The organism is Paenibacillus curdlanolyticus YK9 (genome assembly GCF_000179615.1).
In the GTDB taxonomy this organism is placed as follows: Bacteria; Bacillota; Bacilli; order Paenibacillales; family Paenibacillaceae; genus Paenibacillus_T; species Paenibacillus_T curdlanolyticus.
In genome coordinates, this window is sequence record NZ_AEDD01000001.1 from 1 (window position 1) to 115343 (window position 115343).

Consider the following 115343-nt stretch of genomic DNA (forward strand, 5'->3'; position numbering starts at 1 on the left):
GATAGTAGTAGGTTGACCGAGGCACCTGGCAGATCCGTAGCACCGTTCGAGCGGGATACCCTTTTCCAATCCAGTGAATCGCTACTTCAAGTCTTTCAGCGCGGCTGGGTTCGTTTTTTTTAAAAGGTCTTTCAGAATGTTGTTTTCCAGTTCTTTCTCACCCAGCAGCTTCAAAGCTTCCTTGTATTTATGCTCTAATTCATGGAAGTTTGCTGCATCTTGTTTCATCTGCTTCGCTTCATCCTGTTTGCGTACCACTATATCACCCACCTCATCCTGGTATTGACGAACCCACGTGCTTAGTGTACTCGGAGACATACCTTGCTGACGGGCAACTACCTCTACCCTGTACCCGGCTAGCACTTCGGCTACCAGCTCCTTCTTCACCATTACAGGGCATCGAAACCTTCTTTTCATGGACAATTCCTCCACTTCTTCTAAGTTTATATGAAGTGGTGAAAGTGTCCAAGTTGATTAGGGGGCTATAAAGCTCGGTCCGTTAGAGCGCCAAGTCCTCTCACTAACGCTAGATTACACACTAATCGTCCCTGCTCGGATGGAATAGATACCGCCCGAAGCGGGGAGAACCAGTCGTCGAATTCTAACGGACTCCAGAGCCGCTAACCCCCGCGAAACGCGCCGATTGCAACTGTAACGGACCTCACAGCCTTTATTTAGCACAATCTGGGCTGCGAAGGGGCAATTTTGGCCCAATAAGGTCTCCTGAGTCCGTTACAGCAAAAAAGTGCCCGATTTGGGCTGAATAAGGTCTCCTCGGTCCGTTAGAATCCCCGTCCATGCTCGGATTGATTGAATAGATACCGCCCGACAACTGGGGAAAGCCAGTAGTCGCATTTCTAACGGACCGCAGAGCTCTATTTCCCGCGAAACGCGCCGTTGCAGCTAATCCAGACGCAAACGGTAAAGGCGATACCTCGTTTTCCCGCTCGTCGCAATCAATACGCCCAGATGAACAAGTTTGTGCAGCAGCCTCCGTGCATGGCGGTCCGTAATACGCAAATGGCCTGCAAGCTCAGATGGGGCGAACGGACGAAGCAGGCGCCGAGCAAAGCGGACCGCTTCTGCCTCCAACCAGGACCATTCGGAAGGCAGTTCCTTCGAAATGAATTTGCCGATGAACGAGAGCACGAGCTGCTGACAGCGCTGGGGCTCATCTTTGATCGAGAGGTAGGCGATCGGCAAGAAAATCCAGTCATCCAGCGCTAATAAACAATGCCGCCAGCATAAGTCTTTGAATCGTTTGACATCCAAATCTCGGGCGTGAGGACCGTATCCTTGAATCTCGATGCCGCCTTTCATGCCTCCTGGCATATAAGCAAGATCCACATAACGGTAGCCATTATGAAAATCACGCACCTCCCACTCCGGATATAGATGGTCGAAGCTTCGGACGGCAGGAAACCACACCTCTCGCAAAAACTCCACGGTACCATGACCGAGTCCTTTTTCCAACAATTCACGCCGCCTAGGGTTCGTCTCCTGCACAATTTGCGTTTGTATCCATTCCTCGTACCTTTGCTCAAATCTGGACATGCGCGCTCTCTCCTTTCAATCACCACGGGATTTAAACAGAAAAAAGCCGCCCCGATACAAAAGTATCGAAGCGGCGTGTGCTTCACGACCGAATTGTTAATAGTTTACATCGAAAAAGGCTTGACGGCAATAACAGGTTGCATAAAGGATTTATTAGGTTTGATGCGAACAAACCCGTTTGGACATAAAGGAAATTGTGGTAAAGTAAGGGTGGACTGCTTAATTAGGAGGGGCTTCAGCATGTACGAATATACGTTTGTCGAGACATCTCTCGGCGGTTTTTTCAGCTCGGCTACGCATCGGGAAACAATCGAAGAGTATGCGAAGGAAGGGTGGCGACTCGTACAAGTGCTGCCTACGAATTATAACGGGCATGGCAAACCGGCGGCTTACGAGATTATTTTTGAGCGGCTCATCCAAGAAGGGTAGAAGATGATCAGACAATTGCTGCATACAGATGTTGAAGATTATTGGAAACTAAGGCTTGCCGCTCTCCAAGGGTTCCCTGAAGCTTTCGGTGCTTCTTATGAGGAGGTAAAGGACAATTCAATTGCTGCCGTGAGAGAACGAATTGGCATTACGGAAGAAAATTTCATTTTAGGCGCATTTCAAGAGGGGCAATTGATCGGTATGGTCGGGTTTAGAAGAGAGCATCAGGTGAAGGTGAAGCATAAAGGAATCCTATGGGGCATGTATGTGAAGCAAGATTTTCAAGGTAGAGGAATTGGAAAAGAGTTGGTGCAAGAATTGATCAGCAGGGCAAAGCAACTACAGGGGTTAGAGCAGATCAATCTAATGGTGGCTGATCACAATGATCGTGCAATTGCGTTGTACCACACAATTGGATTTACGAAATATGGTAAAGAAATGAATGCGATGAAGCTAGGAAACTCATACGTGCATGAAGATTTAATGGTTTATCGATTATAAGCGAAGGTGAGGTTTTTAATCATTTTCGAAGAACAGCTTAAAGACTATATCAACAATGAACCGTATTTAATAGAAGATTTGAAGCTAGTAAGCGAATTAAACCTGCCTGACTGTTACATCGCCGCGGGTTACATTCGGAGTATGGTGTGGGATCGGCTTCAGGGGCTGGAGTCTCGCGGCAAGCATAGCGATATTGACGTGGTGTTTTTCGACCCTACGAATCTATCGGAAGCTCGAGATCATGCCATTGAAGCTGAGCTGATCGCTCGAACTGGCAACGAAAAGTGGTCGGTTAAAAATCAAGCAAGGATGCATATTCAAAATGGCGACGCGCCATATCAGAATACGACGGACGCGATCTCGTATTGGCCGGAGACGGCAACTGCGATTGGAGTTAGGCTCGATCCTGACAATGAAATCGAGATCATTGCGCCGTATGGACTCGATGATTTATTTCAGATGGTCGTTCGAAGGGCTCCGTTATTTCTGGATAAGGCTTATTACATGCGAAGAGTAGCTGGTAAGAATTGGAAGAATCAGTGGAGCGGTATAAAGATAATTGAGGAGTAACGAACATGCGTAGCGTCATCCAAGGGATAAATCTTTTAAGAGAGGGGCTACACAACGAAGATGAATCAAGAATATGAGCAAGCGAGCTTAGATGTATACAAAAGCTTTATCGACGATCTGGTCGATATTCGTCCAGGCGTATTGACGTTGTGGGCGGAATCGAAAGGCTGGCCTAAAACCGAAGAAAATGCAAAATTCAATTCGTTTTTGAGCGAGCTAACGCAAGAGCAAAGAGCAATATTGGCCATGATGATCCAGCAGTCTAGAGACGGCGGGATTCATGATGTGTTGGCTTATTTGTCCGAGGAAACGAATTTGAACGGGCTGAAGATTATGAAAAATGACGTGGAAATGTCAGTAGAGCCTTTTGGCACCCAGCTTTATTTTGACTGGGTTTGCAGAAGAGAGGGAGACGATTGGCCGGATTCCCGCCACGACTAGGAGACGATGGAGTGAACCAGATCGATGAGCGGTTTAATAAAATATCGGAGGTTATAGGCCACACAGGGACTGGAATCAATATGTAATTTAATTCCATAAGGAGGTGAATTTACGAATGAGTGAATCGAGCTTAATTGCCATCTACCAAAATGGTCTGCACAAGTATTCGATGGAGCAACTCCGATCGATACCTGAACCGGGCGTATGGTCCCTTGGTCAAATGTATGACCATGTCATCCTCACTGCGCTTGATTACTTGGACCAAGTGGAAAATTGCTCATCTGCGAATGAAGAGCAATCGCTCGGGAAGACAGAGGCGGGCGAGCATATTCTCCGGCAAGGCGGCTTTCCGCCGATCAAAATCAAGCTGCCGAACGGTCCCGAAAACTCGCCCAGCAACACTGAAACGAAAGAGGAGCTGCTTCGAGGTTTTGATTTGATTATTCATCGCATGGAACAATGGGAAACGAAGCTTGATGCGATCAATCCGAACTATAAAATTCAGCATGGCGGCTTTGGTTGGCTGAACGCGCGCGAATGGTTTGGCCTGATCGATATGCATTTCCGTCATCATTTGCGGCAGAAGAACGAACTGGAACAACGATTATAATTAGGGGGGTAAACCTACAATGGCAATCTTACCAATTAATCCAGCGCCACTCATTAACTGTCGCATGCACTATGCGCTCATGCTTTCGATCATCACGAAAATGGACAATCATGAGCCGTGGCTTTATAGCAACTTTGCTAATTTACAATGCAATAAAGAGGGGTATCAAGGCAATCTCAATAATGATTTACGGTTTTGCAAAAGTGATAATCCGGCCTATTATACTTCGATCATTGATTTGGAAATCGTAAAAGCGCCGACTTTTCAAAAGCTGAATTGCTCGCTGCTCGATGTGCTTCGACAAGCGATTGCTGCTAACAAATACGTGTATATGTTTGCTAACAAATATTACATTCCTTCGACGCCATTTTATCAGGAATCATCAATGACGCAGGATTTATTGGTGTATGGCGTGGATGAAGATAACGAACTGTTCTACATTCTTTGTTATGATAAAAATAAACTGCTATCCTCCATTCCTGTCAGCTTTGAAAATATGGAATTGGCAATCCAGCATAGCCATTACGAATTTTGGAATGAAACGATGTCCTTCATTCAGTGTCCGGATGAATCGTTTGCTTTCCGGGCTCGCTCGAATGAGGTTGATATCCGGCAATTGCTGAATGATTTGGTCGATTATATGGAGTCAACCTGCCGATCTGAAGTTGTTCGTCAAACGATTAACGCTGAGCTTTATGATTTTGGCATATCGACGTACGATACTTTCAAACGATGGATTGCGGATGAATATGTGAGATACAAAGATTTTGATCCGTTGATTGGGCTTACGACGATTTGGGAGCATAAGAAGCTGATGCACGCTCGGGTTCGCTACTTGCATCACTTGCAGCTGATCGATATGCCTTCATCCCTGCTAGAGGAATTCGAACAATTGGAAATCAAAGCGTTAGGCTTGCGAAATCTAGCAATCAAAATGAAGTACCATAATCGATTAGACTTTGAACAATTTTATGCGAAGATGGATGAAGTGCGCGATGCGGAAGTCGCAATACTGCCGGAGCTGATTCATCGGTTGGAAATGAAGCTTGCTGGGCATATCGAACAGACGGTATAGGAGGATCACTTTTGAAATCAATCAATTTCACGCATGTCATTAGCTCAACGATCTTAGGCGTCGCACTTATCATAGGGTGCTTGATCTTCGCGGGGAACGATAAGAGCGCGTCAGGAAGCGGGCCACAAGAAATTGCGGCGGTCAGCCTAACCAAGCCGCTGTTGACCATTCCAGAAACGGCTGCTTACTTGCATATTCCTGAGTCGAAGGTTAGAACGATCATCCAGTGGGAAGTAACGATGTCGAATACGACCGGCACATCCGTAGGTATGGCGCTTCCGGTTATCGAAATAGATGGTGACATGTATGTCATTACCAAAGGCCTTGAGGAATGGTTACAGGATGCGGTGCACAACAGGAAAGAGTACTTTTAAGAAATTTTGATTTTGATGAGTATGCCGATGTCATCAAAAGCACCTATTTTTTATAGGTTCAGGCCCTATCTATAAGAGAGAAAAAAAGTCTTGACGTCCTTCTTTAATGACCATATTATGGTTACATACCGATGAGTACAGAAAGTTGGATGTAACAATGGTAAGACCGCGGGAGTTTGATGAACAACAAGCATTGTCGGCCGCAATGCAGGTGTTTTGGGAGAAGGGCTATGAGGCAACCTCGATCAGCGACCTTACGACGCGTATGGGCATTCAACGTCCAAGCCTGTATGCGGCATTCGGAGGAAAGAAGGAGCTGTTCGAAACGGTTCTTCACAAATACACGCAAATCAGTTTAACCTACATCGAGAACCTGCTTTCTCGAGCGCCTTCAGCAAGAGAGGCTGTGCGTATTTACTTGCAGGGGATTATCGAAGGAGGCGGCGGGAGACAAACGAACTTAGGCTGCTTATGCATAAACACGATGGTAGAGCTGGCGCCGCATGACCAGAGCTTTGCTCATCTCACCAAAGACTATCAGCTGCGAATTACCGAGCTGCTTCGGCAGACGATAGAGGATGGTATTCGTAAAGGCGAGCTTGCAAGCGGCTTGAACGCTGTCGCCATTGCACGGGCATTAACGGTTTCGGCCGTCGGGCTTGCCGTTACGATGAAGTCGGCTCCCGAGCACGCGTATGTTGAAAATGCTGTAACTGAACTGCTTACTTTGCTCGTATGAGCACTTTTTTTTTGCCAGTTATGTACTGAACGGTATTAAATGAAAACAGGAGGTTATGGACGTTGAACTCGAATACGACCATTGCATTGATAACAGGAGCGAATAAAGGGATTGGCTTGGAAATTGGAAGGCAGCTGGGACGGCAGGGGGCAATCGTGATTCTAGGAGCAAGAGCAATAGAGAAAGCTGAGCGCGCGGCTGCGCGGCTGCAAGAAGAGAATATTCAAGCTTTCCCGATTGAACTCGACGTGACCAGCAGCGAGCATATCCAAGCAGCTGCAGCGAAGATCGAGGCGGAATACGGCAAGCTGGACATTCTTGTGAACAATGCGGGCACTTTTTTGGATCATGAAGGCAATAACACAGATGTTATGCAGCGGTCACTTGAAGTGAACCTGTTAGGGCCGCATGCTTTGACAGAAGCGCTCCTCCCCCTCATCGAAGCAAGCCCGGCAGGACGAATCGTGAATCAATCGAGCATTCTTGGATCGGTTGGCACCATCTTATCCGACGAGTTTCTTGGAAGAGCGTCCGCTCCCGCTTATACGGTTTCGAAAGCTGCGTTGAACGCTTGGACTGCGCAGTTATCCATCAGGCTGGGCGGAACGAACGTGAAGGTAAACGCCTGCCACCCGGGTTGGGTGAAGACGGATATGGGCGGGCCGAATGCGGTCATGGAGATCGAGGAAGGAGCCGAAACGGCGGTATGGTTAGCTACGCTTCCGAGTGACGGACCGACCGGAGGCTTCTACCACAAACAAGAGAAATTGCCTTGGTAATGACGATAAGCAAGGGCTCCTGCTCGATGAGCAGAAGTCCTTTTTTCCATATTTAAGGAGGTGATTCCCTTTAAAGGTTCGAATATCTATATACGATGGTATTCTGAAGAACCAGCATTTGGGGGGCGGGAGGTTAGAGGATCACATGTTTCGATTAGCCAGCACGATTACAATTATTCGACGAGTACTTCTTGTCGTACTCATCCTGTTGCTATTGCCTCATTATATCGGGCGATGGAGCACAAACAAGGGATGGGGAATTAATGATCCGTTGCAGGCTCTGAAAGCGGATGGCGGTATTATGACGGAAATTCCGATCGGCCAGTCATTCAAGATTGATGACGATACGTTTACCGCCGAAACCGTCTACGTAACGTCTAAGCAGATATTGATGACATATACGTACCGCGTCAAGCAGACGCACAATGCGTGGTCATTTCCGGCGATGAGCCTGAAGCTCGTAACGCCTGACGGTCAGCAACTAGACAGCCGTGATGCAGGAAGTCATGGTACCTCAAGCGGATCACGAGGTTACATTGCTTACAGCTTACCGGACTTACCAGTCGATCATGCGACGATCGTCTACGATTGGTACGACCGGAAGGCTCAGCTTGATATTTCCCTCGTGAAAGCAGGTGAGGGAGAATGAACAAAAAAACGATCTTCTCGATCATCGAGTGGCTTATCGTTGTTCTCTTGCTTTGGCTATGTTTCGAAACGTACTACATTTCGATTGGCAGTTCTTCGCCTGAGCAGGCGCATCAGCTGTCAGAGCGCAGCTTCCACTATGGTCCTTCCAACGTTGTGCGTAAAGTAGAGGTTCCATTTGATCGCGATCAGGTGATTTTCCTGGGCAAGTACAAAGATTGGTTCTCTGCAGACACTGTACAGCGTAAAAGGGGCAGATGGGTCCCAGGCGGAAGCGTTGCGGGCGTCCCTATCGATCGCGATAAGGCGATTTCATACAGTTGGCAAGGCGATTCCCCTAAAGATTCACGGATGTCGTATAAATTTTACGGTTACGTATCCGATGAGCGTATCACTGCTGTCGAACTGCTCATGACAGATAAGAAATCTGGTAAGGCAGCGCCGCTGCGCGAAGAGATCAAGGAAGACCGCATGTTTCTATTCCTGTGGGAAGCAAAACAAGGTAGTCTTCAATGGCAAGCTATTCGCGGGCTTGATAAGGATGGGAAGGTCATCGATGAGCAGAAGCTAGGGTAAATGTTGAAAGCAGTCGGACGACGACTGCTTTTTTTGTCATCATTTACATTTGATAGCTAGTTTGCTATTATAAGAATGCCATTGATGCAAACGTTTGCGCAATTTGATTGAACTAAATTAACAGCGTTGTTATAACGGAGGTTTTAAGGACAAAGAACATGATAAATACTAAGGGGGATTATTAATGTCAAGAACAGTAGATCCGATCGACCATTTATACCAAATGGTGAAGGACGGTATTTCCTATGGGATCGTGCATCAGGTAGCAGAAGATGAGTACCATTCCGGTAGAACGATTCGGATTCATGACCAGCAATTAATTAATTTTGGGCTTTGCAGCTATTTGGGAATCGAAGCGGATGAGCGGTTGAAGCAAGGCGTAATCGATGCCGTGAATCAGTTCGGCGTCCAATACTCGGTTTCCCGTGCCTATGTTTCCAATCGCTTGTATACGGAGCTGGAAGATTTGCTGGGGCAAATGTTTGACGGCAAGCATGTTCTCGTTACGCAAAACACGACGTTAGGCCATCTTGCTGCACTGCCGGTCATTATTGAACCGAATGATGCAGTCCTTGTTGATTTTCAAGTGCATAACAGTGTTCAGACGACCTTAAGCCAATTGCGGACGAAGAAGGTTCACATCGAGTACATTCGCAATGATGACATGGCGCAGCTGGAGGAACGGATTGTTGCACTGCAGGAGCAGCACCGCAGAATCTGGTATCTGTGCGACGGCATCTACAGCATGTACGGTAATGCGGCTTCAATAACAACGTTGGAATCGCTGTTGAACCGGTATGAGCAATTCCATCTCTATATTGACGACGCTCACGGCATGAGCTGGAGCGGCAAGCATGGAAGAGGCTTCGTATTGAATCAAATCGAACAGCACGAGCGCATGATTGTCGTTGTTTCTTTGAGTAAGTCATTTTCGGCCGGAGGGGGCGCGATCGTTTTTCCTAACTTCGACCTCTATCACAAAGTAAAATCATGCGGCGGCCCGATGATTTTCTCAATTCCGATTAATCCGCCGACGCTGGGCGCAGCGGTTGCATCAGCGAAGCTGCATCTCTCGGACGAGCTTCCTGCCCTGCAAAATCAATTGATGGCGAACATCCGATACTTCAATCAGATGGCGGAAGCGTATCAGCTGCCGTTAGTGAACGCGACGGAAAATCCGATCCGATTCATCGGGGTAGGACTGCCCAAACTGGCATACGCGGTCGTTAGCCGTCTGCAAGAGCTGGGTTTCTATACGAATATTGCAGCGTATCCTGCAGTTCCGATGCGTCGTTCCGGTATTCGGATCACGGTGACCAATCATCACACCAAGGAAGATATTTTGGCGCTGATCCAAGCAATTGCACAGGTGCTTCCCGTCCTGCTGCGCGAAGGCGGCAGCTCGATGGACAAGCTGTACAAAACGTTCAAAATGTCGAATCCGGACAGCTTGACCATGCCTGCAAACGAAGAAGGCCGTTCAAGTTCGGCTGCATTAAAGCTTGAGCATCATACGAGCATTCAAGAAATACAATCAAAAGAATGGAATCAGCTGCTTGGAGGGCGCGGATTCGAATGGGATTTCCTTCACTGTCTGGAGCGGACATTCGAGAATCAGCCATTGCCGGAAAACAACTGGGCGTTCCATTACTATATCGTTCGGGATTCCAACGGTGTACCTGTACTGGCTACGTTTTGTACGAAGGTATTGTTGAAGGATGATATTTTGGAATCGGGTGAAGTATCGAAGGCAGTGGAGCAGCTTAGAGTCGATAATCCGTACTATTTAACCTCCAACTATCTGGTGATGGGCTCGCTTCTGACGGAGGGCGACCATCTCTATCTGGACCGCCAAGGAAATTGGCAGGAAGCGCTTTCTATGTTTATTGAGGAGCTTCAAGCAGAGCAAGCGAGATGCCACGCGAATACGATTATGCTTCGTGACTTCTCGATTCATGATGAAGAGCTGGCAGAGTGGATGAAACAGCACGGCTATCTTAGCAGAGCAATGCCGGAAAGCAATGTCTTGATTTTGCAATGCGAGGATGAACAAGATTATGTGAGCCAGCTATCGAGAAGCGCGCGCGCTTTGATTCGGAAGGAAGTGCTGGCGTTCGAGCATATGTTTGAGGTGGACATTGTTACATGCGACAGCCCGACGCCATCTGAGGCATTGATCGAAGATCTTCATAACTTGTACCTCAACGTACAGCGAAGAAAGCATGATATCAATTTGTTCGCGCTCCCGCAAAATCTGTGGTCCGAGATGCTGAAGCATCCCGGATGGGAATTGCTCGTATTCCGAATCGCTCCTGAGCATGGCGGAGATCCGGAGGGTCGGCCAGTCGGTTTCATGAGCTGCTATAAAGGGGAAAACCATTACGTTATGTCGATGGTGGGCATCAATTCGCAATATACGGAGAGCCATCATCTCTATCGTCAAACGTTCTATCAATCGATCAAGAGAGCGATTCAATTAAAGCTGCCGGTTGTCCATCTGGGCATTGATGCGAATAAAGAGAAGCAGCGTTTTGGGGCGGCAACGCATGCTACTAATGTCTATTATCAGACCTCGGATCATTACGCTTATCAGGTTCTGGACAATATTAAAGCGAACTTGGGCAGTGCGTTGGCAGTTACGAGATAACAACGTAATAAGAATGGGAACATCGCCTACGAGCAAAAGCCCAATGGAATTTATCGAAACAGCCGGTTGCGGCGACGATGTCATGGAAACTCGTACGCGTCGACTAAGCGCCAAGCAGACAGCCTTCTTTCGCCATTTCAATAGGCCGAATGAAGGCTGTTTTAAAATTTTAGACGAACGATGTTCTTTACGAACAGTGTTCGTTATGTTATAACTGAACTATCAACGAACGTAAACCGCTTTACTCTATGACGAATACTGTTCCTTACGAATATTGTTCGTCTGCATGATGAATAGCTGGATATTCACAAACTACCTTCGAGGAGCTGGTCTTATGGTAACAACAAAAAGCAACGTGCATGGTCAACAGCAACGGATTGCGATCATAGGCGGTGGACCCGGCGGTCTGACGCTCGCTCTTATTTTGCAGCGTAACGGCATGGAGGCAGTCGTCTATGAGCGTGCGGAATCAGATACGAGCAGCCAGCAAGGCGGGTCTTTGGACATCCATGAGGATTCTGGGCAATTCGCACTAAAAGAAGCGGGATTGCATGAGCAGTTTCAAGCTCTGGCGCGTTATGAGGGAGAAGATTTCCGTCTATTCGACAAAACGGGGAAGATCTATATGGACGAGGTTGCTGGCGTCGACGAGTCTGGCGACCGTCCGGAGATTGATCGGGGCACGCTGTGCGGGCTATTGCTCAGCGCTATTGCGCCGGGGACGATCCGATACGGCCACAAGCTGATCGAAGCGATTCCGCTTGGCAACGGGAAGCATGAGCTTCATTTTGACAATGGCTTCGTCGATACGGTCGATCTTGTCGTAGGCGCTGACGGCGCGTTTTCCCGCATTCGTCCGCTGCTCACCGATGCAGAAGCCGCTTATACCGGGCTAAGCATGATCGAGCTCAACGTACTGAATGCCGCGGTTGATCATCCTGAGGTGGCGGCGTTGAACGGGCGGGGCAAAATGTTCGCATTAGCCGATCATAAAGCGATTCTGGGACAGCTGAACGGCGATGGGCGAATTCGCGTCTATTTGAGCTTTGAGACGGAGCGCGAATGGCTCGATGCATGCGGCATTCCGTTCGATCAGCCCGAGGAAGCGAAGAAGCAGCTTCTGGATTATTTCAACGATTGGGACGAGTCGCTGAAACGGTACATTCATGCTGCTGATGGGGCGATCGTACCAAGACGTATTTACATGCTGCCTGTTGGGCTGCGGTGGGAGCGCAAGCCTGGCGTTACCCTTATCGGCGATGCGGCCCATCTGATGTCACCCTTTGCAGGCGAGGGCGTGAACTTGGCGATGCTGGATGCGGCGGAGCTTGCGAAGGCAATCGTCGCCAAATCCGATTTGAACGAAGCGATTGCCGCGTATGAGGAGAAGATGTACGCGTATTCGTCCCGCTCGGCGCAAATGTCGGATGACAATTTGAAGCTGACGTTCGGCGAGAATGCGGCTGCGAAGCTTCAGGCGCTGATGGCGTCGTTCCATGCGCAATAAGCGCAAAGCAAGCCATGTCCCTATGATTTACTAATGATTAGCCATATGTTATAAGGGAATTATGAAAAATACTACTCGAACCGTCATTAGCCGCCGGGCGCGGCCAGCTAAAGAGCCGCTAAGCAAAGCGCTCATCGTAAACACGGCATGGGAGCTATTGAGAAACGAAGGGTCGTCCGGCATGAGCATGCGCAAAATTGCTAAGGCGCTGGACACCGGACCTGCATCGCTCTATGTGTATGTGAAAAACTTGCAAGAGCTGAACGCTTACGTGCTGGATCATGGGCTGGATAAGGTTGTGCTGCCGGATCCGCAATCGGCGGATTGGCGAACGAATTTATTTGAGGCGCTGCACAACTACCAGCAGGTGCTGTTTGAAGCGCCGGGAGTCGCGGAGCTTGCGCTCACCACGATTCCGATCGGACCGCATTCTCTAGTCATAACGGAGTATATTCTTGCGAGGCTGCATGAGGGGGGAATGTCTGCGAGAACGGCTGCGTGGGGATTGGATATGCTATTGCTTTATGCGACTTCCGTCGCATTCGAGCAAGCCTCCCGCAATGAAAGAGGGAATGAGCTGGATGCGCTCTCGGCTTCCTATCTATCCTTGGATGCAGCGCAATATCCGATGCTTGCCGGCGCTAGAGAAGAAATGACCTCTGGCAGCATGACGCCGGAGGGACACGAGCGGTTCCGATGGGGGCTCGACGTCATATTGCAAGGCATGATGCAGAAGCAAGCCTAGCGCTCGCAAGCCTTACTAGGAAAGAGGAGCGGAACAAGCCAAGCTGACTTTCAGTTAGCTTGGCTTGTTCTGCTGTTGTCGAAACAAACAGATCTATAGCGATCAGCAGGAGCCCGCAAGGGCTCTTTTTTGCGTAATTCGAAAGTCCCACCAGTGGTTCTAGCAGTCGGGACTCGCTGTTTTTTTGCCCCTTCAAAGCGGAAAAGTACCCCTTCTCAATTCCCCGATTCAGCCTTCAAAATGAGAAATGTAACCAATTCGTAAATGTCATTTACGAAAATGAATGGAGGGTTGTCGCGAGTTTTGCCGATTTCTATCATCACATATACAAGACGAGAGGAGATTTTGGATGAAGACATTATTTGCTCATACGAAAAGGTCTGTATTGGTTATGTTAGCGGTATTGCTGGCGGCGACTTTAGGTACGATTGCGTCACCGGCGCAGCAATCAGAGGCAGCGGCTGCCAATTATAAAGTAGTCGGGTACTTCCCGGCTTGGGGGGCATACGGCCGCACGTATAATGTGTCGGATATCGACGGCTCCAAGCTGACGCATATCAATTATGCTTTTGCAGATATTTGCTGGAACGGCACGCACGGCAACCCGGACCCGACGGGACCGAATCCGGTCACGTGGTCTTGCCAGGACGAGGTGGGCAACATTAGCGTGCCTAACGGAACGATTGTGCTCGGCGATCCTTGGATTGATGCGCAGAAAGCGTATCCCGGCGATACGTGGGATCAGCCGCTTAAAGGCAATATCAATCAGCTGAATAAGCTGAAGCAGCAGTATACGCATTTGAAAACGATTATCTCCGTTGGCGGCTGGTCATGGTCGAACCGCTTCTCTGATGTAGCGGCAACGGCTGCGACGCGTTCTACCTTTGCGAAATCGGCGGTTGCGTTCATTCGTCATTATGGCTTCGACGGCGTCGATCTGGACTGGGAGTATCCAGTTGGCGGGGGATTGGCTGGCAATAGCGTTCGCCCTGACGACAAGCATAACTACACGCTTCTGCTGCAGGAGATCCGCAAGGAGCTTAATACAGCAGGCGCAGCGGACGGCAAATCATATTCGCTGACGATCGCATCCGGCGCGTCGCCGGCGTACGCGTCCAACACCGAGCTTGGCGAGATTGCGAAGTCGGTCGATTGGATCAACATTATGACCTACGATTTCAACGGCGCCTTTAATCCGAAGAGCGCGCATAACGCGCCGCTGTATGCCGACCCGGCTGCTGTTGCGGCGAACATTCCTGATGCGAGCACCTTTAATATTGCAAGTGCTGTACAAGGGCATTTGAATGCTGGCGTTCCGGCAAGCAAAGTCGTGCTTGGTCTGCCATTCTACGGCCGCGGCTGGAAAGGCTGCGCAGCAGGGCCGAATGGCGACGGGCAATATCAGACCTGCAATGGCGCGCCTGCCGGCACTTGGGAGGCGGGAAGCTTCGACTACGGCGATCTCGCAGCCAAGTATGTGAACAAGAACGGCTTCGTCCGCTATTGGAACGATGCGTCGAAGGTGCCTTATCTGTATCAGGCATCCACAGGGACGTATATCAGCTATGACGACGAGCAGTCGTTCGGCTACAAGATCAATTATATCAAGTCGCTGGGCTTGGGCGGCGGCATGTTCTGGGAGCTGTCGTCAGACTGTCGCGTCAGCCCGAACTACTCGTGCAGCGGCACGAAGCTGCTTGACGTTCTGGCTAACGGATTAAACGGCGGGGGCATTACGCCGCCGGCAGATCAAACGGCGCCAACTGCACCGGGCACGCCTTCTGCAACGAATGTAGGGTCGACGAGCGTAACGATTGCTTGGGGCGCTTCGACGGATAATGTCGGCGTAACCAGCTATGACGTTTATAGAGGCACTACATTGGCCACGACGGTTGGCGGAGCAAGCGCGACAATCAGCGGTTTGACGGCGGACACCACCTACACATTTACGGTAAAAGCTAAAGACGCCGCAGGCAATGTCTCCGCAGCAAGCGCTCCATTGACAGTTAAGACTGCGACTTCTGGCGGCGGAACGACGGGCTGCAGCGATCCGGCATGGTCAGCGACAACTGTCTATACAGTCGGCCAACGCGCCGTTTATAACGGCATCGTTTATGAAGCCAAATGGTGGACGCAAGGCGACCGCCCAGATCTGAGCGGCGCTAGCGGCGTATGGAAAACAATCGGTGCATGCGGTACGGGCGGCGGCGGGACGACCGATACGACGGCGCCAACGGCTCCATCCGGTCTAGCAGTAACGGCAGTAACGCAAACGAGCATTTCGCTTGCTTGGAACGCTTCCACAGATAACTCCGGCAGCGTGGCAGGCTATGATGTGTACAACGGAACCGCGTTAGTCGCTTCTGTAACCGGACTGAACGCAACGGTGTCGGGCTTGACGGCGGGCACGACGTACAGTTTTACCGTGAAAGCGAAGGATAGCGCAGGCAACGTCTCGGCTGCGAGCGCAGCGGTTTCCGGTAAAACATCCGATGCGGGCACGACGAATCCATCGAATGCGTGGGTAGCGAATCATGCTTACAAAGTGGGCGATATCGTCACTTATAACGGCAAGTCGTATCAATGCCTGCAAGCGCACACGTCGCTGGTAGGCTGGGAGCCGGCAACGACAGCGGCGCTGTGGAAGCTGCTCTAATCGCAGGGACAGATCAAACGTAACGTGTTCGATGGAGCAAAGCCAGACAGCCCTAGGCTGCCTGGCTTTTGTGCATCTTTCAGGATAAACGAACATACGTAAGGAAATCTTAACAATCAAACTGGAAAAAGGTTGGCGCCCGGATGAAAATATTTGCTGTGTTCGCATTGCTGCTTTTGCTAAGCCTGGCTCTTTCACTCGTCATGGACAATGTGATTCACATTGGGCTTCCTATGTCTATCCGAAACTCATTGAGTTTTTTATGGTTCATGCGAGCACCTGAAACCATTATTCTGGCAGGGTTCGGATCCATTCCGATGCTGCTTGCGCTTTTTCGTTACGTACAGCGCCGACGTTTGCAGTAACTGGACGAATGGATGGCTATTGCCGTTCTGTATTTTTCTTAGCAAATTGTTTGCGCACAACGACCACGAGCAATAGCAGCAGAGGAATGCCGGCCGTCACAAACACTTGAAAATGACCAATGGAAAGCTGCCCTTCCCACAAATGCTCGTTCATGCTGCTTGCGATAAACATGGACAATAGAAGGATCACGATTCCAACTGGAAAAACGAGCGTTTTATGCGTTTGAAAACGAAACAAATCTGTCGCTCCGAGAACGGCTCCATAATAGAGCAGGGATACTTTAAAGAAATCAACGATAATTAATGTGAACAGCGCGACCGGATCTAAACGCTGCAGAAATTCGGCTATTTCGACTTTGCTGATCATAGTCAACAAAGCAAAGACGGAGCGGCCCGCAATATCTGCTCCAAGCACAGCGATGTCAATTGCAATCGTGTAGCTGAGCAGCAGGCCGGCTAGAAGGATTGCGAACAAGCCGATCCGGGTTTGGTTTTTCGGCTGACGGAGATAAGGAAATACCATGCAGATGCAAATGAGCTCGCCGAATGGAAAGATGATCGTGTCTGGATAGGCCGTAGCGAAAACAGGCTTCCAGCCGTACTCAAGGACGGGCTGAAGCTGATTCAAATCGATGATTCCGGAGCAATAGACTAGGAGGTTGCCTATAATCCCTAGACTGAAAATAATAACGATGAAGATTTCCCCAATGCGCGCTAAAACTTCGATGCCAAGGTATAAGACATAGCCGGCAGTAGCCACCATTATGACATTGAGCACGAGGAGCGGCGTTTGGTGATAAAAGGAAATGTGCAAAAGCTCGCCAGCATCACGCACATCACGGGAAGCATCATAAATAAAATAAAGGACGAACAGAAGGCCGATTGGCCATCCCACTGCCTTGCCGACGATCAGTCGGGCATATCGGGTCAAGAGAATGCCTGGATATTGGCGAGACAAATAACTGAATATCGTAAATAACACGCAGCCATGGGCGGTGCCAAGCAGAATGGCCAGCCAAGCATCCTTTTTGGCACTCAGGCCATAATTGATGGCGATGGATGTCCCGAATACGAAAAGCACGATCAGGGAAAACAATTGTTTGCCTGTCAGCTTGGCGTTTTCCATCTTGATCTCCCTCCTTCCGCAGTGGAGCTATTGTTCTGAGAATGCTGGCTTAATTCTCATGCCGGAATGGCGTATGAACGAATTGACAGTTACCGTTACGTCACTTTCGGCAAATAAATTTCCCCAATCCTTTTGGATCTTTTTCCATTGCTTCGGATGCTGGCGATTAAACGTTTCGCCGAGCCCGAAAATGTCGCTTTGCTCTTTCTGGGCGACCTGCACAGATCCGATGACCTCTTTTTTTACCAGCTCGCTCCACTCTTTCTCCAGCTTCGCGATTTCCTCAGGTTTTTTTAGATTGATGCTGCATTTGACTTCGTTCAAGCTGCCCTCTTGTTTGACTGAGATTTGAAAATACGGTTTCCCATTTCGAAATGCCGTTTTCACTTCCGTTTTGGCACGGAGGAGCTCGATCGCAATCGCCTTCTTTTCTGCTTTGCAAGGGAGCACATCGACGCTGCTTTTCATTTTGTTCTGCAGCAGGACGACGCCGCGCGCATCCTTGCCATCTAGCCAACGTGTCAGCTTTCCGTTTTTGAACAGAGCAATCCCGCTAATTCGGGATCGTACGATCGGTACGGCTTGTTCCACATTTTTTTTCTTGCTTCCTAGCGCTGTATTCCCGAGCAAACGAATCCCGTTGATGATGGGCTCCGATGCCGTGCTGCTGAGCGCCCGAATCACGTCATCGATTTGAATCTCCATTTGCTCCGATGTCAGCTTGGATGTGAATTTCAGTTTGCCGTTTAGCGCATTTGACGGAATGCGTTCGATGGGCGTGAGTGTAGAGAGCACGGCCTCGGCGCTGCTGCCTCTTGCGATCAAGACCCTGGAGGTAAGGCGGGTTTCGCTGAATCGCTCGAACATATCGAAAATGTCTTCGATTCCTTCGCGGGCCAATTGCTCTCCGATGACGATAATGCGCGTGTGCGAAAAAAACAACTGGCGCGGCATTAGGCCAGACGATTCGCGTATGGCTTCGAAGAGCGTGTCGCCGCTCCCCGCGTATACGGTTATAGGCGTCGTTCTGCCCCCGCCTGACTCTGTAATGCCAGCGGATATTTCGGATGGATTAATGACCTGGAACGAAACCCGGTAATGATTGTCCGTGGGCGCTTTATCAATTCCCATGGCGGAGACGATCGCGAGCTGAGGCATTTCGCGCACATCCCAGCAGCCAGGCAGCAACCCGATGCCAACGAGGAGTAGAAGGAACCTGACTAGACGCACGAACATGCGTGTTTCTCCTTTACGCAAGATCAATTTGGTTTGACGGCCGATGCTTTCCTTCCCGAACGAGCCTTCTTAGGTGCGCCTGAGCGAAACGGTGTAAAGGAAGACAAATAAGGAACGCCTATGGACCGAAGGCTGCTTAAGTGCGCCAGCATCACGATAAGGGTGATCACTATGCCATAGAAGCCTAAGGTGGCTGCCATAATCATAAATAACAGGCGAATCAAGCGAACCGCAATTGCCAGATTGTAAGCGGGCGTGGCAAAGCTCGCGATCCCTGTAATCGATACGACAATCAACATGGCCGTCGAGACGATCCCTGCTTGTACGGCAGCTTGGCCAAGCACCAATGCACCGACAATCGAGATGGCGGGCCCAAGCGCCCGGGGCATTCGAACCCCCGCTTCGCGCAGCACCTCGAAGCTTAACTCCATTAAGCTCGCTTCAACAAACGCCGGGAAGGGAATGCCTTCCCTCGCAGCGGCAGTATGAATGAGAAAGGTAGTCGGGATCATGTCCTGATGGAAGGTAATCGCGGCAATATAAAGGGACGGCAGCAATAAAGAAATAAAAAAGGTTATGTATCTTAGCGATCGTAAAAAAACACGAATATCCACACGATCGTAATAGTCCTCAGGCGTATAGAAAAATTGAGAGAAAACAGTAGGGACGATCAACGCAAACGGGGTCCCGTCTACGAGAACGGCCACTTTTCCGCTCAACAGATACATAGAGACCGCATCCGGGCGCTCTGTATTGTAGATCGTGGGAAAAATCGTTGCGGTTTGATCCTCCAGCCACTTTTCTAGGAAGCCCGATTCAAGCACGACCTCCATGTCGGCATCGAGCAGCCTGGTTTTGACTTCCTGAACAATCGACGGATCAGCTTTTCCTTGCATGTGGAGAATGCTGATATTCGTTTGGGTTGTTTTGCCGAGTTTGAAGGTTTCGATGATTAAATCAGGGTTTTTGATTCTGCGCCGAACAAGCGCAATATTCGTGATTAATGATTCATTAAAGCCGTCCTTTGGGCCGCGAATAGCCACTTGCGTGGAGGGCTCCGCAACGTCGCGCATCGCCCCTCCGACGGTGCAGCAGCTAATTGCTTGGTCACATCCGTCAACGAGGATCGCTGTTTTTCCCGATAGAATAGACATGATCAGTGAAGGCCAGTCGGCGATAAAGGACGCTTCACCAATCTTGAGCAGATGTTCATAAAGGAAGGTGAGCGAATCGTCTTGGCTTGGTCGGTCGGCATGGTTGGTCAGCCATTCCGCTGATTCATTCATGACGGAAGTCATAATGATCTCGTTGACCGTTTGCCTGTCCGTTAGCGTGCCAAAATAGATAGCTGCCGCATTCGAAGGAAGAGGAGCAGGCAGCTTGAATTTTCGCACGATCAGATCGGAAGAGGACCCCAGCTTATCCTGGATTCTATTCAGCATTGCATCCAAGCTTGCATCCAGACAGCTGTCTTCAAGATCAGCTGGATCATTTGTATTTCGTTGATCGGGATTGTTAGGTTTGGTTGGTATCCATGATGGCATATTGGAGATCCCTTCTTTGGCGAATCAATACATCAAGTTATAAGCAAACCGATTGTCTTTTATACGTATTCGCAAGGAACAGAACAAGCCCCAGCATGTGCACGGAAGTGCGCTGGGGCTTGTTTCAGTATGCGTTTACAGTTTGCCTTTGAGCGAGGACAGGTACTTGAGCACAACGCCGAGTGCACCGACGTAATACAGGACGGACACCAGCCAACCCGTTGTATCGAGCAGCGAGATGTCGGCGAGCAGCAGCAGAGGCAGGACGTAATACAGCATGTCTTTCAAATAGCCGAGCACCAATTCCGGAGAGAAGTCGCTAGCGCGAAGCGAGCGATAGAGGCTGACCAGAAAGTCAAGAGCCATAAAACCAAGCACGATCCACAGTGCGTACAGCATCCAGCCAGAAAGCAGCAATGCCATTATGAATCACCTCCTCATCCCAACCGTCATTGGTTGTATACGATATCATATGGGGGAGGACAACCGATTGAACTGGATGAAAATCCACTGCCATGTGCCTGATTCACGTGGGGAGGGCGGCCACGAGCGGGAATAGGGCACAGAAAAGTGCGCTATCCGCTCGCGGGCTGCGCTAGAGTGAGGATAGGGAATAAAAATGTTCCCTATCCGTACGTGGGCTGCGCCAGAGTGAGGATAGGGAACAAAAATGTTCCCTGTTCGCTCGCGGGCTGCGCCAGAGCGAGAATAGGGAACAAAAATGTTCCCTGTTCTCTCGCGGGCATTGCTAGAGCGAGGATAGGGAACAAAAATGTTCCATATCCGTACGTGGGCTGCGCCAGAGTGAGGATAGGGAATAAAAATGTTCCCTACCCGTACGTGGGCTGCGCCAGAGTGAGAATAGGGAATAAAAATGTTCCCTATCCGTACGTGGGCAGTGCTAGAGTGATGAAAGGGAACAAAAAAGTGCGCTATCCGCTCGCGGGCGGTGCCAGAGTGAGGATAGGGAACAGGAATGTTCCCTATCCGCTCGCAAGCTGCGCCAGAGCGAGAATAGGGAACAGAAATGTGCCCTATTCCCATGGAAGCAGCAAAAAGAGGGGCATCGCCCCTCTTAAACGTGACCAACAACTATTCCATTTGGTAGCGTCAAGAAGTTTGTGTAAGCTCTAGGTTGGGGTGATTCGCGGCGTATCGTTCCAGATACATTTGTTCAAGCTTCGCCTTCGTATCAACGTCGACAAATCCCCGTATCGCTCTACCGCACCATTTTTCGTTGTAGTCGAGTGCTTGCAAATAAATAATCTTTTCAGCAGCTTCAATATTGGTCAAGCTATTCATTGGCTTAAGTCGTTTGCGAAGCTCTTTGTTCATCCGTTCGATCGGGTTAGAGGTGTAGATGGCCGGCCACGTGAGTACAGGAAACTTATAAAAAGCGAGTAAGGTGGGGAGCTGTGCTTCCCACGACTTTACTTCTTTCGGGTATTGTTTGCTCCACTTGGCCTTGAAACCATCAAATACAGCTAAAGCGACATCCCCATCCACCGCAGTATAAACGAGCTTTAGATCGTCGAGAAACGCGGTCTTGTCGGATACGCGGATTTTAGGAAACGTGCTACGGACTTTGTGGACGATGCAGTGTTGCACATCGGCCTTTGGATAGATTTCTCTAAAGGCTTCTTCTAGTCCTGGAAGGCCATCGAAGACGCCAAGCAACTCGTCTGTTGCTCCGCGATTTTTCAGGTCTTTGAGGACCTCTCTCCAGCCATTTGCGCTCTCATGCCCGCCTACGTAAAAGCCGAGGATTTGGCGGATGCCTTTTTCGTCAATCCCCATAGCCAAATAAACCGCCTCACTGCTGACCGTGTTACGCTTCAGCTTCACATACAAACCATCTAGGTAGATCACAGAGTAACGCTTCTCGAGCGGACGTTGTTGCCACTGTTCAATGTCTTCCATAACGGTTTGCGTAATGTTGCTGATCGTCGTTGGCGAGTACTGGGAACCAAACATACTCTCGATGAATTTTGCGACTTCTCGCGTGCTCTTGCCGCCTTTGTACATGTGGATGATGGCCTCTTCTAACCATCCCTCGCGGCGCTGATACGGCTGGAACAGACGGGTCTTGAAGTAACCTTTCCGATCTCTGGGCACTTGCAAGTCATTAATGGTTCCATAGCGTGTTTGGTAAGTGCGCGTGTAGTTCCCGTTAAGGCTGGTACGAGGGCCTTGATGCTCCGTGCTAATGTAATGTTTAATTTCTTCACGAAGCAGCAGCTCGAGCTTCCCCTGCACCAGCAGTTTAGTTACAGCATTTTCAAGTAGATTGTTGAAAGAATTTTCGGGTATATTAGTCATCGAGTAGGGCTCCTTCTTGGTGCGTGTGGTAACCCCGAGAATACCCTACTTTTTTGCTGCCTGTTAAGGCTCCAAATGTTGGTACACAAACAACTTTACATCATCTTCCATTTCGATAGAATAGCGAATTTCTTCGCTAACAACCGTTTACCCGACCTTCTCATAAAGTGATAGAGCGCTCTGGTTGGTTGTTGATTGGTTCAGGACCAATCCCTCTTCCAAAATAACGATTCAGCAGTTCCGCGTACTGCTCGCCTTCGATCTCCTCCTTGCTCATAACGCCATCCGTCCAGACCGTAAGCGAGGTGCTCGTTAAGGTTACGCTGCCAGCTGGCGTCAATCTTGTAATGAGGGGAGCCTTGTTGAAGCGGGAATCGGGATGCTCCACCACAATCCGCTGGATTTCGTTGCTGTCCACGAGGCCGGTGATGGCTCGCTCAGAATCAAAGGTATAGCCGGTCCGCCAGTCCTCGTCCTTGTGCTTCAGCTTTACCTCAAACACATAATCGCCAAGCGCGTGCTCCGCTCGCCGAATCCGAAACTCGCCGTTCGCCGAAACGACCGTTTCGCCCGTTAGAGGAACAGGTTGCAACGGCAGGTTGCCGCCAAATCCCGAATCGATCAGATACGTCTGGCCTTCGTGGCGAAGCAAAATGCTAATATGCGTCCGACCATGCGTGTTGTATGCATTTTTCTCCGCATCAAAAACAACGCCGCGCGTCATCACAACATCGAGCCCATTATCAAGCAGGAACAGGTAGAGCAGCGAATTGATTTCGTAGCATAAGCCGCCTTCCCGATTCAGGAGCACTTTGGTGACGAGATATTGCTCGGTTACAGCGGTTATGCTGCCATCCATGATGCATAGGTTCTCAAAGGGGATCGCCACCGCCATCAAGGCAAGCGCTTCAGGCAATCGCTCGAACGTTAGCGCGTTCTGATCCGCGTATCCGATTCTGTCGCGAAATAATTGATTTAGTTCACTCATCCAACATACCTCCATCTTCCATCGTTTCGTTAGCTCTATCGTAAATCGAAAGAAGAAACGCCACCATCCCCGATTCATGCAACTGTATCGATACAGTTCGACAGTTGGTTTATAATAGGGAAAGAAGAGGGGGAGCTACGATGAAAAAATATGCAGCCATCCTTACCGATATGGAGCAGAAGCTTAGCGAAGGGCATTATCGTCCTGGCGCGAAGCTGCCATCCGTTCGAAGCGCCGCGCAAGCCTATGGCTGCAGCACGAGCACGATTATTCGTGCATACGGCGAGCTGGAGAAGCGTCACGCGATCTATTCGATTGCGCAGAGCGGCTATTATGCGGTTGATCGCGCGGGAGCCGATTCGCAGCAGGGAGAGAGTGCCCAGATTGATTTGTCCTCGGCATCGCCGGATTTGAATGTTTTTCCGTATCTCGATTTTCAGCATTGCTTAAACAAAGCGATTGACACCTATAAATACCATTTGTTCACCTACGGCGATTCGCTTGGGCTAGACAGGCTGCGCCAGACGCTGGCCTCGCATCTGGCGGGGGATCAGGTTTTTGCGAATCCGGAGCGGATCGTGGTCACGTCCGGCGCGCAGCAGGCGCTTGAGATTTTGGCCAAAATGCCATTCCCGAACGGCAAGAAGACGGTTCTGGTGGAACAGCCGAGCTACAAAATTTATTTGCGGTACCTGGAGGCGGAGGGAATTCCGGTAAGAGGAATTGCGCGTGGGACGGAGGGCGTTGACCTTAGAGAGCTGGAGGAGCGGTTCGAGCATGGCGATATCAAATTTTTTTATACGATGTCGCGGTACCATAACCCGCTCGGCACAACAACAAGCGTCGAAGAGCGGAAGGCCATTGCTGCATTGGCAAGCAAATATAATGTTTACATCGTCGAGGATGACTACATGGCGGACTTGGGCGAGGAGCGTAGCTTCGAGCCGATCTATGCGTATAACCGAACTTCGCATGTCGTGTATATTAAGAGCTTCTCGAAAATCATATTTCCAGGCTTGAGGCTTGGAGCGGCTGTTCTGCCGGAGCCATTGATGGAGACCTTTGGTTCGTTCAAAAGGTATGCGGACACGTCACTATTGTCGCAAGCGGCGCTTGAAATTTATATTAAGAACGGGATGTATGAGCGTCATAAAAGCAAAATTTATAACCAATACGCAGCTCGAATGCGTGCTTTGCAGGAGGCGTTGAAGCGGCATAATGAAGCGGGGCTGATTACGATTGCTGGCACGAGCTCAGGCATCTATGTCCAGTTTAAACTGCCCCAAACCGTCAATCTGGACCGGCTGACGAAGCGGTTAGAGAAACGGAATATTATCGTTGTAACGAGCCAAGGCTGTTATCTGTCTGATTACAGGGAGCGGGAGAAGTTTTTGCGTATTAGCATTTCCCGGGTAATGCTGGAGCAGATCGAGGACGGGGTGAAAGCGATTATCGAGGAAGTGAAGCGCAGCTGAGTTGCTCGAACCATTCGCGTGCGATAGACTTATCCATGTAACTAGCCAGATCCAACTTAACCCAAAGGACGTGGATGATGATGGCAAAGCTGACCCCTTATTTTTATTCCGAGGATGCACGCGCGCAAGCGCAGTTTTATATCGATGCGTTGGGCGGCGAGATCGTCGACCTGATGACGTATGGGCAAGCGCCGGGCACGGATGAGGCGTTGAAGGACCGTATTATTCATATGGTGTTCCTGGCTGCTGGCGTGAAGTTTTACATCGCAGATTCACAGCATGAGCCGCCGGGCCGCAGCAGCGGTTTCGACATGAGCCTAGAATTCAAGACGGACGAGGAAGCGCAGCAAGCGTTCGCTAGCCTATCCGCAGGCGGGAATGTCATCATGCCGTTGGAGAAGCAATTTTGGGGAACCTTGTTCGGACGGCTGGAGGACAAGTTCGGCATCAAGTGGCAGGTAAGCACGGAAGCGCAGATGCCGCCGCAAAGTTAACGTATGAACGGTGCCGCTTAAGCGGCAAGCATAAAGAACCCGCGAATCGAATTCGCGGGTTTTTCTGTGTCATTTGAATGACGTGTTACGGTCTGCCTACCGCTGAACGCATTTTACGATAGTCGAGCGGCGTCATGTGGAAGGCGCGCTTGAACAAGTGATGAAAGTGGCTGAGATTGTTGAAGCCCGCCGTAAAGGCGATGTCCGTGATGCTGAGCGAAGACGTCACGAGCAGGTTTTTGGCGTAGCCGAGCTTCAGCTGATTAATATACGAGATAGGGGTCGTATGCAGCCATTCCTTGAACACGCGATTGATGTGTCCGGCGCTGCGTCCAGCTAATGCATAGAGACGAGGCAGCCCTGCGATAAAATGCTCCTCTCGCTGCATCTGGATGAGCAGCGTCTCCAGCCAGTCCGGCATCCGCTCCTCGTGCGCGATCGTTTGGCTGTAGAAATATCGAACGAGCAAGTCGGTGAGCAGTCCGCGCAGCTGCATCTCCTGCACTTTGCCGTCGAGCGACATGGCTCGAATCCGATCCAGCCGATGAATCAGCTCCTCCTTGTCCAATAAGGCAAGATGAGCCGTTGGAGGCGAGCCGGGCTGCAGCAGCCGACTGCTGTCGAAGGGTTCGCCAAGAAAGCCGAAAACGGCGTCCATGCCGCTCTGCGTATAACAGATGTTAATGAAAGCGCAGTCCGATTCGCCATCGTAATCATAGGCATGACGGTCATCTGGCCGGATGAAGACGAGCGTGCCTTCGGTTAATGGCTCGCGCTGGCCATTTACAAGATGAATGGCAGAGCCGGTTGTGATGAGGAACAGCTCGTAAAAGTCATGCGTATGGAGCGGCGAAGCGTAAGCCAGCGAGCTGACTGTGAAGAAATGAGACTCAACGCCGGGGCCAAGATGAGCTTCGGCTGTATATTTTATTAAACCCATGGACATGCACCTCTCGATAATTCAGCGATAATGTCAAAATACCACATAAATGATGTTTCGAAAATACAAGTATTGACGGGGGGATGTCGTTAAAATGAGGTTAATCAACACGTGAATTATACAATAATGAAGTGAGGGATATAAAGATGATGACGTTGGACTTATGCGGCCCTTGGCAGATGCGAAAGCTGGGGGAGCAGAAATGGATTCAAGCGACCGTGCCGGGCTCGGTTTATTTTGATTTGTTAAACGCAGGACGGATGGAGGACCCCTATTACCGTGCTAACGATCTTGAGGCAATCGAGCTGTCGGAATTTGATTATGAATATCGACGAACGTTCGAGCTGGGTGAGGCGATCGTTAGCCAAGACCGTGTTCTGTTGCGATTTGAAGGGTTGGATACGCTTACGGAAATCGAATTAAACGGCAAAGCGATCGCGCACACCGACAATATGCACCGGACTTACGAGTTTGATGTGAAAGGCTTGGTACAGTCTGGTGCAAACGAGCTGCGAGTCCTATTTCGCTCGCCATTGGCGTTCATCCGGGAGAAGCAGCAAGCCAATCCGATCTGGGGAGCGAATGGCGTAGAGGGCTTCCCTCATCTTCGCAAAGCCCACTATATGTTTGGCTGGGATTGGGGACCTGCGCTTCCGGATATGGGGATTTGGCGTGCGGTTTCCATTGTTGGCATGTCCGAGGCTCGCTTGGATGAGGTGTACGTGACCCAGCAGCATGAAGAGGATTTGGTTCAGCTCGATGTTCGGATCGGACTGGACAATTGGTCGGGCGACCTGCTGACCGTAGAGCTAGCGCTGCATGCGCCGAACGGGGACACGCTTGTGGAACGGACGATGATGGCAAGCGCAGTCGAGCATGTGCCGCTGACAGTCCACTATCCGGAGATTTGGTGGCCGAACGGCTTCGGCGAGCAGCCGCTGTATGCGTTTGAGGTCGTCGTAAAGGATGGAAGCGGGACGGAGCTCGATCGCAAGGACTTGCGGATTGGGCTTCGGACGATTACCGTTACGCAGCAGGCTGATCAGTGGGGGAGATCGTTCTCGTTCTGCGTGAATGGCTACGACATATTCGCGATGGGCGGCAACTACATTCCAGAGGACAATATGATTGCACGCGGAAGTCGGGAGCGGACCGAGCGGTTAATTCAGGATTGCGTCGCTGCAAATTTCAACTGCATCCGGGTATGGGGCGGCGGTTATTATGCCGATGATCATTTCTACGATTTGTGTGACGAATACGGACTGATCGTCTGGCAGGATCTGATGTATGCTTGCGCGGTATATGATTTCACCGATGAATTCCGAGCGAACATAACGGAGGAAACGATTCAAAATATGAAGCGGATTCGCCATCACGCCTCGCTTGGCATGTGGTGCGGGAACAACGAGATGGAATGGGCTTGGGTGGATTGGGATTTGAACCAGAGCTTGAAGCTCAAAGCCGATTACATTAAGCAGTTCGAGGTTGTGCTGCCGGAGATTGCGAAGCAAGTCGATCCGAATACGTTTTACTGGCTCGCTTCTCCGTCGTCGATGGGCAGTTTCGATCAGCCGAACAGTGAAAATTACGGCGATATGCATGATTGGAGCATTTGGCACGGGCGCAAGCCGTTCACCGATTTCCGCAATCGCTATCCGCGATTCATGTCCGAGTTCGGCCTGCAGTCCTTCCCGAGCATGAAGACGATCGACACGTTCGCGCTTCCGGAGGATCGCAACATTTTCTCCTATGTCATGGAGGATCATCAGAAGCACCCGGACGGCTTGGCGCCGATGGTGCATTATATCTCGCAGTATTTTAAGCTTCCGAGCGGCTTCGAGCAATTTCCTTACGTGTCGCAGTTGATTCAAGCGGAAGGCGTTCGCTACGGCGTCGAGCATTGGCGCCGCAATCGCGGACGCTGCATGGGGGCGACCTATTGGCAATTGAATGATTCTTGGCCGGTTGCGTCATGGGCGAGCATCGATTATTACGGCAGATGGAAAGCGCTCCACTATGCGGCTAAACGGTTTTTCGCGCCTGTTCTCGTCTCTGCGTTCGAAGAGGGCGCAGCCGCCGAGCTTCATGTGAGCAATGAACAGCTGGGCAGCGTGGACGGAACGCTGGCCTGGTCGCTTCGCGATCGCCAATCGGCCATTGTCGCAAGCGGAGAAGTGAAGGTGAATGCCAAGGCGCTGTCATCGGCATCCATCGTTTCGCTTGATTTGACGGCATATCTGGATACGCTGGAAAAGAAGCGCAGCCATTACTTGGCATACGCGCTCATTGCCGACGGGGAGACGGTCAGCTCGAATGCGACGATTTTCGTGCCGGCGAAGCATTTTGAGCTGCTTCCGGCAACGTTGACTAGCATAGTCGAGGACCGAGGGGAAACGTTCGAGATTCAACTGCGCGCAAGCGCGTTTGCTATGTTCGTTGAGCTGGAGCTGAGCGAGGCGGACGGGGTGTTCAGCGATAATTACTTCCATTTGTCCGCGGGAGAGGTCCGGCTTGTTACGCTCGCCAAATCCTCGCTGTCGCAACCGCTAACGAAGGAGCAGGTAGAGCAGCAGCTTCACATGAGGAGCTTGGTCGATAGTTATTGAGTAAGAATTAATTGATGGATGGAGACGACCGTCACTTTATCGTGATGGTCGTTTTATATGTGGAGCTCATAGTAAGATTCATCTCATATGAATTCTAAATATCTATGATTCCAAATGTTTTCATAAAAATTTATCGTTTCTTGCGCGGACATAAATGAATTGTTTAATGTGGAGGTTGCGTGTTTTACCATAAAGTTCTCGTAACCTAGTCCATGAGCGAATTTAATTGTCGCATCCATGCAGTATTCCGTTTGCGCACCGCAAAATTCTATACGTTGTACGTTTAGGTGATCTAATATTTCTTTTAAATTTGTTTTGTAAAAAGAGTTTGCATGTAATTTATTTACTAAAAAATCTTGGGCTTGAACATCAAGTTCAGCATGAATCGCCCAATCGCGTTCGCCAGGCACGAGATCCTCATCGCCGTGTTGAACAAAAATAATAGGTTTTTGCAGCTTTCTATACAAGGAGATTCTTTCATTTGCTTTCGCAAGCAATTGTTCTAATCCAAACAGATGCTCTTTGTTGTAACAAACCCCATTCTGTAGATCGATGACGATTAATACATCTGCACGTATTCCCATGATGTCCACCTCGAAGTATGGTTTAACTTTTAAATTGTTATTATATCATTCTTTACGGCGATCCTTACGTTAACAAAAATAGGAATAACGAAAGCTGGCGAGATTTTCCCGACAGCCGAAGCCGCTTCTCCTTTATTGACAGCGGTTTCAAATTCCTATACATTCGGAATAGCTTGCACAACGCTCAGAGGATGTAGATGAAATGACATTAAAATCCAGAATTTTTGTGATTTTTATATTAAGCTCCGTCGTCACGCTGTTAGGTATAAGCGTGATTTCTTATTATACGATTTATTCTATCCTGAACAACAAAATCCAGAAAGGGAATCAAAGCAATTTAAAGCAGGTGGAAGTGGCCTTAACGAATACGATCGATAATTTGAATCATATTTCGCAGCAGTTGGCTTACAGCGGTATCCTCGGAAAAGAATTGTTTGCTTCCCTACAGAAGCAGGAACCGTTTGAACGGCAGGAGATCGTTAATGGGCTAAAAAAAGAGCTGAACCTCATCTCGTTTTCCAACCCTGACATTGGATTGATTATGTATTATTTCGATAATGACGACACGTACCAATTCGAAAATTATCCCGTCAAAGATCACTTTAATCCTCATGCTTTGCCGCTGCTCGGACAATATTACGACATCAGCTACTTCGGCCCCCATATGAGCTATAACCGTTTATCTGACCAGCTTGCGCTGTCGGTTCTCCGTAAAGTTGACATGCCTATGCGGGATGATGTGTATATCTACATTGAATCCAATCTCGACCTCGCGTTATCGGGAGACGTGCTGAACAGCGAGAAAGCTGACCATTCCAATGCTCGCCTGATTCTGGACAACAACGGCAGAGTCGCTTACAGCGAGGCGCCGGATTTATTTGCTGTGGATTCGGATGCATCAGCGTTAATGTCGGAGAAGTCCTTCGGCAGCTATCGAGGCTACCACTGGTTCAAGCAGACGAGCGCCCAAGGCTGGAGCGTTGCCTCCGTTATTCCCGATCGGGAGTACAATCGCGAGAAGAACAGATGGCTGATTCAAGTGCTGCTCGTCTCGCTGCTGTTCTTAGGGCTAACGCTTCTCCTGGCATGGCTGCTGTGGAAAATGGTCTACCGGCCGCTGAATCGGTTTCATACGGAAATTAAGCATCTGTCTCAGAACGAAATCAAACCGCAGGAGCTCGAACCGATTCGAATACCTGAGTTTCAGGTTTTGTTGACGACCTTCCGGCAGATGAAGGAGCAGATATGGGAACTGTTCGAAGAGGTGGAGAAGAAGGAGAAGCTGCGCACCGATCTGGAGGTAGAGAAGCTGCTGCATCAGATCAATCCCCACTTCCTGATGAATACGCTGGACACGATCCATTGGCTGGCTGTGATGAACGATCAGGAGGAAATCGACAAGCTCGTCCTGTCTTTGAATAAATTGCTTTACTACAATTTGGGAAAACTAGGGGAAAACTCAACGATTTACGAGGAGATCGATGCGCTTAAGCAGTATCTTCAGCTGCAGCAGGTCCGTTATGATTTTCAGTTTGATGTCCGTCTCGATGTAGACGAAGCGGTTATGAACAGGAATGTGCCGAGATTCATCCTGCAGCCGATTGTCGAGAATGCGCTGTATCATGGGCTGAGAGACGACGGGCATATCGTGGTTGAAGTCAAAAACAAGCATGACAACACGATCGAAATTATGATTCATGATAATGGAGTAGGCATGTCGGAGGAAATGATACATCGGTTGCTTCACGGGCAGCCAAGCGAGCAGCAAAAGGTCGGGATGGGAATTGGCATGAATTACGTCAAGCGTTTAATTGAAGCGCGTTACGGCGATCGAGGCAAGCTGGATATTAAGAGCGAGATGGGACAAGGAACAAGCATCATGCTGACTTTGCCGGTGGAGAAGGGAGCGGCATTATGATCAAAGTGCTTATCGTCGATGATGATAAATTGGTGCGAAAAGGGTTAATTTCCGCGATGCCTTGGCAGGATTTCAACATGCAAGTAGTCGGTGAAGCAAGCAATGGAGAGAAGGCGCTTGCGTTTCTGGAAGACAATGAGGTCGATCTGCTCTTAACCGACATCGCAATGCCTGTTATGACGGGAATGGAGCTGATGAAAATTGTCCGCACGCGGTATCCGCTGATGCATGTGGTCGTTCTCACGTTTCATAAGGACTTCGAGCATATCCAGGAAGCGCTTCGATTGGGCGCGATCGATTACATTGCGAAGGTTCAGCTGGAGAAAGAGCAGTTCGAGGTCGTGCTCGGCAGAATCGCAAGCCGTATTCAGGAGCAGACGAGGGGCGTTGTTGCACCTCCGGCCTCCTTGCAGGAGCAATCGCCAATCGCGTGTACGGAAGGTTATTTGCTGTTGTCGTTAAACCGTACCGAAAAGCGCAATTGGGCGAATGCGCTGCCGTTTCCAGCGGTAGAGCAGATGAAGGAGCTGGACAGCAATTGTTGGCTTTGGCTTTCGCCTGCGTGCGGCGAAGAGCAGCTTGTTCAGCAGATGACGCAGCTATTGTCTGCCTTACCGGATAGCATGCTTGTCGTATTAACCGATATTAAGGGCATGACGGATAAGGAAATCCAGCGCTGGGTACGCGATTATGGGTTAGAAATGGTGTGTTTCTACGACTATCATCCTGACCGCCCAATCGTCACGGCATCTATTCGCCGTAACGATGCAACAACGTCCTCCGTGGATGCGGATGAGCGGCTTGAGAAGCTGAAAGAGGATTGGCTGTCGCCAAACTGGCTGTATCATGATTCGAATTTTCAACAAAGCCTGGAGTTGCTCAAGCAGCTGCGGTTGGCAAAGGCGAATTTGTTAGGGTTTCTGTTTGCGCTTGTCCATGAGTGGAACCGTTTGTTCTCGCCTAACGGACTGGAGAAATTGCAGCTGAGGCAGTCGTTTCATTCCTGGCTGCAGGTCGAGCAGTGGTTTCGTGAAGTGCGCAAGCAGATCGTGCAGTCTACGGTGAGATCGCATTTTTCACAAGAAATCGTAGATTGCATCATGCGGGGAACGCAAATCATGCAAGCGGATATGAAGCAGCAGCTCACTGCAGCTGAAGTTGCACAGCGGCTCAATATGAGCCGAAGCTATTTTAATCAATGCTTTAAAGAAATTATCGGTCATCCGTTCAACGAGTATTTGCGCAAACTCCGGATGGACAAGGCAAAGGAGCATCTCTTGTTCACGAATCGCACGATATTGTGGATTGCAGAAGAAACGGGCTACATGGATGAGAAGTATTTTAGCCGGATATTCCGAGATCAGGTTGGGATGCTGCCTAGCGAATTCCGGCAATATCATCGCCATCAACCGAAGGAAGGCAGATGAGCGCCTATGCTTAAACGATTCCAATATGTTCTGCTGCTATCCGTTATCGGGTATGTGTGCGCGGGCTGCTCGAGCGCCGAAGACACACCGCCTTCCAGCGAGCGATCGGATGCGTTCGAACCGTATCCAACGCCCGTTGCTCTGCGTGTCGGCATCGGCATCGATCCGAATTTTCGTTCCGATCAAGGAGAAACTCCGATCAACAATGTGTGGACGAGAGCACTGAAAGAGTCATTAAATATCGAAACACAAGCGGCCTGGCAGGTCGTAAATCCGAATTTGGATCAAAAGGTGAACCTGGCGATTGCCACGAATGAATTGCCGGACGCGCTCGTCGTGAATCGCGGCCAGTTTAACCAGATGATCGAGGCCGATGAAATTGCCGATTTGACGGATGCTTATCATAAATTCGCTTCGCCAGTTATGAAAAAAATTATCGACAGCACGAACGGATTGTCCGAAAACAATGTCATCATCGATGGCAAAATCATGGCTATCCCATCTATCGATGCGGAAGATATGAGCATGCTGTGGATTCGGAAAGATTGGCTGGATGAGCTGGGCTTAAAGCCGCCTCAGACGATGGAGGAGCTGGAGCGGGTAGCCGAGGCTTTCGTCACGAAGGATCCTGATCGCAATGGGGAAGCCGATACGATCGGCATCACAGCCGGGCAAACCATTTTTGATGATATTCGGGTCGGCCCTTCTGCTTTTACGTTTGATCCGATCTTCTCAGCCCATCATGCTTACCCCGGCTTCTGGCTGCAAGGCTCGGACGGGAAGCCGGTATATGGCTCGATATTGCCGGAAACCAAGGCGGCGTTATCCAAGCTGCGCGATTTGTACGCCAGAGGCTTGATCGACAAGGACATGGGGGCCTATGAGAGCGATGCAGAGCCGGTTATTCAAGGCAAAGCGGGCATTTTCTTCGCGCCCTTCTTTGTGGGCTACTGGCCGCTGCCGGATGCGCTAAGAAATAATCCGCGAGCCAACTGGCAAGCCTATGCGCTGCCGCTGGATGCAGGAGAGAAATTTAACGCGAAAGTGTTTCATTATTCCAAATCGTTTCTAGTCGTCCGTAAAGGCTACGAGCATCCGGAAGCTGCGATCAAAGTGCTAAGCCTCGCCTTACGAGACGAGAACAAGTACGGGATTGATTTTCAGCCGCTTAGGCAGGTGCTCGCTCCGCGCGACGAGATTTCCTATTCGGTGAAGGCGCTTCGAGAAGTGCTCGATGGGACGAAAACGCCAGAGGATTACGCGGACGGCATCGAATACAAGCTTTTGTATCATGATCTACAGGCGATTCGAACAACGAAGTTAGCGCCTTTCGCGAATACGGATATCCAGTATTGGAATACGCAAGATCCGAATTTCAGCCGCGCGTATGCTTTGCTTGTAGGAGGACGAAACCTCCTCGATCCGCATGTGCATCGCATGGCCAGCATGTCGAATGACATCTCGCCATCCATGGAAAATTTGTGGGTCAACTTATCGGAGATGGAGAGGTATGTGTTTAAAAAAATTATTATGGGAGCCGCGCCGCTGAGCGCCTTTGATGATTTCGTAAGCGATTGGAAAGCGCAGGGCGGAGATCTTCTCACAGCGGATAAGGCTAACCATAGTCGCCAATAATCGCAAGCAGGAGCTGTCCCATTTGGGACGGCTTTTTTTTGCTTTGAATATGGAGATGGTGTGCGCGTATCAGATCAGATCGCTACGCCCGTTGCAGTTTGTACAACAGGAACGGCAAGAATGGCCAGCCCGTGGATTCCCATTGCAGTTTATGCAACGAGTTACGCTCCAGAAGAACCATAATGTACCCAAAACCTAGCGCGGCTGGAGGTGCCATTGCACGATATGCAATGACACCTCTCCAATTCCGCATTCGCGTGGATTTCATTGTACGAACTGCAATGAGCATGCTGCTGCACGCGATAGCGCTAAGTTATGGCATGAAAAGTGTCGACTTTGTCGGCGCTTTTTTCGTTTGTGGACCTATGGGCAACGCCAATCCGGTAAATAGGTAGACAAATGAGCGCTCAGGTCGCGGCAGGCGCTAATCTGGCATCACTTATCGGCGGTAAATGGCGACATCTTTCTATCGTAGGCGTTCGGAATTTCGCCGTATACTGGGCAAGTATTGCGATTGGTCAAAACGAATCATAAGGAGGAAACAGGATGTTTTCGATTGACTTCATGAAAAGCAGGAAACGTTTGATTTCGTACATGGTTGTATTTGCGTTTTTGGCGGGGTTGGTTTTCCAACCGCTTGGGGCGACCAAAGCCAGTGCAGCCGACAATGGGACCATCATGCAATATTTTGAGTGGTATCTCCCCAATGATGGCGCGCACTGGAACCGTCTCAACAACGATGCGCAAAATTTAAAAAACGTTGGCATTACCGCAGTATGGATACCTCCGGCTTATAAGGGCGGAAGCAGCGCGGATGTCGGTTATGGCGTGTATGATACGTATGATTTGGGCGAGTTTAATCAAAAAGGGACTGTGCGTACGAAGTATGGGACAAAAAGCGAGCTGATTTCCGCCGTCAATAATTTGCATGCCAAAGGGATTGCCGTGTACGGCGATGTGGTGTTGAATCACCGCATGAATGCTGATGCGACGGAGCTGGTGGATGCCGTTGAGGTTGATCCGAACAATCGGAACGTGGAGACGACGAGCACTTATCAGATCCAGGCTTGGACCCAATATGATTTTCCCGGCCGGGGCAATACGTACTCCTCCTTCAAATGGCGCTGGTATCACTTCGATGGGGTAGATTGGGATCAGTCCCGCGGGTTAAACCGGATTTATAAATTGAGAGGAGACGGCAAGGATTGGGACTGGGAAGTCGATTCGGAATACGGCAATTACGATTATCTCATGGGAGCCGATCTGGACTTTAACCATCCCGATGTCGTGAATGAAACCAAAACATGGGGAAAATGGTTCGTAAACACGGTCAATCTGGACGGTGTACGGCTCGATGCCGTCAAACATATCAAATTCGATTTCATGCGGGACTGGGTCAACAACGTTCGTTCAACTACCGGCAAGAACCTATTTGCAGTAGGCGAATACTGGCATTACGATGTGAACAAGCTGAATAGCTACATCACGAAAACAAACGGAACGATGTCCTTGTTTGACGTGCCTTTGCATTTTCGATTCTATGATGCTTCCAATGGCGGCGGCGGCTACGATATGAGGAACTTATTAAATAATACGCTAATGAGCAGCAATCCTATGAAAGCGGTTACATTTGTGGAAAACCACGATACGCAGCCGACGCAGGCGCTGCAATCTACGGTTCAGAGCTGGTTCAAGCCGCTCGCCTACGCGACGATTCTAACGCGCGAGCAAGGTTATCCTTGCGTGTTTTACGGTGATTATTACGGAACCAGTGACGGCAAGATCAGCTCCTATAAGCCGATTATGGATAAACTGCTGAATGCGAGAAAAGTGTATGCGTACGGGACGCAGCGTGACTACTTTGACCATCCCGATATTGTCGGCTGGACCCGCGAGGGCGACGCTGCTCATGCGGGATCGGGTCTTGCGACCCTGATTACGGACGGACCTGGGGGTTCAAAATGGATGTACGTGGGCACGTCGAAGGCCGGTCAAGTATGGACGGACAAAACCGGCAATCGCAGCGGAACGGTTACGATCGATGCCAACGGCTGGGGGAACTTCTGGGTTAACGGCGGTTCCGTGTCTGTGTGGGCCAAGTAATTGATCGTATGCTGGAGCTGACAGGAACAAGCTTGCTTCGAATTAAGCGGAGCAGGCTTTTTTTACGGCAGTAAGATGAATGTACGTTAATGAGGTAGACAAATGATCAATCCATGACAATCTGGGATCATATGCCCGCCTGAACTCGCATCATATCTCTATCATGGATGGCGGGCAGCGTGTCTTATACTAATCGCAGAGAGAAAAAAAGAGTTTGGCATAGGAGTTCTATATGGAAGCGGTCTCATCAAAAATCGTAAGACGGAGGAAGGTCATGAATCAATCATCAGGTAGAAAGCGCAGAAGCTGGCTGGCAATCGTGGTAGCGTTCTCCATGCTTGTTCAGCTGGCGGTAGTCATGCAGCCGCGGACAGCCCTAGCTGCTAGCGGCGGCGCATCAGCAGGTGTCCCTTCATTAGCTGACATCGTTCAAGTCAAGTTGGACGGAGGGGCTGCACAGCTCATGAAGCTGTATGCCAATGGCATGTATGAAGCCGCTTTCACGAGTGTGGCAGCTGGCAATCATACGTATTCGGTCTATGTTAACGGCAATGCGGTTGAGGAGAATACAGCGATTGCTCTTCCATTAGCCCAAAATGTGTATGTACGGTACAGTCCAATTCAAAGCGATAAGGTAATAGATTCGGTTAACGAAAGCACGTCGTTTCAAGCTCCGGCAGCTTGGGTTGGCAATTTCTCCGCGGGGCTTGGCAGTTACTTGGCCGCTTCGATCAGCGATTGGGCGCCGGGCGATGCCAACGCCTTCCTAACCTATCAAGGCGGAGGAATTTATAGCCGGACATTCCCATTCAATCAACCACTGAGCACGGATGTGGCGCTCCAATATAAAGTTGCCTTTGGCGGCGATTGGAGCCATCCGAATATTGGGGATAACGGCGGCAATATTGCCGTGACGATCCCGGCAGGAACGCCAAGCTTGACGATTTGGGCTGACGCCGTAAATGGTGTTGCCTTTGACTCGGTCAGAGGAGCGCGTTTTAGCGCTAATCAAGGTGCAGGAAATCCGCGTTACGAGGCGGATGCAGGAACGGTTCAAGCAACGCTTGGTTTATCGGAGAATGGCGCGCCGTTCATCTACAACAATTTTACGCAGCTCAGCGAATCGCTTTACGCGTATACCGTTCTGTTGCCGGCGGGCAATTATACCTTCGACGCCGTTTTCGATGCGGTTCATTCTTATCAAAATGGAGCGACTCAGCCGATCAGCCTTGCTGCGGACACGACAGTTACGTTCTTGTACGATGCCTCGCAAGACAAGCTCATGGACAGCGTCCATGATGAAAGCGCCGTAGCGGAGAAGCTGAATTTCCCGCTGCCGCCTGCGCCGCCGCCTGTTTCTTCTGGCATTGCGATTGATTCGAATATTGCGGATCGCGTAGAAGCTAGCGTGGATGGCGGGAGCAAGCAGCTGCTCAAGCTGTACTATAACGGTGTATATGAGGTGACGCTGGGCCATCTGGCGAAGGGGAACCATACGTACACGGTCTATTATAACGATCAGGTGTTAGAGAACGGCACGATAAGCGTTCCGAATGCGCAGGACGTATTCCTGCAATTCAGGCCGTTTCTAAGCAATAATGTGATGGATTCGATTAATGATCGCGCTTCATTCCGTTCTCCTGCCGCATGGGTAGGCGATTTCTCATCCGGGCTGAACAACTACTTGCCGACGGCATTAAACGATTGGTCGCCGGGCGATGCTAATTCGTTCCTCACGTATCAAGGCGGGGGAATATACAGCAGAACCTTTACTTTCAATCAGCCATTGGCAGCGGATGTGGCGCTAAATTACAAAGTAGCCTTTGGCGGCGATTGGAGTCATGGCAATATCGGGAATAATGGCGCCAATATTACCGTTACGATTCCAGCAGGGACGCAAAGCATGACGGTCTGGGCGGATTCGGTCAATATGACGGCCTTTGATTCCATCAGCGGCACGCCTTTTCATTCCTATCAAGGAGCGGGAAATCCGCGTTACGAGAAGCCTGCTGGAACAGTGAATGCAGCACTTGCATTAGCGTTGAACGGGGGTCCTGCCACGTCGAGCAACCTTGCACAGGTAGGGCCATCGCTGTACGCCTATACAGCTTTGCTAGCGCCAGGCGTTTATTCGTATCAAGCCATTTTTGATTCCCTGCATCCTTATCAAAATGGCGGCACGCCGACGTTCACGCTTTCACAAGATACGGTCGTGACCTTCTTGTACGATGCTTCGAACGATCAATTGGTCGACAGCGTGAATTCGCCTGAGCTGGCGACGGCGATGATCGGACTGACAGCGCCGATTGATTTGAATGCGCTTGACCAACAAGCCTACAAGGGCAACGACTTAGGAGCAGTTTATACCCCGGATCATACGCAATTTAAAGTTTGGGCGCCTACGGCATCCAAGGTTCAATTGAAGCTTTACAGCACCGGCGATGCGAATGATAACAGCGTCCTATCGACGGAAAATATGCAGAAGCAAGACAATGGCATCTGGGTTTTGAACAAAGCAGGGAATTTGAAAGGCGCGTTCTACACCTATTTCGTTACAGTAGGGCTAAAAACGAATGAAACCGTAGATCTGTACGCCAAAGCAGTCGGCATCAACGGCAACAGGGCGATGGTTGTTGATCTTAACGACACGAACCCCGATGGCTGGAATAGCGATCAACACGTTGCGCAGAAGAAGATTACAGACGCCGTGATTTGGGAAACGCATGTCAGAGACTTTTCCAGTGATCGCAACTCTGGCATTAGCGACGCAAACCGGGGAAAATATCTTGCCTTCACCGAAACAGGAACGACGTTAAAAGGGGAAGGGAAGGTCGCCACAGGCGTAGACCACCTGAAACAGCTAGGCGTGAACTATATACAGCTGCTTCCTGTGTTCGATTATGATAATTTTAACGGTGGCGAAGCTTCGGATGTGTACAACTGGGGCTACAATCCGAAAAATTATAACGTGCCGGAAGGCTCTTATTCTTCGGACCCTGCTAATGGAATTACGCGAATCAAAGAGTTTAAGCAAATGGTGCAAGGGCTGCATAAGGCCGATATTGGCGTCATTATGGATGTCGTATATAACCATACGGGCCTCTCGAGCGGCTCGTGGTTCAACCTGACCGTACCGGATTACTACTATCGTCATAACGAGGATGGCAGCTTCTCCAACGGATCGGGTACGGATAACGAAACCGCAAGCGAGAGAGCGATGTTTCGAAAATTCATGGTCGAATCGGTTTTATATTGGGCGCAGCAGTATCATGTGGATGGCTTCCGCTTCGACTTGATGGCGCTGCATGATGTCGATACGATGAATGCGATTCGTAAGGCGCTGAATGAAGCGGGGCTATCGAATGTCCTCATGTACGGAGAGCCGTGGAAGGGCGGGCCGTCGGCAATGGCTGCAAACGTGCTGCCTGCGAATAAAGCGAATGCCAAACATTTGGATAACGGAATAGCCGTGTTTAATGATGATTTACGGGATGTCATCAAAGGGTATGTGTTCGACCCGGCAGGCAAAGGCTTTGCGCAAGGCGGCAATGTCAGCAGCCCAATAGGCACGGAGTTGGTATCGAGGGAGTATGCCGATTCGGATCTCATAGCGGGCATCCAGTCGAATTCGAATCCGGCGACCGCGAGCAATAGCTCATGGACGAAGGAAGCGTGGCTCCAAAATCCGTCGCAATCGATTAACTATATTTCGGTGCACGACGATCTCAGTCTATGGGATAAGCTCGTAGGCTCTGTAAACGGCATTCCGTCAGACCATCAGCAATATGCCGACCGAGACGATAACCTGGTAGCGATTAATAAAATCGCTGCAGCGGCGAATCTGACTTCTCAGGGCGTCGCGTTCTTCCAAGCGGGTGAAGAGTTTGCGCGCACGAAGCTGGGTGACCATAACAGCTATCAATCGCCGATCGCAATCAACCAGATTGATTGGTCCAGACTCGAGACGTTTGCTGATTTGAATCGCTACTATGAAGGTTTGATTCAGATCCGGAAGCAATATGACCTGTTCCGGGATGCAACGGGCGCTTCGGTGCAAAATATGGTGTTCTCGGAGGATGGCAAAGAAAACGTAGTCGCTTACACGGTACAAGATGCAACGAACACGATCGCAGTGCTCTTGAACGCCACAACCGAGGAGCAGACCGTCACCTTGAAGACAAAAAATGGCCGATTGCCAGCTGACTGGACAATCTTGGCCAATAAGGATAACGCAGGCCTTGCAAGCCTTGGGCTTGTATCCGGCGGAGACATTACGATTCCGGCTCAGAGTGCGATGGTGCTCGCTGGGAAGCAGCAAAGCGGCGGTGGCACGATAGAAGGAGGCTCGGCGGGCGGCGGTTTAATTAATCCGAATGCTTCCCAAGTCGCAAATGGCAAAATCATCGTTGCCTCCAAGCTCGACGGCCAGTCCAATCAAGCGACAGCAATCGTGAGCAGCGAGGATATCAAGCAAGCAGCAAGCGATGTGTCTTCCGGCGCATATGGCACCAAACGGATTCCGATTGAGGTGCTGAAGGCAGAGGGCGCAACGGCTTATGCGGTGGAGCTGCCCGTCTCGACCTTGACGGAAGCTTCGGCAGCAAGCGAGTACGCGATTGCGACTGCGCTCGGCACGGTCGTCGTACCTTCCAATCTGCTGATTTCCGCAAACCTTGCAAATGCCGATCATGTTTCGTTGTTCATTGGCATTGGCGATAAGAGCTCGAACAGCGACAAGCCTTCGATTGTTGTCGATGTGAAGGTAAATGGCGCAGCACGAGGTTGGAGCAATCCAGACGCTCGCGTGACCATTGCCATTCCTTATGAGCCGACTGATGAGGAGAAAGCAGATCCCGAGCATATCGTAATATGGCAGCTGGTTCGCACAGGCAAGGCGGTGCCTGTTCCTACCGGGAAATATGATGCTGCATCAGGTAAAGTCGTGTTCACAACGCCCCAGCCGGGCCAGTATGTCGTAGCCTATGTCCATAAAACATTTGAAGATATTGAGCAGTATGCTTGGGCCAAGCAGGCCATTGAAGTGATGGCTTCCAAAGGCGTGATTAACGGAACATCTGCGACGACGTTCAGTCCTTCTGCGGCTGTGAAGAGAGCCGACTTCATCCTTCTATTGGTGAAAGCATTGGGCCTTAGCGGCAAAGCAGAGGGCAACTTTGCCGATGTCGGCGATGAAGCTTACTATGCTGAAGCGGTTGCTGTCGCGAGAAAGCTAGGCATTGCAACTGGGATTGGCAATAACCAATTCGATCCTGACGGGGAAATTTCCAGGCAGGAAATGATGACGATGGTGACGCGGGCGATGCATGCGGCGAACAAGGAGCTAGCAACCGGCACGGATGCGGAGCTGACGCCATTTGCAGATAAGGATAGCATTGCGGCTTATGCGGTTCAAAGTGCTGCAACGCTTGTTAAGAACGGCATTGTCACAGGCGATGGCCTGAAAATTAATCCGCTTGGCCATACAACGAGAGCGGAAGCGGCCGTTTTAATTTATCGGATTTACAATTAAGCTGATTTCGCAGCCAATTTGGTATATTCTATGAAAGAGAATACCAATTGGAGAGGAAGCGTGATCCGATCATATGGAACGTAATGTGAACGAGACAGCAGCCCAAGTCGTTGGCCAGACGGCCTCCGCCGGCTTCCAGATTGGCGTACGCCGGACGCTGCCACTTACAGCGGAGGAAGCGTGGGCATACTTGACCTCTTCGGAGGGGCTGTCGTTATGGCTGGGCGACGCGCCTCCGCCTGCTTTTCAGCAAGGGGAGAGCTTTGGCTCTTCGGACGGGATTTCCGGACAGCTGCGCGTCGTGAAGGAAAACCAGCAGCTGCGTCTGAAATGGAAGCTGCCAAGGTGGGAGCGGGAGTCGACGCTTCAAATCCGGTTGATCCCGGCCAAGACGGGAACGACGATCAGCTTTCATCAGGAAAACCTGGACAATGCTCATACCCGCGAGGAAATGAAGCAGCATTGGGAGGACGTAATCAGCAAGATCGCGAAGCACGCCATTTGATGGCGTGCTTTTTTATTTTGACTAAGCAAAAAATAAACGTCGTATGGAATAGGCTGAGCCGCGAGTTGAGGCTATAATGATACATAGCAGTGTTCAAAGCATCGTAATGTTTATTAAGCTTCTGGAGAATGGAGTCCTAACATGATCTACCGCAATATGGAAGAATGCGTCAATGATTTGGAGAAACACGGACATCTCGTTCGGATTCATGAAGAGGTCGATCCCCATCTGGAGATGGCGGCGATTCACTTGAAGGTGTTCGAGGCAGGCGGTCCGGCTTTACTGTTCGAAAAGGTGAAAGGGTCGAAGTTCCGCGCGGTGTCCAACCTGTTCGGAACGGTGGAGCGCAGCAAGTTTATTTTCCGGCAGACGTGGGATTCGGTTCAGGACGTAATCGCGCTCCGCAACGACCCCGTCAAAGCGATGAAAAATCCGTTCAAGCATGTTCGTACAGGACTTGCAGCCAGACATGCGCTTCCTATGAAGCAGAGCGGCAAGCCTGCGGAGATGCAGGAAATCAACATTTCGGATCTGCCGCTCATCAAGCATTGGCAGGGGGACGGTGGCGCTTTCGTCACGCTTCCGCAGGTCTATTCCGAAGATCCGGACAAGCCGGGCATCATGAATTCCAACCTCGGGATGTACCGCGTCCAGCTCAGCGGCAACGACTATGAGATGGACAAGGAAGTCGGCATCCATTATCAGATCCATCGCGGCATTGGCATCCATCAGGATCGAGCGAACCGTCAGGGTATGCCGCTAAAAGTGAGCATTTTTGCAGGCGGGCCTCCGGCGCATACGTTATCGGCCGTGATGCCGCTGCCGGAAGGGATGAGCGAGCTGACGTTCGCGGGCTTGCTATCCGGGCGCCGGTTCCGTTACAGCTATGTCGACGGCTTCTGCATTAGCAACGATGCGGATTTCGTCATCACGGGCGAAATCCATCAGGGCGAGACGAAGCCGGAAGGGCCGTTCGGCGATCACTTGGGCTATTATAGTCTGACGCATCCGTTCCCGGTCATGCGCGTGCATAAGGTGTACGCGAGGCCGAACGCGATTTTCCCGTTCACCGTCGTCGGACGTCCGCCGCAGGAGGACACGGCATTCGGCGCGCTCATCCATGAGCTGACTGGGGATGCGATCAAGCAGGAAATTCCGGGCGTCAAAGAGGTGCATGCGGTCGACGCCGCAGGCGTTCATCCGCTATTGTTTGCCATTGGCAGCGAGCGTTATACCCCATACGAGCAAGTGAAGCAGCCGGCGGAAATTCTCACGATCGCCAACCGCATTCTCGGAACGGGCCAGCTCAGCTTGGCCAAGTACCTGTTTATGACGGCTGAGGAAAGTCAGCCATTGGATACGCATGACGTTGAAGGGTTCCTTGGCTATATTTTGGAACGGATCAATTTGAAGCGGGACATTCATTTTTACACGAATACGACCATCGACACGCTCGATTATTCCGGTACTGGCTTGAATACGGGCAGCAAGGTTATATTCGCAGCGGTTGGAGAGAAGAAGCGGGAGCTGTGCCGCGAGGTGCCCGCGCAGCTAACGGAATTGCCTGCGGGCTTCGGGCAAGCACGGCTTGTCATGCCGGGAATCGTTGCGATTCAAGGCTCAGCGTTCGCAAGTTACGAGGAAGCGCAGCAGGAGATCGACGGCTTGTGCAAGGCTATCGCAGCGAAGGGGCCGCTTGATTCGGCTCCGATGATGATCCTGTGCGATGACAGCGAATTTATGAGCGAGACGACGAACAATTTCCTGTGGGCCACCTTCACGCGCAGCAACCCATCGCATGATATTTATGGCGTGAACAGCGGTTATGCGTTCAAGCATTGGGCTTGCGATAATGTGATCATTGATGCGCGGGTTAAGCCGCATCAGGCGCCGCCGCTTATTCCTGACCCTGTAGTCGAGAAAAACATCGAGCGATTGTTTGCCGAAGGCGGAAGCTTGAGCGGGTTGGGGCTGTCGAAGTAATTCGCTGCAGCAGCGTGGGCGTCCCATTGGAAAAGAGAACCGTAACGAGACGGCTTGCTGCCTGATGTTACGGTTCTCTTTTTGGTTAGGGGATTATTCAAACCTTGCACGAAGGGCATCCGGTACAGCATGGCTTTTGCGCGTTTCGATATTCATGGTGACGCTCGTTACTAATGCATCCGCACAAAGCTCGCCATGCTCGTTCACGATCTCTTGCTTCAGCACATAGCTGCTTCGCCCGATCGATTGCGGCTCTGTCGTTACGATAAGCCGGTCGCCTTGTCTGCATTCCTTGCGATAGCTGATGTTGATGTTCACCGTAACCGTCTGGACGCCCAGCGTCTTGAATACGTCATAGTGCAGCGCATTCGCGTCGTACCATTCCTCGCGGCCCCATTCGAGGTATTCGAGATATTTGGCATTATTGACATGCCCGTTCACATCGATTTCTGTCGAACGGACAATGAGATCAAGACTTACTTTCATACGAGTTCACTCCTTCAATAAGGGCATTCGAGCACCGTCTTTACTGATTGTATCGAGCAAACGAACGAATTGTCAAAACTTTGGCAGTCGAGTTTTTGCTGTCGGACTAGACTGCGCAATCCGTCGAATGATATGATGGTCTAGGGTGAATTAGACGATGAACAACGAGACGATGAATGAACTAAATGGCATGAATGATGCCGAGGCCCAACAAAAATGGGATGAGCTTGTGAAGGGCGTCCTTCACAATGGCCAAGTTGCATTGCAATCAAACTTCGGCAAAGTCGAAGGTCAAGTACTCCACCACGATAACTACGGTCCGATCTTTATCTACCAAGTACAGGACAGCTCTGACAATGGATATGTATGCGGTTTCTTCCTTCGTGAGCTGCTTACACGCTTCCAGTCCAATGAGGACCCGTCCGATTGGATGGCATCGTTCTACTTCGAGCTGATGAAAACCGAAGGCGGCAGACCGCTTCCGGAACCGCCGTCGACGGAAGAAGAAGCGAAAGCGCTCATCGACAAGGCGCTTGTTCCGCATTGCATCTCTGTCGTTAAGGAAGAGTTTGCTCCTGAAGAAGTGCATGCCGGCCTGGCCATGAATGAAGAGTACGGCCCAGTCTTCGAAACGGGATTCCCATCGATCGTGGACGGCAACAACGTATGCGCGTTCCCGCTGCATCTGTTGTTCACGCAATTGCTGCTGAACCGCGACCCGGCTGACGTGCTGCTGCAAGGCTTGTACAAGATCCGGGAAGAGCATGGTCTGGAGTAAGCAGGAAATGGATTGTAATTCGTGATGACAAGGCTGCCCGAAGGGCGGCCTTGTTTTTTTTGTGTTTTCTTTGTAAGGTTAGCCGCTGGCATTTGGTAAGATAAGGGAGAGTTACATGGCGGACAATATTCGCTGCCTGAGAGCAGCAGGCAATTGAGTGCATTGGGAATCTGTTAAGGGGAGAGTTGGACGTGATGAGAAAGATATATCCGTTTGATTTCAAATCAGGTGACGTCATTCTAAACGATTTTGACTTCGATCCTTCCATTCCTTATACCGAACAAAAGTGGTCGTTCAAGGAGGATATATTTCAAGTACGTTACCACCAAGAGAAGTATATCATTGACCTGGGATGGTACCCTGAGTTCAATTTTGATGAAGGAAGATTTAAACTTATGGTTGTCGAGGTGCACGGTACTGAATGGCATCCTTTGAAAATAAGAGAAACAACCTCAATCGAAGAGATTATTGCGTATGTTAATGAAGCTATTGAATTTGTAGAATCGATAGTGAAATAGTGAAATGATCAATGAAAAAGCCACTCCAAGGAGCGGCTTAAATCTCTTCTTTTTCTTTTTCTCTATCATTTAATCCTTTGCCATCGAGAATCTGCTGCATACACTTCTCAACTCGCGACGCTCGCGTCTTGGATTGTTTCGGTTGAGAGAAATGAAGAAGGTATGCGCGTTGCCGTCCGGGCGTCAATGCTTCGAAAGCCGTTTTCAGATCGGGAACCTCATCGAACTTGTGCTGCAGCTCTTCAGGTGTGCTGTATTCGGAATGCGGTTTAAAACTCACTTCCAAGCCGGCAATCTCAACTTCAACGGCTTCATGGATATAGGCTTTCAGGATGGATTCCATCTCAACGATCTCCTGAACATTCGTGAACCGAATTTGGCGCGCCGCTTGAACGTTCTCCGTTTGTTGGATTAGGACGCCATGGGGGTCTTTTAATAAAGAGCCTTTGTGAAACAGAAGCGCGCAGTACTCCTTAAATCCATGGATCAGCACGATGTTCTTGTCCTGAAACGTGTAACAAGGATGCATCCACTTATATTCCTCGGTTAAATTGCAGTCAAGAACGATTGCTCTTAACTTCTCGTATTCGGCTTTCCACTTGGATGATTTACTGAAAAATTGATCGATCTTAGGATTCAGTTCGTTTGTTTTCAAGGTTCATCCTTCTTTTCTATAAGAATATTGTTTATATTGACGTTTTTATATTTGCTTCATTAGGTTCAATTGTACGGATTTTTTAGCGATTGTATACAGTTGGGCGTAGACTTTAGCGAGAATTTTAATAAAATGGCTCCTGTGAAATAAGATACATAAAAAATATATAAAAAATTAAATTCAACTCTTGCTGTAAAATAGAAAATGATGATACAGTAAATGGGAAATGAGTGTGTTCTTAGTTCTAATAAAGTAAAGAATATGCGAATTTGAATCAGAGAGGGGTTAAACAACACTAACAGAAAGGAGAGGTAGAATCATTTCGATGATGTGAAGTTGTAAGCGCTATTAAATAAACATAAGGGCGATGCATTTTGAAACCAAGCGGTTTACAAAACAACCCCGGTACTTTATTCCGTGAAATGTGACTAGCAATGAGTCATTTTCATAGAAAAAGGCCGGGGTTTTATTTATTTGAGAGGAGAATAGACGTGAAATTCAGGAAGCTTAGAGCACTATTAATCATCTTAGTTTCGATTGGCATGCTTTGGAACATGGACCATGTAGCAACTGCAAGTCAACAAACAGAGGTTGCTGCGACGAATAATCTGGAAGAGGAAGTCGTACCAGAGGCGCCAGGGGTTATTAATGAAAAGTCGGTCAATGCTTCGTTGGAGAAGAAAGGCAAGAAAGTGGTCAGAGAGCTCGGTGAGAAGCGAACACGAAACAGTAAACAGTTTTTGTTATCAGACGGAACGGTCGAATATATCAGTTCTCTAACAGATATTCACTATGAAGATAATCGTGGCGGACTGCGAAATATTAACACGGTGCTTCAGGACGGGGCGACTATTGATATCAATAAAGCGCCAATGTCAAAAGAAAATGCCAAACGAATGAAAGGCAATAAAAATAAAACAGGTGCAAAGCATGCAGAAAATGAATACTTCCGTGCACTGGAAGTTCCCTATGAAATTCAAGTGCCGAAGAAATTCAATACAGGATATCGGATTGGCTATGGGGATGACGAGCTAACCTTTATTCCAATAGGCGCACAAGCGAGTAAAGGGAAGCTGGACCCAGCAACGAAAGACACGGTTTTATATAAGGATGTTTGGAAAGAAACCGATGTGGAGTTGATCGCAACTAGCAACGGCATTAAGGAAAACATTTATTTGAACAGCGATGCAGCGCCTGATTCTTTCTCGTTCGAGGTTATAGGGAACCTTGCCAATAATATGACTGCTGGTGAACTCGTGTTAATGCCAGCGTGGCTGCAGGATAAGAGCGGAGCAAAGCGGGATGTCACATTGACCAAAAGAAAAAACGGGAATAAGACTTTTGTGGATGTGAAGTGGGACAATAAGGGGCTGGTTTATCCTATTGTTATTGATCCTACGACGACGATTAGTATGGAGAACTGCATGTATGTGGATAGTATGAATCCAAATAAATCCTTCCCGTACAATTCCCCTGTCAAAGTACAAGGGATGTATTTCTATAATAACTACTTCAGTAAAATCACCTTATTTAAATATAATTTATCGGCAATTCCTGCAGGAAGCCAGATTATTAGCAGTTCCCTGGATCTAGGTACAGTTCAAAAAGTCTATAATTTTTACCCGCAGACCTCAAACCCTGGATATATGGATGTAATCGCCCGAAGACTCACAGGTAGTTGGAATATACAGACAACATATAGCACGATGCCTGCTTACACGACTGATCAAGCAAGCCCTGTCGTTAGAGTGGCCAGTTGGGGGCAAAGACTTCTTTTTGATTTAAAAGATATGACGCAGTTCGCTGTGAATAACAGCAACGGCCAACTGAACTTTGGGGTTTATAGAGAAGCCGCTGATCAATTTGACGAAATTACATTTAATGGATTAGCTTCTACTATGACGATTACTTACGCAACTACAACCCCGTATGTGATCAATGGAACTATTAGTAATGATAAGAACGTCGTAAACCTTGCGTGGCAAGTTCAGTCAGTGTCTCCTCAGGTGAAATATCAAATTATTGGGACTAAAAATAATCTCTGGGAGGCTTATGATTCAGGAATCGTCAGCAATGCTTCTTCAACTCATACGGTTGCGCTTACTAATGGTACATGGAGCTTTGCAGTGAGGGTATTAAACAGTACGACATGGGGGCCATGGCACATCTTAAACAGTTCTATAACAATTAACAGTGGACCAGGGGTTACGTACAGCTACAGCAACAACCTGCTCACGCAAATATTTAACAATGATACCGGTGAAAAAATGAATCTGGAGTATGACCTGAACGGCAACCTAAAGAAAAAAGTGAAGGCGGGTATTTCACAAAAGAAGCTCATAATGGATGGAAATCCGGTCGAATGGACATCTAGAACGAGAAAAATAGAAGATGGATACGACGATTTTCTGGATACAACCATTAAACAACCGGAGAGGGATATTAGAAGCGTGTACACGGAGAGTGATGGAACATACTTCTATATCATGATCGAGCTAGGGAGATTGCAGAATTACGATATGCTGTTGCCGCATGGCTATAATGACGACAGTTATTTCGTTTATTTAGGAGCGCCCAATGGTACAGCTACGCTGACAAGATTCGGAACAAGTCTTGCATCAATGCATGCCTATTATGAGATTGGAAGTTGGGAACAAACTAACCATAATACAACCGTACATGAATATAGGAACGGAGCTTGGCAATTGACATGGTCGAGCTTGTATGTAAATAATGCCACAAGTTCGAGACGAATCATTATAGATACAGGTGCAGGGAAGGTTTTTGGAGTTAGTGCCATTCTGGAATTTAAAATTCCTCTTGACAAAATACCTAATGCTGATTTAAGTAAGGTATTTGTTGTGGCGGGAAGTGACACGAAAGATGTAGATATTGCTTCGAATTAAGTTTTTTAATACCTATCACTAAATAAAAGAGAGGTAATAGCATGAGGTTTCGAAACTGGAGCATGGTACTCCTAGCAGTCTTATTATTATGGACGGCAGTCGTGCCGCAAGTTCAAGCTGAGAATGAGCCAGCGCCTGTAGAGCGTCAACCATATGTCATTGGATTCATCGATAAAGAAATGGGCGTCGCTTCATTAGGGAGTAATGTCAAGAAATCATATCATCAGTTTCCTATTGTTCTTGCGGAACTAACGCTGGAGGAAGTTGTAAAATTGCAGGCAGATCCGAATCTGTCCTTTATTGAAGAAGATGGAGAAGTTACGAAATCTTCTATTGCAGCCTCGCAGAAAATAACGAAAAAACAAACGGAAAAAACTAGACTGGTCACAACTCCTCAAGTGACTGCTGCCACTTCCACAGCCACGGGCAAGGGAATTAAAGTTGCTGTATTGGACAGCGGTAGTTGGTCGGGGGATTCACTGACGATTAAAGGCGGTACTAATATCGTCAACGAAGGAGAAGGCTTTAGTGATGATAATGGCCACGGCACATATGTGGCTAGTTTGGTGAAGAAGCTGGCGCCGGACTCTGATGTTTATGCTGTGAAAGTATTGGATGATCAAGGCAAAGGTAAGCTGAGCCAAGTGTTGGGCGGGCTCGATTGGGCGATTGCAAACCAGATGCAAGTGGTTACGATGAGTTTTGGTACGAGAATATACTCTCAAGCATTAGCAGCAGCGACTAGTACGGCATCAGATAAAGGTCTGCTTATGTTAGCGGCGGCAGGCAATGCGAGCTTAGATAGTCTGGATTTCCCGGCACAGTATAACAGCGTAATGGCTGTTGGTGCAGTGGATGCTGATCAAAAGAGGTTACCAAGCTCGAACAAAGATTCTAAGCTTGAGCTATCGGCGGTGGCAACTGGGCTCGAAGGGCTTGACGCACAAGGGAAGCCTTTGACTCTTGAAGGGACATCAGCAGCGGTGCCACAGGCTGCAGCAGTTGCTGCGCTGTACTGGTCGACGTTCCCGACATTGAAAGCTAGTGAAATTAGAGAAATGATGAACGTCAATGCCGTGAATCTCGGCAGCATGGAAGAATACGGGCATGGCTTGGTTCAATATAAATTAAATGATGTTAACACTAATACAGATTTAAACCCGAATTCGACTGAAGATCAACCAGAACAAGAAGTAGAAAAGGCAGAGGAAGGGACAGAAGCGCCAAAGATTGTTCCAACTGAAAAGAGTGATCTTACAGGAGCTCAATCAGAAGACTTAACTGCTCTCGGCGATAGTCGTCTTGAGATCGAACGTCAGCGGATGGAATCCGCTCGTGAGTTACAGAAACAGAAGGATGATTACGCTGCTGCAGAAGGTCGTCTTACTGCTGGGGATCTAGTAAGTGAATTCGGAGTTACTCAGGAGTGGGTAGATAACAAACTATCTGAAGGTTCTACCCTTTCTGAATTGTTCACATCACTTTGGCAAGCAAATGGCGATGGATTCGGAAATAAAAGTAGTCAATCCGAAACTGAAAACATTGAAGTGATCTCGCCAGAAACCGTGAATAATTCTAACGATCAGCAAAGCACAGTGGACGCCAGTGGCGCTGAGGCTTTGAAGCCTGCGAGAGAAGCAACAGCAACAGATGCTGTATATGGGAACACGAGCAACATTCCTGCTCATTCAGTGAATAACAAACTTATGAATAAGTTTGCTATCAAGCCAACCCTATATAGTAAAGTTACAAATCAATTGAATGGTGCAGGGGCTACGAAAGCAACAGCATCGCTGATGAGCGATCCTAACACGCTGCCTACACCTGAGAAGATCGTGAAACCTTACGCTAAGACAAGCGAAGCGCCATATACGGTTGGCTTGCATCAAGAAAATGTATCCTTATTATCAGGGAGCCTTTCAATCTCGGAGAATGATCTAACATTGCCAGGCAGGAATGGACTTTCCTTCACTCTAGGGCGTACCTATAATAGCTCAAGCGCTCAATGGGACGAGATGGATGTTTCGTATTCCTATGATTATAACTATGTCTATGATTATAACGTAAGTACTAGATCCCGTAACCTAGTATATGACATAAGCGGGAGCTTCAGCGAAATGCTGGTCAAGTACCCGTGCTCAGGAACGAATAATACACCTACTGGATCATCGGTATATTCAGCAGGAACAGGATCTGTAACGCCAATTGATTCCCAAACTTTCGTGACTAAAAGCTCAGCGGATGCTTATAAAGCAACCATACCAACAAAACCTAGAGTGGTAGAACATCCGTGTGGGTATGAACCGAATCGCGTTTATTACAAAGAATATTCATTTAGCAGCTGGAGTACGTTGGAGCGTTATGGATCGTGGAGTAATGCCGTTCAAGCCCCAAACCCGTTTACTAGTCAACCATTCACCACTTCGGATCAAGCGAATGCGGATCGTGCAATTCTTAACGCTGGTGCATATAATGCGATCGTGAAAGGCGGCACATATGATGACGGCTATTATGATCAGGAATATACCTTTACTGTTAATGCGAATCAGATAGTATATGCGGTAATAGCTAACCAGAATGCGGTTAATACAACTACGAAGGATATGATGGAGTCCAAGTTTCCGATTGGAAAGGGCTGGTCATGGGATATCCCTTACCTGAAATTTGACAATGGCAGAACCTATGTCAGTCTCGGTGATGGCGGGACGTATGCAATTGAAGGCAACCAACTGAAAAATTACCCTTGGTCGGATCTAACATTTACATCAGATTCATCGGTAATATCGGGTGGGCGCACCTCCTCATATGCATTGAAGTCAGTATATGGCATTGATCAATATTTTGACATCAGAGGAAATATACTCCTGATTAGAGATAATCATAACAATACAATCTCGTTCCAATACAGCGCGGTAGCTCCATATGGTGATGTATTAACTGGTGTTACGGATGCAATTGGCAACACCATGAACATTGCTTACAGCAGTGCTAGCGTAGAGATTTCAATTGGCAGCCGTAAGGTTATTTACAGCAAGTCTGTTGTTAATGGCAAAGAAATGCTAAGCCAGGTTATAGATCCGCAAGGACGGCAAACAACGTATAGTTATGCGGTTAAACCTGCAAAGTTTAGCCTTGTCGGATCAACACCAACGTATGATAACGCATATGCTCTATTAACTGAGGTAGTACATCCTACCGGTGTGAAGACGAAATATGAGTATGAGATTAATCCCGTTACCCGCATGCTTGGCGACAATCAATCCGCACAGGCTTATCGTGTTGCAAATCGCCAAGATGTAGAAACGCTATCTGATGGATCAATCAGAACCTATAATTACTCCAGCATCGTCTATCAAGGAGATATGGGAAGCAATTATCGTGGCGACACAACTTTCTCTGCGACTTTATTCGATGGCTTGTTGGAGCACACGCACACTTATTTGAAACACTACAGTGGCGATGAAGTTGGGAATGATTATTATGAGACAGAGAGCAAGGTAAGTGACGGTACCATTGTTCGCAAGACGACGAATACTTATGATCAAGCTAAACGGCGTACTGTGCCGATTAGTGTAACAAACGTTACGCAAAATATCGTGACAGGAGCAACCTCAACACCGGTCACTTCGTCTCAAACATTTGATGATTACCAGAATACATTAACTTCAGTCAGTCCGTTAGGTGTAACAGCAACTAATGTATTTGATCCGAATACGCATTTGTTGAAAACCTCTATTGTGCCGGTTCAAGCGGGACAGAGCATTTATACCGAAATTACCTCGCGTAATGCACAGGGAGATATTCTGGAAGCAATAGTGAAGGATACAACTGCTTCAGGAGCTGTGCTGCAGCATTCTCAATTCCAGTATGATAGTTATGGCAATGTTACGCTTATTCGGAATAAGGAAGAGAATCGTGATTTAGACACTTTAATCACATACGACGAAAGCAAATATCAAGGGGCATACCCTACCAGTATCAATCAGCCTTACACAGATGCGGATGGAATCGCGCAAATTTTTACTAATAGTATGGAGTACGATAAAACTTCCGGATTGATCACCAGTTATCGAACAGGCAAAGGCGATACGACAAGCTACACCTATGATAAGCTAGGTCGCATTATCCAAGTATTACAGCCAGATCAGACTACAGTTAGCTACTCGATTGATGATGCCCATAACGAAATACGTGTTACGGATGAAGAAGGACGCATGCAGTACATGCAATGGAACGCCTTAGGCATGTCAACGGAGCAAGGGATTGTTTCTGGTGCAAGCAAGTTGAGAAAGGCAACTCAGCACTATGATAGCTATTCACGTCCTGATTGGACTGAAGATGCATTGGGGCGGAGAACGACAAGCGAATACGACAAATGGGGAAGGGCTATTGCAGTTACAGCGCCAGGTGCTGGCTTATCGACCGTACAATACGATGATATTGCAAGGTCGATAACATCTATGGATGCTGATGGTACACGCTCTCGCACATGGGGCGATATTCTTGGACGTGTGGTTAAGCAAGAAGTAGGACAAGGTAGCGGCTATCTTGTTGTTGGGACGCAGACCTATACGTATACCGGTGAAGTGTTAACAGCACAAGATGCGAAGAATGCGCTCACGCAATATAGTTATGATCCACTAGGCCGGGTCATTCAAGTGACGGGAGCAGATGGGAATATCTACAAATATAGCTATGATCGTGCTGGGAATATGACGAAGATAACCTATCCTGATCTCCAGGTCCTTACGCGCAGTTACGACCAGCTCGGAAGACTTATTTCCAGCACAGATGCTATCCAACAGCAAACGCGTCAGTATTATGATGCAAATGGTAATGTGAGTCGAACAGTCGATAAGAGCGGCAAGAGTTTTACGTTCACTTATAACAATCGTGACCAATTGCTTTCAAAGCAAGGGCCAACTGATACCATTAGTTACACGTATGATAAAACAGGCGCTCGCAAGTCGTTGACGGATAGTGGGAATTTGGTTACACAGTATAACTATGACCCGGTTACCAGCCTGTTGACTTCCGTAATCTATCCGGATGGCAAAACTATCGCTTATCAGTATAATACGGACGGCAGCAGGAGTGAAATGCATACGCCATTCAATGATACAGTAAACTATGGGTATAACAGCTTTGGCCAATTGGATCAGGTCAAGTGGAATGGTGCAATGCAGGGGCAGTATGCATACACGCCAGCGGGACGCGTCCAAAGCATTAGTAAAGCTAATAATATTGTTGAAAACCTCACGTTTACAGATGGCAGCCTTACTAGTCTGACGCATAAGACAGTTGGCAGTGCAAATCCCTTGCGAAGCTATCAATATGGTTACGATAATAACCGGAATATAACATCAATAAGTGAAAGTGCCGCGGGAATCCAGACGAAGAACAATCAGTTTGCGTATGATTCCATGAATCGGATTAGTACATCGACGTTGAACAATGAAAGCTATAGCTATGATTCTCGTGGTAATCGTAAGGCACTCAACTCAACATCATCCATTTATGAAACATCGGATGATGTGAACTATGAATATGATGAATGGGATCGGCTAAAGCGTGTAACGCGTAGCGGAGGAAACGTTGTTGAATACACATACAATGGAGATAATCTATTAGCGACACGTAAAGAGAATAATGTTACAACGCGCTACTATTACGATGGAGACCGAGTTATCGGTGAGGGAATCGTTCAGGCGGACGGTTCAGTTACAGAGAAGGCTAGCTATCTATACGGAGAAGGTCTAATTATGCGAGAGGATAGTACCAATGCCAGAGGCTATTACTTGCATAATGGACATGGGGATGTCGTTGAGATCCGTTCTGATGCCGGAAGTATTCTTAACAGTTACGACTACGATTTATGGGGAAATACAATTGCTAGTAATGAGACGGTAGACAACCTATTCCGCTATTCCGGCGAAATGTGGGATGAGGGTGCTAAGCTTCAGTATCTGAGGGCAAGATGGTATGACCCGTCCATGGGAAGGTTTATTAATAAGGATACGTATGAAGGGGATATTACGAATCCTCTGAGTTTGAATTTGTATACGTATGTTAACAACAATCCTTTAATTTATTTTGATCCGACAGGTCATTGGAATGAAAAATTAGGATTTAATTATGTTATTAATGAAATGAAGAACATGTGGGCGATAGCACCCACACAAGCTGAAAAAGATTATTGGGCTCAACAAGCTGAAAATGAAAGAAAAAAGGTTAGACAAACGAAATACTATAAAAACGGTTACTATTCTGAATCCGATATTATGCAGACATCTGACCCCATGATTCCAATGGATGAGATCATGAAACAAGCGCATGCAATGTATCCCACACTCAGTGCAATTCAAGGCTTTACTGAAGCGACTGCACAATATCTTGAAAATCATCCAGGGGAAGGTATAGCAATAGGTGCAGGAGGTTTATTCGTCAAGGGAAGTAGGATAGCAAAACTTGAAGAAGGGTTGAATTTTGCTGTAAAACCAGCTGAACATATGGCTAATAGCGCAAGATTTGTACCTGTACAAACCTTAATATCTGCGATAAAGTATGGCAAGGGTCTACCAGATCCAAGAGGGAGTTCAGCTACTATGTTTTATACTGTAATGTATAGAAATGGAGCAAAGTACAACCTTGAGGTTCTTTATGACGCTACTAATAACATGGTTCTTCACTTTGAGTATACTCGAAAAGCGATAGGTGATCTTCCGGCAATTAGCAAATAAGGTGGAGGTAATAAATGAAAGAGCGTACACCTAAAGAACGCCTATACTGGCTTCTAAAGTTATTTAAAAGTCGCCTTATAGATATGGATTATTTTTGTAATGAATTTCATATCACATTTGATCATGATACAGATTATGACGAATTAACAAGTAAAGAAAACTTATTATTCGAAGACCTTGCTAGAAGTGCCGCAAGATTCTCAGGAAGTCTTGAGGACCATTTAAATTATCCTAAGGTATACGCTACCCAAGATGAAATTAATAACAAGGTCACTGCTATACTAGAAGAGTTGAATATATAAAATTATACAACCACATGCGAGTGTAACAACTCCATGTGGTTTTTTCTTACAATCGACAGGTGCTAGAGAAGAAAGAAAATGAATTTTACGAAGTACTCATGATGGCCATATTTTAATGTCACATTAAATTCTACGACGAACTCATGAATATGAAAATTTAACATGAAGAATGCAAGGGCTATATCCTTAGGAAAGCGCATTGTAAGTAGGGATTTACGACGGACTTATGATGGTGAAATTTATATGTGAACAGTAAATTTTACGAATGACTCATGAATGTGAAAATTTAATGTGAATTTTGCAAGAAATCCAACCGAAGATACAGGTATCATCGAAGTGGGGAATCATGTATGCAAACGTTGACCAGACATATAAAATCGTGCGACTATGACGAGTTGATAGAACTAGCACTTGCGATAAAGGATAAGCATTGGTTTCTTGATCTTACTCAGAGGAAGAAGGAGCTTGAAGCGGCGGAGGGAGAATTTCGTCGGGACTTCGCGTATGTAGATTAGGTGTAGCCTTACGAGAAACCAGCGAGCCAACCTGTCAAGTCTAACGAGGCAAGAATATACCGACCAAGCGATTAGAGCGCCATAGATGCAAAGCTCGTTGGTACAACCGTTAGTTGAAGGTTGCCAATGGGAAAAGTTTCTGTCATAATAACTACTGCCAAGGACAAGGAGAGTATTGTCCGCAGAGCAACTTGAAAATAACTTCCAATCACTTAGAGCGCTTAGAAAATTCTACTACGTAGGATTCTTCGCGCTCTTTTTGCGTTCGGCGTTTCAAAAGGCGCGGTCGGTGGCGACCTCTATAATACTACGTATTAGTCACCTAAGTGTTAAATTTTGTTCGCTGCGCGAGAAGAATAGGAAGCTAAAGGAGACTGTTAGCACTGGAAGTTAACGTATCAACAGACAAATTGGTCGTTGAGTATAAGGATATACCGCAGTGGTATTTCCTACGCTGGTATATGGGATTAATGTATGGAGGTAAGTATCAAATAAAGGAGACCTACGGAAAACTGTACTGCTATCAGCTACATATCGAGCGAACCGACGGAGCCTACCTGCATCTTTTTTACCGCAATCCTAGTGAGAAGGGTAGTGGCTGGTATACGTTACGGCTTGAGACACGTCCCGAATATTATGAGCAATTTACCGATGAGCTTGAGGAGATACGCCGCCAAACAAGTGGAGTCTATTTTGTTAGCTGCGACATCGCCTACGATATTACCATTTCATTGGATAATGTATTTGTAGGAAGCAAGGATATGCGGCGAGAACTGAACCTATACAAAGGGACGCGGTACTTCGGCGAGGCTCATCAACGGAAGCAGGATGGTTATTGTCGAGTTTACGATAAGCAGCTTGAACTATGGGAGCGGCATCGTATTCAAACGGATGGTGAACTGACTCGCATTGAGATCGTATACAAGCCAGAGTCACGCATACCGCTAACGGACATCATCAATCATCCTCCGACTCAGAACCGCCAATATTTTGCTAGCATCATTGAGGACTGGACAGTGCTCCCTGCTAAACAAGTCGAACGAGTGCGGAACTGGCAGATAGGTGAGAACACGTATACACGTTACATCCGAGAGACAATCAAACAGTTACTTGCCGACAGGTCTATCGACTTCGATCAATTGGCAAGTGAACAATGGGAAGCTATGTTAGCAAAACCTTGTGCGGCGTTACTTGGAAAAGAAACCGTTCTGCGTGATTCAATAAGCATGAAGTAGGAAAGTTACCGAGAAGCAACTTGAACAGGCGCATAATCCAAGCGCGAATGCGAGAATGGGCAATAAATACAACCCAATGGAGGAATATACGATGATGAACGATACGACACACAACAAACAATCACGTAAAGGAAAAGAGGAACCCGTCAAGCGGCGATTCAGGCAGCTTGCATTGTTTCCAGAATTTCAGGAGTACGTTGATCAGATAAAGGTGTTCAAAAGCCGTAGTCGCAGACGCAGACGGTGGTAATAAATTGAAGTTTAAAAAAAGACTCTGCATACCGAAAGGCAACAGAGTCACTCTTCCCTATTAAGGGGAAGTTGATCAAATATCTCTAGCATAATGTTTTTGACCATGCGAATTTGTTTCACGTCACGCTTGGAGAGTAAGTAGATGATTTCGTCTAGTTCGCTGTCCACAGCGCTGGATTTGGGTTCTTCATAGTCGAAGAAAAGACTAAGTTTGACCTGTAACGCGTCAGCGATTTTCGCCAAGTTTTCAAGAGAGACGTTGCGTTCTCCTCGTTCTACTCCCCCTATGTACGAATAATGAAACTGGCTAATTTCGGCAAGCTGATCTTGCGTAAGCCCTTTAGATTTGCGAATTTCCCTGATTCGGGCTCCTACCAACTCTAGCACATTGGACATTCTGCTACACCTCTTATGAAAAGTGTAGTCAATGCTAGAAGTTACGGTAACAAGCACAAAAGTACTAAAAAATAATACTAAAAAGTACTGTTGTCATGTACAATATTCGGTATTACAACATTTACCGAATAAGGAGAGTTATCAACATGGCTAACGGAATAAGTTCAGCGGCAGCAAAGTCTACCAATGCGAAATCGGTAGGAAGTGGGAACGCAAAATCTAAGGGTAACAATGCCTTGTATGGCTGCATGGGATGTCTAGGCTTCTTAGTTTTCATCGGCATTGTAGTTATAGTCATCCTGAACGTTATGGATAGTGGCTCGGGGACAACTGCGCAAACAAGTACCGTTAACGAAACTATTGCAGAGCAATCGGGTACAGAAGCCAACGATCAAGTTGAAGCGGCTATTGTCAATGCCATTGGAGACCGTACCAATAATGACGAACCGCGCATTATTAACCTAGAAGTCAATGACCATATGGGGACAGACTATGAAGGGGATAAAATAGTAATCGCTACCCTCCATGCCGACGATAATCTAACTGCAGCCTATATGAACGGCGGCATACAGCTAGACTCGATTAAGCTTTTCCCTGAGCTTTTCGCAATGCCTGACATTGCAGAGGTTGCGCTACTGTGGCAATTTGAAACAACGGACGAGTATGGAAATTCGAGTCTTTCAACGCTGTTGAAAATAGACTTAACGAAGCAGACGGCCAATAAAATCAACTGGGACAAATTTGATCGTAATAATTTCAAAGCTGTCGCGGATAGCTATTGGGAGTCGCCAGCGTTACGTTAAGCTGTGAAATAGATACAAACCTCAAAGAGCGTTCTCCCTTCGAAGGTAGTGGTGAACGCTCTTTGTATTTGTGTTGGCTGCTTATGTTTCAAGAACAATAAGTTGATCTAGCGTAATATCTAGCGTCTGACATAGGTTCGCCAAAGTGCTGAGATAGACGCGCTGAACAGTTGGCTTGCATAGGTCGCTAATGGTAGATGGTCGCAGTCCAGTTAAAGCGGCTAGCTGCTGTTTGGTCATGCGGCGCTCTAGCAAAATTTCGTTTACTCGTATGCGGATGGCAGGTGTCATGAGGTGTTCCCCCCTTCAGATCGTTGTGAGTAGTTTACGATCTTCTGCGGCTCGAATACGAGCACAAAAATGTGGGTTGTGCAGAAATTGGAAGAGGTCGTATACTACGCATCAACGTTTAACCGTTAACGAAAGAAAGTTATCCGCAGAAAATCGGGGAAGCGTTACACGGACTACAATCACTGTAACGGGAGGGGCATTTCATCGTGACAAAAGTCGTCGGATACGTCCGCGTTTCAACTTATGGACAAGCAAAGGATGGCTATAGTTTATTCTACCAACTGGAAGAAATCGAAAGGTACTGTCAACAGAACGGCATGGAACTGCTTCGTGTATATGAGGACAAGGGCATAAGCGGTGCGGCAGTCGACGAAGAAGGGTTAACCGTCGAACGTGAAGGTTTGCAGGAGCTACTAGCCGATCTGCAAAGTCTTGAAGTGTCGGCAGTCATCGTCCTCAATACTTCTAGGCTATGGCGCTCGGATATGGCGAAAGTGCTTATCCAGCGTGAGCTAAAACGATACAAGGTAGATGTAACGGCGATTGAACAGCCGAGCTATAGTATCTACAATCACGACCCGAACGACTTTCTTGTGAACGGATTGCTGGAGTTGCTAGACCAGTACCAGCGGCTAGAAATTACATTGAAGTTAAGTCGTGGACGCAAGAAAAAAGCGCAACAGGGCGGCTATGCTGGCGGCGGTGTACCATATGGTTATCGAGTGGTCAAAGGCGAGAAGGTATTGCAAATTGACGATACTGGTGCAGTCGTCGTACATCGCCTGTTTGAACTGAAGGCGTTATTCTCGCACTGGTCACTTTCTCAGCTTGCAATGCAGCTCAACAATGACGGCTACCGAACAGCACAAGGTGCGGCTTTTACAAAGGTGCAGGTTAAGCGAATGTTAGATCGTGCTGAATTCTACAGCGGCATGTATAGCTACGGCGAAGTGACGGCTCCAGGTCATTATCACGCCATTATCTAAGAGAGAAACGGATGCTTAGATCGATGACATAAAACTATTTTTCGCATAGCACTTAAAAAATGACCTTATTTTGATTTATATTACCACAGGTGGCGCAAGGTAGGTTTTTGCTAACGTGTCATTGCGGCGTAGTTCGCTCGAACTGAGGATGCAAACCTTACTAGTAGTACCACCTGCATAAATAATTGAATGGTTACTCATGGGCTGAAGCTATGCTATGTGTCGTTGTGGCAACGTCCATTTGGGCTCGGGATGCAGTTCAGCCTAGCAGTCACCATTCAATCAGCACATAAGGAGTGAAACTAGCCATGAACTTGAAACCGGATCAACTGGTATATGTAGGCGTAGACCTGCACAAGCAACATCATACGGCTGTAATAATCGACTGCTGGAACAAGAAGCTAGGAGAGATCAAGTTTGACAACAAGCCGACCGTATTCCCACAGCTAGAAAAAGAGGTGAAGAAATACGTTAAGAAAGGTATGTCCGTCGTTTACGGCTTAGAGGACGTCGGCGGCTTCGGCAGGGCATTAGCCGTTTACTTGACAGAGAAAGGTTGTTGGGTAAAGGAAGTCAATGCAAAGCTTGCCAATGCTAGACGCAAGAGCCATGTCACGATACAGAAATCGGACAGTTGGGATGCAGAATGTGTAGCCAAAGTTTTACGCGATGAATTGCTGAATCTTCCCGATGCCAAACCGATTGACCTGTACTGGGCGATTAGCCAGCTAGTCACGCAACGAAAATGGCAAGCTAGAACGCTGACGGGTATGGTCAAACGGCTTCATCAGCAGTTAGGCTACCATTATCCAAGCTATAAGAAATTTTTCTCAGAGGTTGACGGTAAGACTGCTCTAGCATTCTGGCATAAATATCCTTCACCGTCCCGACTATCAGGTGTGGATGTGGATGAACTAGCGACGTATCTCCGAAAGCTAAGTAATTACGCCCTATCGACCAAGAAGGCGATGCAGATTCTAATGCTGATTGTCGATGATGGTGATACAACAAGAGACTTCCAAGACAAGCGTGATTTTATTGTCAGGGATCTTGTCCGTAATATCCGATTCTACGAGCATGGATTGACCCGAATTGAGAGAGAAATCGCAAGCCTAATGAATCAGCTAGGTTTTCAACTAGAAACCATGACAGGCATAGAATTGGTTACAGCGGCAGAGCTGGTAGCAGAGATAGGCGATATTCACCGTTTTGCATCGGCTGATAAACTGGCACGATTCGCAGGTGTTGCTCCCATTGCAGTTGGTTCAGGTGACAAGCATCGGAACTATAAGAGTAAGCAAGGCAACCGAGAGCTGCATGACATTATTAAAGCTCTTGCAATCCGTCAGATTGCCGTTACACGAACGAAAAAAGAGCCACGTAATCCCTATTTTTACGCTTACTATGAGCAAAAGATGGCGGCAGGTAAAACGAAGCAACAAGCCATTGTGTGCATCATGAGGAAGCTCGTCAACGTCATTCATTACTTGATGCGAACGAAAGCAGCATACGTCATTCCAGCAGTATCTAGCAATGAAGCGGCATGATAAAATCATAGTATCGGGCGGCGATTGTAGCGACAGTCTCCGTCCTTTTTATCAGAAATATGAGGGTTTATAAACTAGGATACGTTTGAAGGGGATATAAAGAATCCGTTAACATTGAATCTGTACACGTACGTGGAAAATAATCCTTTACGTTATTTTGATCCCACAGGTAATTGGGCTACAGAGGTAACTGCTAACTGGACACTTAATGAGATGAAATGGAAATGGCAAGATGCACGTGATAAAAATGACACTAAGGCCATGTATTATTGGGCTGGAGAAGCTAATAAGTTGCGTGCGGAAATGAGAAAGGCAGGACGTACGGAAGATCAAATCATGCAATCGGATGATGCGATGATATCTGAAGATATTGTAATGGACATTGCTTGGGCTAGTACATTTAGTTGGATTGAAAATGACCCCACAGGTTTTGGGTTCTTGACATGGTCAGCCGATAAGATGTTTTATATATCGGGAGGTGCAGGAGGAGCAGCACTCACCATTAAAGAAATAAGTGCGGGATTCATTAAGCATTCGATTTGGAATACTGCTTACAAAAAAATTGGTGAAAAAGGCATGTCGACATTCATCAAGGCATTAGGTAAAGGGTTTGTTCGAAGTGAGGGTGAAGCGGGCATTAAGAGACTGACAGGTCAAGGGGTAAAGATAGGAAAGCAATGGTATCAATATGAATTAAAAGATATTTCTAAAGAATTTGGAGATTATCGATTTTATGGGAATTGGGATGATGAATTAGGACAAGTTGTGTTTACTTACTTTGGCAAGCATGTCAAATGACGAGGTGGTTGTGTCTTGGATATATCAGTTCAAGAAATTAAGGATTTTGTGCTCGAATATAATCTTGAGGAAAGGACTATTTCAGGGTTTTGGAATTACTTTAATAATTACCAAACTGAATGTGAGGGTGAGTTCCTTTGTGATTTCCCTGACTATAGCAGTGATGAGGTTGAGCTATATATTGATAGCATTGCACTTAGGATAACCAATTGGCCTGACGATGGTTACAATCATGTAGTTGTTGCATTAAGAATGCATTACAAAGAACAATATGCTGGTATATATAAAATGACATACACATTGAACGGGGAGATAGAAGATGACCAACTATCTCTAATATAGTGATAAATAGGAGTATGCCACATGCGAGTGTTGAACTATAACCTCATTTATGGATAGTTTTGAAAAACGGTTGGCGTAGTCTTAAGCAGCTAGGAGATGACTTCTGAACTCATCAGGAGTCATCTCTTTTAATGTCATTAGTAGCGTTCGGAATCAAGTAGGCCATGTATTCATTGACTCTTAAGCGTAGCTCTTTTATAGATTTACAGCCCATAGATGCATTGTCCCAGCAATTTCCTTTACGAGATATTGACTATTTAAAGTCAGCTTCGGTGATAAGGAAACGGGTTTAGGGTGTGTATAGTGCATGCCCTGGTCGGAATGGAAGATAGCATCTGGATGAATATGACCATCCAATATCGACCCTAGCGGTCATTTATGTGTCTCAGAGACGGCAGAAATATTCATTCAGGGACATGTGCTCCCAACTCGAATGGGTATTTTATAAGCAATTACCAAGCTGATACAATGCCATATATTGTGAATGGTCAAATTAGAGGGAATTTTCAAAAAGGAATGGTCCTTATATTACGTCAAGAGAGATTGGCACTATCAAACGTTCTGGCGGAGGCATGCCCGCATTATATAATTCAACGTGGAATGAAAGCGGGTATGTTCCTAACATTAGTTATAAAGGTGGGGCGGCTGCAGGAAATCTGCATCAGGAAAATCAAGATGTAATTGTTTTACTGCTGGTACGAAAGTTCAGACAGACGAAGGAGAGAAAAATATCGAAGACATTCAAGTCGGAGATAAGGTTCTCTCGAAGGACGAGACAACGGGTGAAGAAGCCTACAAAGAGGTAACGGCAACGTTCAACCACGAGACGGATGAGATTTACAAGATTCATGTGAGCGGTCAGTCGATTGAATCGACCTTCAACCATCCGTTTTATGTGCAGGGCAAGGGGTGGACGTTCGTCAAAGACCTTAAAGTAGGTGACTTGCTAGTTCAGAGTGATGGGAATACACTCAAGATTGATAGCATCGAACTGTTGCACAAGCAGGTAACGGTTTACAACATGACGGTTGATGAGTTCCATACCTATTTTGTCAGCGAACTTGGGATTTGGGTGCATAATACTAATAGTGGTATAAACAATGTTCGTGTTATGCAAGACACAAAAATTAAGGGGTATACAGTAAGTATGGATGTCGAAAGAGGTGGATCTGGACTCGTAAATGTACATGTTAAAGTAAATAATACAAAATATTTTTACGATGCAGAGACTAGTCAATTCCTAGATGGCACAGGTAACAGATTACCTAATTCACTAAGAGGAAACGAACAAATTAATAATGCATTGAAAAAGGCTCAGAAATATGTGAAAAGTTGGTGTTTTAATATTAATATGACAAAAGAAAAGAATAATAAAAAATCGAAATATCAAGAAATAAAATACATCAAATATAACCAAGATGATATTTTGGAAATATTGACTGAGGCTTTAGCTAAAGAAAATGGTTTCGGAACATTTTATTCTAAAGCGATGTTATTGGGTACTCTTGGGAAAGACTTAAGGCTGATTGCTGTAATTGGAGAACTTGAAGATGACGAAAAAATTGAGTTAATTAATTTAAATGAATTAGATGAAAATATGAATTATAACGGTACACATAAATAGGATTGGGCGGCTTACTCACATAAGAGTGAGCCGCCTCTTTTTCATGGCGCTAGCCAGTGCCGAATGAATCGAGCGGCTAAGATAAAAAGAATTTAACGCTCACTATCCCCGAATAAGATATTTTCACAACCCCTGTACGCACAATTCCGTTCAGTTAGCTTTACTTTTGTTGGAACGAGAAGCTAGAGGTCATTGAGTTTGAGAACAAGCCATCGGCTTTCCCTGCGGTGGTAAGCAAGTCAAGAAGCATTTGCAGGAAGGCATGACTGTTGTATTTGGGCTTGAGGATGTGGGCGGCTACGGAAGGTCATTAGCCGTTTATCTTGTAGAGAATCATTTCCAAGTAAAAGAGGTTAATGCTGCTTTATCCAACTGGAAGCGTAAAAGTTATGCTACGACGGAGAAGTATGACAGTTGGGATGCGGAGAACATCGCCAAGCTGTTACTGGATGAACTGGATAGATTACCAAATGCCCAACCACATGATGATTACCTGGATTCAGAAACAGCTTGTGATGCGGTGGTACAGCTTACGGGATACGCTTTTGGTATTTGGGTTCACAATACTGGTGCTTGTAACTGGAAATGTGTAAAGCAACTCGGACATACTTTTTCAACTCATGGTGAAGGTGCTCAAAATACAAAAAGCTTGACAGATAGGGCTAGAAGTACAGGGAGTAATAAAGGGCAATGGCTCGATAATCAGGAAGCGGCAGACTTCATTGAGGTCAATCAGAGAGTTCTGGTTGGCCTATTTTTATGTTTTCCGCGTCGGGATATCCACTGCCTCTAGTCCGCACCCCGCCTAGCCAACTCCTCCACCAACCTAACATTCCCCGGGTCCTCATAAAATCCAATCTTCGCCGTCAGCAGCTCCGCATTGGCCTTCAGAGCTTCAATCTGCCGCAGCACCTCCTTGCGATGCGAGGCGAGCAGCGCCTTGCGCTCCTCGATCGTCGAGCTGCCTTGCTTGCTCCAATCGCAATATTGCTTTATTTCCTTAATCGGCATACCGGTGTCTTTCAGGCAGCATATTAATTTGAGCCAGTTCATATCGTCGTCGGTGAAGACGCGGTTGCCGGATGCGTTGCGGGAGACGAAGGGCAGCAGCCCCTCTTTATCATAAAAGCGTAAGGTGTGAGCAGTCAGTCCGAATTGCTGGGCAGCTTCATTGATCGTATAGGTCATAAAAATATCTCCATTTCGCGCTTGACTTAGAGTGAACTCGAAGTGATAACCTCATATCAGCCACTAACGAACGAGCAAGTGACAGTGGTTAAACCATACAATAAAGGAGATCCTACCATGAATACAAGCACGAAAATCGCAGTAGTAACCGGAGGAAGTCGCGGGCTTGGCCGGAATACGGCGCTGGCTTTGTCGCGTAAGGGAATCGATGTGATCGTGACGTACCACAGCCAGAAGGAGCAAGCAGATGCGGTCGTTAGCGAAATTACGGCAATGGGCAATCGCGCCGCTGCTTTGCAGCTTGATGCGGGGCTGGTTTCCTCCTTCGAAGATTTTGCAGCGCGGCTTACGGATGTGCTGCAAACCCAATGGAATCGGACGAGCTTCGATTTTCTGATCAACAATGCAGGCTTCGGAATTAACGCGCCATTCGCCAGCACGACGGAGGAGCAGTTCGACAGCCTGATGAACGTGCATTTTAAGGGCGTTTATTTCTTAACGCAGAAGCTGCTTCCGCTGCTGGCGGATCAAGGCGGAATCGTGAACGTATCGACGGGACTCGCTCGATTCTCGCTCCCGGGCTATAGCGCGTATGCGGCGATGAAGGGCGCGATCGAGGTGCTGACGCGATACATGGCGAAGGAGCTCGGTCCTCGCGGCATTCGCGTGAACGCGATCGCGCCGGGCGCAATCGCGACCGATTTTGGCGGCGGCGGCCTGAAAGCAAGCCAAGAGATGCGCGAGTATATCGGCTCCGTCACGGCGCTGGGCAGAGCTGGCGAAGCAGACGATATCGGCGGCGTTGTAGCTTCCTTATGCTCGGATGAGATGGGCTGGGTGAACGCGCAGCGGATCGAAGCGTCCGGCGGCATGTTCCTGTAAATATCCATACCGCAAGCCGGCCCTTGCCCCAACAAGTGGCCGGCTTGCGGTATTTTCGTGCATTCACGTTGCGTTCTGGTGGATCATGCGGATTTTGGGACACAATACGACCATAAGTTCAAACCGGAACGGAAGGTGAACGCAACATGAAATATACGAAGAGGTATGCGGTGTTCGCGCTGCTCTTTGTTTGCAGCATCTCCTTAAATGTGATGATGGATATGATTCAGAAGCTGCCCCCTTACCGAATCAAACGCAATCTGGTATTCCCATTTCAAATGCTGGATCCCATTGAAGCGGTGGTTTTGGTTATCCTCATCATCATTTTGTTTCGGAAGCCGTTGTATGCATGCTTCGCTGCGATATTCAAACGCATGAAGGCTTCATCAGGTGGAAGCGGCGGAACGCCGTCCTCGCCGAATCAATCCGATCAACAACAGTAAGAGAGGAATGCCGAATTGCAGAGGCAAGTGAAGATAATAGGGCACAAGCTTCAGCCCTTCCTGCAGATGCTCGGTCAGGTTGCCGGCAATGGTCAGCGAAGTGAACAATACGATAAGGCAAATCGGCGTGATGAGCGTATTGTAGTTATCCATCCGAAACAAATCGCGGGCAGCTAATATGGCGGCGAAAATGAACGTGCCGATTTTGAAGAAGCTCGTGACGACTAGCAAGAAAAGAACGAGCGAGTCCATCCGTTGAACGAATTCGGCCAGTCTTAGTCGGCTTAGGGAAGTGAATAGCGGGAAGGTCGCCCGCGAAGCGATCTCGATGCCGAGCACGGATACGTTCACGAATATGGCAAAGCATAGCAGGATGGCGCTCAAGGCCATTCCGGCAATGGCGACGGGAACGGCAATATTGACTTTTTTGGTCAAATGGGGCAGGAACATCGTCATCACGACCATTTCTCCGAATGGAAACGTTAGGTTCGTCGGGAAGAGCGCCTTCCATATCGGCTTCCAGCCTTCTCCTAGTATTGGCATCATGCGATGGCGGTCCGACAGGTCTGAGACTGCGACCAATGCAACGATAAACAGAAACAATACGCAGCAGAGCAGAAAGAAGACGAATGCCGTTCGCCCGAACACCTCAATGCCCAAGTGGATCAGATAACCGACGACGATCAGGATGAAAGCCGCTAAGGCGAACATGGGAGTGGAGTCGTAAGCAGCGGCTGCCAGCAGATCGACAAAATCGCGGGTGTTGCGACCCGCAATGTACATGAAATAGAGGAGATAAGCAAAGCCGATCACCCACCCGGGCACTGGCCCGATAATTTGGCGGATATATGCGGTTAACGGAAGGTCGGGATACATGCGGTACAACGTCCCGTGTACGCAAGCGAAGAAGAGTAAACCGAGCATGCAACCGCATAGGATCACGATCCAGGCATCTTGCTTTGCTTCCATGCCGACGGGAATGACGACGGCCGAGCCTAGCTCAAACAAAGTAACCCATGCGAATAGATGCAATGGTCCGAAATACTCGACGCGGTTTTTCATGCCAACATGCCTCCCAACATTACGATTTTTCTTTCTCTAACAAGGATTTTCCTCTCATGCCGCCTCGTTGAATCTGTCCCTCGAAGGTGATATTGACTTCCGCCTCGGCGAACGTTTCGCCCCAGTTGTCTTTGACCTTCTTCCACTGCTTGGGATGGGAGCGCTGCAAAATGACGCCGAAGCCGAATACATCCGCTTGAAACGCTTGAGCCTGAGCGATTGCATCCCTCATGTTCGCCTTCGTCGCTTCGCCCCATTCTTGTTCCAGCTTCGTAAGCACGGACAGCTTTCCCAGCGCGATTCCGCATTTTACTTCCGCAACATTGCCTTCCGCCATGACAAGGATTTTGACTTTAGCCTGTCCGTTATTCATTGTGACTTCCGTTTTTGTTTTGCTTTTAATGACTTCAAGCGCCACGCCGTCCGCTTCCCCTTCGCAAGAGAGGTTCATCACCGTTCCCTTCGTTCGATTCGCGACGAGCATGTAACCTTGCGCCTTTTCATTTTCCAGCCACCCAACGAGCTTGCCCTCTCGAAACATGGCGACTCCGGATATTTCAAGATGGTAGGGAGGACGAGTCTGCTCCAGATTTTGTTTCTTGCCGATATGCGCATCGTCGCCGACAATTTTGACGCCGCTGATCGAGGGCTCCGCCCCCGGATTAATCAGTTTGCGGATGGCATCATCGATGCCGATGACGGGGGATTCGGACCAAACTTTCGACGACACTTCGCTTGCGCCCAGCAAGGCCTCTGCTTCTAGAGGCGAAAGCGGGACGATCGCGCTTATTAATTTTCCAGGCGTGTTGTTTTTGGCTACGAGAATCATCGAGGTTAGGCGCACCTCATGAGAGCGCTCGAAGAAGTCGAATATTTCCTTAATCCCGCTTTGGGCGATTCGCTCTCCGAGTATGACTACCTGCACGTGGGAGAAGAAGAGCTGCCTTGGCACTTGCTTGGACGCTTTGCGGATGCCTTCGAATAGCGTCTTGGATTTGACGCTGTAGATCGAGAAGGGGGCGTAGCCGTTGCCGGCTTTGCCGGAATTCGTTAGCTCGCCAGGCATGACGACCTGAAACGATAACTCGTAATCGTCGGAGTTCGCCGCTTTGTCGATGGCCATTGCGGTTACGACGGCGAGCGAATTCAGTTCCCTGCTGTTCCAGCACCCCGTCATGATGAAGGCGGATGCGAGTGCAGCTGCTGCTAGAAGTAGCTTTGCTAACCGCTTAACCGACTTCATGCGGTAACCGCCTCCTCGTCTGATCATTTGTTTTATTGTTGCGGCTGTTACCCAGGCTGCTGCCCCGGCGGCATCCGAACGGTATCCTCGGCTGTATCGTCCGGACGCTCTCGAATGCTCCAGTGCGGGAGCCGCAAGAAAATATCTTTCATTTGCTTGTACTTAAGCGGAACTAGCGGAGACAGGAACGAGACGCCGATGGAGCGCAGCGCATTCATATGCCCGATCATCATGATCATGCCCAGCACGATGCCATAGAAGCCTAGAAAACCGGCTGCGAGCATGAACAGAAAACGAAGCAGCCTCGCCGTGATCGCCATGTTGTATGCCGGAATCGAGAAGTTCGCGATGGCCGTAATGGCGACGACGATGACCATGATCGGAGAGACGATGCCAGCTTGGACCGCTGCCTCGCCCAGCACTAATGCGCCGACGATAGATACCGTCTGTCCGACCGCACGAGGCATGCGTACGCCTGCTTCCCGTAAAATCTCGAAGCTGATTTCCATCGAGAACGCCTCGATGATGGCAGGAAAGGGGACGCCTTCTCTTGATCCAGACAAGTTGATAAGGAGCGATGTCGGCAGCATCTCCTGATGAAATGTGGTCAGTGCAATATAGAAAGCTGGACCGAATAAGGAGATGACGAATGCCATGTAACGCAGCAGCCGGATGAAAGTCCCGATGTCGTACCGTTGATAATAATCCTCTGCTGAAGCGAAAAATTGCGCAAAAACGGTAGGCACTACCAAAGCGAACGGCGTGCCGTCGACCAATATCGCGACCCTGCCTTCAAGCAGGTTCGCCGCAATGACGTCAGGCCTTTCCGTGTTGAATACGGTAGGGAAAGGAGAGTTCCAGTTGTCCTCGATAAATTCCTCGATGTAACCCGATTCCAGGATGGCATCGGTGTTGATTTTGCCAAGGCGTGTTCGGACCTCTTGCACAATCTCGGGTTTCGCGATGCCTTCAATGTAAAGCATGGCGATGCTCGTCTGCGTGACGGCTCCGATCTTGAGCACTTCGAAACCAAAATGAGGGCTCCGAATCCGACGGCGCACGAGCGAGATATTCGTCGCAATCGCCTCGGAGAAGCTGTCCTTCGGACCGCGAATCACGACTTGCGTGCTGGCTTCGGATACTGCACGCGTTTCTCCGCCAATCGTGTTGCCGCAGATACACTCGCTCCAGCCGTTGACGAGCAGTATCGTTTTGCCTGTCAACAGCTCCAGCAGCATGTTCGTCCAATTGTCGATCACTTCAATTTGGCCAACCGCCAAAGCATTGCTGCAAATATATTGGAAAGCGTCCTCCGGCGATTGTGCGCCTTCCGGTACTTCTGGTAAAAACGGCGACATTAACGATTTCATGACGAACTCGTTGACGGATTCTTTGTTCGTTAGCGTATCCATATAAATGGCTGCAACCTGGAGCTGTTGGCCGACTCGCAGCGTAAGTTTGCGCACGATCAAGTCGGGACTTGTTGCCAGATCAGAGCGAATTCGATTGATATTCGCGTCTAAATCCGTTTCCAGCTGGCCGGATGCGACGGGACGACCTGCTGCTCCAAGATGGCCGCTGGTGTTGCTTTTGTTGCTATTGCTGCTATGACTGGTCGCTCCGCCGCTGCTGGCGCCGCCATTGCTGAATAATAGCCTTCGTACCTTTCTCACGTTCGCACCTCCACTGGCTGCATGTCATGAAGCATGTCGTGTATGGTTAGTATGTGTTACTTGTCCTTTTTTTACCTATGAAGATTGTATGATTCTAAAAAAATGTAATGTACAGCATTACAAATGCAGGGGGTTCATCATAAAAATGCCGCGTTCTGGCGGGTTCGGTTTCTTTTTGCCGGTTCCTCGTCGTTTAGTGGTATACTGAGTAATACGGAATAAATGAGATAGGGAGTTGTCACGATGGCGAAAGCAGAAGAAGTGATTTTGACGCAAGAGGGCTACGACAAGTTAATGGCCGAGCTTGAGGAGCTTAAGACGACAACGCGCAAGGAGCTTGCGGAGCGATTGAAGGTCGCAATCAGCTACGGCGATTTGAAGGAAAATAGCGAATACCATTCTGCCAAGAATGACCAGTCGTTCGTGGAGACGAGAATCAAGACGCTGGAGAATATGTTCAAACATGCCCGGATCGTGCAAGCCGAGAAGCTGGATACGGCAGTCGTACAAGTTGGATTTACGGTGAAGCTGCATGATGTCGAATTCGATGAGGACGTAACGTATACGATCGTCGGTCCAGCCGAAGCGGACATTATGAATAATAAGCTGTCTTACGAAAGTCCGTTGGGCAAAGAGCTGATCGGCAAATCTGTAGGCAACGCGATTACGGTTACGGCGCCATCGGGGCTAATTAGCTATAAAATACTTGAGATTACGATCTAACGCGCGAGGGTGGGGAGTGCAGGAGTTGATCCTGTGCTCTTTTTTATTTTCAGGACAGGATAGGACAGGTCATTGTAAATTGTACAATGAGAGAGAGTCTGCCCCTCGATAGGGACGAAGGTCATTGCAGTACGTGCAATAACAAATGAACAAAATGGCTTCTACCCGCCCTATTGATCACATAGCATCCGCGCACGCTGCACAGAATGCAATGAGATCATCTTATTCCGGTGACTTATGATGATACCGTTGTAAGGAATGCAATGGCGAGGAGCATCTGCGATAAGGTGAGCGATCTCTCATTGGACAATGTGATGCTGCAGATCGATTACGAGGAAGGGCATGGCCATCTTCATTTGGGATATCGCATTCACGAGGTGCGCGTGCCGGATGTGCCTGCTGACTGCGGGGACGCGTTCGTTCTCGCCGATTGGCGCAAATTTATGTCCAACGGAATCCGTTTCCATGGAGGCAACAAGCGCATGAGCAAGGATCGCAAAAACCCGTCGGATGAAATCTGGCGGGTTTTTCGATTTTTCAGTTGTCACAATATCCAGACCTCCCTCGTTCTATATGCAAATGCGCAAAGAGGGAGTGGTTTCGGATGAAAGAACGGACCTGTGTCGTATGGGGCGGAGGCTATGCGGGAATACACGCGATCAAAGCGATTGCGCAGTGGTGCCATAATGCGGAGGGCAACGAGCGATGGCGGCTTGTTCTTATCGATAAGTCGCCGCATCATGTTCGGAAGGTGCTGCTGTTCCGTCCAGCTGTAGAGACGGAAAATATTGCGGTCCCATGGCAGCAGATTTTACCGGAACATGTTCAATACGTGCAAGGCAGCGTAAGGAATGTTGACGACGCGCACAAATGCTTGGTTTATCAGGATGCCGAAGGCAATGATCAGCAGCTCCCTTATGAGGTGCTAGTGATTGCAGCTGGCAGCAGTATCCGATTGCCGCAGCAGGAGCAGGGCGGATTTACATTGGCCGATGCAGCGTCGGCGGCGCGCATTCGAACGCAATGGCTGGCCAATCTGAAGCAAGCGGCCGTCGAAACGCATGCATCCAAACGGCAGCAGCTCATGTCGGCGGCAGTTGTCGGCGGAGGGATTACAGGCATCGAAACGGCGGCGGAGCTGGCCTACGCGATGAAGGCGGAAGCGGCGAGATTAGGGCTGGATGCTGGTCATGTCCGCGTTCATCTGTTGAATAAGCAGCAGCGGCTGTTTGTGGAAGGGCCGACTAAGGCGAGCCGCAAATTGGATCGTGAATTGGCAGCGTGCGGCGTGACGATTCATCATGCATGCGAAGCGGTCCGAGAGGCAGGCGGACAGCTCCTCTTGGCAGGAGGAGATCAACTGCCTGTGGGGTTAACGATATGGGCGCTCGGCCTTGTCCCGAATCCCGTGCTTCGCAGCATGGCATTGCCGCTCACGAACGATGGACAGATTCAAGTCGATGAATGCTATCGCGTCCATGGATTGTCGAATGTGTACAGCATCGGCGACTGCGCGCATATCGTAGATCCTGCAAGCGGGAAAGCGGATCGGATGACCTGCAAGGAGGCGGTGCCTCAAGCGCAGCGTCTAGGCAAAATCATTCGGGCAGACCAAGCGGGACACCCGGCTCCGCCGCATAAGCCGGTCATGGATACGTTCGTTATCGGGCTCGGGCCCGGTCGAGGCTTGCTGTGGACGCATAAGTGGGGACTTGATATGATCATTACAGGCAAGCTGGCGTATAAGATCAAAAGCTACGTGTGGGATTATGCGAGTCTGCTTAAGGGCTAAATCGGAAGTGGATTTGGCGGCAACGATGATGGAAGCTGGTGATCTAGATGGTGGAATTATATGAACGGTATCATAGGCTTTTATTCCAATTAGCTTATCAATTAATCGGCTCGGTGTCAGATGCCGAGGATGCAGTGCAGGACGTATTCGAGAAGCTGCAGCGCGTACAGAGCGACCAGTTGGCGGAGCCGAAGGCTTATCTATGCAAAATGGTCACGAACCGATGTCTCGATCACCTCCGATCGGCGAGGGTAAGGCGTGAGCAGTATGTCGGTCCTTGGCTGCCTGAGCCGATTGCTGTGGAAGCCTCGGACGATGCGTTCGAAACGGTCGTCCGCAATGATTTGCTATCCTATGCGCTGCTCGCATTGATGGAGCGATTGACGCCCGCCGAGCGTGCCGTCTTTGTCCTGCGGGAGGCGCTGGGCTTCGATTATCCTGCCATTGCGGAGCTTATCGATAAGAGCGAGGCCAATTGCCGCAAGCTGATGAGCCGGGCGCGAGGGAAGATGGGGGTGTCCGAGGAGGAATTGTCGGAGACTGGATCAGTGGGAGATGAATGGATACATCAATTTCTTGCCGCGCTCTCGCAGGGAAAGGTGGATACTGTGCTATCGCTGCTTGCCGAGGATGCGGTTTGCGTGTCCGATGGCGGAGGCAAAGTGCTCGCTGCGATTCAGCCGATCGTGTCCAGAGAGCGCGTTGCGCGATTCTTGCTTGGCATTATTCGCAAGGAGCAGCAGGAAGCAACGAGCGATGTAACGGTAGAGCTGATGCCAATGAATGGACAAACGGGCATTGTGCTGCGGGAAGGCGGCAGCGTGACGAGCGTCATTTTATTGCAAGTCAAAAATGGATTGTTGCACGATATGTACATCGTTCGCAATCCGGATAAGCTGGCGCATCTCCAGTAGTGGCACCGCGCGCGCACAAGCAGCCCCGCATCAGCTGATGCGGGGCTATTCGTGATCTCTCATGCAAAATGCGTTTCATAGATTCGGGCTTGGATGATGAATGAGTTATGGGGCTGGTTTGATCTGCAAGGCGATTAATATATTATTGAAATCTGATAAGTAACGCGAAGGCGAATATTGTATGCGAATGTGCTCCTCGCCTTGTTTAATGATGTTCGCGCGCAGCGTCTTGTTTTCCATTAATTCGATCGCATGGCAGACGGCATCATGCACGGCGCCGGAGAAAAATTTGCCGGTTACGTTATGAATGACGGAGCTGCGAATGCCGTCGGAGTCAGTGGTTAGTACCGGACAGCGGCAACTGATCGCTTCGGAAACCGCATAGCCGAAGCTTTCGTTGACGGAAGTAGAGACGAGCATGCCGCCAGAGCTTCCAACGGTTGAGAGATAGAATGGCATCGAGCTGTGCGGAATGTTGGGATGAAAGAGGATGCGGTCGCCAAGCTTGAGCTTATGGACCGTTTGCTCAAACCGAATGAGCTCTTCCGGCTCAAAGATGGTAACGTCGCCGAACATCCATAAGCGTAGTTTCGGATAAAATCTCGAAAGCTCGGAACCGATTTGCAGGAACAGCTTCCAATTCTTATTGCGTTCAATTCGGCCAACCCAAGCGAGGATTGGATCTCCAGTCGGGTTCAAGCCGGGAATTGGCTGATAGCGAAAGAGATTCGTGTCGACGATATTTTGAATATAGAAGCGTGGAAAGTCATGCAGGTGGGCGTTGAATAGCTCCATCAGGTGGCTTGTTTGGGTCGTAATGGCTCCGTTTGCATACAGCCGGATAAAGTAGGCGGCATTAGAGAGCGTCGAGAAAGCTTGCTCCTTGGTGCCAAAACCTTGCGCTTCATAGATGATTGAACCGGTATATCCAAGTCCTCTTAGTTTCTGCAGTATGAGATGATCGCAAGTCGAGATAATGGCAGCATATTGATGCGTACGAAGCAGGTTGGACAGATCTTCGTCACGGTTCGTAATGTATAGAGGGATGTCGGTAATGTTTTGCCGGCCGGCGCCATCCTGCAAGTAGAGCAAATGCCCTTCAATTCCGATCTGTCGTAGTGCCTGGCAGCGTAATCGGTTCATTGTCTCGACACCGCCGCTAGGGACGGAAAAGATAAATAGCATTTTCATCCGTTCAGCACGCCCTTGGAAGTAGTAGTTGAACTCTCCCACTATCTTATGCAGGCTAGTCATGCCCGATTGGATGCGCGCTCTTTTATTCACGCATCTATTACGCGTCGACCCTCATATATATCGGTATGGAGGGGGGATTGGACGATGTGGATCGTTGTGCTTGGCTTTATGATCGTCGGATGCGTATCCGGCTTTATTTTGTTTAGGAAGAACACGTTGCCCGTCTGCCCGAATTCGGCATGCATGTCGCTATCAGGTCCAGCTTCACGGAAGATATCGGTCATTATCCCGGCCCGCAACGAGGAGCGGAACCTGCCGTTCCTGCTCGAATCGCTTCTAACGCAGCGTGTTCCCCCTTATGAAATTATTGTAGTGGATGATGGCTCTGAGGATCAGACGAGAGCGATCGCACAGCGATATGGCGTTAAGGCAGTCGAAAACAGTGCGCTTCCCGAAGGCTGGACGGGGAAGAGCTGGGCGGTGTGGAACGGCTATTTGCAGGCGAGCGGCGATGTGCTCGTCTTTTTGGATGCGGATATTCGCTTGCAGCCTCAGGCTATGGCATCGCTGCTGCATGCAAGGGAGCGCTCCAAGGGCGTGATCTCCGTCGTGCCGTTTCATCATACGGAGCGGGTCTATGAACGGTTGGCTTTGATTATGAACATGCTTGGCATATTCGCTTTCACATCGGTGTTCGAGCGGCATAATCCGAGCAAGGGGCTGTACGGCTCCTGCATTGTTGCGCTAAGAGAAGATTACGAGCGGATCAACGGGCATGCGAGCGTCAAGTCGGAGGTGTTGGATGATCTGTTGATTGGGTCAAAATTTATGGCGGCTGGCATTCCCGTCACGAATTTTATCGGTCATGGCGTCGTCTCGTTCCGGATGTATCCGGGCGGGATTCGCAGCCAGATCGAAGGCTTTAGCAAAGGGGCCGTACTGAGCACAGCAACGCTGAAGCCATGGACAATTGTGCCGATCGCGATCTGGGTGGTGGGACTGCTAGCTTCGTATGCCGTATTTTTTGTCGCAAACACGTCTTGGGCAGTGCCTATGCTGACTGGCTATGTTCTGTACACGGCACAGCTGTTCTATTTCATGCGTTATGTCGGTCGGTTCGGATTCGTTATTCCGGTGTTGCATGTGATTTCATCGCTGTTCTTCATCGGTGTCATGCTGTATTCGCTCTACCAGGTCGTGGTGGTCGGACATGTTCGGTGGAAAGGCAGGCTCGTCCGGGTGGGGGGCAAAAGGGAATGAGTTTATTCGGGTGGACGGTCATTCTATTTCTTATCGGTTCGCTGATGTTTTCTTACTGGCTGGGGCTCGCGAGTCGTAATAATTTGAAGGCGGTAGGCGACGGCAATCCGGGCGCATTGAACTTGTGGAAAGCAGCAGGTTATAAGCTTGGCATAGCGGGGGTGCTGCTCGACTTTGCCAAAGGATATGTGCCGCTCCTATTCGTTCTCGGACTGGGATACAGCGATGGCTATGCACGAGTTCCGTTCGCAATCGCGCCGATTGCGGGCCATGCGTTCTCCCCGTTCCTGCGGGGAAAGGGCGGCAAAGCGATTGCGGTCACCTTCGGCGTGTGGAGCGCGTTAACCGCGTTTGAGGTAGCGCTCGTTTACGCCGTGCTGCTGGCGCTGCTATCGGCTGCGAACCGCTGGATTGCTGCAGGAAGAGATAAATCGCCGAGAGCAGATGCGCTTCAGGTCGTCTGCGGCATGCTGCTGCTTGGCGTTTATTTGGGCGCGCGGTCGTTCGATATGGCCATCTGGTTTGTATGGATCGGAAATTTATCGATTCTGATCGTGACCCATCGCGTGGAGTTGTTGGGCTGGCTGTGCTACCGAAGGATGAATTGAATAGGCATAAAAAGACAAGCCAATGGCATGCCATTGGCTTGTCTTTCTTTTATTCCGCCTCAATGCCAATATGCGAATTGACTGCGAAATCGAATAGCCCCTTATCCGTCAGCTTAAGCTGCGGAATGACCGGCAGCGCGAGGAACGATAACGTCAGGAACGGATTAAAATGCTCCGGAGCCTCGATGGCGCGAAGCGCGCGGTTAAGCTCCTTCATTTGGCTATAGACATGCTGATAGCTGCTGCTGGACATCAAGCCGCCGACAGGCAGCGACAAGGAAGCGAGCACTTCGCCGTCAGCGACAACCGCCAAGCCGCCGTTCGTAGCCGTCACATGCGCAATCGCGGCTACCATATCCGCATCGGAGACGCCAGCGCAAATGATATTGTGCGAGTCGTGCGCAACGGTGGAGACGATCGCGCCTTTGGCGAAGCCGAATCCTTGCACAATGCCAAGCCCGATGTTGCCCGTGCCGTGATGCCGCTCGATGACAGCAAGCTTCATCAGATCCTCTGCAGCTGAAGCGATGAAGCAGCCTGCTTCATCAAGCTGCACAGGCGCCTTGATATGGCTGGTGACGAGCGAGTTCGGAATGATTCCGATGATATTGCACGTGCTTGACGCTGGCGCAAGCCGAAGATCTGCTGCCGTAATCGACTTCAGGCGATCGCGGATTTGCACCGGCGCGACAGCGTGCGTATCGCTGGCTTCTACCGCTGGAAGCGCTAGCTCCTGCAATTCGCCATCGGCGTAGACGCAGCGCCCGCGTTTGTACACTTGGCGGATGGACAGCGACTTCAGATCATCTACGATGATGAAATCGGCAATATAGCCCGGTGCAACCGCGCCTCGGTCGCGCAGGCCGAAGCATTCCGCCGCATTAATCGTCGCCATCTGGATGGCGGTAATCGGATCAAGCCCGAATCGGATGGCGAGCCGAACGCAATGGTCGACGCTGCCTTCCTCGATAAGATCATCAATCAGCTTATCGTCGGTGACGAACAGGCATCGACGCGAGTTGCGGGGCGTGACGGCGGGCAGGAGCGCTTGTAGGTCTTTAGCCGCAGTTCCTTCGCGAATCATGACATACATGCCCAGATCAAGGCGATGCCGCGCTTCCTCGGCGTTGACGCTCTCATGGTCGGTACGGATGCCGGCAGCCATGTAGAGGTTCAGCTGCTCCCGATTAATGCCTGCCGCATGCCCATCGATATGCGCATCCAGCTCTATGGCGTCTGCAAGCTTCTGAAGCAGCCCGGAGTCGGCAGAGGCCAGCGCAGGAAAGTCCATGACCTCGGCCAGACCGAGCACTTTATCGTTAAAATAGAACGGACGCAGCTCGTCTGCTTCCAATCGTGCGCCGCTCGTCTCGAACGGGGTGCACGGCACGCAGGAGGGGAGATTGGCATAGATGTCAACAGGCTGGTTGCGAGACTGGTCCAGCATGTACTGAATGCCCTCGGCCCCCATGACGTTGCCGATTTCATGCGGATCGGTAATGACGCTTGTTACGCCATGCTGCACAACGACGCGGGCGAATTGCGGCGGAGTCAGCATCGAGCTTTCGATATGGACATGCCCGTCGATCAGGCCGGGAACGATCCACTGCCCGCTCGCATCAATGATTTGCTTGCCTTCCCTATAAGAGCCGACGCCGGCGATGATGCCGTCGACGACTGCAATATCCCCTTTCATGAATTCTCCTGTAAATACATTTACGATCGTTCCATTCTGAATGACAAGATCGGCGGGGACCTTCTTGCCAGCGACTTGAATCCGTTTCGTTAGCAGCTCTATTGTATGCATGCTCCAATTCTTCCCTTTCTATAGGCAAAATAAAAAATCCCGATTACCGCCATGCGCAATAAGCATGCAGTAATCGGGATTTTACGGTTCCCGGTAGAGACCCAAGGCCCATATTGCCAAGGTTATACGTCAATAAAATAATTGTAATCGAATCCATTTTTGTTCGCAAGCATGACGGAGTATATGATAACGTTTGATAAATGACAAATCATGTCATGTTTCTAGATTTTTATAAAATGAACTTTATATGAATTTTCATTGCGATTGTGGGAATCTAGTAAAACTTTAAGAAATCTTTATTGTTATTAATTAGCAGATTAATGTATCCTGTTACAAGTGTGAGTACGAGCGTTTACCCCATCATATTGAACACCTTCGAATCTCGTAGTTCCTCAGTATACCAAGCAATCCGTCAAGACTCAACCACATGTTAGCCCACCTTAACTTTATCGATCAAGGAGAATGGAATGAATGAGGAAGCCGTTTGGAACGCTGCAAGAGGTGCTTTGCAGTTTGCAGAATCAGGGAAGTGAAGGCATCTATTTTATTAACGGAGATGAGCAAGAGTCTTTTTTATCGTATCGCGAGCTTTATAGGCGAGCCTTGGACATTCTCGGCAATCTTCAGGGGAAGGGGGTGCGGGCGAAGGATGAGCTTATCTTGCAGGTCGAGGATAATCAGACATTCCTGCTTCATTTTTGGGCTTGTATTCTTGGAGGGATCATTCCAGTCCCTGTATCTGTAGGCAATAACGACGAGCATAAGCGCAAGTTATTTCACATATACAGCATTTTGCGCAATCCCTATATCGTCATGGAACGCAAAGTGTTAGATGGCCTTGAATCTTTCGCGAACAAAAATACGAATCAGGCTTCATCGATGCGGCCAATGGCTGCTCGAACGTTTATTGCGGAGGAGATGCTGGTTGCAAGTGTCGCTGGGCAGATCGGTCAGCCCGAGCCGCATGATCTTGCCTTTATCCAATTCTCGTCGGGTTCGACTGGCGATCCGAAAGGGGTTATGCTGACGCATGACAATTTGCTGACCAACATTGCCCAGATGATAAGCGCCGCCCAAGTAACGGCTGCCGATGTGTACTTGAGCTGGATGCCGCTTACCCATGATATGGGCTTAATCGGCCAGCATCTGTCGCCTTGCGTATCGGGGGCCAATCAATACCTGATGCCGACGTCGCTGTTTATCAGGCGGCCGACGCTGTGGATGAAGAAGGCGAGCGAACATCGGGTAACGATCACCTCTTCGCCTAACTTCGGGTACAAATACTTTTTGACCTACTTTAAGCCAGAGCAGGCTGCTTCGTGGGACTTGTCGTCTATCCGGATGATCTTTAATGGAGCGGAGCCGATCGCACCGGAATTATGCGAGCTGTTTCTTGAAGAGCTTGCGTATCTTGGCCTGCGCAGGAACGCCATGTTCCCGGTTTACGGGATGGCGGAAGCGTCTTTGGGGGTCACCTTCCCTCCGCTTGAACAAGCGTTTAAAACCTATTGGCTGAAGCGGGATTCGCTTACGACCGGCCACAAAGTGGCGCTGTCTGAGGAGAAGCAGCCGGATTCGACTGCGTTCGTAGCGGTTGGCCAGCCGCTTGAAGGCATGTCCTTGCGCATTTGCGACGACTATCATCGGCCTGTTGAGGATCAGATCGTCGGGCAAATTCAGATCAAGGGAGACAATGTGACCCGGGGCTATTATGGCAATGAAGAAGCGACGCGTCGGCTGATTTCGGAGGGATGGCTGAATACCGGCGATTTAGGCTTTATGCATGACGGTCAGCTCGTGGTTACCGGCCGAGTGAAAGATATCATTTTCTCCAATGGACAAAACTACTACCCGCATGATATCGAACGGATTGCGGAAGAGCTGGATGAGATCGAGCTTGGTTATATTGCGGCATGCGGCGTGCGCGGCGAGCATGCGAGCAGCGATGAAGTGCTGTTGTTTGTCCTGTACAAGAAAGAGTTGTCCGGCTTCGTTCCGATTGTTCAAAAGCTCAAAACCTACATTTATCAGCAGCTAGGCCTCCCCGTACTGCACGTTATACCCGTACGTAAAATTCCGAAGACGACAAGCGGCAAATTCCAACGCTATCAGCTCGGCGCGAAGTATACGGCGGGTGAATTCAACGCTGCGATTATCGAGCTGAGCAGACTGATCCATGAGCAGTCGGGGGATGACGAAGAGGAGCTGGCAGCCGGTGAGGCAACGGGAGCGATTGCGGCCGAGCTGGCGGAAATCGTGATGAAGGTGCTGGAGATCGACGATGTCAATGTGAACAGCAACTTCTTCGATTTAGGGGGCAACTCCTTGCTGGTCGTCAAGATGCAGGAGGAGATTGAGCGGCGTTATCCAGGGAAAGTGACGGTCAATGACCTATTCACTTATCCGACCATCCGTAAGCTTGCCGCTTATTTAGAGGGCGGTTCAGCAGCGATATCGAGGCAGCCGGTTCGTCTGCAGATGACGGAGCTGCCTGCGGACTTTTTCCATGCAGGAAGCTCATTTGACAAGGATGACAGCTTCACGTTTGCATTCCCGGCTGTCATCTCGCAGGCGTTATCGGGAATCTCGCGTCAATTGGAAACCGATGTAAGAACGGTTTTGGTTGCAATTTACTATGTTCTGCTTGCGAAACGGTCCGAAGGCTCTGCGATTGCGATCCATCAGCTAGGCGAGCGGAAGGGCGAAGCCTTCTCGCTATCGATTGATATGAAGGCGCAAGGCGACTTTGCGGCGCTGGTCCGCCATATGCAAGACAGCCTAGCGAATCGGACGGAGCAGCGAGGTGGCGTGTATGACATCCAAGCCGCAATGGAAGGCAGAGCCGCGCTTTCGAAGCATGCTGTCCTCCCTCTGTTTTGTGACGGCAGCAGGCTCGGCTCGGATGAGCTGGCGAGCAAGGCTTATGATTTTATTCTCGTGCATGAGGAACGCGGCGGCGGAGAACAACTGCAGCTCAAGTTCCATTTTCAAGGCAAACGGATGAGGAAAGAGGCAATGAAGCTGCTCTTGCAAAGCTATATCAAGCTGACCGAGATGATTGTGCAAAGTTATATGAAGACTGCGACTGAGGTGACGAAATGAAAGAGATGAACCGCATTGCGCTGTTATTCCCAGGTCAAGGCTCGCAATACGTCGGGATGGGAAAACGGCTTTATGACGAATACGAGGTAGCGCGCGAAACCTTTGAGGAAGCGAACGATGTGCTTGGCTTTGATTTGAAGGGACTGTGCTTCCATGGCGATTTGAGCGAGCTGTCGCAGACGGAAAACACGCAGCCAGCGTTGCTTACGGCGAGCGTGGCCGCTTATCGGGTGTATATGGAGCAGATCGGGATTCAGCCCCTGTTGGCGGCAGGGCATAGTCTAGGCGAATATTCGGCGCTTGTTTGCAGCGGCGCCTTGACGTTTGCTGAAGCGTTAAAAATTGTTCGACTGCGGGGCCAGTATATGCAGCAGGCTTCTTTGGCTGGCATCGGCAAGATGGCGTCGATTAGTCAGTACCCCCTTGATGAAATCGAGCAGCTGTGCCATTTTGCATCGACATCGGAACAACAAGTGAGGATTGCTTGCTACAATTCGCCGTCGCAGTCGGTCATCTCCGGCCATGCATCCGCTGTTCAGCAAGTGGCAGCCGAAGCGGCTAAAGCCGGCGCGAAAGTAATCGAGCTTAACGTAAGCGCGGCGTTTCATAGTTCGCTGATGGAAGAGGCAGAGGCGAAGCTGAAGGCAGAGCTGCAAAAGTATACGTTCAACAAGCCGAACTGGCCGATCATTTCGAATGTGACGGGCTTGCCATACATGGAGTCTGCCGATGTTGCAGAGCTATTGACGCGGCAAATGGTTTACCCTGTGCTGTGGAACCAGTCGATGGATTATTTGCAGAAGCAGGCGATTGCCGTAACCATTGAACTTGGTCCAAAGAAAGTGTTGACGAATCTGCTGAAGGCGAGTTTGCACAACGGATCGTCTTTACAAGCTATGGCACTGGAAAGCAAGGAAGAGGTCGAGATGATTAAGCAGGCGCTTCACAAGTCCGGAGCATCCAAGCCAGCAGGGGAGAAGGAGATCCCTGGCTTAGCCGTCATCGCATCCTGCATCGCCGCTGCCGTGTCGACGAAAAATCGCAACTGGGATAGCCAAGCTTATCAGACTGGGGTTGCACAGCCGTACCGAGAGGTAAAGCGGATGTATGAATTGTTGGAATCGAATAAGCAAGAGCCTTCGGCAGAGCAAATTCAGCTGGCGATTCGCATGCTTCAGACGGTGCTGGAAACGAAGAAGGCGCCAGTCGAACAGCAGCAAGCAATGATGGCGAAGATCAAGGAGCGTGCAGCGCTGTTTGGCGCTCGAGAAGTTAAGGAGGCTGTAGGGGTATGTTAAAGTTGGACGACCTGCAATTGGATGATATGTTCTTAAGTGAAACGCCCGATATAAAAGAAATTTCCGGTAACGAGATTGCGATTATTGGGATGTCCGCCCGACTGCCGCAGGCTGAGGGACTTGACGACTTCTGGTCTAATTTGAAAGAATCGTTGGATTGCGTAGGGGAGTTCCCTGCTGCTCGTCGGAAGGATGCAGGCTCGCTGCTTCGCGGGATCGGCATCGATGATCAGTCGATTGCTTTCGGCGATGGCGCTTATCTGTCTGATGTTGATAAATTTGATTATCGGTTTTTCCAGCTCTCGCCGATGGAAGCGAGCTTGATGAACCCGGCCCAGCGGCTCTTTCTAGAAACCGTATGGAAAACGATTGAAGATGCGGGCTATGGCGGCAAGAAGCTAAAAGGATCAAAGACAGGCGTTTTCCTCGGACATACCTCGATTCCTTTCGCTCACTCCTATTATGATTATTCCCGATTCATCGCCGAGAAGGACATGTCGCTCGTTCCGATGGCAATTCCGGGCAACTTGAATGCGATGATTGCCAGCCGAATTTCGTACCTGCTGGATTTGAAAGGCCCAAGCCTTGTCATCGATACGGCTTGCTCCTCATCATTGGTTGCTGTTCATATGGCATGCCAAAGCATTCGCAATGGGGAATGCGAGACGGCAATCGCCGGAGGCGTGAAAATTAATCTGTTCCCGATCGACAGCGAGCATAAGCTCGGAATCGAATCAAGCAGCGACCGCGCGAGAACGTTCGATGATCATGCGGACGGCACAGGGCGCGGCGAAGGCGTGGCGGCTGTTTTGTTAAAACCGCTCAGCCATGCGCTCAAGGACGGAGATCAGATCTACGCTGTCATTAAAGGGAGCTCGATTAATCAAGACGGCAGCTCGATCGGCATTACGGCGCCTAATGCGCTGACGCAAGAGGAAGTCATCGACGAAGCGTGGCACAATGCAGGCATCGACCCTACGACCATTGCCTATATTGAAGCTCATGGCACAGGCACGAAGCTGGGAGATCCAATCGAGATCACGGGCATTAATCGGGCGTTCAGCAGACATACGGATCGGAAGCAATTCTGTGCGATCGGCTCGGTGAAGAGCAGCATCGGTCATCTCGATGATGCAGCAGGCATCGTCGGAATGATTAAAGCGGTGCTTGCGCTCAAAAACAAAGCGATACCGCCAACGCTCCATTTTACATATCCGAATCGGAATATCGAATTTGAGCAATCGGCTGTTTATGTAAGCAATTCATTGTCAGACTGGGAATACGAAGGCTTCCCAAGACGCAGCGGCGTCAGTGCGTTCGGCTTGAGCGGCACGAACTGCCATGTCGTATTAGAAGAGGCGCCGGAGCGGGAAGCCGTTGGCGCGGAATCGGGCAAGCCGTACCTGTTGACGCTGTCAGCCAAAAGCCGCTCGTCGATTGAGCAATTGGTCGCCAGCTATGATGACTATGTGCAGAGCGAAGCTTTTTCTGAGGTCAGCCTGGCGGACATGAGCAGCACGATGAACACAGGCCGCGGCCATTACAATTACCGCATTGCGATTGTTGCATCGAATCGGGAGGAAGTGCGCGCAAGCTTCCGAGCACTTGTGCAAGGCGGGCTTCAAAGCTACCCTGAGCTGCATGTTCGATTCAATGAAACGATGGCATCGAACGAAGCGATCCATTCGCTTAGCCGTAAAGCGGCTGATATGGTTCGCTCGGCTCTTGATGTAAACCAACTGGACGGTAAGCTGTTGGATACGTTAAGCGAGCTTTATACGGATGGGGCAGACATCGATTTCGAGTCGTTGTACTTCGGTGACGCGATCAGAAAGCTGTCGCTGCCCGTTTATCCGTTCGAGCGAAGCCGCTGCTGGATCGAATTGAACCCGAGGCATGTGTCGGCTGAGCAGCTCGATTCCCAAACGCAGCAGCAGGTTGCCTTAAGCGGTCGCGTGAACGGCGAGTATACGCAGACGGAATCGGCTGTTGCCCAAATTTGGGGACAGACGCTCGGGTTTAACGATATTCAAGTGGACGCCAATTATTACGAGCTTGGCGGGGATTCCGTTATTGCCTCACGTATCGTGAACGCATTGAATCAGCAATTTGGGCTGCAGGTGGATGTGACGGGGCTGCTGCGCAATCCGACCGTCGAGCAATTGGCGAGCCATTTGGACGCAATGGCGTCAGCGGAGGGACAAGGCCTATCCGACGAGCTTCGCATAGTTCCGGTGGAGAAGCGCGACTATTACGATGCCTCGCTCATCCAGAAGCAATGCTACGCACAAGAGCAGTTCAGCAATATCGGCACGGCACTGAACATGCCGCTGGTGATGGAATTCCAATCGGCTGCGGATGCCGGGCGCATTCAGCGTACGCTGCAAGCGCTCTTGGATCGACATGAATCGCTTCGCACGAGCTTCGCTTTTGCTGAGGGGGATTTGGTGCAGTTCGTCCATGACAATCCCGCGTTAACATGGGCAGAGCGGAACGTGACGCAAGCTGAGGTGGACGAAGCGATTCATGCGTTCATCCAGCCGTTCGATCTTGGAGCCGGTCCTTTGTTCCGATCGATGCTGCTGCATGTGGATGGCCAGCGTGATGTGTTGATCGTCGATATGCACCATATCGTATCCGACGGTACGTCATACCAAATTTTTGTCCAGGAATTCATCACGCTGTACGAAGGCGGAACGCTTCCTCCGCTCGAGGTGCAGAACAAAGATTACTGCACGTGGCAGAAACAATTCATGCAGACGGAGCGCTACGAGAAGCAGCAGGCGTACTGGAAACATATTTTGTTTGAAAATGTCCCGACCCTCCAGCTTCCGCAAGACTTCAAGCGCGGAGACGGCCGCGGGTTTGAAGGGAATACGCTGAAATTCGAATTGTCCGACGAGACGGTTCATCGCTTGACCCGCGCAGCCCAAGAGGCCAACGTCACGCTGAATACGTTATTGTTCGCTGCGTATACGCTCTTGCTTCAACAGTTCAGCGGGCAGCAAGAAATTATCGTCGGCACCGTAGTGTCCGGTCGGAACCATAAGCAAATCGAAGGCATTATTGGCGCCTTCCTAAGCTTGCTTCCGATCAAACAAACGATTATCGCAGAAGAGACGATCCGCCAGTTCCTGTCATCCTGCAACGAGGCAATGCTGGGCGCCTTCGAGAACCAGGATTATCATTATACGAGCATGATCGAGCTGTGCAATATTAAGCTGGATCGTTCGAGGAACCCGTTATTCGATACGGCGCTGATTTTCCACAATGAGTATGACGGGAAAGTGTCGCTTGAAGCGGGCGGAATTCCGTTCACTGTCCGTTCGATCTCTCATAATCGCTCGCAGCTTGATCTTAAACTCGATATTTATACTAGCCAATCGGATGCGCTCATGTGCCATCTCGAATATAAGACGGACTTGTTCAAGCAGGAGACGGTAGAGGACTTCATTGCCAAGTTCCACTCGCTTCTGAGTGAGTTTAGCAGCCATGCAGACAAGCGAATCGATGAGCTGCAGCTTCTATCCGAAGAAGAGAAGCTGCAGGTGCAGCAGCGATTGGAGCAAAATGTGCGCGGCATTGGCCAAAGCATCGAACTCGCGATCAGCGCATCCTTCACGGCTGAGCCAATCGATCGTCATGTGGCATGGTGGGCAAGCGAGTTTTCGCTTCCGCTTGACCTGAAATTCGCTGCGTACAATCAGGTATTCATGGAGCTGCTTGAGCCTTCCAGCTTGCTCTCGACGAATAAAGGGGCTAACGTGCTGCTCGTTCGGTTCGAGGACTGGATTCGCTACAACCCTTCGAATCAGGACGCTGTCCTGTGCGAGGAGCTGGAGCGCAGCTATCGGGAATTCACCTCGATCTTGGTGGACAAGCAGAAGTCGGTTCCCTACTTCGTCGGCGTCTTCCCGATCGCAACGCATCTGGGGTTGAGCGAGGCTGTTGCGGCTTGTCTGGAGCGGTTAAGTAAGCAGTGGCAGCAGCTGATCGAGGAGCTCGATCACGTGTATCCGCTTGATTTTACAAGCATTGCTGACTTGTATCAGGTTCATGCGATCTTTGATCCGGTCAAAGACGCCGAAGGCCACATTCCGTTCACCGACGAGTTTATGGCGGCGATGGGCGCGACCATCGTACGCGCGATTCACAGTTGGAAAAGCCCGTCGTTTAAAGTCATTGTGCTCGATTGCGACAACACGCTATGGTCCGGCGTATGCGGGGAAGACGGGCCAATGGGCGTACAGGTAACGGATTCGTTTGCTGCGCTGCAGCGCTTCATGCTGCAGAAGCGGGAAAAAGGCATGCTGCTGGCATTAAGCAGCAAAAACAATGAAGCGGACGTGTGGGAAGTATTCGAGCACAACCCGAATATGCTGCTCAAGAAGGAGCACTTTATCGGCTGGAAAATTAACTGGGAAGCGAAGTCGGCTAATCTGAGGGAGCTAGCGGTCGACTTGAACCTCGGCTTGGACAGCTTCATTTTCCTTGATGATAACGTGATGGAATGCTCGGAAATGATGATGAATTGCCCGGAAGTATTGACGTTGAATCTGCCGCGGGAGGAGCGTGAAATCTCTTCGTACCTGCGTCATGTTTGGGCGTTCGACCAGCTGATTGTAACTGACGAGGATCTCAAGCGCTCCGAAAGATACATTCAGGAGAAGCAGCGTCAGGAGGTTCAGCAGGAAGCGCATTCGCCATTGGATTACTTGCGTGGCCTTGAATTGAAGATGAGCATGCGAGCGGTGGAGCCATCGCAGATTGCTAGGGTATCCCAGCTGACCAAACGCACCAACCAATTTAATCTGAGCACGATTCGCCGTTCAGAGGATGAGATTAAGCAGTTGATGGACACATCTGAGACGGCTTGCTGGTCGATCGAGGTTGCGGACCGGTTCGGCGATTATGGGCTAGTAGGCGTGGTCATTGCAATCAGACAGGAGCAAAGCTTGTTCATCGATACGTTCCTGCTTAGCTGCCGCGTGCTTGGAAGAACTGTCGAGGATGCGGTCATGACCGGCCTTGCGCAATATTGTGCTGCGAATGGGCTGACGACGCTAGAGGCTAAGTTCTATCCAACGAACAAAAATGAACCGTTCCTTGCCTTTATCGAGCGAGCAGGCTGGGAGAAGTCAGAGGAAACGGCGGACTATGCCGCATATAGACTGCCTGTCGACGCGATTCAAGCGGATGCCCAGATTATCGATTGCTACTATAATGCCGCCTATCCTGTACAAGACGCTGCAAGCTCAGTCAAGCAGGAAATGCTGCAAGCGGTTAGCCAAATCGCTGCCGCATCGGCCGTTGCAGAGCCAGATGGATCCGCCGAGTGGACGGTGCCGACTTGGGACGTGCATCAGATTAACGATGAAGCGCTGCTTCATGCCAAGCATCTTACGCCAATTCGTTATCACAGCGCTTATTTGATCATGGATAAGCAGCGGGAAGAGCAGCTGACGAGCAGCGCTGCAACGGATGAGTATTACGAGGCGCCGCGAACAGAGGCTGAGAAAAGAATCGCTGAGGTTTGGCAGAATACGCTGGGCATCGACCGCATTAGCGTGTACAGCAAGTTCTTTGATATCGGCGGAACGTCGTTGTCTGGCATTCAGATCGTTTCGACGCTGTCGATGGAATTCGAGCTTTCGCTTAATGATTTCTTCGAATACGATACGATTGCAAGCTTAGCTAAGAACGTGCCGTTCAAGCCGAACTACTTGCTGGAGCTCTTGAAGGAGAAAGAGGAGCTAGCGAAAATCGAGCTTAAGGCCAATATCGAAGAGGACCCTGCTATCAAAGCACAGCTGGATCAGTACGAGGAAGAGCTGTCCGCCTGCCGCGAGATGGACTTGACGGATGTCGTGGTGTACAAAGACATTCTGTTAACAGGGGCAACAGGCTATCTCGGCATACACTTGCTGCATGATTTGTTGACCACGACGACAAGCAACGTTCATATGATTGTCCGCGGTGCCGATGCAGCAGAAGCTGAGGCGAGACTTCAAGCGAAGCTGGCGTTCTACTTCTCCGAGGATTTGGCTAGTCGCTACGCAGATCGGATATTTGTTTATAACGGCGACGTGGCGGAAGAGCGGCTCGGACTGTCGGAAGAGCAATATGCCATGCTGGCAGACGTAATTGATTGCATCATTAACTCGGCAGCGAATGTCACGCATTATGGCCGCTATCAAGATTCGCATCGCGTGAACGTGCTCGGTACGGAGCGGCTCGTCGATCTTGCGTTTGCCGGTCAGCGCAAGGTGCTTCATCATATTTCGACTCCGCTGGTTGCATTCGGGAAAATCGACGGCGTCGATGATGTGCTGTACACCGAGAACGAGCATGATCTGGGGCAGGATGATGACAATATTTACTTCCTGACGAAGCTGGAATCGGAGAGGGTTATCGTGGCCGCACGGGAGAGAGGGCTTGCGTGCAGCATATTCCGCGTGGGCAACTTGAACTACAATACCGAGACGATGAAGTTCCAGGAGAATATCGAAGGCAGTGCGTTGTACAGCATGATCAAATCATTTATTAACATTAAGATGGTGCCTTCCTTAAGCGGAAGAGGGCTGGACTTCTCGTTCGTTAACCATGTGACGCAGGCGATCCTGCTCCTGTTCAATAAGAAGCAGCTTCAGAACAAGACCCATCATCTCTATAATTCCAACCGCATTAACGGTTTGCAGCTTGGCGAGTACATTCAACAATCCGGATACACCGACGTCGAGCTGCGAACCGTAGGAGAAATATTCGGAAGCTATCATATCAAAGAGCTCCAAGAGGATATTATGAATATCGTTATTCACGGCGGTCTCATGGGCAATCTTCGAGACACGAACTTCCATATGCGCGCGGATCGGACTAATTTATTGCTGGAGCGGCTCGGCTTTACATGGAAGCCAGTCGATCAGACGAACGTGCAGAGCATGCTGAGATACGCCGAGCAAGTAGGATTTCTTTAATGGGGGCTAACGGATGAAGATTTTATTTTTTGGCGCTGGCGTGATCAGCGCGATTTATGGGAGCGCGTTGAAGCAGCAAGGACACGATGTCGTCCACTACGTGCGTCCTTCCCGGCTTGATAAGCTGAAGCAAGGGATCGAGCTGCATCTCATGGATGGACGGAACAAAAACAAGGTGACGAGCAGCCGGTATCCGATCAGCTGTGTGGGCGAGCTTCCGAATATGGATGACTTCGATTTGATTGTTGTCAGCGTACGGCACTATCAGCTGGAGAATGTGCTTGCAGAGCTTGCAGGCAAAACGGGAAATGCGACGCTATTATTTTTCAATCATATCTGGTCGGATTTCTCGTTGGTTACGTCCTATATTCCTGCCGATAAGTTTCTATGGGGGTTCCCTTCCGGTGGCGGGGGGTTCCGGGATGCAGACGGCACGGAATTGGACGGCGTACTGATGAATCGCGTTCATATCGCGGAAATTAACGGCGAGGCAACGCCTCGCCTCCAGAAGGTTGCGGAGCTGTTCCATGGCATTGGGCTCCGAACGATCCATCCGCCTAATGTGCTGCATTGGCAATGGAAGCATTTTTCCCTTAATGCGGGCATTAGCAACGGGATTCTGAAGGCTGGAGGCGACGAGAAATTTCTATCCAGCGTTCCTCGGATTCGCCAAGGCATCCTCTTTATTCGGGAAGCGCTTGAGGTTACGCGGTCAAGAGGCGTAGATATCAAGCAATTTGCGGATGCGAAAGTGTTCTTTATGCCTTCATGGGTTGCGGCATGCGCATTCTGGATGGCGATGCGAATCAACAAGGCGCAGGCGACGATTTTTAAGCTGCATAAGGGCGCGGAGGAAAATAAAATCATTTATCGCGATTTGATGGAAGTCGCCAAACGCAACGGCGTTGAAACGCCGGGATTAAACGCAATGAAGAGCATGCATGGCTAATCGTGCCGTGGATGATTCCAATAAAGAGAACAAAGAGGCGAGTGCAATGAGCGAAGTTCAAATTCCCGATCAATTCCCTACAGCGGGGCAGGATTGGGCCAATTACGTGGCAGGCTACGATACGATTGATACGCCGTTGAAAGCGGTGCTTACCTTCGATGGTCATTTGGACGCGGAGCTGATAAGTCGCGCAGTCCGGTTGTCTATCGATGCGGAGCCGGTTCTCGGCTGCCGATTCGTCGAGCATCCGAAGCAGCCCTCTTGGGAGCGATTCGAATCTATCGATGATCGAACATGGTGCCGCATCGAGGTAACCGATGATCATCAGGCGGCGCTGCAGCAGTTTATGCAGGGCAATCCGGAGCCGAAAGAGCAGCTTGTGCATGTGCTCGTCATTCGGACGGAGCAGCACGATACGTTATGCGTCGTGCTCGACCATGCTTATTGTGACGCGTCGGGCGTCAAGGAGTATTTGCAGCTGGTATCCCGCATTTATGGCGAGTTATGCAAGGATTCGGGATATGTTCCGGAAGTAAACGCCAGCGGCACGCGCGATGCAAGCGATGTGTTTCGCGCACTAGGTTATCCGAACGCTGCTTCCGCCGTTCGCGGCCAAGCGCCTGCTTCGAAGCCGACATGGGCGTTTCCATATGTTCGGGAAAGCGCGAATGAGCAGCTTCGAGTGGGCATGCGTCGACTATCGCAGGCCGAATTCAAGCAGCTAAGGAGCTATGGCAAGGAGCACCGGGCGACGGTCAATGATCTGCTGCTTGCGGTCTTTTACCGGGCAATGTTCGCGTTCGTCGCACCTAAAGCTTATGAGCCGATGGAAGTGACGACAGCCGTTAACCTTCGGCGTTATTTGCCTAATGAGCAAGCGGCATCGATTTGCAATTTGTCGGGGATCGAAACGGTTAAGCTCGCGCGCATGGCCGGAGAGCCATTCGTCGCTACGCTTCGCCGCGCTGTCCAAGGGATGAATCAAATCAAACAAGGCACGCCGGGAATCCAGAACGCAGCTGCAATGGAAATGCTCCGGAATATGGATTATAAGGATGTCAACATGTTCTTGCGCGGCGCGCGCCAAAGGCTTGTTGCCGGGGGCATGGCGACTCCGTTATTTTCTAACTTCGGACTCGTAGCGGATCATCCGTTTACGTTCGGCGATCGGGCTGTAGCGGATGCCTACTTTATCTCTTCGGCTGCGTATCCGCCCGGATTGATATTCGGCTTCAGCAGCTACAACCAAGTGCTCACGTTAACGATTAGCTTCTATGAGCCTGCGATTCGCAAGGAGGATGTGGAAGCGTTCCTGGATCTATGCATGCAGGAGCTTGCGTTTTGTACGAAAGAGAACGTTCATTCATAGATTCCGACCTTCATTACAGCAAGGGGGGAGACTCCGCGGCATGCGGTTTCGCCCTCCTTTTTGGCTTGTAATCCCGCTGATTATGTTGTTGATGTTGGCGGCGCAGCAACGCTGAGGCGGTTATTAGCCTCGAACAAATGCGTAATAAATCTCTCAATAAACCGTAGAACGCCTAATTGTGCTTCAGCTCTTGCAGGAATACGATTAATATGAAATCTCATCCATTTAATCGTGTTCATCCATTCCCCCAGGAGGTTATTCCATTGAAACATCGGTATTTTTATATCCTACTCGTGCTCATAGCCGGGTTAGGCGCCGGGTTGTTCTGGTCTTGGCCGAAGAGCGAAGAGGAGAGTCAGCCAACTGCTGCTGGCGCTCAGATTGCGGTGACGCATGCGAGCGACGCTGCGCATGCCATTCGTTATTTATCCCCGCAATATGAAGTGAAGGTTCATCGAGATATTGAATACGCCATGAAGGCGAATGAGACAGCTGCGTTAGAATCATTGAAGCTGGACGTGTACGAGCCGGCCAATGATGAGTCGAAGGAACGGTCGGTGTTTCTATTCATCCATGGCGGCGGTTATCGCGAAGGGACGAAAGCGGATGCTGCCGAGTTTTCTACCGCTCTGGCGAAGCGAGGATACGTCGTACTGTCGATGGATTATCGGCTGAAGAAAGAACCTGAGGCCAATATGGCGCTCACGCTGCAGCATGATTACGAAGATATTGCGGATGTGGTGCAGTGGGTCGCCGACAATGCGGCTGGCTATGGCATGGACCCGTCGAAAATTGCCATTGGCGGCGATTCAGCGGGAGGGCATCTTGCGCTGAATTATGTGAATGCGTATTTGACGCTCGATCCGGCGCATGCGTCATCAATTTATGCGATTGTCGATATCTATGGGGGAGAGCTGGATAAAAGCGTGGCTGCGAAGCTTCCGCCTGTATTGATCGTCCACGGCACGATCGATCAATTGATTCCTTATCAATTAAGCGTGAATTTAAAGGAGCAGCTGCAGCAATCTGGCATCTATCAGGATTTGTTTACGATGGAAGGCGTAGGACACGATTATAAGAATGCCAAGTACCTGGATGAAATCGTAGAGACAACGGCACATTTCCTCTGGAACGTAAGTCGACACCCGGACCCGAAGCGGCTGCCTGAAAAATCGGGAATCGAAGCGATTTCGGGTGACGCATTTGCGCTAAAGCTGCCCAAGGCTTATGAGCAGGGGGCTGCTGACGGAAAGCTCAAAGCCGTTCTGCCGCAAGGGTGGTCGGTGGAGCCTGTCAGCGGGAACCCGTCATTGGTAAATGTACAGCTGCCAGCTGGCTTGGACCGCGGGAACCATACGATATCGTTCTCGCTAGAGCAAGGAGAAGGCGATACGACGAGCTTCGCGATGAATGTGAAGGTCGGCGATCCGATTTTGCCAAGCTTCCAAAGCTACTATGACTCGAACGATCAAAAGCTAAAGACGCGATTGCTCGTTACGAACCGTTCGATCAAACCGATCAGCGGCGAATTGCAGGTCGATTATGTAAAAGCGAATCATTCGGCAGGCACGTTCAAAGCGGCGATTGAGCCGATCGAGCCCGGGAAGGACGCGACAGTGCTTATTCCGGATGTAACGAACGACAAACGAACGGTTCAGATTCGCAATGCGGCAGGCGAGCTGATTCAGCAAACCGAAGAGGTGTTCCATACCGTCTTGATGCGCAAGCCTAAGCAGCCGATCCAAGTGGATGGTCATCTAACGGAATGGACAGAAGGGGCAACGGAAGCGGATCAAGGCCGGTTTGACATCGCTGATGTGAAGCTGCCGGACTGGAAGGGCGAGACGGACTTAAGCGCCGTTGGATATTCGTCATGGGATCAGGATAATTTGTACCTTGCGGTCCAAGTAACCGATGATCGCCATTCCCAGACGGAAGCAGGCTTTGGTATTTGGAGCGGGGACAGCGTTCAGTTGGCAATCGGCATTGCTGATGCTGACGGCGGCGCGCCCGATGCCTATCATGAATTCGGCGTTGCGATGAACGATCAGGGGCAAGCCTCCAAGTGGCGGTGGCTGGCGCCGAACGGCTTTAATGGCGAAGATCGGATGGAGCTGAACGAAGCGATAAGCCGAGAGGGGCAGTCGACTGTCTATGAGCTGGCGATTCCATGGAAGGAGCTGTTAACCGATACGTCGCTAGTGAAGCCAGGTATGAAGCTGAAGCTTTCCATGCTGGTTAATGACAATGATGGCACCGGACGGCGGGGCTGGCTCGAGTACAATAGCGGAATCGGCACAGCCAAGGACATTAATGCTTTCGGCGACGCCTTTTTGCAATAGTAGAGCAAAAACCACCGCTTACTTCGCATAAGCCGACCCGTGCGAGTCAACTAAGGGTGTCCGAATGCAATGAGAGCCAGTGTTTGCTGGATTGGGAGAAAGCTAACGGACCGTAGAGCCGCTATTTCGCATCTTTTTGCGGATTTTGGAATCTAACGGACTCCAGAGGCGTTATTACGGCGGATTGCGCTCTAGTCGGCATCTAATTGACCCAATAGCGGCTGTCAGGTCCGTTACAGTTTCAAAAGGGTCCCAATATGCTTCTAAGCGTCAGCACGGTCCGTTAGGGGGAGATTAGGCAATGGCATCAGGCCATGAGCTAATCTCCCTTCTGCTTCTGTTATCGCTTCTGCTCAATGACGCTGCGCGTGGTTCGCGTGACCCAGCTGCGGGGAAGGAAGCGCGGCGCCTGCGTGAGCAGCCAGTTTTGCAGGCCGGGCACCACGAAAATTTTACGTTTATTCAAAGCCTTCACGCCGATCTCAGCTACCCTGCGAGGGTCCATAAGCGCTTTGGCATCTGCGACCTTTTGATTATCCATTTTGGCGCTGCTGAAAAAGGCCGTCCCTGTGCCTCCCGGGCAGAGCGCGGTTACGGTGACGCCCGTGCCGCGCAGCTCATTGGCAGCCGCTTCGGTTAAGTAAAGGACGAATGCCTTGGAGGCGGAATAGTTGGCGCTTAACGGGCAGGGATAGAAGGAGGTAGTCGAGCCGATGTTCAAAATTTGTCCGCTCCTCCGATTTACCATTTCAGGCAGGAATAGCATCATGAGATGCGCCAACGAGTGGACATTAAGCTGCAGCATGGCGAGCTCATCTGAAATTTGCTGCTCATGCAGGAAGCCATAAGAGCCGACGCCAGCGTTGTTGATCAGCACATCGACCATCAACCTCTGGTTGTGTACCTCATCGAATAATCGTTGCGGTCCGCTCGCCTGCGCGAGATCGACGGGAATGACGATAACCTCCGCGGAGTACCGCGAACGAAGCTGCGTTGCAAGCGCCTCAAGCTTTTCCTCGTTTCGCGATGCAAGCACGACCGTAGCCTGCTGACCTGCATAAATGTCGGCGAATGCTTTCCCAATTCCGCTAGAAGCACCGGTAATCAATACTGTTTTGCCCATAAATGCGCAACCTCCTAAAGAATGTTTTATTAAACCAAATAACTATACAACCAAGTATTTAGTTATATAGTTATTTAAAGTAATAAAAGAAGGCTTTTCAGCCTATGGGGTTTTGAGCGTTAAGATTTGCTCCGTCGTCGCAAGGAACGCTTGCAGCTGAGCAACGGAATCCTCGATATCTAATTCATAATAGATTTCCGTGCCGATTTTGTTCGAGGTAATCAGCCCCGCCTGACGCAAAATTTTGAGATGATGCGAGATTGCGGAGCGCGACATTGGCGAACGTTCGGTAATCTGGGCCACATTCAATGTCTCATGCTTGGTCAGCATCATAATAATATCTTGGCGGATCGGATCGGCTAGCGCAAGAAAGATCGGGCTGCAGCCCCTCAGTTGTTCTCTGACGATGAGCTCAAGCTGTGCAGTGTTTGAAGTTTCCATGGACGTGTAACAGCTCCTTTCATCATCATACAACTAAATGTTTAGTTATATGATTGGATGATATCTGGAAGCGGACAAAAAGTCAAGGGACGACATGCTTCCGTCTATCAGTCCAGTTAATAGATAAAAATTGACACATCTATTACGAGTGCCGTTCTTGCCGACAGTTGGCTATATGCTAACTGCGGCTGCGCTCCTGCTTCTGTCGACACGCAAGTATTCGAAGAAAAGAATGACCAAGTAACCTCTATCTGGCTGAGCGGGAATGTCTCCTGCTCAGCCCGTTTTTTTGCAGCGATCGTTGGGCTCATGGCTTTTTAGGTGGCGGAGTTGTTCGTTCCCAGGAGCTCATCCTTAATCAGGCCCATCATCAGTTTGCTGGCGGACGAAGCATACGTGTGGTTCCGCAATACCAGCAAACCAACCGCAATGGCGGAGTCGTCCAACGTGACCTTTAGTCGCTTCACGCCCGGCGGTACCGGCGTTGATTCCAGCACAGCGCCTACCGCTCCAGACAGCTGCATGACGAATGAGGGGATGGCGGAAATTTGGCTGATGTTGTAGAGCAGCGGCGATTGGGCGTAATAGGAAAAATGCTTCGCTAACCGTATCGCATATAGGCAGGTGCTGCCGCCTGCAATAATGGGAGCGCGCAGCAGCTCTTCGAAAACAATCGATTCTCGCTCGGAGAGCGGATGGTCCGCGGCAGCGATGAATGCGATGCGCTCCTCGTACAGCGGCTCGAATAATAGCGCAGCAGGCTCAGCGGGCTCCCCGCAGATTGCAAAATCAAGCTGCTGCTGCAGCACCATGCGAGTAAGGGTTTCGGTGTTGCCGATGTGCAGCTGGCAAGCGACGAGCGGCTTTCGCTCAGCGAAACGGCCGATTGCGCGGGGCAGCACATGCTCGGCGAGCATTTCGAGGCCGCCGAAGCTTAGGCTGCCGATCTCTTCGCGCTGGAGCGCTTTGGCCTGCTCGGCAACATAGTTCCAGTGCTGCATCAGGCTGTCGACTTCCTCGGCGAATATTCGCCCGGATGCGGTTAGCTCGGCATCCCAGCCGCGCTTGAACAGCTGAATGCCGAGCTCCTTCTCTAGCCGTTGAATCTGATTCGTTATGGTCGATTGCGCATAATTTAGCTTCGCTGCCGCTCTTGAGAAGTTGCCTTCCTGTAGAATGGCCTGGAAGGTATGCAGTTCTTTTAGGTCCATCGCGTTGATTTCATCTCCATCGGTAATATTGAATAAGATGTTCATTATATTCAATTATACAAATGAACAAGAGAGGAATACAATAAGGCTATCTCTTGTAAGGAGTGAAGCCATATGCCGTTTATCAGAGTAAGTTATCTCGAACAGAGGTATTCGGAGCAGCAGCTTAAGGCCATTAGCGAAGGTATTATGCATGCGCTAATCGAGCATTTTAACGTCCCGGAGGAAGATTGTTTTCAAGTGTTTCATGCGCATCGCGCGAGCGAGTTTTTTTATAGCCGACATTATTTGAATATCGAGCGGACCGATGGGCTGCTTTATATTCAGATTACGCTGAAATCAGGGAGAACGACCGAACAGAAGACAAGCTTTTATCGCAAATTGGCAACCGATCTCTCAGCAGCTGTGCCGATTCGGCCGGAGGACGTGTTCGTCGTGCTGGTAGATAACGAGTTTGAGGATTGGACCTTCGGCAGCGGCATCGCGCAGATGCTCAGCCGACCTGCCACTCAAGCGGAGGTATCGGGATGAAGCATCGGTTGATCCAATCGCGTGCGCGTGACACGTTCGGACAGATCGCGCCAGCATTCGTTCAGTATTCGGAAGAGGTGCTGTTCGGCGACGTATGGAGGCGCGGCGAGCTGCCGCTGCGGGATCGGAGTCTGATTACGATAGCGGCGTTAGTGTCTGGAGGGTGTGCAGACCAGCTCCCGTATCATCTCCGGCTTGCCCAGGAGAACGGCCTGACGAAGAGTGAATTAACGGAGGCGCTCACGCATCTGGCGTTTTATGCGGGCTGGCCTCGAGCAGCGACCGCTATGCAAGCGGCGAAGGAGGTATGGTCGGCTGAGGAAGGTTTATCGTGAGCAAGAAGCAAGAATATTGATTCGTCGAGATTATATCATGTAAGATAAGAGCGTCAATTATATATAGTCATCGGGAGCTCAAAATAGAAGGAGAGGTGTGGTACTTCGTGCCTGCGGAACGAAAGCATGAGCCGTTTGCTTTATCGCTTGGGAATGATTTATGGCTGCGCGGCGACGTCCGCGTAATGCAGGATGGGAGGGTTAAACCGGTAGTCATCATAAGCCACGGCTTCAAAGGCTTCAAGGACTGGGGATGGTTTCCCTATGTAGCGGAATCGCTGGCTGACCGCGGCTTCGGCGTAATTTCGTTTAATTATTCCCGCAATGGCGTGAAAGAGTCGGATTTTGACGAGCTGGACAAATTCGCCCGCAATACGTTTTCGCAGGATCAGGAGGATCTGTCTGCGCTCTGCGCCGCACTTTCGAACGGCGAGCTGCCGCTGGCATCAAACCTTGATTTGCAGCAGGTGTATTTGGTTGGGCATAGCCGGGGAGGAGGAGCAAGCATCGTCTACGCCGCTGAGCATCCGACGGCAATCGGTGCGGTTGCGGCTTGGAATTCGATTGCGAAACCGAATTTGTTTGACGCGGCATTCCGCGATAAGGTACGCCTCAATGGCGTAGCTTACATGCCGAATGCAAGAACGAAACAGCTGATGCCGATTCATGCCGATTTCTTTGATGACCTGGAGCAGAACGAAGAACGCTTCAACATCGCAGAACACGCAGGAAAGCTGGCTATGCCGCTGCTCGTTATTCAAGGGGACCGAGATTCGGAGCGGATTTTGACCGACAATCGCTTATTGCGGCAATCGGCGCAGCAGGCGCTGCATATAACGATTGCAGGTGCCGATCATACGTTCAACAGCGGTCATCCATTCGTAGGAACTTCGGATGCACTCGAGCATGCGATCGCAAGAACGGCCCAATTTTTCCATGAAATCGGAAGATCGTAACATTGGGAAAGCAATGCCCCCTTAGATTGATGTACAAGGGTGTAGATACATTAATAAAGAGGTTGCACTTCATCAAAATATCTTGTATTTTTGTTTAGGGGGGCTAAATGAATTGTCTCATCCATTCGAACAATTCATCGGATATGGCATTAAGCAGTTTTTTCGGGCATTTAATGATTTGTATGATCAAAAATTAGCTGATTACGGCCTTACGGCGGCCCAAGTCAACGTGCTGGAGCAGCTTTGGACGGCAGGAGATGGCCAGACGCAGAAGCAACTGCATGAACGGCTCCGCATTCGTCCGGCGTCTCTAACGAACTTGTTGGATACGCTAGTGGAAGGCGGTTGGGTGGAGCGTAAGCTGGATGTGGATGACGCGCGTGTAAAACGTATCGTTCTAACGGAGCGAGGAGTGGCACAGCGGGACATTTGCATGGGGATGATCGTAGAGCTCGAGCAGCTTGTCCGTCAAGGCATGATCCCGGAGGAAGTGTCGTTAATGTTAATTTGGTTGAATAAAATGCGGCTGAACTTGCCTGACCAGTAAGTATAAGAGAGAAAGCTCGGTATATTTTTTTGGATTAATATTTAGTCAGGCTAAACAATTGCGAAGGGAGTTAATAGGTTATGAAACTGCGTCAAGTTGCGTCCAATTTGTACGCGCTGCCACTTGGCAATGTGAATGCTTTCGTGCTTGTAACCGATCGAGATGGGCTTGTATTAATTGATACGGGTGCACCGGGCAAAGCCGAAGTGATTCTAGAGTCCATCCAGAGCCTAGGATATAGCTCGACTGACCTGAAATCGGTTATTCTCACGCACTGTCATCCGGATCATGTAGGAAGCGCGGGCGCGCTGAAGCGGCTCGTTCCTCATGCTTGCTTCTATATGAGTGAAATCGAAGCACCAATCGTAGAGGAAGGACGAAAGCCGCGTCCATTGGCAGCTTCACCTGGCTTGATGAATAAGCTTTTATTTGCTGCATTGGTAAGAGATACCCCAGTTGAACCGGTAACGATCGATCGAAAATTGAAGGATGGCGAGACGTTAGATTTTGCAGGAGGAATAAAGACAATCCTGATACCAGGTCACAGCGAAGGGCAACTCGCATTGCTGCTGCCGCAGCATGGAGGGGTGTTATTTGCTGCTGATGCTGCCGCGAATGTGATGGGATTGAACTGGAGCATTGGCTATGAGAATCTGCAGCTTGGTATTCGTAGCCTGCAGGAGCTCGGGAAGCTGGAGTTCGAGATTGCGTGCTTCGGGCATGGCAAAGAAATAAAGAATGCGGCAGCGAGCAAGTTCCGCAGCAAATGGCCCTCCTAATCACCGATTTCATTGCATAAAGGCTGCCCACGATTACTCATGGGCAGCCTTTGCGATGCCGATGCCTTGCATCAGTAACTGGCACGCTTCCCCCAGCCAGTCGCCGGAAGCGACGGTGTCTGGCTTGAATAATAAGCAATAGAGATAAGCCCCTCCGATCAAATCAACCAGAAGATCCACATGAACATCGCTGCGAATCTCTCCGCGATCAATGCCACGCTTAATAATTTCTGCATAGGCAAGCCGCCTGGGCGCAATAAACTGCTTCTTATACTGTGCAATCAGCTGTTCGGAATCGATTATGCCGGCGATAAATCGACGAATGGAGTGCGGCTGCGTTCCGAAGTTTTGATGAATGCCATCCAGCATTCCCGTAAGCAGCAAGCGCAAATCTTCCAAAGCATGCCCCGAATCGGGAATGGTCATCTGAGTGGAAACGTGGCCGAAAAGATCGGTGAGCAGCTGCTCTTTGGTTGGCCACCGTCGATAGATCGTGGGCTTACTCACGCCGGAGCGCAAGGCCAGCGCGTCCATACTGAAGCTTTGAACGCCATTTTCCAGCATAAGCTCGCGAGCGGCCTGCAGAATGTTCTGATCGGTTTGCTCTTTGCGCGGTCGCCCCGGTTTTCGGTTGCGTGATGTGTCCATAGGGCGTCACCTCGTACGATTGGGGTATCCGCTCGACATCTACTTTACGTGATACGTTTCCTTCGACGTCAAGACGGCAAGTTTTACTTCCTTCTCCGCAGCCGCCGCCTGCAATCGCTCCATCAAATTCGGCGTCTCCGCGTAGAGCGGAGGACGATGAACCGCTTTGTAATGAATCGGGATGAGTGCTTCTGCTTCAAATATAACTGTAGCCGCTACAGCCTGTTCAGGCAAGAGGGTAATCGGCTGGCCGCTTGGCGTCATACCGGGAAATTGGACAACGGCTGCGTTGACAGGCAAGCAGGCGACGTCGATTGGACCGTAAGCTTTTTGAATTTTCCACCAGTAGCCATGCCACAGCGTATCCCCCGAATGAATCAGCTTCTTTTTCCCGTCATCGATAATCCAAGCAACCTGCGGGTCGCCCACGCCATCGACTGCATAGGTGGCTGTCGCTGTAATGCCGCCAATCGTAACAGACTCATGGAGGGCTACGCCTTGAAGGCGTGTCAGTCCGCTCTTGCTGGCGAATGGCAGCGATTCGGTGTACATGAATACCGGAATATCATCGCCATAAAATTGAATGATTGCTGCAGGATCAAAATGATCGCCATGATGGTGCGTGACGAACACCGCGTCAACAGGCCCAAACTCGTTCAGCGCGATCATTGGCTCATGCGATTCGCCGAATTTCTCGGGAAAATGGTAAAGCGGATCGATCACGACGTTCGTTTCTTTGGACTGGACGCGAATGCCTGCCCAAGGGAGCTTTTGAATAATCATGTCTCAATCATCCTCTCGGTCTAATTAAATTACTATACGGTAACGTAATTATAATATTCGCAGAATTGAAATGTGTCAATAAGTGGTAATGTGAATCTTCGGTAAGCGGATGCGACGCACTGAAATTGTTCTACCGATCCGCCACCAAGTTTCGTATAATAGCCCTAACGCTTCCAAGAGGGGTAGCTGAAGAAGGAGGAGTAATCATATGGCGCCGTTCATTGCACTTATCGTGTCGTTCGGCATTTTTCGCGTGGCTGGGTGGTTTGGCTGGTCCTATGTTGACGACTGGCAGCATTCGCTTCAAGCGGCTGTAGCAGTTATGTTCCTGCTAACGGCATCGGCCCATTGGGGCAAACGGCGAGCCGACCTGATTCGCATGGTGCCGCCAATCCTCCCGAGACCGGGTTTGATCGTTACCGCAACGGGTTGGCTTGAAATCGCAGGCGCAATCGGCATTCTTGTCCCAGCCGTTTCGTCGGCCGCCGCCGTAGGGCTGACGCTCATGCTTCTGGCGATGTTCCCGGCGAATGTGCGGGCAGCGAAGGAGAAGCTGACGATTGACGGTCAGCCAGTACCGAAGCTTGCCGTTCGAACGCTGCTGCAGATTGTTTTTATTGCGGCTGTGTTGGCGGCGTCTCCGCTCTTCGTATCGTAGGCGGCATAAGCAGTTCACACTTGATTGTTATGAGGCTATGCAGCAGCTGGTTCGCCAGCCTGTATAGCCTTTTTTGTAGTGCTTTCAGACTAACCGGGAGGAGAGGCATGCGTAGAATTAGCCAACATTTATGTATGCGCTGCCAAATTGGTCCCACATTCGAAAGTTTCTAGTACTCTATCATAAAAATCATGCATGTTTTAACCAAATTCATAGTGCTATAGTTTGGGAAACCACACTGTTTAATCATCTATATGTTTCATCACTGGAGGTAGGAGACGCGAATGAAAAAACTAAAGAAGATGATTTCGACTTTGTCCGTTGCATCTGTCGTAGCCAGCAGCTTATGCCTGGTCGCTCCGGCAGCAGCAAGCGCAGCTACAGGGGCCAACAATTCGATTTTTGGGCCGAACGTGTACGTGTTTGACCCATCGATGTCTATGAGCGATATTGAAAGCGATGCCAATGCTGTCTTCGATATTCAGGAGGACAATCAATTCGGCAATGATCGATATGCTTTATTGTTCAAGCCGGGCACCTATGATGTGGATGTGAAGGCGGGCTTTTATACGCAGATTTCAGGCTTAGGGCAAAATCCCGATGACGTAACGATCACCGGAAGCGCGGGCGTCGATGCGAAGTGGTGGGGCGGCAATGCAACGCTGAACTTCTGGCGGTCCTTCGAAAACTTTGCCATAGACCCTTCGGCGAGCAACGATACCAAATACGCGGTTGCACAGGCAGCGCCGATGCGCCGCATGCATATTAAGAGCAACATGCTGCTGTTCGACTTCGATCCTTGGTGGAATGCAGGCTGGGGAAGCGGTGGTTTTTTGGCGGATTCCATTGTCGATGATCAAATCATCCCTGCTTCACAGCAGCAATGGTTCTCCCGCAACAATCAATACGGCAGCTGGTCTAATGGCGTATGGAACATGGTGTTTGTTGGCGATTCGACTCCGCCAGCAGGAACATTCCCGCAAGAACCTTATACGGTTGTTGACGAATCGCCGGTCATCCGCGAGAAGCCGTATTTGTACATCGATTCCAACGGCGAATATCAGGTGTTTGTCCCTGACAAGCAAACGAATGCCAAAGGCGTAAGCTGGGCGAACGGCTCGACGCCAGGACATTCGGTTTCGATCAATGATTTCTACATCGCACAGCCGGGCACTTCCGATGCAGCGAGCATTAATGCGGCGCTGAGCAGCGGCAAAAATGTTATTTTCACACCGGGCATCTTCCATACCAATGATACGATTCGCATTACGAACCCGGACACGATCGTGCTTGGGCTCGGTATGGCTACGATTATCCCGGATAACGGGCAAGTCGGCATGACGATTGCGGACGTGGATGGCGTTAAAGTAGCTGGTCTCTTGTTTGATGCGGGACCGCAAAACTCGCCATCGCTGCTGGAAGTCGGACCGGCGGGCAGCTCGCTGGACCATGCGGCGAACCCAACCTCGCTGCATGATTTGTTCTTCCGCGTTGGCGGCGACATTCTCGGCTTGGCGGACAACGTAATGACGATTAACAGCGATGACGTAATCGGCGATCACTTCTGGATTTGGCGTGCGGACCATGGTGCTTCCGTTACGTGGGGAACATCCTCCAAAACCGGATTGATCGTCAACGGGGACGACATCACCTTGTACGGCTTGTTTAATGAGCATCACAGCGAATATCAAACGTTATGGAACGGCGAACGCGGCCGGACTTATTTCTATCAATCCGAAATTCCTTATGATCCACCAGCGCAAGCGGATTGGATGAGCCATAACGGAACGGTGAATGGCTACGCTTCCTATAAGGTAGCAGACGGGGTAACGACGCATGAAGCATGGGGATTAGGCATTTATTCGTACTTCAGGGATGCAGCGGTTAAGCTGAATAGCGCGATTGAAGTGCCGAATGTGCCTGGAATTAAAATCCATCATGCCACGACGATCTTCTTAAGCGGCATGGCTGGCAGCGAAATTACGCATATCGTCAACAATAACGGCGGGCGGGTTTATGCGAATAGCCCGGAATCTGCGATGCGGCAGACGCTTACCGAATTCATTGGCGCCGATGCTATTGCACCGACCGTGCCAACGAATTTGTCAGCAGTGGAGCTATCCAACAGCAAGATTCAACTGAATTGGACGGCATCGACGGATAACATCGGGGTAGAAGGCTACGACATCTACCGGAACGGCATTCTGGTTGGCTTTAGCGGAACGAACAGCTATCAAGACACCGGATTAAGCTCGTCCACCGCATACACGTACACGGTTCGAGCAAAGGACGCAAACAGCAATGTGTCGGCTGATTCCAACACAGCGACGGCAACGACGCAGTCCAATGGCGGGAAGCTGGATCGGATCGGCTGGACGGCTACAACGACTACGCCGAGCAATGACCCTTACGCGAATTTGTTCGATGATAATATGAACTCGCGTTGGAGCTCGGGCACGACGATGGTTCCGGGTCAAAGCATCACGATCGATATGCAAGGAGCCAAGGACATTACGAAGGTTGTAATGGACTCCTCCAACAGCGCCAATGACTACGCTCGCGGATATGAAATCTATGCGTCGGCAGATGGAACGAACTGGGGCAGCGCCATAGCGAGCGGTACAGGCACGGGAGCGGTCATTTCCGCTGATGCCGTTGCGCAAAATGTTCGTTATATCAAAATCGTCCAAACGGGCACTTCAGGCAGCTGGTGGTCCATCAATGAGATTTATGTGTATGGGACGCCTGCGGTCGTAACGCCACCGCAAGATACGACGGCGCCAGAGACGACGATCGATTCAGGCCCAGCAGTTGTATCCAGCAGCACAACGGCAACATTCACGTTTAGCAGCAATGAGAACGGCACGTTCGAAGCGAGCTTGGACGGCGCAGCATTCGCAGCAAGCACAAGCCCGCTGACGCTGACTGGCTTGGCCGACGGCAGCCACACGCTGCAAGTGCGTGCGATTGACGCCGCAGGCAACGTGGATGCAACGCCCGCAAGCTACACGTGGACAGTAGACACGGCTGTAACGCCGCCGCAAGATACGACGGCACCAGAGACAACAATTGATTCTGGTCCAGCGGCTGCATCGAACAGCGCAACGGCAACATTCACGTTCAGCAGCAATGAGAACGGCACGTTCGAAGCGAGCTTGGACGGCGCAGCATTCGCAGCAAGCACAAGCCCGCTGACGCTGACAGGCTTGGCCGACGGCAGCCACACGCTGCAAGTGCGTGCGATTGACGCCGCAGGCAACGTGGATGCAACACCAGCAAGCTACACGTGGACAGTGAACACAGCACCTCCGGTATCCAGCGGCGGTGGCGGCGTCTTCTTGTCCAACAACGCGGATCTTCAAGCATTGGATCTTGGAGCTGACGGCAAGGGCCTGGCGCTGACGCCGACATTCCAAGCAAATGTGACGTCCTACTCGGCTGCAACGGAAGCAGCTCAAGTACAAGTAACGGTCAAAACTTCGCATGCAGGGGCCAAAGCGACACTGGCCTTGAATGGTCAGGCGTTGAGCGATGGCAAAGCAGAGCTGAAGGAAGGCGACAACAGCCTAGTCGTTACCGTAAAAGCGGAAAATGGCGCAACCAAATCGTATACGGTTTCGATTCATCGCGCTACGGCAACAACGACGCCGATCGCATTCTCTGATCTGGTCGGACACTGGGCAGAGGAGCAAATCCTGTTAGCAGCAGAGAAAAAGCTCATTAACGGCTACCCAGATGGCACGTTCCAGCCTGACCGCACGATTACGCGCGCCGAGTTTGTCGTCATGCTCATGCATGCCCTGCAACCCGACGCGAAGGGCGCTGAGCTAACATTTGCAGACAGCAACGAAATCGGCCAATGGGCGCAAGAAGCCATTGCTGCAGCTGTGAAAGCCGGCATCGTCCAAGGCTATTCGGACGGCAGCTTCCAGCCTAATGCTACGATTACGCGCGCTGAAGTGGCAGTTATGGTGAAGCGTGCGCTCGGCACTGCATCTGCTGCATCGGCAGCTGGCTTCTCTGACCAAGCGGATATTCCGCAATGGGCGCAAGACGCAGTTGACCTTCTTCAAGCGGAAGGCTTCATCCAAGGCCGCAGCGGCAATCGCTACGAGCCGAATGCACAAACAACGCGCGCAGAAGCAGCCGTACTGCTGCTGCGGATTTTGCAGAAGTAATTTGGTAGGACGCCATCATTTAGTAAGATGATCGAGCAACGTCTTTGGCAAGTACCCCTCCCTTAAAAATAATTAATGGCTATACAGGACTCGTAACGAGTCTGTATAGCCATCTTTTTTTCTTACTGGCCGTATGGCGGCTCATACTGATCATATGTCCAGCCGTTGCCAATGCTCTGCTGCGGATAATACGCATCGGCTTCGCGATGGTTGATGCCAGGGTAATAATGTTGGTGATGATGATGTTGATGATGATGCGGTTTGCCCGCATGGACAGGAGCTGTTTGCGTGACTCCTTGCACTTGCGGCGTAGGCATCGGCTTTTGGCAGTTGGCAGGCGGGCCAATGACGACCGTATCCGTGATCGGCGCGAAGGTTTGTTTGACCAATGCTTCATTGAGGCAGTACGTATGCGCGAATACGCTTGCCGGCGTCAAGCGCAGCATGTCAGAGGCCGGAATAAATTCAGGGATCGGCGCATCGAAGATCGCAATCAGATGCGTATTGTCGACCGTTGCAACCTCGTAATGCCACCAGCCCTGCGGGACGTTAGCGACTTGACCCGGTTGAATCGGGAAGTTCAGCAGCTTTTTGGTAAAAGGGTTGATCAGGGAGACGACGGCTGCGCCTGTGACGCAATAGACCAACTCGGATGCGTTCTGGTGGATATGCGGTTCAACCACATTGCCTGTGCTGAGATAAATATCAAGCATGGATACGTTGCCTAGCGTATTCAATTGTTTGATGGAGAGGGCGTTAATGTAGTTTTGGCTATCCTTCCGGAAGAAGGGATTGTTGCGCAGATCATAAGTAAATTGAACATTGGGCGACGTATAGTCCATGTAAGAAACCGACACGAAGCTTCCTGCCTTTCTTGTCGCGGCGTGGGCGACTGGTCATTTGCCCTATCCTATGTAAGGGCTGGACCGAGTGTGCCAATTTGATCCGCTGCTAGACAGGCCAAGTCTAACCACTGCTGAAGACTTTATAGGAAAACAGTCCTGATGCTAAACGATTATTTCCGGGGAAATGACCGTACAGCTCTAACAAAAGCCGTTTAAGACAGCAAACATTATAATGTTTGTTGACCTGGATGGCTTTTCGATGTATCTTAACATTATAACGTTATAAATGGTTGAGTTGTCACATCAAAGCGAATGCTAACGAGAATGATTCCGAAGACAGGTGATGGAATGAGACAACATAGACAGCAACGCATCGTATGGCGGAATGCTGGCATCGCAGGCGTACACGAACGGCAAGATATCGTCATCGACAATAGGCAGATTGCGGCTCTTTTGGCAGCAGGCGAAGGTTCCGGAGATGAAGTGAGGGACTGTTCCGACTATTATGTTTCGAGCGGTTGGATTGACCTGCATGTCCATGCGTTTCCTGAGCTTGACCCTTACGGGGACGAGATAGATGAAATCGGCGTGAAGCAGGGCGTAACGACGATTGTTGACGCGGGCAGCTGCGGTGCCGATCAGATTGACGAGCTGGCAGCCAGCCGTTCGAAGGCGAAGACGAATTTGCTCGCGTTACTGAACGTTTCGAGGATCGGGCTGAAGCGCGTGGACGAGCTTTCGAATATGGCGTGGATCGACCGCGAGCAGGCTGTACATGCGCTCCGACGGCATCCGGACTTTATCGTCGGGCTGAAAGCGAGAATGAGCGGCAGCGTCATAGGCGAGAACGGCTTGAAGCCGTTAAAGGCAGCGCGAGAGCTGTCTTTGGAAACCGAGCTGCCGTTGATGGTGCACATCGGCTCCAAGCCGCCGGGCATTGAAGAGATTGTGCCGCTGCTGGCGGAGCGCGACGTGATTACGCATTATTTGAATGGTAAAAAAAATCGGCTGTTCGACGACAATGGCAAACCGCTTCCCGTACTCGTAGATGCGCTGGAACGCGGCGTTCAGCTTGATGTCGGCCACGGCACTGCAAGCTTTTCCTTTGAGGTGGCGGAAGCGGCGAAGGCAAGCGGCGTTCCGCTGCACACAATCAGCACCGATATTTATCGCGGGAATCGGCTGAACGGTCCCGTCTATAATCTATCGCTCGTCTTAACGAAGTTTCTTCATCTGGGGTATGCCTTGGAGGAGGTCATTGCAGCGGTCACGTCACATGCCGCAGCATGGCTGCGCAGACCGGAGCTGGGACGCATCCAAGTTGGCGATCCTGCGAATCTGACGCTCTATGCTGTGGCTGAAGAGAAGGTCGAGCTCGTCGATTCCGAAGGGCAGCGCCGAATAGCCGCACAACGAATTCAAGCCAAAGGAGCTTATATACATGGTCAATTCTTTGAATGCTAAATACGGATTAAAGCGCGTTATTAACGCCAGCGGGCGAATGAGCATACTCGGCGTATCCGCGCCGTCCGATACCGTGATGGAAGCGATGAAGCAAGGCGGCCAGCGTTACGTGGAGATCGCCGATCTTGTCGACAAAGCGGGCGATTATGCAGCCGGGCTAATCGGCTCCGAGGCAGCTGTCGTTGTAAACTCCGCATCAAGCGGCATTGCGCTTGCCGTTGCGGGCATCGTGACGAAAGGCAATCGCCGCCTGAGCGTTCGGCTTCATCAAGAGCCTATCGCGGTGAACGAGATCATTATTCTTAAAGGGCATAACGTGCAGTACGGCGCGCCAATCGAAACGATGGTTTATCTGGGCGGCGGGAAGCTGATCGAGGTCGGCTATGCGAACGAAGGAAAAGCCGAGCATATCGAGGACGCGATCGGCGAGCGAACTGCCGCTATTTTGTACGTAAAATCGCATCATGCCGTCCAGAAAAATATGATTTCCGTCGAAGAAGCATGGGAAGTTGCACAGCGCAACGACATTCCGCTTATCGTGGACGCAGCGGCGGAAGAGGATTTGCGCAAATACGTGAAGGTATCCGATCTTGCGATCTATAGCGGCTCCAAGGCGATTGAAGGCCCGACCTCGGGCATCGTCGCGGGCAAACGCAGCTACATCGAATGGGTCAAAGTGCAGCTGCATGGGATCGGCCGCAGCATGAAGGTAGGCAAAGAAACGACGTTCGGATTCCTTCAGGCGCTCGATGAGTATCAGGTCAAGGTTGACCGCAGCGAGCAGGAGCGCGCTTCACTCAACACGCTTATGCCGCTTAATGAGCTGGCAGGCGTTAAGGTGACGGTCGTACAGGATGAAGCGGGACGGGCGATCTATCGCGCCCGTATCCAGATTGATCCGGCAGCATCGGGCACGACGGCGAAGGCTGTCGTTCAAGGGCTGATGGACGGCGACATTGCGGTTTATACGCGTGACTATGGCGTTAAGCAGGGCTATTTTGACATCGACCCTCGTCCGCTTCAAGGCGATGACATGGACGTTATCGCAGATCAGGTTCGTAAACTAGCGCAAGCAGGAGGCCACTAACGATGACGATTCCTACAACGATGGTGAAAAGGCTTTATAAAGGGCGCGCGGCTTTGAACGTGCTGGCTGGCGGCGTAGACAACGCTCGGGAAGTATTCGAAGCAGCAGAAGGGTATGTGTTGGTCGGTGTTTTGTCCAAGGACTATCCGACGGTAGAGGCAGCGGTAGCGGCGATGAAGGTTTATGGCGAAGCGATTGAGGACGCGGTCTCCATCGGCCTTGGCGCGGGCGATAATCGGCAAGCTGCAGTCGTTGCGGAGATTGTGAAATCGTACCCGGGCACGCATATTAATCAGGTATTTCCCGCAGTAGGCGCTACCCGCGCGAATCTCGGTGCGCAAGACAGCTGGATCAACAGCCTTGTTTCGCCTACAGGCAAAGTCGGTTACGTAAACCTGTCGACGGGTCCTGCTAGCGCGGCGCAAAGCGAGCATGCGATTGTTCCGGTCCGAGCGGCGATTGCGCTTGTGCGCGACATGGGCGGCAATGCGCTCAAATATTTCCCGATGAACGGGCTAAGCTGCGAGGATGAGCTGCGCGAGGTTGCCAAGGCGTGCGCGGAAGAAGGCTTCGCGCTGGAGCCGACAGGCGGTATCGATAAGGTCAACTTCGAGCCGATTGTGCGCATCGCGCTTGAGGCTGGCGTGCCGCAAGTCATTCCGCATGTTTATTCCTCGATTATCGACAAGGCGACGGGACGGACGATTCCAAGCGACGTCAGCGAGCTGCTGGCGACGATGAAGAAGCTGGTCGATCAATATGGCGGCTAAACGTAAACGGGTTGCAGCCTTCGGCGAAGTGATGATGCGCCTGCAGGCGCCGGGCTATGAATTGCTGACGCAAGCGAATACGCTGCACTATTCCTTCTCGGGCACAGGCGTGAACGTCGCTTCGGCGCTTTCACGCTTCGGGCACGAGGCCTATCTCGTGACGCGGCTGCCTGACAATCCGCTCGGCGATGCGGCGGAGGCATTCCTGCGGAAGCTGGGCATCCTCACGTCCTGCATCGAGCGCGGCGGCGCGTACCTTGGCATGTATTTTCTCGAAAATGGCTTCGGTGCGCGCCCTAGCCGCGTCACGTATTCCAATCGCCAAGCAAGCAGCTTCAACACAGCGCCGGACGGCACGTACGAGGTGGATCAGATCGCGGAGCAAATCGACCTGATCCACTTCTGCGGCATTTCGCTGGCGATGAACGATGGCGTGCGCGCGCAAATGAAGGCGCTGGCCAGAGCCGTGAAGGCGAAGGGCGGCACCGTCGTCTTCGATTGCAACTATCGCCCTGCCCATTGGGGAGAGGGCGGTTATGCTTTGGCGAAGCCGCATTATGAAGAGATGCTGGAGCTGGCGGATATCGCCATGATGAACGAACGGGATGCGATGCTCATTCTGGGTATGCCGACGGCGCATGAAGGACGCGAGGAGCAACTGGCGGACTTGCTTCCGCAGGTTGCCAGGCAATACGGGATCAACGTGCTTGCCGGCACGCATCGTACGGTGAACGGCGACAATACGCATACGCTGCGCGGATTTCATTACAAGCATGAAGCCTTCGTTTTCTCGGAGCCGCGAACGTTTTCCGTGTACGACCGAATTGGTGCAGGCGACGCATACGCCAGCGGCATTGTGCATGGCGAGTTAGCGGGCTTCTCGCCGGAGCAGACCGTCAGCTTTGCCGTAGCATCTGCCGTGCTGGCGCATACGATTTCAGGCGATACGCCGATGTCCTCGGAGCGGGATGTTCTCCGCGCGATGACGGAAGCGGCCGGCGATGTGGAAAGGTAGGGGATAAGCCGATGAAGTTAACCCGCAGCGGGAAGCCGCTTTATTTGCAGGTTATGAGCATCATCAAGGATCGAATCTTGCACGGCATCTATCCTGTCGATTCGACGATTCCATCGGAGCCGCAGTTGGAGCAGGAATTCGAGGTCAGCAAAATAACGGTTCGGAACGCAATCAAAGCCCTCGTCCAAGACGGCTATCTGGAGACGAGCAGCGGCAGAGGAACGAGGGTTGTTCGCAATACCTCCTCCTCCAAGCTTTCGAAGCTGAAGCGCTTTACGGAGGTGCTGGTGGAGGAGGGGTTCCAAATCCGCAAGCAGCTGCTGCGCGCAGAGCTCGCGGCCAATGAGCCGGATAGCGAGCCATTCCGTTTGCTTGGCCCCCAGTGCTTGCGAATCGAGCGGTTGTATCATTTGAATGAAACGCCGTACATTCATTTTACGCATTACGTATCGGCCGAGCTGATCGGCCTATCGGGTGCTGATCTGAGCGCGCAATCGTTGTACGAGTTGCTTGAGGAGCAGGGCGTTACGTTGGACAAGCATCGGGATGAGTTCGCGGTTTCTACCGTCCCGCCTGACGTACAGGAGGCATTGGGCCTGCAAGAGCAGGCTGCGGCGTGCCTCAAGCGTTCGCGCTTTTCGTATGGCGAGAGCGGGGAGCTCATTGAATACAGCGTCGGCTACTACAACACGAACCTGCATCCTTATGTCGTCAACTATGATGGATAACGCAATCCGGACTCCCGTGCGCTTGAGAGGAAAGGGCCAGCCCTGTCTTCTTTTGGCGGCAGCGGGAGTTTCTTGTATTGGGCGGGCGCATGCGGATCACAATAGCAGTAGCTTATTCATGGAAATGGCATGTCGACGGGGAGGAGGAGGCGCATGACACAATGGTTCCGAAGATCGTTGAAACGCAAAATAACGATTTTGCTGCTCGTATCCATTCTGGTGCCGCTCGTATCGCTAGGGCTGTTCGCTTACTGGATCGCTTCGGATCTGACGGAGGAGAAGACCAAGCAGTCCGGTATGAGCATTCTCGAACAGATGGAAACGAACCTTGAATTTATTATGGAAGACATGGAGCACATGTCGATTTTCCTCATCGGCAATAAAGATGTACAGAAGTATTTGAGCAGCTCGGGGGACGAAGCGATTAAGCAGCAGACGCGCATGATCGAGTTTTTGACCAACCTCGTGTACTCCAAGCCCTACATATCCGATATTACGATTTATCCCAACAATGACGTTAGTCCGGTATCGAACGTGACGATTTTCCAATCCGAATTGACTGATCTGTCGGGCGGGCGGCTGGATGCCTCCAGCAAATCGACGACCGCTTGGTGGTCG

The 115343-nt window shown here is 50.0% G+C and carries 92 protein-coding genes, 1 pseudogene and 1 riboswitch (1 of these 94 running past the window's edge); of the genes and pseudogenes, 66 read left to right on the forward strand and 27 right to left on the reverse strand.

Annotated elements, in window-relative coordinates; all coding sequences use genetic code 11:
- Nucleotides 1-81: 81 nt before the first annotated feature.
- Both PAECUDRAFT_RS00005 and PAECUDRAFT_RS00010 read right to left on the reverse strand, forming a co-directional pair.
- Nucleotides 82-417, reverse strand: a complete 336-nt coding sequence (locus PAECUDRAFT_RS00005; protein ID WP_006036019.1) for a transposase — start codon at nucleotides 415-417, stop codon at nucleotides 82-84.
- A gap of 486 nt (nucleotides 418-903) precedes the next feature.
- A complete protein-coding gene (locus PAECUDRAFT_RS00010) occupies nucleotides 904-1554 on the reverse strand; it encodes a hypothetical protein (RefSeq protein WP_006036020.1) in 651 nt (216 codons plus the stop codon).
- A 240-nt stretch (nucleotides 1555-1794) separates the two neighbouring features.
- On the opposite strand from PAECUDRAFT_RS00010, the gene PAECUDRAFT_RS00015 reads away from it, so the two are divergent.
- The 15 genes from PAECUDRAFT_RS00015 (at nucleotide 1795) to PAECUDRAFT_RS00085 (ending at nucleotide 15851) form a co-directional block, all read left to right on the forward strand.
- Complete coding sequence (locus PAECUDRAFT_RS00015) at nucleotides 1795-1983, forward strand: DUF4177 domain-containing protein (RefSeq protein ID WP_006036021.1); 189 nt, start codon at nucleotides 1795-1797, stop codon at nucleotides 1981-1983.
- A gap of 3 nt (nucleotides 1984-1986) precedes the next feature.
- Complete coding sequence (locus PAECUDRAFT_RS00020; protein WP_006036022.1) at nucleotides 1987-2484, forward strand: GNAT family N-acetyltransferase; 498 nt, start codon at nucleotides 1987-1989, stop codon at nucleotides 2482-2484.
- A gap of 6 nt (nucleotides 2485-2490) precedes the next feature.
- Nucleotides 2491-3054: a nucleotidyltransferase family protein gene (locus PAECUDRAFT_RS00025; RefSeq protein ID WP_006036023.1), complete on the forward strand. Its 564-nt coding sequence runs from the start codon at nucleotides 2491-2493 to the stop codon at nucleotides 3052-3054.
- A 60-nt stretch (nucleotides 3055-3114) separates the two neighbouring features.
- Nucleotides 3115-3495, forward strand: a complete 381-nt coding sequence (locus PAECUDRAFT_RS00030; RefSeq protein ID WP_006036024.1) for a DUF6547 family protein — start codon at nucleotides 3115-3117, stop codon at nucleotides 3493-3495.
- A gap of 115 nt (nucleotides 3496-3610) precedes the next feature.
- The gene (locus PAECUDRAFT_RS00035) at nucleotides 3611-4105 is read left to right on the forward strand and encodes a DinB family protein (RefSeq protein ID WP_006036025.1); all 495 of its coding nucleotides are present in this window, start codon (nucleotides 3611-3613) and stop codon (nucleotides 4103-4105) included.
- Nucleotides 4106-4124: 19 nt separating this feature from the next.
- Nucleotides 4125-5180, forward strand: a complete 1056-nt coding sequence (locus PAECUDRAFT_RS00040; protein WP_006036026.1) for a hypothetical protein — start codon at nucleotides 4125-4127, stop codon at nucleotides 5178-5180.
- Between the two features lie 11 nt (nucleotides 5181-5191).
- Entirely contained in the window at nucleotides 5192-5554 is a 363-nt protein-coding gene (locus PAECUDRAFT_RS00045) for a hypothetical protein (RefSeq protein ID WP_006036027.1), read from the forward strand.
- Nucleotides 5555-5711: 157 nt separating this feature from the next.
- Complete coding sequence (locus PAECUDRAFT_RS00050; RefSeq protein ID WP_006036028.1) at nucleotides 5712-6293, forward strand: TetR/AcrR family transcriptional regulator; 582 nt, start codon at nucleotides 5712-5714, stop codon at nucleotides 6291-6293.
- A gap of 62 nt (nucleotides 6294-6355) precedes the next feature.
- Nucleotides 6356-7072, forward strand: coding sequence for an SDR family oxidoreductase (locus PAECUDRAFT_RS00055; protein ID WP_006036029.1), 717 nt, complete (start codon nucleotides 6356-6358; stop codon nucleotides 7070-7072).
- A gap of 145 nt (nucleotides 7073-7217) precedes the next feature.
- Complete coding sequence (locus tag PAECUDRAFT_RS00060; RefSeq protein ID WP_006036030.1) at nucleotides 7218-7721, forward strand: hypothetical protein; 504 nt, start codon at nucleotides 7218-7220, stop codon at nucleotides 7719-7721.
- Nucleotides 7718-8296, forward strand: a complete 579-nt coding sequence (locus PAECUDRAFT_RS00065; protein ID WP_006036031.1) for a hypothetical protein — start codon at nucleotides 7718-7720, stop codon at nucleotides 8294-8296. Before PAECUDRAFT_RS00060 ends, PAECUDRAFT_RS00065 begins: the two co-directional genes overlap by 4 nt.
- Nucleotides 8297-8480: 184 nt before the next feature.
- Nucleotides 8481-10943 carry a bifunctional aminotransferase class I/II-fold pyridoxal phosphate-dependent enzyme/GNAT family N-acetyltransferase gene (locus tag PAECUDRAFT_RS25840; protein WP_006036032.1) on the forward strand — a complete coding sequence of 821 codons (2463 nt, stop codon included), beginning with the start codon at nucleotides 8481-8483 and terminating at the stop codon, nucleotides 10941-10943.
- 334 nt (nucleotides 10944-11277) lie between these two features.
- Entirely contained in the window at nucleotides 11278-12450 is a 1173-nt protein-coding gene (locus PAECUDRAFT_RS00075) for an FAD-dependent oxidoreductase (RefSeq protein WP_006036033.1), read from the forward strand.
- A 61-nt stretch (nucleotides 12451-12511) separates the two neighbouring features.
- Entirely contained in the window at nucleotides 12512-13195 is a 684-nt protein-coding gene (locus PAECUDRAFT_RS00080) for a TetR/AcrR family transcriptional regulator (RefSeq protein ID WP_006036034.1), read from the forward strand.
- A 349-nt stretch (nucleotides 13196-13544) separates the two neighbouring features.
- The gene (locus tag PAECUDRAFT_RS00085) at nucleotides 13545-15851 is read left to right on the forward strand and encodes a glycosyl hydrolase family 18 protein (RefSeq protein WP_006036035.1); all 2307 of its coding nucleotides are present in this window, start codon (nucleotides 13545-13547) and stop codon (nucleotides 15849-15851) included.
- A 381-nt stretch (nucleotides 15852-16232) separates the two neighbouring features.
- Here PAECUDRAFT_RS00085 and PAECUDRAFT_RS00095 read toward each other — a convergent pair whose 3' ends face one another.
- From PAECUDRAFT_RS00095 to PAECUDRAFT_RS00120, 6 genes are all read right to left on the reverse strand, one after another.
- Entirely contained in the window at nucleotides 16233-17342 is a 1110-nt protein-coding gene (locus PAECUDRAFT_RS00095; RefSeq protein WP_006036037.1) for a GerAB/ArcD/ProY family transporter, read from the reverse strand.
- 27 nt (nucleotides 17343-17369) lie between these two features.
- The gene (locus PAECUDRAFT_RS00100; protein ID WP_006036038.1) at nucleotides 17370-18578 is read right to left on the reverse strand and encodes a Ger(x)C family spore germination protein; all 1209 of its coding nucleotides are present in this window, start codon (nucleotides 18576-18578) and stop codon (nucleotides 17370-17372) included.
- A 23-nt stretch (nucleotides 18579-18601) separates the two neighbouring features.
- Nucleotides 18602-20122 carry a spore germination protein gene (locus PAECUDRAFT_RS00105; protein ID WP_006036039.1) on the reverse strand — a complete coding sequence of 507 codons (1521 nt, stop codon included), beginning with the start codon at nucleotides 20120-20122 and terminating at the stop codon, nucleotides 18602-18604.
- A gap of 135 nt (nucleotides 20123-20257) precedes the next feature.
- Nucleotides 20258-20545, reverse strand: a complete 288-nt coding sequence (locus PAECUDRAFT_RS00110; protein ID WP_006036040.1) for a hypothetical protein — start codon at nucleotides 20543-20545, stop codon at nucleotides 20258-20260.
- 687 nt (nucleotides 20546-21232) lie between these two features.
- Nucleotides 21233-22441 (reverse strand): IS256 family transposase, encoded by a 1209-nt coding sequence (locus tag PAECUDRAFT_RS00115; protein ID WP_006036041.1) that lies wholly within the window; start codon nucleotides 22439-22441, stop codon nucleotides 21233-21235.
- Nucleotides 22442-22601: 160 nt separating this feature from the next.
- Entirely contained in the window at nucleotides 22602-23429 is an 828-nt protein-coding gene (locus PAECUDRAFT_RS00120; RefSeq protein WP_006036042.1) for an arylamine N-acetyltransferase family protein, read from the reverse strand.
- Nucleotides 23430-23569: 140 nt separating this feature from the next.
- On the opposite strand from PAECUDRAFT_RS00120, the gene PAECUDRAFT_RS00125 reads away from it, so the two are divergent.
- Nucleotides 23570-24904 carry an aminotransferase-like domain-containing protein gene (locus tag PAECUDRAFT_RS00125; RefSeq protein ID WP_006036043.1) on the forward strand — a complete coding sequence of 445 codons (1335 nt, stop codon included), beginning with the start codon at nucleotides 23570-23572 and terminating at the stop codon, nucleotides 24902-24904.
- 80 nt (nucleotides 24905-24984) lie between these two features.
- Nucleotides 24985-25398: a VOC family protein gene (locus PAECUDRAFT_RS00130; protein WP_040711136.1), complete on the forward strand. Its 414-nt coding sequence runs from the start codon at nucleotides 24985-24987 to the stop codon at nucleotides 25396-25398.
- 85 nt (nucleotides 25399-25483) lie between these two features.
- Here PAECUDRAFT_RS00130 and PAECUDRAFT_RS00135 read toward each other — a convergent pair whose 3' ends face one another.
- The gene (locus tag PAECUDRAFT_RS00135; RefSeq protein WP_006036045.1) at nucleotides 25484-26338 is read right to left on the reverse strand and encodes an AraC family transcriptional regulator; all 855 of its coding nucleotides are present in this window, start codon (nucleotides 26336-26338) and stop codon (nucleotides 25484-25486) included.
- Between the two features lie 146 nt (nucleotides 26339-26484).
- Between PAECUDRAFT_RS00135 and PAECUDRAFT_RS00140 the strand changes: the two genes are divergently transcribed.
- Entirely contained in the window at nucleotides 26485-28944 is a 2460-nt protein-coding gene (locus PAECUDRAFT_RS00140; RefSeq protein WP_006036046.1) for a beta-mannosidase, read from the forward strand.
- 83 nt (nucleotides 28945-29027) lie between these two features.
- Here the strand turns inward: PAECUDRAFT_RS00140 and PAECUDRAFT_RS00145 are convergent, their stop codons facing one another.
- Nucleotides 29028-29528 (reverse strand): cysteine hydrolase family protein, encoded by a 501-nt coding sequence (locus tag PAECUDRAFT_RS00145; protein ID WP_006036047.1) that lies wholly within the window; start codon nucleotides 29526-29528, stop codon nucleotides 29028-29030.
- Nucleotides 29529-29730: 202 nt separating this feature from the next.
- On the opposite strand from PAECUDRAFT_RS00145, the gene PAECUDRAFT_RS00150 reads away from it, so the two are divergent.
- The 7 genes from PAECUDRAFT_RS00150 (at nucleotide 29731) to PAECUDRAFT_RS00185 (ending at nucleotide 44629) form a co-directional block, all read left to right on the forward strand.
- Nucleotides 29731-31446: a sensor histidine kinase gene (locus PAECUDRAFT_RS00150; protein ID WP_006036048.1), complete on the forward strand. Its 1716-nt coding sequence runs from the start codon at nucleotides 29731-29733 to the stop codon at nucleotides 31444-31446.
- A complete protein-coding gene (locus PAECUDRAFT_RS00155; RefSeq protein WP_006036049.1) occupies nucleotides 31443-32873 on the forward strand; it encodes a response regulator transcription factor in 1431 nt (476 codons plus the stop codon). Before PAECUDRAFT_RS00150 ends, PAECUDRAFT_RS00155 begins: the two co-directional genes overlap by 4 nt.
- Nucleotides 32874-32879: 6 nt before the next feature.
- On the forward strand, nucleotides 32880-34508 hold the full coding sequence (locus PAECUDRAFT_RS00160) for an extracellular solute-binding protein (RefSeq protein WP_006036050.1): 1629 nt from the start codon (nucleotides 32880-32882) through the stop codon (nucleotides 34506-34508).
- A 546-nt stretch (nucleotides 34509-35054) separates the two neighbouring features.
- Complete coding sequence (amyS, locus tag PAECUDRAFT_RS00170) at nucleotides 35055-36611, forward strand: alpha-amylase (RefSeq protein WP_006036051.1); 1557 nt, start codon at nucleotides 35055-35057, stop codon at nucleotides 36609-36611.
- 274 nt (nucleotides 36612-36885) lie between these two features.
- The gene (gene pulA / locus PAECUDRAFT_RS24355) at nucleotides 36886-42141 is read left to right on the forward strand and encodes a type I pullulanase (protein ID WP_050794239.1); all 5256 of its coding nucleotides are present in this window, start codon (nucleotides 36886-36888) and stop codon (nucleotides 42139-42141) included.
- 73 nt (nucleotides 42142-42214) lie between these two features.
- On the forward strand, nucleotides 42215-42646 hold the full coding sequence (locus tag PAECUDRAFT_RS00180; RefSeq protein ID WP_040710312.1) for an SRPBCC family protein: 432 nt from the start codon (nucleotides 42215-42217) through the stop codon (nucleotides 42644-42646).
- A gap of 141 nt (nucleotides 42647-42787) precedes the next feature.
- On the forward strand, nucleotides 42788-44629 hold the full coding sequence (locus PAECUDRAFT_RS00185) for a UbiD family decarboxylase (protein ID WP_006036054.1): 1842 nt from the start codon (nucleotides 42788-42790) through the stop codon (nucleotides 44627-44629).
- Nucleotides 44630-44722: 93 nt separating this feature from the next.
- Here PAECUDRAFT_RS00185 and PAECUDRAFT_RS00190 read toward each other — a convergent pair whose 3' ends face one another.
- On the reverse strand, nucleotides 44723-45115 hold the full coding sequence (locus PAECUDRAFT_RS00190; RefSeq protein ID WP_006036055.1) for an acyl-CoA thioesterase: 393 nt from the start codon (nucleotides 45113-45115) through the stop codon (nucleotides 44723-44725).
- Between the two features lie 157 nt (nucleotides 45116-45272).
- Between PAECUDRAFT_RS00190 and PAECUDRAFT_RS00195 the strand changes: the two genes are divergently transcribed.
- Complete coding sequence (locus PAECUDRAFT_RS00195) at nucleotides 45273-45893, forward strand: hypothetical protein (RefSeq protein ID WP_006036056.1); 621 nt, start codon at nucleotides 45273-45275, stop codon at nucleotides 45891-45893.
- Nucleotides 45894-46084: 191 nt separating this feature from the next.
- Complete coding sequence (locus PAECUDRAFT_RS00200) at nucleotides 46085-46411, forward strand: hypothetical protein (protein WP_006036057.1); 327 nt, start codon at nucleotides 46085-46087, stop codon at nucleotides 46409-46411.
- 37 nt (nucleotides 46412-46448) lie between these two features.
- Here the strand turns inward: PAECUDRAFT_RS00200 and PAECUDRAFT_RS00205 are convergent, their stop codons facing one another.
- On the reverse strand, nucleotides 46449-47066 hold the full coding sequence (locus PAECUDRAFT_RS00205) for a YdeI/OmpD-associated family protein (protein WP_006036058.1): 618 nt from the start codon (nucleotides 47064-47066) through the stop codon (nucleotides 46449-46451).
- A 491-nt stretch (nucleotides 47067-47557) separates the two neighbouring features.
- On the opposite strand from PAECUDRAFT_RS00205, the gene PAECUDRAFT_RS00210 reads away from it, so the two are divergent.
- The 4 genes from PAECUDRAFT_RS00210 (at nucleotide 47558) to PAECUDRAFT_RS00225 (ending at nucleotide 58764) form a co-directional block, all read left to right on the forward strand.
- Entirely contained in the window at nucleotides 47558-49972 is a 2415-nt protein-coding gene (locus PAECUDRAFT_RS00210) for a hypothetical protein (RefSeq protein ID WP_006036059.1), read from the forward strand.
- 41 nt (nucleotides 49973-50013) lie between these two features.
- Nucleotides 50014-56712, forward strand: a complete 6699-nt coding sequence (locus PAECUDRAFT_RS00215; protein WP_006036060.1) for a S8 family serine peptidase — start codon at nucleotides 50014-50016, stop codon at nucleotides 56710-56712.
- Between the two features lie 14 nt (nucleotides 56713-56726).
- Nucleotides 56727-57014, forward strand: coding sequence for a hypothetical protein (locus PAECUDRAFT_RS00220; RefSeq protein WP_006036061.1), 288 nt, complete (start codon nucleotides 56727-56729; stop codon nucleotides 57012-57014).
- A 985-nt stretch (nucleotides 57015-57999) separates the two neighbouring features.
- Nucleotides 58000-58764 (forward strand): replication initiation factor family protein, encoded by a 765-nt coding sequence (locus tag PAECUDRAFT_RS00225; protein ID WP_199558705.1) that lies wholly within the window; start codon nucleotides 58000-58002, stop codon nucleotides 58762-58764.
- 297 nt (nucleotides 58765-59061) lie between these two features.
- Here the strand turns inward: PAECUDRAFT_RS00225 and PAECUDRAFT_RS00230 are convergent, their stop codons facing one another.
- On the reverse strand, nucleotides 59062-59412 hold the full coding sequence (locus PAECUDRAFT_RS00230) for a helix-turn-helix domain-containing protein (protein ID WP_006036065.1): 351 nt from the start codon (nucleotides 59410-59412) through the stop codon (nucleotides 59062-59064).
- A 146-nt stretch (nucleotides 59413-59558) separates the two neighbouring features.
- Between PAECUDRAFT_RS00230 and PAECUDRAFT_RS24360 the strand changes: the two genes are divergently transcribed.
- Nucleotides 59559-60215: a hypothetical protein gene (locus PAECUDRAFT_RS24360; RefSeq protein ID WP_006036066.1), complete on the forward strand. Its 657-nt coding sequence runs from the start codon at nucleotides 59559-59561 to the stop codon at nucleotides 60213-60215.
- A gap of 81 nt (nucleotides 60216-60296) precedes the next feature.
- On the opposite strand, the gene PAECUDRAFT_RS00240 is transcribed toward PAECUDRAFT_RS24360, so the two are convergent.
- Nucleotides 60297-60506 carry a helix-turn-helix domain-containing protein gene (locus tag PAECUDRAFT_RS00240; protein WP_006036067.1) on the reverse strand — a complete coding sequence of 70 codons (210 nt, stop codon included), beginning with the start codon at nucleotides 60504-60506 and terminating at the stop codon, nucleotides 60297-60299.
- A 203-nt stretch (nucleotides 60507-60709) separates the two neighbouring features.
- On the opposite strand from PAECUDRAFT_RS00240, the gene PAECUDRAFT_RS00245 reads away from it, so the two are divergent.
- From PAECUDRAFT_RS00245 to PAECUDRAFT_RS00270, 7 genes and pseudogenes are all read left to right on the forward strand, one after another.
- Nucleotides 60710-61492, forward strand: a complete 783-nt coding sequence (locus PAECUDRAFT_RS00245; protein ID WP_085979453.1) for a recombinase family protein — start codon at nucleotides 60710-60712, stop codon at nucleotides 61490-61492.
- A gap of 308 nt (nucleotides 61493-61800) precedes the next feature.
- Nucleotides 61801-63039: an IS110 family RNA-guided transposase gene (locus PAECUDRAFT_RS00250; protein ID WP_006036069.1), complete on the forward strand. Its 1239-nt coding sequence runs from the start codon at nucleotides 61801-61803 to the stop codon at nucleotides 63037-63039.
- Between the two features lie 132 nt (nucleotides 63040-63171).
- Nucleotides 63172-63837, forward strand: a complete 666-nt coding sequence (locus PAECUDRAFT_RS00255) for a hypothetical protein (RefSeq protein WP_144266413.1) — start codon at nucleotides 63172-63174, stop codon at nucleotides 63835-63837.
- 15 nt (nucleotides 63838-63852) lie between these two features.
- Entirely contained in the window at nucleotides 63853-64179 is a 327-nt protein-coding gene (locus PAECUDRAFT_RS00260) for a hypothetical protein (protein ID WP_006036071.1), read from the forward strand.
- Nucleotides 64180-64906: 727 nt separating this feature from the next.
- Nucleotides 64907-65200, forward strand: a pseudogene (locus PAECUDRAFT_RS25490) (polymorphic toxin-type HINT domain-containing protein); the annotation flags it as partial.
- Nucleotides 65201-65803 (forward strand): hypothetical protein, encoded by a 603-nt coding sequence (locus tag PAECUDRAFT_RS26230; protein WP_233516698.1) that lies wholly within the window; start codon nucleotides 65201-65203, stop codon nucleotides 65801-65803.
- A 262-nt stretch (nucleotides 65804-66065) separates the two neighbouring features.
- On the forward strand, nucleotides 66066-66596 hold the full coding sequence (locus PAECUDRAFT_RS00270) for an IS110 family transposase (protein WP_006036073.1): 531 nt from the start codon (nucleotides 66066-66068) through the stop codon (nucleotides 66594-66596).
- Here the strand turns inward: PAECUDRAFT_RS00270 and PAECUDRAFT_RS00275 are convergent.
- The gene (locus tag PAECUDRAFT_RS00275; RefSeq protein ID WP_006036074.1) at nucleotides 66593-66991 is read right to left on the reverse strand and encodes a MerR family transcriptional regulator; all 399 of its coding nucleotides are present in this window, start codon (nucleotides 66989-66991) and stop codon (nucleotides 66593-66595) included. The genes PAECUDRAFT_RS00270 and PAECUDRAFT_RS00275 overlap by 4 nt on opposite strands.
- A gap of 117 nt (nucleotides 66992-67108) precedes the next feature.
- Here PAECUDRAFT_RS00275 and PAECUDRAFT_RS00280 point away from each other — a divergent pair, with 117 nt between their 5' ends.
- Both PAECUDRAFT_RS00280 and PAECUDRAFT_RS25110 read left to right on the forward strand, forming a co-directional pair.
- Nucleotides 67109-67873 (forward strand): SDR family NAD(P)-dependent oxidoreductase, encoded by a 765-nt coding sequence (locus PAECUDRAFT_RS00280; RefSeq protein WP_006036075.1) that lies wholly within the window; start codon nucleotides 67109-67111, stop codon nucleotides 67871-67873.
- Between the two features lie 146 nt (nucleotides 67874-68019).
- Nucleotides 68020-68316 carry a hypothetical protein gene (locus PAECUDRAFT_RS25110; RefSeq protein WP_006036076.1) on the forward strand — a complete coding sequence of 99 codons (297 nt, stop codon included), beginning with the start codon at nucleotides 68020-68022 and terminating at the stop codon, nucleotides 68314-68316.
- Here the strand turns inward: PAECUDRAFT_RS25110 and PAECUDRAFT_RS00290 are convergent.
- Genes PAECUDRAFT_RS00290 through PAECUDRAFT_RS00300 form a run of 3 tightly spaced genes read right to left on the reverse strand, consistent with a single transcriptional unit; the run spans nucleotide 68260 to nucleotide 72294 of the window.
- Nucleotides 68260-69378 carry a GerAB/ArcD/ProY family transporter gene (locus PAECUDRAFT_RS00290; RefSeq protein ID WP_006036077.1) on the reverse strand — a complete coding sequence of 373 codons (1119 nt, stop codon included), beginning with the start codon at nucleotides 69376-69378 and terminating at the stop codon, nucleotides 68260-68262. The two genes, PAECUDRAFT_RS25110 and PAECUDRAFT_RS00290, sit on opposite strands and share 57 nt — an antisense overlap.
- Before the next feature lie 19 nt (nucleotides 69379-69397).
- Nucleotides 69398-70621: a Ger(x)C family spore germination protein gene (locus tag PAECUDRAFT_RS00295; protein WP_006036078.1), complete on the reverse strand. Its 1224-nt coding sequence runs from the start codon at nucleotides 70619-70621 to the stop codon at nucleotides 69398-69400.
- A 47-nt stretch (nucleotides 70622-70668) separates the two neighbouring features.
- Nucleotides 70669-72294 carry a spore germination protein gene (locus tag PAECUDRAFT_RS00300; protein ID WP_006036079.1) on the reverse strand — a complete coding sequence of 542 codons (1626 nt, stop codon included), beginning with the start codon at nucleotides 72292-72294 and terminating at the stop codon, nucleotides 70669-70671.
- A gap of 243 nt (nucleotides 72295-72537) precedes the next feature.
- Here PAECUDRAFT_RS00300 and greA point away from each other — a divergent pair, with 243 nt between their 5' ends.
- The 4 genes from greA to PAECUDRAFT_RS00320 all read left to right on the forward strand — a co-directional run bounded on the left by greA (nucleotide 72538) and on the right by PAECUDRAFT_RS00320 (nucleotide 75723).
- On the forward strand, nucleotides 72538-73017 hold the full coding sequence (greA, locus tag PAECUDRAFT_RS00305; protein ID WP_006036080.1) for a transcription elongation factor GreA: 480 nt from the start codon (nucleotides 72538-72540) through the stop codon (nucleotides 73015-73017).
- 287 nt (nucleotides 73018-73304) lie between these two features.
- On the forward strand, nucleotides 73305-73625 hold the full coding sequence (locus PAECUDRAFT_RS00310; protein ID WP_040710374.1) for a hypothetical protein: 321 nt from the start codon (nucleotides 73305-73307) through the stop codon (nucleotides 73623-73625).
- Nucleotides 73622-74809, forward strand: coding sequence for an NAD(P)/FAD-dependent oxidoreductase (locus PAECUDRAFT_RS00315; RefSeq protein ID WP_006036082.1), 1188 nt, complete (start codon nucleotides 73622-73624; stop codon nucleotides 74807-74809). The genes PAECUDRAFT_RS00310 and PAECUDRAFT_RS00315 overlap by 4 nt, the downstream gene beginning before the upstream one ends.
- Nucleotides 74810-74856: 47 nt before the next feature.
- Entirely contained in the window at nucleotides 74857-75723 is an 867-nt protein-coding gene (locus PAECUDRAFT_RS00320; RefSeq protein ID WP_006036083.1) for an RNA polymerase sigma-70 factor, read from the forward strand.
- 105 nt (nucleotides 75724-75828) lie between these two features.
- Here PAECUDRAFT_RS00320 and PAECUDRAFT_RS00325 read toward each other — a convergent pair whose 3' ends face one another.
- A complete protein-coding gene (locus PAECUDRAFT_RS00325; protein ID WP_233516699.1) occupies nucleotides 75829-77007 on the reverse strand; it encodes a glycosyltransferase family 4 protein in 1179 nt (392 codons plus the stop codon).
- A 54-nt stretch (nucleotides 77008-77061) separates the two neighbouring features.
- Here PAECUDRAFT_RS00325 and PAECUDRAFT_RS00330 point away from each other — a divergent pair, with 54 nt between their 5' ends.
- On the forward strand, nucleotides 77062-78177 hold the full coding sequence (locus tag PAECUDRAFT_RS00330; RefSeq protein WP_006036085.1) for a glycosyltransferase: 1116 nt from the start codon (nucleotides 77062-77064) through the stop codon (nucleotides 78175-78177).
- Nucleotides 78174-78785 carry a glycerol-3-phosphate acyltransferase gene (locus PAECUDRAFT_RS00335; protein ID WP_006036086.1) on the forward strand — a complete coding sequence of 204 codons (612 nt, stop codon included), beginning with the start codon at nucleotides 78174-78176 and terminating at the stop codon, nucleotides 78783-78785. Before PAECUDRAFT_RS00330 ends, PAECUDRAFT_RS00335 begins: the two co-directional genes overlap by 4 nt.
- Nucleotides 78786-78834: 49 nt before the next feature.
- On the opposite strand, the gene ade is transcribed toward PAECUDRAFT_RS00335, so the two are convergent.
- Nucleotides 78835-80592, reverse strand: coding sequence for an adenine deaminase (gene ade / locus PAECUDRAFT_RS00340; RefSeq protein WP_006036087.1), 1758 nt, complete (start codon nucleotides 80590-80592; stop codon nucleotides 78835-78837).
- Nucleotides 80593-80642: 50 nt separating this feature from the next.
- A riboswitch (purine riboswitch) is annotated at nucleotides 80643-80742 on the reverse strand.
- A 321-nt stretch (nucleotides 80743-81063) separates the two neighbouring features.
- Between ade and PAECUDRAFT_RS00345 the strand changes: the two genes are divergently transcribed.
- The 5 genes from PAECUDRAFT_RS00345 to PAECUDRAFT_RS00365 are packed head-to-tail and all read left to right on the forward strand — an operon-like array spanning nucleotide 81064 to nucleotide 94284.
- Nucleotides 81064-83694, forward strand: a complete 2631-nt coding sequence (locus PAECUDRAFT_RS00345) for a non-ribosomal peptide synthetase (protein ID WP_006036088.1) — start codon at nucleotides 81064-81066, stop codon at nucleotides 83692-83694.
- A complete protein-coding gene (fabD, locus tag PAECUDRAFT_RS00350; protein WP_006036089.1) occupies nucleotides 83691-84992 on the forward strand; it encodes an ACP S-malonyltransferase in 1302 nt (433 codons plus the stop codon). Before PAECUDRAFT_RS00345 ends, fabD begins: the two co-directional genes overlap by 4 nt.
- Nucleotides 84986-91966 carry an HAD-IIIC family phosphatase gene (locus tag PAECUDRAFT_RS24365; protein ID WP_006036090.1) on the forward strand — a complete coding sequence of 2327 codons (6981 nt, stop codon included), beginning with the start codon at nucleotides 84986-84988 and terminating at the stop codon, nucleotides 91964-91966. The genes fabD and PAECUDRAFT_RS24365 overlap by 7 nt, the downstream gene beginning before the upstream one ends.
- 13 nt (nucleotides 91967-91979) lie before the next feature.
- Nucleotides 91980-92915, forward strand: coding sequence for a ketopantoate reductase family protein (locus PAECUDRAFT_RS00360; RefSeq protein ID WP_006036091.1), 936 nt, complete (start codon nucleotides 91980-91982; stop codon nucleotides 92913-92915).
- A gap of 46 nt (nucleotides 92916-92961) precedes the next feature.
- Complete coding sequence (locus PAECUDRAFT_RS00365; protein ID WP_006036092.1) at nucleotides 92962-94284, forward strand: hypothetical protein; 1323 nt, start codon at nucleotides 92962-92964, stop codon at nucleotides 94282-94284.
- A gap of 80 nt (nucleotides 94285-94364) precedes the next feature.
- On the opposite strand, the gene PAECUDRAFT_RS25845 is transcribed toward PAECUDRAFT_RS00365, so the two are convergent.
- Nucleotides 94365-94523 carry a hypothetical protein gene (locus PAECUDRAFT_RS25845; RefSeq protein WP_158306226.1) on the reverse strand — a complete coding sequence of 53 codons (159 nt, stop codon included), beginning with the start codon at nucleotides 94521-94523 and terminating at the stop codon, nucleotides 94365-94367.
- A gap of 24 nt (nucleotides 94524-94547) precedes the next feature.
- On the opposite strand from PAECUDRAFT_RS25845, the gene PAECUDRAFT_RS00375 reads away from it, so the two are divergent.
- Nucleotides 94548-96626 carry an alpha/beta hydrolase fold domain-containing protein gene (locus tag PAECUDRAFT_RS00375; RefSeq protein ID WP_006036093.1) on the forward strand — a complete coding sequence of 693 codons (2079 nt, stop codon included), beginning with the start codon at nucleotides 94548-94550 and terminating at the stop codon, nucleotides 96624-96626.
- A gap of 340 nt (nucleotides 96627-96966) precedes the next feature.
- Here PAECUDRAFT_RS00375 and PAECUDRAFT_RS00380 read toward each other — a convergent pair whose 3' ends face one another.
- The 3 genes from PAECUDRAFT_RS00380 to PAECUDRAFT_RS00390 form a co-directional block, all read right to left on the reverse strand.
- On the reverse strand, nucleotides 96967-97749 hold the full coding sequence (locus tag PAECUDRAFT_RS00380; protein ID WP_006036094.1) for an SDR family NAD(P)-dependent oxidoreductase: 783 nt from the start codon (nucleotides 97747-97749) through the stop codon (nucleotides 96967-96969).
- Nucleotides 97750-97851: 102 nt separating this feature from the next.
- The gene (locus PAECUDRAFT_RS00385) at nucleotides 97852-98190 is read right to left on the reverse strand and encodes an ArsR/SmtB family transcription factor (RefSeq protein ID WP_006036095.1); all 339 of its coding nucleotides are present in this window, start codon (nucleotides 98188-98190) and stop codon (nucleotides 97852-97854) included.
- 317 nt (nucleotides 98191-98507) lie between these two features.
- Nucleotides 98508-99401, reverse strand: coding sequence for a LysR family transcriptional regulator (locus PAECUDRAFT_RS00390; RefSeq protein ID WP_006036096.1), 894 nt, complete (start codon nucleotides 99399-99401; stop codon nucleotides 98508-98510).
- Nucleotides 99402-99515: 114 nt separating this feature from the next.
- Here PAECUDRAFT_RS00390 and PAECUDRAFT_RS00395 point away from each other — a divergent pair, with 114 nt between their 5' ends.
- The 5 genes from PAECUDRAFT_RS00395 (at nucleotide 99516) to PAECUDRAFT_RS00415 (ending at nucleotide 102549) form a co-directional block, all read left to right on the forward strand.
- Nucleotides 99516-99932, forward strand: a complete 417-nt coding sequence (locus PAECUDRAFT_RS00395) for a tautomerase family protein (protein ID WP_006036097.1) — start codon at nucleotides 99516-99518, stop codon at nucleotides 99930-99932.
- Complete coding sequence (locus PAECUDRAFT_RS00400; protein WP_006036098.1) at nucleotides 99929-100267, forward strand: carboxymuconolactone decarboxylase family protein; 339 nt, start codon at nucleotides 99929-99931, stop codon at nucleotides 100265-100267. The genes PAECUDRAFT_RS00395 and PAECUDRAFT_RS00400 overlap by 4 nt, the downstream gene beginning before the upstream one ends.
- 107 nt (nucleotides 100268-100374) lie before the next feature.
- Nucleotides 100375-101223 carry an alpha/beta hydrolase family protein gene (locus tag PAECUDRAFT_RS00405; RefSeq protein ID WP_006036099.1) on the forward strand — a complete coding sequence of 283 codons (849 nt, stop codon included), beginning with the start codon at nucleotides 100375-100377 and terminating at the stop codon, nucleotides 101221-101223.
- 112 nt (nucleotides 101224-101335) lie between these two features.
- Nucleotides 101336-101770, forward strand: coding sequence for a MarR family winged helix-turn-helix transcriptional regulator (locus PAECUDRAFT_RS24370; RefSeq protein ID WP_006036100.1), 435 nt, complete (start codon nucleotides 101336-101338; stop codon nucleotides 101768-101770).
- A gap of 80 nt (nucleotides 101771-101850) precedes the next feature.
- Nucleotides 101851-102549, forward strand: coding sequence for an MBL fold metallo-hydrolase (locus PAECUDRAFT_RS00415; protein WP_006036101.1), 699 nt, complete (start codon nucleotides 101851-101853; stop codon nucleotides 102547-102549).
- Nucleotides 102550-102582: 33 nt separating this feature from the next.
- On the opposite strand, the gene PAECUDRAFT_RS00420 is transcribed toward PAECUDRAFT_RS00415, so the two are convergent.
- Together PAECUDRAFT_RS00420 and PAECUDRAFT_RS00425 are read right to left on the reverse strand one after the other, a co-directional pair.
- Nucleotides 102583-103197, reverse strand: coding sequence for a TetR/AcrR family transcriptional regulator (locus PAECUDRAFT_RS00420; RefSeq protein WP_006036102.1), 615 nt, complete (start codon nucleotides 103195-103197; stop codon nucleotides 102583-102585).
- 39 nt (nucleotides 103198-103236) lie between these two features.
- Nucleotides 103237-103980 (reverse strand): MBL fold metallo-hydrolase, encoded by a 744-nt coding sequence (locus tag PAECUDRAFT_RS00425; protein ID WP_006036103.1) that lies wholly within the window; start codon nucleotides 103978-103980, stop codon nucleotides 103237-103239.
- 208 nt (nucleotides 103981-104188) lie between these two features.
- Here PAECUDRAFT_RS00425 and PAECUDRAFT_RS00430 point away from each other — a divergent pair, with 208 nt between their 5' ends.
- Nucleotides 104189-104638, forward strand: coding sequence for a DoxX family protein (locus PAECUDRAFT_RS00430; RefSeq protein WP_006036104.1), 450 nt, complete (start codon nucleotides 104189-104191; stop codon nucleotides 104636-104638).
- A gap of 284 nt (nucleotides 104639-104922) precedes the next feature.
- Nucleotides 104923-108816: an S-layer homology domain-containing protein gene (locus PAECUDRAFT_RS25115; protein WP_006036105.1), complete on the forward strand. Its 3894-nt coding sequence runs from the start codon at nucleotides 104923-104925 to the stop codon at nucleotides 108814-108816.
- A 122-nt stretch (nucleotides 108817-108938) separates the two neighbouring features.
- Here PAECUDRAFT_RS25115 and PAECUDRAFT_RS00440 read toward each other — a convergent pair whose 3' ends face one another.
- Nucleotides 108939-109673, reverse strand: a complete 735-nt coding sequence (locus tag PAECUDRAFT_RS00440) for a cupin domain-containing protein (RefSeq protein ID WP_006036106.1) — start codon at nucleotides 109671-109673, stop codon at nucleotides 108939-108941.
- 336 nt (nucleotides 109674-110009) lie between these two features.
- On the opposite strand from PAECUDRAFT_RS00440, the gene PAECUDRAFT_RS00445 reads away from it, so the two are divergent.
- From PAECUDRAFT_RS00445 to PAECUDRAFT_RS00470, 6 genes are all read left to right on the forward strand, one after another.
- On the forward strand, nucleotides 110010-111125 hold the full coding sequence (locus PAECUDRAFT_RS00445; protein ID WP_006036107.1) for an amidohydrolase/deacetylase family metallohydrolase: 1116 nt from the start codon (nucleotides 110010-110012) through the stop codon (nucleotides 111123-111125).
- Nucleotides 111103-112212, forward strand: a complete 1110-nt coding sequence (locus tag PAECUDRAFT_RS00450; protein WP_006036108.1) for a DgaE family pyridoxal phosphate-dependent ammonia lyase — start codon at nucleotides 111103-111105, stop codon at nucleotides 112210-112212. Before PAECUDRAFT_RS00445 ends, PAECUDRAFT_RS00450 begins: the two co-directional genes overlap by 23 nt.
- A 2-nt stretch (nucleotides 112213-112214) precedes the next feature.
- Nucleotides 112215-112982, forward strand: a complete 768-nt coding sequence (gene dagF, locus PAECUDRAFT_RS00455; protein ID WP_006036109.1) for a 2-dehydro-3-deoxy-phosphogluconate aldolase — start codon at nucleotides 112215-112217, stop codon at nucleotides 112980-112982.
- The gene (locus tag PAECUDRAFT_RS00460) at nucleotides 112972-113997 is read left to right on the forward strand and encodes a sugar kinase (protein WP_006036110.1); all 1026 of its coding nucleotides are present in this window, start codon (nucleotides 112972-112974) and stop codon (nucleotides 113995-113997) included. Before dagF ends, PAECUDRAFT_RS00460 begins: the two co-directional genes overlap by 11 nt.
- Nucleotides 113998-114008: 11 nt before the next feature.
- Complete coding sequence (locus PAECUDRAFT_RS00465; protein ID WP_006036111.1) at nucleotides 114009-114725, forward strand: GntR family transcriptional regulator; 717 nt, start codon at nucleotides 114009-114011, stop codon at nucleotides 114723-114725.
- A gap of 153 nt (nucleotides 114726-114878) precedes the next feature.
- Nucleotides 114879-115343 carry the start of a cache domain-containing sensor histidine kinase gene (locus PAECUDRAFT_RS00470; protein WP_006036112.1) on the forward strand. It continues 1299 nt past the right edge of the window, so the window shows 465 of its 1764 coding nt (coding positions 1-465); the start codon lies at nucleotides 114879-114881; its stop codon lies beyond the right edge, outside the window.

Excerpts from the sequence above, each read along its gene's own strand:
- PAECUDRAFT_RS00005 (WP_006036019.1), bottom strand. The coding sequence starts at position 417 with ATGAAAAGAAGGTTTCGATGCCCTGTAATGGTGAAGAAGGAGCTGGTA.
- PAECUDRAFT_RS00010 (WP_006036020.1), bottom strand. The coding sequence starts at position 1,554 with ATGTCCAGATTTGAGCAAAGGTACGAGGAATGGATACAAACGCAAATT.
- PAECUDRAFT_RS00015 (WP_006036021.1), top strand. The coding sequence starts at position 1,795 with ATGTACGAATATACGTTTGTCGAGACATCTCTCGGCGGTTTTTTCAGC.
- PAECUDRAFT_RS00020 (WP_006036022.1), top strand. The coding sequence starts at position 1,987 with ATGATCAGACAATTGCTGCATACAGATGTTGAAGATTATTGGAAACTA.
- PAECUDRAFT_RS00030 (WP_006036024.1), top strand. The coding sequence starts at position 3,115 with ATGAATCAAGAATATGAGCAAGCGAGCTTAGATGTATACAAAAGCTTT.
- PAECUDRAFT_RS00035 (WP_006036025.1), top strand. The coding sequence starts at position 3,611 with ATGAGTGAATCGAGCTTAATTGCCATCTACCAAAATGGTCTGCACAAG.
- PAECUDRAFT_RS00040 (WP_006036026.1), top strand. The coding sequence starts at position 4,125 with ATGGCAATCTTACCAATTAATCCAGCGCCACTCATTAACTGTCGCATG.
- PAECUDRAFT_RS00050 (WP_006036028.1), top strand. The coding sequence starts at position 5,712 with ATGGTAAGACCGCGGGAGTTTGATGAACAACAAGCATTGTCGGCCGCA.
- PAECUDRAFT_RS00060 (WP_006036030.1), top strand. The coding sequence starts at position 7,218 with ATGTTTCGATTAGCCAGCACGATTACAATTATTCGACGAGTACTTCTT.
- PAECUDRAFT_RS00065 (WP_006036031.1), top strand. The coding sequence starts at position 7,718 with ATGAACAAAAAAACGATCTTCTCGATCATCGAGTGGCTTATCGTTGTT.
- PAECUDRAFT_RS25840 (WP_006036032.1), top strand. The coding sequence starts at position 8,481 with ATGTCAAGAACAGTAGATCCGATCGACCATTTATACCAAATGGTGAAG.
- PAECUDRAFT_RS00075 (WP_006036033.1), top strand. The coding sequence starts at position 11,278 with ATGGTAACAACAAAAAGCAACGTGCATGGTCAACAGCAACGGATTGCG.
- PAECUDRAFT_RS00080 (WP_006036034.1), top strand. The coding sequence starts at position 12,512 with ATGAAAAATACTACTCGAACCGTCATTAGCCGCCGGGCGCGGCCAGCT.
- PAECUDRAFT_RS00085 (WP_006036035.1), top strand. The coding sequence starts at position 13,545 with ATGAAGACATTATTTGCTCATACGAAAAGGTCTGTATTGGTTATGTTA.
- PAECUDRAFT_RS00095 (WP_006036037.1), bottom strand. The coding sequence starts at position 17,342 with ATGGAAAACGCCAAGCTGACAGGCAAACAATTGTTTTCCCTGATCGTG.
- PAECUDRAFT_RS00100 (WP_006036038.1), bottom strand. The coding sequence starts at position 18,578 with ATGTTCGTGCGTCTAGTCAGGTTCCTTCTACTCCTCGTTGGCATCGGG.
- PAECUDRAFT_RS00105 (WP_006036039.1), bottom strand. The coding sequence starts at position 20,122 with ATGCCATCATGGATACCAACCAAACCTAACAATCCCGATCAACGAAAT.
- PAECUDRAFT_RS00110 (WP_006036040.1), bottom strand. The coding sequence starts at position 20,545 with ATGGCATTGCTGCTTTCTGGCTGGATGCTGTACGCACTGTGGATCGTG.
- PAECUDRAFT_RS00115 (WP_006036041.1), bottom strand. The coding sequence starts at position 22,441 with ATGACTAATATACCCGAAAATTCTTTCAACAATCTACTTGAAAATGCT.
- PAECUDRAFT_RS00120 (WP_006036042.1), bottom strand. The coding sequence starts at position 23,429 with ATGAGTGAACTAAATCAATTATTTCGCGACAGAATCGGATACGCGGAT.
- PAECUDRAFT_RS00125 (WP_006036043.1), top strand. The coding sequence starts at position 23,570 with ATGAAAAAATATGCAGCCATCCTTACCGATATGGAGCAGAAGCTTAGC.
- PAECUDRAFT_RS00130 (WP_040711136.1), top strand. The coding sequence starts at position 24,985 with ATGGCAAAGCTGACCCCTTATTTTTATTCCGAGGATGCACGCGCGCAA.
- PAECUDRAFT_RS00135 (WP_006036045.1), bottom strand. The coding sequence starts at position 26,338 with ATGGGTTTAATAAAATATACAGCCGAAGCTCATCTTGGCCCCGGCGTT.
- PAECUDRAFT_RS00140 (WP_006036046.1), top strand. The coding sequence starts at position 26,485 with ATGATGACGTTGGACTTATGCGGCCCTTGGCAGATGCGAAAGCTGGGG.
- PAECUDRAFT_RS00145 (WP_006036047.1), bottom strand. The coding sequence starts at position 29,528 with ATGGGAATACGTGCAGATGTATTAATCGTCATCGATCTACAGAATGGG.
- PAECUDRAFT_RS00150 (WP_006036048.1), top strand. The coding sequence starts at position 29,731 with ATGACATTAAAATCCAGAATTTTTGTGATTTTTATATTAAGCTCCGTC.
- PAECUDRAFT_RS00155 (WP_006036049.1), top strand. The coding sequence starts at position 31,443 with ATGATCAAAGTGCTTATCGTCGATGATGATAAATTGGTGCGAAAAGGG.
- PAECUDRAFT_RS00160 (WP_006036050.1), top strand. The coding sequence starts at position 32,880 with ATGCTTAAACGATTCCAATATGTTCTGCTGCTATCCGTTATCGGGTAT.
- amyS (WP_006036051.1), top strand. The coding sequence starts at position 35,055 with ATGTTTTCGATTGACTTCATGAAAAGCAGGAAACGTTTGATTTCGTAC.
- pulA (WP_050794239.1), top strand. The coding sequence starts at position 36,886 with ATGAATCAATCATCAGGTAGAAAGCGCAGAAGCTGGCTGGCAATCGTG.
- PAECUDRAFT_RS00180 (WP_040710312.1), top strand. The coding sequence starts at position 42,215 with ATGGAACGTAATGTGAACGAGACAGCAGCCCAAGTCGTTGGCCAGACG.
- PAECUDRAFT_RS00185 (WP_006036054.1), top strand. The coding sequence starts at position 42,788 with ATGATCTACCGCAATATGGAAGAATGCGTCAATGATTTGGAGAAACAC.
- PAECUDRAFT_RS00190 (WP_006036055.1), bottom strand. The coding sequence starts at position 45,115 with ATGAAAGTAAGTCTTGATCTCATTGTCCGTTCGACAGAAATCGATGTG.
- PAECUDRAFT_RS00195 (WP_006036056.1), top strand. The coding sequence starts at position 45,273 with ATGAACAACGAGACGATGAATGAACTAAATGGCATGAATGATGCCGAG.
- PAECUDRAFT_RS00215 (WP_006036060.1), top strand. The coding sequence starts at position 50,014 with ATGAGGTTTCGAAACTGGAGCATGGTACTCCTAGCAGTCTTATTATTA.
- PAECUDRAFT_RS00220 (WP_006036061.1), top strand. The coding sequence starts at position 56,727 with ATGAAAGAGCGTACACCTAAAGAACGCCTATACTGGCTTCTAAAGTTA.
- PAECUDRAFT_RS00225 (WP_199558705.1), top strand. The coding sequence starts at position 58,000 with ATGTATGGAGGTAAGTATCAAATAAAGGAGACCTACGGAAAACTGTAC.
- PAECUDRAFT_RS00230 (WP_006036065.1), bottom strand. The coding sequence starts at position 59,412 with ATGTCCAATGTGCTAGAGTTGGTAGGAGCCCGAATCAGGGAAATTCGC.
- PAECUDRAFT_RS24360 (WP_006036066.1), top strand. The coding sequence starts at position 59,559 with ATGGCTAACGGAATAAGTTCAGCGGCAGCAAAGTCTACCAATGCGAAA.
- PAECUDRAFT_RS00240 (WP_006036067.1), bottom strand. The coding sequence starts at position 60,506 with ATGACACCTGCCATCCGCATACGAGTAAACGAAATTTTGCTAGAGCGC.
- PAECUDRAFT_RS00250 (WP_006036069.1), top strand. The coding sequence starts at position 61,801 with ATGAACTTGAAACCGGATCAACTGGTATATGTAGGCGTAGACCTGCAC.
- PAECUDRAFT_RS26230 (WP_233516698.1), top strand. The coding sequence starts at position 65,201 with ATGACGGTTGATGAGTTCCATACCTATTTTGTCAGCGAACTTGGGATT.
- PAECUDRAFT_RS00270 (WP_006036073.1), top strand. The coding sequence starts at position 66,066 with ATGACTGTTGTATTTGGGCTTGAGGATGTGGGCGGCTACGGAAGGTCA.
- PAECUDRAFT_RS00275 (WP_006036074.1), bottom strand. The coding sequence starts at position 66,991 with ATGACCTATACGATCAATGAAGCTGCCCAGCAATTCGGACTGACTGCT.
- PAECUDRAFT_RS00280 (WP_006036075.1), top strand. The coding sequence starts at position 67,109 with ATGAATACAAGCACGAAAATCGCAGTAGTAACCGGAGGAAGTCGCGGG.
- PAECUDRAFT_RS25110 (WP_006036076.1), top strand. The coding sequence starts at position 68,020 with ATGAAATATACGAAGAGGTATGCGGTGTTCGCGCTGCTCTTTGTTTGC.
- PAECUDRAFT_RS00290 (WP_006036077.1), bottom strand. The coding sequence starts at position 69,378 with ATGAAAAACCGCGTCGAGTATTTCGGACCATTGCATCTATTCGCATGG.
- PAECUDRAFT_RS00295 (WP_006036078.1), bottom strand. The coding sequence starts at position 70,621 with ATGAAGTCGGTTAAGCGGTTAGCAAAGCTACTTCTAGCAGCAGCTGCA.
- greA (WP_006036080.1), top strand. The coding sequence starts at position 72,538 with ATGGCGAAAGCAGAAGAAGTGATTTTGACGCAAGAGGGCTACGACAAG.
- PAECUDRAFT_RS00315 (WP_006036082.1), top strand. The coding sequence starts at position 73,622 with ATGAAAGAACGGACCTGTGTCGTATGGGGCGGAGGCTATGCGGGAATA.
- PAECUDRAFT_RS00320 (WP_006036083.1), top strand. The coding sequence starts at position 74,857 with ATGGTGGAATTATATGAACGGTATCATAGGCTTTTATTCCAATTAGCT.
- PAECUDRAFT_RS00330 (WP_006036085.1), top strand. The coding sequence starts at position 77,062 with ATGTGGATCGTTGTGCTTGGCTTTATGATCGTCGGATGCGTATCCGGC.
- PAECUDRAFT_RS00335 (WP_006036086.1), top strand. The coding sequence starts at position 78,174 with ATGAGTTTATTCGGGTGGACGGTCATTCTATTTCTTATCGGTTCGCTG.
- ade (WP_006036087.1), bottom strand. The coding sequence starts at position 80,592 with ATGCATACAATAGAGCTGCTAACGAAACGGATTCAAGTCGCTGGCAAG.
- PAECUDRAFT_RS00345 (WP_006036088.1), top strand. The coding sequence starts at position 81,064 with ATGAGGAAGCCGTTTGGAACGCTGCAAGAGGTGCTTTGCAGTTTGCAG.
- fabD (WP_006036089.1), top strand. The coding sequence starts at position 83,691 with ATGAAAGAGATGAACCGCATTGCGCTGTTATTCCCAGGTCAAGGCTCG.
- PAECUDRAFT_RS24365 (WP_006036090.1), top strand. The coding sequence starts at position 84,986 with ATGTTAAAGTTGGACGACCTGCAATTGGATGATATGTTCTTAAGTGAA.
- PAECUDRAFT_RS00360 (WP_006036091.1), top strand. The coding sequence starts at position 91,980 with ATGAAGATTTTATTTTTTGGCGCTGGCGTGATCAGCGCGATTTATGGG.
- PAECUDRAFT_RS00365 (WP_006036092.1), top strand. The coding sequence starts at position 92,962 with ATGAGCGAAGTTCAAATTCCCGATCAATTCCCTACAGCGGGGCAGGAT.
- PAECUDRAFT_RS25845 (WP_158306226.1), bottom strand. The coding sequence starts at position 94,523 with ATGAACACGATTAAATGGATGAGATTTCATATTAATCGTATTCCTGCA.
- PAECUDRAFT_RS00380 (WP_006036094.1), bottom strand. The coding sequence starts at position 97,749 with ATGGGCAAAACAGTATTGATTACCGGTGCTTCTAGCGGAATTGGGAAA.
- PAECUDRAFT_RS00385 (WP_006036095.1), bottom strand. The coding sequence starts at position 98,190 with ATGGAAACTTCAAACACTGCACAGCTTGAGCTCATCGTCAGAGAACAA.
- PAECUDRAFT_RS00390 (WP_006036096.1), bottom strand. The coding sequence starts at position 99,401 with ATGGACCTAAAAGAACTGCATACCTTCCAGGCCATTCTACAGGAAGGC.
- PAECUDRAFT_RS00395 (WP_006036097.1), top strand. The coding sequence starts at position 99,516 with ATGCCGTTTATCAGAGTAAGTTATCTCGAACAGAGGTATTCGGAGCAG.
- PAECUDRAFT_RS00400 (WP_006036098.1), top strand. The coding sequence starts at position 99,929 with ATGAAGCATCGGTTGATCCAATCGCGTGCGCGTGACACGTTCGGACAG.
- PAECUDRAFT_RS00415 (WP_006036101.1), top strand. The coding sequence starts at position 101,851 with ATGAAACTGCGTCAAGTTGCGTCCAATTTGTACGCGCTGCCACTTGGC.
- PAECUDRAFT_RS00420 (WP_006036102.1), bottom strand. The coding sequence starts at position 103,197 with ATGGACACATCACGCAACCGAAAACCGGGGCGACCGCGCAAAGAGCAA.
- PAECUDRAFT_RS00425 (WP_006036103.1), bottom strand. The coding sequence starts at position 103,980 with ATGATTATTCAAAAGCTCCCTTGGGCAGGCATTCGCGTCCAGTCCAAA.
- PAECUDRAFT_RS00430 (WP_006036104.1), top strand. The coding sequence starts at position 104,189 with ATGGCGCCGTTCATTGCACTTATCGTGTCGTTCGGCATTTTTCGCGTG.
- PAECUDRAFT_RS25115 (WP_006036105.1), top strand. The coding sequence starts at position 104,923 with ATGAAAAAACTAAAGAAGATGATTTCGACTTTGTCCGTTGCATCTGTC.
- PAECUDRAFT_RS00445 (WP_006036107.1), top strand. The coding sequence starts at position 110,010 with ATGAGACAACATAGACAGCAACGCATCGTATGGCGGAATGCTGGCATC.
- PAECUDRAFT_RS00450 (WP_006036108.1), top strand. The coding sequence starts at position 111,103 with ATGGTCAATTCTTTGAATGCTAAATACGGATTAAAGCGCGTTATTAAC.
- dagF (WP_006036109.1), top strand. The coding sequence starts at position 112,215 with ATGACGATTCCTACAACGATGGTGAAAAGGCTTTATAAAGGGCGCGCG.
- PAECUDRAFT_RS00460 (WP_006036110.1), top strand. The coding sequence starts at position 112,972 with ATGGCGGCTAAACGTAAACGGGTTGCAGCCTTCGGCGAAGTGATGATG.
- PAECUDRAFT_RS00465 (WP_006036111.1), top strand. The coding sequence starts at position 114,009 with ATGAAGTTAACCCGCAGCGGGAAGCCGCTTTATTTGCAGGTTATGAGC.